General features: G+C 60.7%; 112 protein-coding genes, 4 tRNA genes and 2 pseudogenes. 51 read left to right on the top strand and 67 right to left on the bottom strand.

The genetic code is table 11. The features are described 5' to 3' along the window. Window positions 1-74 precede the first annotated feature (74 nt). Together QQK16_RS00585 and cyaY are read right to left on the bottom strand one after the other, a co-directional pair. A complete protein-coding gene (locus QQK16_RS00585) occupies window positions 75-515 on the bottom strand; it encodes a YqaA family protein (protein ID WP_284194484.1) in 441 nt (146 codons plus the stop codon). Then, on the bottom strand, window positions 516-827 hold the full coding sequence (gene cyaY, locus QQK16_RS00580) for an iron donor protein CyaY (protein WP_284194483.1): 312 nt from the start codon (window positions 825-827) through the stop codon (window positions 516-518). A gap of 26 nt (window positions 828-853) precedes the next feature. Here cyaY and lptM point away from each other — a divergent pair, with 26 nt between their 5' ends. Beyond that, on the top strand, window positions 854-1,000 hold the full coding sequence (lptM, locus tag QQK16_RS21265; protein WP_368860118.1) for an LPS translocon maturation chaperone LptM: 147 nt from the start codon (window positions 854-856) through the stop codon (window positions 998-1,000). Window positions 1,001-1,095: 95 nt separating this feature from the next. Here the strand turns inward: lptM and QQK16_RS00575 are convergent, their stop codons facing one another. From QQK16_RS00575 to QQK16_RS00525, 11 genes are all read right to left on the bottom strand, one after another. Then, entirely contained in the window at window positions 1,096-3,357 is a 2,262-nt protein-coding gene (locus QQK16_RS00575; RefSeq protein ID WP_284194482.1) for an arginine/lysine/ornithine decarboxylase, read from the bottom strand. 173 nt (window positions 3,358-3,530) lie between these two features. Next, window positions 3,531-4,196, bottom strand: a complete 666-nt coding sequence (locus QQK16_RS00570) for a glutathione S-transferase (RefSeq protein ID WP_308446966.1) — start codon at window positions 4,194-4,196, stop codon at window positions 3,531-3,533. Beyond that, window positions 4,186-4,443, bottom strand: a complete 258-nt coding sequence (locus QQK16_RS00565) for a hypothetical protein (protein ID WP_284194481.1) — start codon at window positions 4,441-4,443, stop codon at window positions 4,186-4,188. Before QQK16_RS00565 ends, QQK16_RS00570 begins: the two co-directional genes overlap by 11 nt. Before the next feature lie 6 nt (window positions 4,444-4,449). Then, window positions 4,450-5,223 (bottom strand): heme ABC transporter ATP-binding protein, encoded by a 774-nt coding sequence (locus tag QQK16_RS00560; protein WP_284194480.1) that lies wholly within the window; start codon window positions 5,221-5,223, stop codon window positions 4,450-4,452. Window positions 5,224-5,331: 108 nt separating this feature from the next. Continuing rightward, window positions 5,332-6,546 (bottom strand): glycolate oxidase subunit GlcF, encoded by a 1,215-nt coding sequence (glcF, locus tag QQK16_RS00555; RefSeq protein ID WP_284194479.1) that lies wholly within the window; start codon window positions 6,544-6,546, stop codon window positions 5,332-5,334. Then, window positions 6,546-7,589, bottom strand: coding sequence for a glycolate oxidase subunit GlcE (glcE, locus tag QQK16_RS00550; protein ID WP_284194478.1), 1,044 nt, complete (start codon window positions 7,587-7,589; stop codon window positions 6,546-6,548). The genes glcF and glcE overlap by 1 nt, the downstream gene beginning before the upstream one ends. Beyond that, entirely contained in the window at window positions 7,589-9,037 is a 1,449-nt protein-coding gene (locus QQK16_RS00545) for an FAD-linked oxidase C-terminal domain-containing protein (RefSeq protein ID WP_284194477.1), read from the bottom strand. The genes glcE and QQK16_RS00545 overlap by 1 nt, the downstream gene beginning before the upstream one ends. 171 nt (window positions 9,038-9,208) lie before the next feature. Then, window positions 9,209-9,697: a hypothetical protein gene (locus QQK16_RS00540; protein WP_284194476.1), complete on the bottom strand. Its 489-nt coding sequence runs from the start codon at window positions 9,695-9,697 to the stop codon at window positions 9,209-9,211. Window positions 9,698-9,828: 131 nt separating this feature from the next. Continuing rightward, window positions 9,829-10,578, bottom strand: coding sequence for a UDP-2,3-diacylglucosamine diphosphatase (locus tag QQK16_RS00535; protein ID WP_284194475.1), 750 nt, complete (start codon window positions 10,576-10,578; stop codon window positions 9,829-9,831). Window positions 10,579-10,645: 67 nt separating this feature from the next. Continuing rightward, window positions 10,646-11,140 carry a peptidylprolyl isomerase gene (locus tag QQK16_RS00530; RefSeq protein ID WP_284194474.1) on the bottom strand — a complete coding sequence of 165 codons (495 nt, stop codon included), beginning with the start codon at window positions 11,138-11,140 and terminating at the stop codon, window positions 10,646-10,648. A 22-nt stretch (window positions 11,141-11,162) separates the two neighbouring features. Next, window positions 11,163-11,795: a peptidylprolyl isomerase gene (locus tag QQK16_RS00525; RefSeq protein WP_284194473.1), complete on the bottom strand. Its 633-nt coding sequence runs from the start codon at window positions 11,793-11,795 to the stop codon at window positions 11,163-11,165. A 261-nt stretch (window positions 11,796-12,056) separates the two neighbouring features. Between QQK16_RS00525 and coq7 the strand changes: the two genes are divergently transcribed. Continuing rightward, window positions 12,057-12,674, top strand: coding sequence for a 2-polyprenyl-3-methyl-6-methoxy-1,4-benzoquinone monooxygenase (gene coq7 / locus QQK16_RS00520; RefSeq protein ID WP_284194472.1), 618 nt, complete (start codon window positions 12,057-12,059; stop codon window positions 12,672-12,674). Window positions 12,675-12,788: 114 nt separating this feature from the next. Next, complete coding sequence (locus tag QQK16_RS00515; protein ID WP_284194471.1) at window positions 12,789-14,069, top strand: MFS transporter; 1,281 nt, start codon at window positions 12,789-12,791, stop codon at window positions 14,067-14,069. Here QQK16_RS00515 and QQK16_RS00510 read toward each other — a convergent pair. Continuing rightward, entirely contained in the window at window positions 14,066-14,482 is a 417-nt protein-coding gene (locus QQK16_RS00510; protein ID WP_284194470.1) for an OsmC family protein, read from the bottom strand. The two genes, QQK16_RS00515 and QQK16_RS00510, sit on opposite strands and share 4 nt — an antisense overlap. 547 nt (window positions 14,483-15,029) lie before the next feature. Here QQK16_RS00510 and rplM point away from each other — a divergent pair. The 6 genes from rplM (at window position 15,030) to erpA (ending at window position 18,898) form a co-directional block, all read left to right on the top strand. Then, the gene (rplM, locus tag QQK16_RS00505; protein WP_284194469.1) at window positions 15,030-15,458 is read left to right on the top strand and encodes a 50S ribosomal protein L13; all 429 of its coding nucleotides are present in this window, start codon (window positions 15,030-15,032) and stop codon (window positions 15,456-15,458) included. 26 nt (window positions 15,459-15,484) lie between these two features. Next, complete coding sequence (gene rpsI, locus QQK16_RS00500; protein WP_284194468.1) at window positions 15,485-15,877, top strand: 30S ribosomal protein S9; 393 nt, start codon at window positions 15,485-15,487, stop codon at window positions 15,875-15,877. A 169-nt stretch (window positions 15,878-16,046) separates the two neighbouring features. After that, window positions 16,047-17,075, top strand: a complete 1,029-nt coding sequence (argC, locus tag QQK16_RS00495) for an N-acetyl-gamma-glutamyl-phosphate reductase (protein ID WP_284194467.1) — start codon at window positions 16,047-16,049, stop codon at window positions 17,073-17,075. Window positions 17,076-17,083: 8 nt separating this feature from the next. Beyond that, window positions 17,084-17,806, top strand: a complete 723-nt coding sequence (locus tag QQK16_RS00490) for a DUF6776 family protein (protein WP_284194466.1) — start codon at window positions 17,084-17,086, stop codon at window positions 17,804-17,806. A gap of 4 nt (window positions 17,807-17,810) precedes the next feature. Beyond that, complete coding sequence (locus QQK16_RS00485; protein ID WP_284194465.1) at window positions 17,811-18,227, top strand: bactofilin family protein; 417 nt, start codon at window positions 17,811-17,813, stop codon at window positions 18,225-18,227. Between the two features lie 320 nt (window positions 18,228-18,547). Beyond that, complete coding sequence (erpA, locus tag QQK16_RS00480) at window positions 18,548-18,898, top strand: iron-sulfur cluster insertion protein ErpA (RefSeq protein ID WP_284194464.1); 351 nt, start codon at window positions 18,548-18,550, stop codon at window positions 18,896-18,898. 69 nt (window positions 18,899-18,967) lie between these two features. Here erpA and QQK16_RS00475 read toward each other — a convergent pair whose 3' ends face one another. From QQK16_RS00475 to ompR, 4 genes are all read right to left on the bottom strand, one after another. After that, window positions 18,968-19,735 carry a 3-hydroxyacyl-CoA dehydrogenase gene (locus QQK16_RS00475; protein ID WP_284194463.1) on the bottom strand — a complete coding sequence of 256 codons (768 nt, stop codon included), beginning with the start codon at window positions 19,733-19,735 and terminating at the stop codon, window positions 18,968-18,970. 113 nt (window positions 19,736-19,848) lie between these two features. Next, window positions 19,849-20,382 (bottom strand): SRPBCC family protein, encoded by a 534-nt coding sequence (locus QQK16_RS00470; RefSeq protein WP_284194462.1) that lies wholly within the window; start codon window positions 20,380-20,382, stop codon window positions 19,849-19,851. 378 nt (window positions 20,383-20,760) lie between these two features. Continuing rightward, window positions 20,761-22,083, bottom strand: a complete 1,323-nt coding sequence (locus QQK16_RS00465; RefSeq protein ID WP_284194461.1) for an ATP-binding protein — start codon at window positions 22,081-22,083, stop codon at window positions 20,761-20,763. Next, a complete protein-coding gene (gene ompR, locus QQK16_RS00460; RefSeq protein WP_284194460.1) occupies window positions 22,083-22,811 on the bottom strand; it encodes an osmolarity response regulator transcription factor OmpR in 729 nt (242 codons plus the stop codon). Before ompR ends, QQK16_RS00465 begins: the two co-directional genes overlap by 1 nt. A gap of 182 nt (window positions 22,812-22,993) precedes the next feature. Between ompR and QQK16_RS00455 the strand changes: the two genes are divergently transcribed. The 10 genes from QQK16_RS00455 (at window position 22,994) to QQK16_RS00410 (ending at window position 32,544) form a co-directional block, all read left to right on the top strand. Beyond that, complete coding sequence (locus QQK16_RS00455) at window positions 22,994-23,353, top strand: hypothetical protein (RefSeq protein WP_284194459.1); 360 nt, start codon at window positions 22,994-22,996, stop codon at window positions 23,351-23,353. A 104-nt stretch (window positions 23,354-23,457) separates the two neighbouring features. Next, window positions 23,458-23,841, top strand: a complete 384-nt coding sequence (locus QQK16_RS00450; RefSeq protein ID WP_284194458.1) for a response regulator — start codon at window positions 23,458-23,460, stop codon at window positions 23,839-23,841. A gap of 14 nt (window positions 23,842-23,855) precedes the next feature. Continuing rightward, on the top strand, window positions 23,856-24,179 hold the full coding sequence (locus QQK16_RS00445; RefSeq protein WP_284194457.1) for an STAS domain-containing protein: 324 nt from the start codon (window positions 23,856-23,858) through the stop codon (window positions 24,177-24,179). After that, on the top strand, window positions 24,179-26,416 hold the full coding sequence (locus QQK16_RS00440; RefSeq protein WP_284194456.1) for a chemotaxis protein CheA: 2,238 nt from the start codon (window positions 24,179-24,181) through the stop codon (window positions 26,414-26,416). Before QQK16_RS00445 ends, QQK16_RS00440 begins: the two co-directional genes overlap by 1 nt. Then, window positions 26,413-28,128: a methyl-accepting chemotaxis protein gene (locus QQK16_RS00435; RefSeq protein WP_284194455.1), complete on the top strand. Its 1,716-nt coding sequence runs from the start codon at window positions 26,413-26,415 to the stop codon at window positions 28,126-28,128. Before QQK16_RS00440 ends, QQK16_RS00435 begins: the two co-directional genes overlap by 4 nt. 16 nt (window positions 28,129-28,144) lie before the next feature. Further along, a complete protein-coding gene (locus QQK16_RS00430) occupies window positions 28,145-28,684 on the top strand; it encodes a chemotaxis protein CheW (protein WP_284194454.1) in 540 nt (179 codons plus the stop codon). Continuing rightward, entirely contained in the window at window positions 28,632-29,537 is a 906-nt protein-coding gene (locus QQK16_RS00425; RefSeq protein ID WP_284194453.1) for a CheR family methyltransferase, read from the top strand. Before QQK16_RS00430 ends, QQK16_RS00425 begins: the two co-directional genes overlap by 53 nt. Then, on the top strand, window positions 29,534-30,040 hold the full coding sequence (locus QQK16_RS00420) for a chemotaxis protein CheD (RefSeq protein ID WP_284194452.1): 507 nt from the start codon (window positions 29,534-29,536) through the stop codon (window positions 30,038-30,040). Before QQK16_RS00425 ends, QQK16_RS00420 begins: the two co-directional genes overlap by 4 nt. A gap of 47 nt (window positions 30,041-30,087) precedes the next feature. Beyond that, complete coding sequence (locus QQK16_RS00415) at window positions 30,088-31,233, top strand: protein-glutamate methylesterase/protein-glutamine glutaminase (RefSeq protein ID WP_284194451.1); 1,146 nt, start codon at window positions 30,088-30,090, stop codon at window positions 31,231-31,233. 90 nt (window positions 31,234-31,323) lie between these two features. Next, window positions 31,324-32,544 (top strand): GGDEF/EAL domain-containing response regulator, encoded by a 1,221-nt coding sequence (locus QQK16_RS00410; protein WP_284194450.1) that lies wholly within the window; start codon window positions 31,324-31,326, stop codon window positions 32,542-32,544. A gap of 40 nt (window positions 32,545-32,584) precedes the next feature. Here the strand turns inward: QQK16_RS00410 and QQK16_RS00405 are convergent, their stop codons facing one another. Continuing rightward, window positions 32,585-33,415: a substrate-binding periplasmic protein gene (locus QQK16_RS00405; protein WP_284194449.1), complete on the bottom strand. Its 831-nt coding sequence runs from the start codon at window positions 33,413-33,415 to the stop codon at window positions 32,585-32,587. A gap of 200 nt (window positions 33,416-33,615) precedes the next feature. Here QQK16_RS00405 and QQK16_RS00400 point away from each other — a divergent pair. The 3 genes and pseudogenes from QQK16_RS00400 to QQK16_RS00390 form a co-directional block, all read left to right on the top strand. Further along, a protein-coding gene (locus QQK16_RS00400) for an IS3 family transposase (protein WP_284194448.1) occupies window positions 33,616-34,715 on the top strand; the annotation gives its coding sequence in 2 pieces (ribosomal slippage) (window positions 33,616-33,877 and window positions 33,877-34,715; 1,101 coding nt in all). Window positions 34,716-34,923: 208 nt separating this feature from the next. Then, window positions 34,924-36,975, top strand: a complete 2,052-nt coding sequence (locus QQK16_RS00395; RefSeq protein ID WP_284194447.1) for a hypothetical protein — start codon at window positions 34,924-34,926, stop codon at window positions 36,973-36,975. Window positions 36,976-37,133: 158 nt separating this feature from the next. Then, a pseudogene (locus QQK16_RS00390) lies at window positions 37,134-37,331 on the top strand (hypothetical protein); the annotation flags it as partial. A gap of 132 nt (window positions 37,332-37,463) precedes the next feature. On the opposite strand, the gene moaC reads toward QQK16_RS00390, so the two are convergent. From moaC to QQK16_RS00365, 5 genes are read right to left on the bottom strand one after another with little or no spacing between them, the layout of a single operon-like run. After that, complete coding sequence (gene moaC / locus QQK16_RS00385; RefSeq protein ID WP_284194446.1) at window positions 37,464-37,958, bottom strand: cyclic pyranopterin monophosphate synthase MoaC; 495 nt, start codon at window positions 37,956-37,958, stop codon at window positions 37,464-37,466. Then, window positions 37,955-38,551 (bottom strand): molybdenum cofactor guanylyltransferase MobA, encoded by a 597-nt coding sequence (gene mobA, locus QQK16_RS00380; RefSeq protein ID WP_284194445.1) that lies wholly within the window; start codon window positions 38,549-38,551, stop codon window positions 37,955-37,957. The genes moaC and mobA overlap by 4 nt, the downstream gene beginning before the upstream one ends. Beyond that, entirely contained in the window at window positions 38,535-39,062 is a 528-nt protein-coding gene (gene moaE, locus QQK16_RS00375; protein WP_284194444.1) for a molybdopterin synthase catalytic subunit MoaE, read from the bottom strand. The genes mobA and moaE overlap by 17 nt, the downstream gene beginning before the upstream one ends. Before the next feature lie 4 nt (window positions 39,063-39,066). Then, entirely contained in the window at window positions 39,067-39,324 is a 258-nt protein-coding gene (gene moaD / locus QQK16_RS00370; protein ID WP_284194443.1) for a molybdopterin converting factor subunit 1, read from the bottom strand. A 6-nt stretch (window positions 39,325-39,330) separates the two neighbouring features. Then, window positions 39,331-40,542: a molybdopterin molybdotransferase MoeA gene (locus QQK16_RS00365; RefSeq protein WP_284194442.1), complete on the bottom strand. Its 1,212-nt coding sequence runs from the start codon at window positions 40,540-40,542 to the stop codon at window positions 39,331-39,333. 213 nt (window positions 40,543-40,755) lie between these two features. On the opposite strand from QQK16_RS00365, the gene nadA reads away from it, so the two are divergent. From nadA to QQK16_RS00345, 4 genes are all read left to right on the top strand, one after another. Then, complete coding sequence (nadA, locus tag QQK16_RS00360) at window positions 40,756-41,706, top strand: quinolinate synthase NadA (protein ID WP_284194441.1); 951 nt, start codon at window positions 40,756-40,758, stop codon at window positions 41,704-41,706. 147 nt (window positions 41,707-41,853) lie between these two features. Next, window positions 41,854-42,927 carry a bifunctional nicotinamide-nucleotide adenylyltransferase/Nudix hydroxylase gene (locus tag QQK16_RS00355; protein ID WP_284194440.1) on the top strand — a complete coding sequence of 358 codons (1,074 nt, stop codon included), beginning with the start codon at window positions 41,854-41,856 and terminating at the stop codon, window positions 42,925-42,927. A 38-nt stretch (window positions 42,928-42,965) separates the two neighbouring features. Next, the gene (locus QQK16_RS00350; RefSeq protein WP_284194439.1) at window positions 42,966-43,682 is read left to right on the top strand and encodes a helix-turn-helix domain-containing protein; all 717 of its coding nucleotides are present in this window, start codon (window positions 42,966-42,968) and stop codon (window positions 43,680-43,682) included. 69 nt (window positions 43,683-43,751) lie between these two features. After that, window positions 43,752-44,174: an Mpo1 family 2-hydroxy fatty acid dioxygenase gene (locus tag QQK16_RS00345; RefSeq protein ID WP_284194438.1), complete on the top strand. Its 423-nt coding sequence runs from the start codon at window positions 43,752-43,754 to the stop codon at window positions 44,172-44,174. A gap of 87 nt (window positions 44,175-44,261) precedes the next feature. Here QQK16_RS00345 and QQK16_RS00340 read toward each other — a convergent pair whose 3' ends face one another. From QQK16_RS00340 to pepN, 3 genes are all read right to left on the bottom strand, one after another. Then, window positions 44,262-46,388, bottom strand: a complete 2,127-nt coding sequence (locus QQK16_RS00340) for a putative bifunctional diguanylate cyclase/phosphodiesterase (RefSeq protein WP_284194437.1) — start codon at window positions 46,386-46,388, stop codon at window positions 44,262-44,264. A gap of 15 nt (window positions 46,389-46,403) precedes the next feature. After that, window positions 46,404-46,838 (bottom strand): response regulator, encoded by a 435-nt coding sequence (locus tag QQK16_RS00335; RefSeq protein WP_284194436.1) that lies wholly within the window; start codon window positions 46,836-46,838, stop codon window positions 46,404-46,406. 184 nt (window positions 46,839-47,022) lie between these two features. Further along, entirely contained in the window at window positions 47,023-49,671 is a 2,649-nt protein-coding gene (gene pepN / locus QQK16_RS00330; RefSeq protein ID WP_284194435.1) for an aminopeptidase N, read from the bottom strand. A gap of 271 nt (window positions 49,672-49,942) precedes the next feature. Here pepN and QQK16_RS00325 point away from each other — a divergent pair, with 271 nt between their 5' ends. The 4 genes from QQK16_RS00325 to QQK16_RS00310 all read left to right on the top strand — a co-directional run bounded on the left by QQK16_RS00325 (window position 49,943) and on the right by QQK16_RS00310 (window position 53,428). Next, window positions 49,943-51,610 (top strand): nitrite/sulfite reductase, encoded by a 1,668-nt coding sequence (locus tag QQK16_RS00325; RefSeq protein WP_284194434.1) that lies wholly within the window; start codon window positions 49,943-49,945, stop codon window positions 51,608-51,610. Beyond that, a complete protein-coding gene (locus QQK16_RS00320) occupies window positions 51,603-52,118 on the top strand; it encodes a DUF934 domain-containing protein (protein WP_284194433.1) in 516 nt (171 codons plus the stop codon). The genes QQK16_RS00325 and QQK16_RS00320 overlap by 8 nt, the downstream gene beginning before the upstream one ends. 3 nt (window positions 52,119-52,121) lie before the next feature. Then, a complete protein-coding gene (cobA, locus tag QQK16_RS00315) occupies window positions 52,122-52,871 on the top strand; it encodes a uroporphyrinogen-III C-methyltransferase (RefSeq protein WP_284194432.1) in 750 nt (249 codons plus the stop codon). A gap of 197 nt (window positions 52,872-53,068) precedes the next feature. Beyond that, a complete protein-coding gene (locus tag QQK16_RS00310; RefSeq protein WP_284194431.1) occupies window positions 53,069-53,428 on the top strand; it encodes a hypothetical protein in 360 nt (119 codons plus the stop codon). A 77-nt stretch (window positions 53,429-53,505) separates the two neighbouring features. Here the strand turns inward: QQK16_RS00310 and QQK16_RS00305 are convergent, their stop codons facing one another. Further along, entirely contained in the window at window positions 53,506-54,321 is an 816-nt protein-coding gene (locus tag QQK16_RS00305) for a DUF429 domain-containing protein (protein ID WP_284194430.1), read from the bottom strand. 171 nt (window positions 54,322-54,492) lie between these two features. Between QQK16_RS00305 and QQK16_RS00300 the strand changes: the two genes are divergently transcribed. After that, window positions 54,493-55,677, top strand: a complete 1,185-nt coding sequence (locus tag QQK16_RS00300; RefSeq protein ID WP_284194429.1) for a branched-chain amino acid ABC transporter substrate-binding protein — start codon at window positions 54,493-54,495, stop codon at window positions 55,675-55,677. A gap of 82 nt (window positions 55,678-55,759) precedes the next feature. On the opposite strand, the gene QQK16_RS00295 is transcribed toward QQK16_RS00300, so the two are convergent. Further along, window positions 55,760-57,004: an EAL and HDOD domain-containing protein gene (locus tag QQK16_RS00295; protein ID WP_284194428.1), complete on the bottom strand. Its 1,245-nt coding sequence runs from the start codon at window positions 57,002-57,004 to the stop codon at window positions 55,760-55,762. Window positions 57,005-57,107: 103 nt separating this feature from the next. Between QQK16_RS00295 and QQK16_RS00290 the strand changes: the two genes are divergently transcribed. After that, the gene (locus tag QQK16_RS00290) at window positions 57,108-58,616 is read left to right on the top strand and encodes a mechanosensitive ion channel family protein (RefSeq protein WP_284194427.1); all 1,509 of its coding nucleotides are present in this window, start codon (window positions 57,108-57,110) and stop codon (window positions 58,614-58,616) included. Window positions 58,617-58,676: 60 nt separating this feature from the next. Here the strand turns inward: QQK16_RS00290 and prmB are convergent, their stop codons facing one another. Further along, the gene (gene prmB, locus QQK16_RS00285) at window positions 58,677-59,582 is read right to left on the bottom strand and encodes a 50S ribosomal protein L3 N(5)-glutamine methyltransferase (protein WP_284194426.1); all 906 of its coding nucleotides are present in this window, start codon (window positions 59,580-59,582) and stop codon (window positions 58,677-58,679) included. 203 nt (window positions 59,583-59,785) lie between these two features. On the opposite strand from prmB, the gene QQK16_RS00280 reads away from it, so the two are divergent. Together QQK16_RS00280 and QQK16_RS00275 are read left to right on the top strand one after the other, a co-directional pair. Continuing rightward, entirely contained in the window at window positions 59,786-61,198 is a 1,413-nt protein-coding gene (locus tag QQK16_RS00280; protein WP_284194425.1) for a DEAD/DEAH box helicase, read from the top strand. 117 nt (window positions 61,199-61,315) lie between these two features. After that, window positions 61,316-61,765 carry a YiiD C-terminal domain-containing protein gene (locus tag QQK16_RS00275; RefSeq protein ID WP_284194424.1) on the top strand — a complete coding sequence of 150 codons (450 nt, stop codon included), beginning with the start codon at window positions 61,316-61,318 and terminating at the stop codon, window positions 61,763-61,765. 678 nt (window positions 61,766-62,443) lie between these two features. Here QQK16_RS00275 and QQK16_RS00270 read toward each other — a convergent pair. Further along, window positions 62,444-63,919 (bottom strand): inorganic phosphate transporter, encoded by a 1,476-nt coding sequence (locus tag QQK16_RS00270; protein WP_284194423.1) that lies wholly within the window; start codon window positions 63,917-63,919, stop codon window positions 62,444-62,446. A gap of 414 nt (window positions 63,920-64,333) precedes the next feature. On the opposite strand from QQK16_RS00270, the gene QQK16_RS00265 reads away from it, so the two are divergent. After that, window positions 64,334-64,744: a hypothetical protein gene (locus tag QQK16_RS00265; protein ID WP_284194422.1), complete on the top strand. Its 411-nt coding sequence runs from the start codon at window positions 64,334-64,336 to the stop codon at window positions 64,742-64,744. Between the two features lie 73 nt (window positions 64,745-64,817). Here the strand turns inward: QQK16_RS00265 and QQK16_RS00260 are convergent, their stop codons facing one another. Beyond that, on the bottom strand, window positions 64,818-65,171 hold the full coding sequence (locus tag QQK16_RS00260; RefSeq protein WP_284194421.1) for a hypothetical protein: 354 nt from the start codon (window positions 65,169-65,171) through the stop codon (window positions 64,818-64,820). Between the two features lie 126 nt (window positions 65,172-65,297). Here QQK16_RS00260 and QQK16_RS00255 point away from each other — a divergent pair, with 126 nt between their 5' ends. Next, window positions 65,298-65,687: a DUF2185 domain-containing protein gene (locus QQK16_RS00255; RefSeq protein ID WP_284194420.1), complete on the top strand. Its 390-nt coding sequence runs from the start codon at window positions 65,298-65,300 to the stop codon at window positions 65,685-65,687. Window positions 65,688-65,766: 79 nt separating this feature from the next. Further along, on the top strand, window positions 65,767-66,774 hold the full coding sequence (locus QQK16_RS00250) for a nucleoid-associated protein (protein WP_284194419.1): 1,008 nt from the start codon (window positions 65,767-65,769) through the stop codon (window positions 66,772-66,774). 36 nt (window positions 66,775-66,810) lie between these two features. On the opposite strand, the gene QQK16_RS00245 is transcribed toward QQK16_RS00250, so the two are convergent. The 3 genes from QQK16_RS00245 to QQK16_RS00235 form a co-directional block, all read right to left on the bottom strand. Further along, complete coding sequence (locus QQK16_RS00245; RefSeq protein ID WP_284194418.1) at window positions 66,811-67,233, bottom strand: BLUF domain-containing protein; 423 nt, start codon at window positions 67,231-67,233, stop codon at window positions 66,811-66,813. 10 nt (window positions 67,234-67,243) lie between these two features. Beyond that, window positions 67,244-67,963: a GTP cyclohydrolase I gene (gene folE, locus QQK16_RS00240; RefSeq protein WP_284194417.1), complete on the bottom strand. Its 720-nt coding sequence runs from the start codon at window positions 67,961-67,963 to the stop codon at window positions 67,244-67,246. A gap of 218 nt (window positions 67,964-68,181) precedes the next feature. Next, a complete protein-coding gene (locus tag QQK16_RS00235; RefSeq protein WP_284194416.1) occupies window positions 68,182-68,826 on the bottom strand; it encodes a YceH family protein in 645 nt (214 codons plus the stop codon). A gap of 160 nt (window positions 68,827-68,986) precedes the next feature. On the opposite strand from QQK16_RS00235, the gene QQK16_RS00230 reads away from it, so the two are divergent. Continuing rightward, complete coding sequence (locus QQK16_RS00230) at window positions 68,987-69,352, top strand: hypothetical protein (protein WP_284194415.1); 366 nt, start codon at window positions 68,987-68,989, stop codon at window positions 69,350-69,352. 336 nt (window positions 69,353-69,688) lie between these two features. On the opposite strand, the gene QQK16_RS00225 is transcribed toward QQK16_RS00230, so the two are convergent. From QQK16_RS00225 to QQK16_RS00150, 16 genes are all read right to left on the bottom strand, one after another. Beyond that, a tRNA-Cys gene (locus tag QQK16_RS00225) sits at window positions 69,689-69,762 on the bottom strand. A gap of 52 nt (window positions 69,763-69,814) precedes the next feature. Beyond that, a tRNA-Gly gene (locus tag QQK16_RS00220) sits at window positions 69,815-69,890 on the bottom strand. A 24-nt stretch (window positions 69,891-69,914) separates the two neighbouring features. Next, window positions 69,915-69,990 (bottom strand) — tRNA-Gly (locus QQK16_RS00215). A gap of 30 nt (window positions 69,991-70,020) precedes the next feature. Next, a tRNA-Gly gene (locus QQK16_RS00210) sits at window positions 70,021-70,096 on the bottom strand. 180 nt (window positions 70,097-70,276) lie between these two features. Beyond that, complete coding sequence (gene moaA, locus QQK16_RS00205) at window positions 70,277-71,290, bottom strand: GTP 3',8-cyclase MoaA (protein ID WP_284194414.1); 1,014 nt, start codon at window positions 71,288-71,290, stop codon at window positions 70,277-70,279. A 223-nt stretch (window positions 71,291-71,513) separates the two neighbouring features. Next, window positions 71,514-72,083: an NTP transferase domain-containing protein gene (locus QQK16_RS00200; protein ID WP_284194413.1), complete on the bottom strand. Its 570-nt coding sequence runs from the start codon at window positions 72,081-72,083 to the stop codon at window positions 71,514-71,516. Between the two features lie 136 nt (window positions 72,084-72,219). Then, window positions 72,220-72,966, bottom strand: a complete 747-nt coding sequence (cobA, locus tag QQK16_RS00195) for a uroporphyrinogen-III C-methyltransferase (RefSeq protein ID WP_284194412.1) — start codon at window positions 72,964-72,966, stop codon at window positions 72,220-72,222. 20 nt (window positions 72,967-72,986) lie between these two features. Next, window positions 72,987-75,704: a nitrate reductase gene (locus QQK16_RS00190; RefSeq protein WP_284194411.1), complete on the bottom strand. Its 2,718-nt coding sequence runs from the start codon at window positions 75,702-75,704 to the stop codon at window positions 72,987-72,989. Window positions 75,705-75,708: 4 nt separating this feature from the next. Continuing rightward, window positions 75,709-76,170 carry a GNAT family N-acetyltransferase gene (locus QQK16_RS00185; protein WP_284194410.1) on the bottom strand — a complete coding sequence of 154 codons (462 nt, stop codon included), beginning with the start codon at window positions 76,168-76,170 and terminating at the stop codon, window positions 75,709-75,711. Then, window positions 76,167-76,487, bottom strand: coding sequence for a nitrite reductase small subunit NirD (gene nirD, locus QQK16_RS00180; RefSeq protein WP_284194409.1), 321 nt, complete (start codon window positions 76,485-76,487; stop codon window positions 76,167-76,169). Before nirD ends, QQK16_RS00185 begins: the two co-directional genes overlap by 4 nt. Window positions 76,488-76,563: 76 nt before the next feature. Then, window positions 76,564-78,990 carry a nitrite reductase large subunit NirB gene (gene nirB / locus QQK16_RS00175; RefSeq protein ID WP_284194408.1) on the bottom strand — a complete coding sequence of 809 codons (2,427 nt, stop codon included), beginning with the start codon at window positions 78,988-78,990 and terminating at the stop codon, window positions 76,564-76,566. Between the two features lie 3 nt (window positions 78,991-78,993). After that, a complete protein-coding gene (locus QQK16_RS00170; RefSeq protein ID WP_284194407.1) occupies window positions 78,994-80,772 on the bottom strand; it encodes a bifunctional protein-serine/threonine kinase/phosphatase in 1,779 nt (592 codons plus the stop codon). A 4-nt stretch (window positions 80,773-80,776) separates the two neighbouring features. Then, on the bottom strand, window positions 80,777-81,988 hold the full coding sequence (locus tag QQK16_RS00165) for a nitrate/nitrite transporter (RefSeq protein ID WP_284194406.1): 1,212 nt from the start codon (window positions 81,986-81,988) through the stop codon (window positions 80,777-80,779). A gap of 461 nt (window positions 81,989-82,449) precedes the next feature. Beyond that, window positions 82,450-83,241, bottom strand: coding sequence for an ABC transporter ATP-binding protein (locus QQK16_RS00160; RefSeq protein ID WP_284194405.1), 792 nt, complete (start codon window positions 83,239-83,241; stop codon window positions 82,450-82,452). A 162-nt stretch (window positions 83,242-83,403) separates the two neighbouring features. Beyond that, on the bottom strand, window positions 83,404-84,294 hold the full coding sequence (gene ntrB / locus QQK16_RS00155; protein ID WP_284194404.1) for a nitrate ABC transporter permease: 891 nt from the start codon (window positions 84,292-84,294) through the stop codon (window positions 83,404-83,406). A gap of 10 nt (window positions 84,295-84,304) precedes the next feature. Next, a complete protein-coding gene (locus QQK16_RS00150) occupies window positions 84,305-85,567 on the bottom strand; it encodes a CmpA/NrtA family ABC transporter substrate-binding protein (protein WP_284194403.1) in 1,263 nt (420 codons plus the stop codon). Between the two features lie 711 nt (window positions 85,568-86,278). Here QQK16_RS00150 and QQK16_RS00145 point away from each other — a divergent pair. The 3 genes from QQK16_RS00145 to QQK16_RS00135 all read left to right on the top strand — a co-directional run bounded on the left by QQK16_RS00145 (window position 86,279) and on the right by QQK16_RS00135 (window position 88,467). Continuing rightward, entirely contained in the window at window positions 86,279-86,530 is a 252-nt protein-coding gene (locus QQK16_RS00145; RefSeq protein ID WP_284194402.1) for an ACT domain-containing protein, read from the top strand. 271 nt (window positions 86,531-86,801) lie between these two features. After that, on the top strand, window positions 86,802-88,031 hold the full coding sequence (locus QQK16_RS00140) for a hypothetical protein (RefSeq protein ID WP_284194401.1): 1,230 nt from the start codon (window positions 86,802-86,804) through the stop codon (window positions 88,029-88,031). A gap of 13 nt (window positions 88,032-88,044) precedes the next feature. Beyond that, window positions 88,045-88,467, top strand: a complete 423-nt coding sequence (locus QQK16_RS00135; protein WP_284194400.1) for a hypothetical protein — start codon at window positions 88,045-88,047, stop codon at window positions 88,465-88,467. Window positions 88,468-88,653: 186 nt separating this feature from the next. On the opposite strand, the gene QQK16_RS00130 is transcribed toward QQK16_RS00135, so the two are convergent. Then, complete coding sequence (locus tag QQK16_RS00130; protein WP_284194399.1) at window positions 88,654-89,013, bottom strand: YciI family protein; 360 nt, start codon at window positions 89,011-89,013, stop codon at window positions 88,654-88,656. A gap of 6 nt (window positions 89,014-89,019) precedes the next feature. Here QQK16_RS00130 and QQK16_RS21260 point away from each other — a divergent pair, with 6 nt between their 5' ends. Continuing rightward, complete coding sequence (locus QQK16_RS21260) at window positions 89,020-89,343, top strand: winged helix-turn-helix transcriptional regulator (protein WP_368860117.1); 324 nt, start codon at window positions 89,020-89,022, stop codon at window positions 89,341-89,343. Between the two features lie 81 nt (window positions 89,344-89,424). On the opposite strand, the gene QQK16_RS00120 is transcribed toward QQK16_RS21260, so the two are convergent. The 4 genes from QQK16_RS00120 to QQK16_RS00105 form a co-directional block, all read right to left on the bottom strand. Then, window positions 89,425-90,009, bottom strand: a complete 585-nt coding sequence (locus QQK16_RS00120) for an ANTAR domain-containing response regulator (RefSeq protein ID WP_284194397.1) — start codon at window positions 90,007-90,009, stop codon at window positions 89,425-89,427. A gap of 234 nt (window positions 90,010-90,243) precedes the next feature. Beyond that, window positions 90,244-91,158: a ribose-phosphate pyrophosphokinase gene (locus tag QQK16_RS00115; RefSeq protein WP_284194396.1), complete on the bottom strand. Its 915-nt coding sequence runs from the start codon at window positions 91,156-91,158 to the stop codon at window positions 90,244-90,246. Beyond that, window positions 91,145-92,665 carry a thymidine phosphorylase family protein gene (locus tag QQK16_RS00110; RefSeq protein ID WP_284194395.1) on the bottom strand — a complete coding sequence of 507 codons (1,521 nt, stop codon included), beginning with the start codon at window positions 92,663-92,665 and terminating at the stop codon, window positions 91,145-91,147. The genes QQK16_RS00115 and QQK16_RS00110 overlap by 14 nt, the downstream gene beginning before the upstream one ends. Further along, window positions 92,662-94,029: an MBL fold metallo-hydrolase RNA specificity domain-containing protein gene (locus QQK16_RS00105; protein WP_308446965.1), complete on the bottom strand. Its 1,368-nt coding sequence runs from the start codon at window positions 94,027-94,029 to the stop codon at window positions 92,662-92,664. The genes QQK16_RS00110 and QQK16_RS00105 overlap by 4 nt, the downstream gene beginning before the upstream one ends. A 411-nt stretch (window positions 94,030-94,440) precedes the next feature. On the opposite strand from QQK16_RS00105, the gene QQK16_RS00100 reads away from it, so the two are divergent. From QQK16_RS00100 to QQK16_RS00085, 4 genes are all read left to right on the top strand, one after another. Then, complete coding sequence (locus QQK16_RS00100; protein WP_284194394.1) at window positions 94,441-95,031, top strand: polymorphic toxin-type HINT domain-containing protein; 591 nt, start codon at window positions 94,441-94,443, stop codon at window positions 95,029-95,031. A 35-nt stretch (window positions 95,032-95,066) separates the two neighbouring features. Beyond that, window positions 95,067-95,339, top strand: a complete 273-nt coding sequence (locus tag QQK16_RS00095) for a hypothetical protein (RefSeq protein WP_284194393.1) — start codon at window positions 95,067-95,069, stop codon at window positions 95,337-95,339. After that, the gene (locus QQK16_RS00090; RefSeq protein ID WP_284194392.1) at window positions 95,336-95,839 is read left to right on the top strand and encodes an ankyrin repeat domain-containing protein; all 504 of its coding nucleotides are present in this window, start codon (window positions 95,336-95,338) and stop codon (window positions 95,837-95,839) included. Before QQK16_RS00095 ends, QQK16_RS00090 begins: the two co-directional genes overlap by 4 nt. A 262-nt stretch (window positions 95,840-96,101) precedes the next feature. Next, window positions 96,102-96,539: a hypothetical protein gene (locus tag QQK16_RS00085; protein WP_284194391.1), complete on the top strand. Its 438-nt coding sequence runs from the start codon at window positions 96,102-96,104 to the stop codon at window positions 96,537-96,539. A 34-nt stretch (window positions 96,540-96,573) separates the two neighbouring features. Here the strand turns inward: QQK16_RS00085 and QQK16_RS00080 are convergent, their stop codons facing one another. From QQK16_RS00080 to QQK16_RS00070, 3 genes are all read right to left on the bottom strand, one after another. Continuing rightward, window positions 96,574-97,584 (bottom strand): IS110 family transposase, encoded by a 1,011-nt coding sequence (locus QQK16_RS00080; RefSeq protein WP_284194390.1) that lies wholly within the window; start codon window positions 97,582-97,584, stop codon window positions 96,574-96,576. 291 nt (window positions 97,585-97,875) lie between these two features. Continuing rightward, on the bottom strand, window positions 97,876-98,283 hold the full coding sequence (locus QQK16_RS00075; RefSeq protein ID WP_284194389.1) for a hypothetical protein: 408 nt from the start codon (window positions 98,281-98,283) through the stop codon (window positions 97,876-97,878). Then, the gene (locus tag QQK16_RS00070) at window positions 98,258-98,971 is read right to left on the bottom strand and encodes a hypothetical protein (RefSeq protein ID WP_284194388.1); all 714 of its coding nucleotides are present in this window, start codon (window positions 98,969-98,971) and stop codon (window positions 98,258-98,260) included. Before QQK16_RS00070 ends, QQK16_RS00075 begins: the two co-directional genes overlap by 26 nt. 190 nt (window positions 98,972-99,161) lie before the next feature. Here QQK16_RS00070 and QQK16_RS00065 point away from each other — a divergent pair, with 190 nt between their 5' ends. From QQK16_RS00065 to QQK16_RS00050, 4 genes and pseudogenes are all read left to right on the top strand, one after another. Beyond that, the gene (locus QQK16_RS00065) at window positions 99,162-100,019 is read left to right on the top strand and encodes a transposase (protein WP_284194387.1); all 858 of its coding nucleotides are present in this window, start codon (window positions 99,162-99,164) and stop codon (window positions 100,017-100,019) included. Between the two features lie 132 nt (window positions 100,020-100,151). Beyond that, window positions 100,152-100,505 (top strand): hypothetical protein, encoded by a 354-nt coding sequence (locus QQK16_RS00060; protein ID WP_284194386.1) that lies wholly within the window; start codon window positions 100,152-100,154, stop codon window positions 100,503-100,505. Between the two features lie 574 nt (window positions 100,506-101,079). Next, window positions 101,080-101,559: pseudogene (locus QQK16_RS00055) on the top strand (IS5 family transposase); the annotation flags it as partial. A gap of 173 nt (window positions 101,560-101,732) precedes the next feature. Further along, window positions 101,733-102,569, top strand: coding sequence for a universal stress protein (locus QQK16_RS00050; RefSeq protein WP_284194385.1), 837 nt, complete (start codon window positions 101,733-101,735; stop codon window positions 102,567-102,569). Between the two features lie 141 nt (window positions 102,570-102,710). On the opposite strand, the gene QQK16_RS00045 is transcribed toward QQK16_RS00050, so the two are convergent. From QQK16_RS00045 to dnaX, 8 genes are all read right to left on the bottom strand, one after another. Beyond that, window positions 102,711-104,435 carry a Sel1-like repeat-containing protein kinase family protein gene (locus QQK16_RS00045; RefSeq protein ID WP_284194384.1) on the bottom strand — a complete coding sequence of 575 codons (1,725 nt, stop codon included), beginning with the start codon at window positions 104,433-104,435 and terminating at the stop codon, window positions 102,711-102,713. An 89-nt stretch (window positions 104,436-104,524) separates the two neighbouring features. Then, on the bottom strand, window positions 104,525-104,785 hold the full coding sequence (gene minE, locus QQK16_RS00040; protein WP_284194383.1) for a cell division topological specificity factor MinE: 261 nt from the start codon (window positions 104,783-104,785) through the stop codon (window positions 104,525-104,527). Window positions 104,786-104,788: 3 nt separating this feature from the next. After that, entirely contained in the window at window positions 104,789-105,598 is an 810-nt protein-coding gene (gene minD, locus QQK16_RS00035; protein WP_284194382.1) for a septum site-determining protein MinD, read from the bottom strand. A 31-nt stretch (window positions 105,599-105,629) separates the two neighbouring features. Beyond that, a complete protein-coding gene (gene minC, locus QQK16_RS00030) occupies window positions 105,630-106,361 on the bottom strand; it encodes a septum site-determining protein MinC (protein WP_284194381.1) in 732 nt (243 codons plus the stop codon). 282 nt (window positions 106,362-106,643) lie between these two features. Further along, on the bottom strand, window positions 106,644-107,240 hold the full coding sequence (gene recR, locus QQK16_RS00025; RefSeq protein ID WP_284194380.1) for a recombination mediator RecR: 597 nt from the start codon (window positions 107,238-107,240) through the stop codon (window positions 106,644-106,646). Continuing rightward, window positions 107,237-107,698 (bottom strand): hypothetical protein, encoded by a 462-nt coding sequence (locus tag QQK16_RS00020; RefSeq protein WP_284194379.1) that lies wholly within the window; start codon window positions 107,696-107,698, stop codon window positions 107,237-107,239. The genes recR and QQK16_RS00020 overlap by 4 nt, the downstream gene beginning before the upstream one ends. Before the next feature lie 2 nt (window positions 107,699-107,700). Further along, a complete protein-coding gene (locus QQK16_RS00015; protein ID WP_284194378.1) occupies window positions 107,701-108,030 on the bottom strand; it encodes a YbaB/EbfC family nucleoid-associated protein in 330 nt (109 codons plus the stop codon). Window positions 108,031-108,067: 37 nt separating this feature from the next. After that, window positions 108,068-109,849 carry a DNA polymerase III subunit gamma/tau gene (gene dnaX / locus QQK16_RS00010; RefSeq protein WP_284194377.1) on the bottom strand — a complete coding sequence of 594 codons (1,782 nt, stop codon included), beginning with the start codon at window positions 109,847-109,849 and terminating at the stop codon, window positions 108,068-108,070. A 57-nt stretch (window positions 109,850-109,906) separates the two neighbouring features. On the opposite strand from dnaX, the gene QQK16_RS00005 reads away from it, so the two are divergent. Then, window positions 109,907-110,107, top strand: a complete 201-nt coding sequence (locus QQK16_RS00005; RefSeq protein WP_284194376.1) for an oxidoreductase-like domain-containing protein — start codon at window positions 109,907-109,909, stop codon at window positions 110,105-110,107. Window positions 110,108-110,388 lie beyond the last annotated feature (281 nt).

Here is a 110,388-nt window from a genome sequence, read left to right as displayed (position 1 = left end):
CCGCTTGGCTAGCCCATGGACTTATAATTTACTAAGCAATACGGGTATCGCGAACAACGCATTTTGGCTGGGCTTTATATGAAGGGTAGAACGATCAGCAGATAACGCAGAGTCTTGCCTAACAGAATGCAAAGAGCGCTGCGCAGCGGTGGAAGACGCAGCCAGCCAGCTGCCAGGCAGAGTGCGTCGCCTATTAGGGGTAGCCAGGCTAGCAACAGAGTGGTGCTGCCATGGTGCTGTAGCCAGCACAGGGCGCGAGGCGACAATTTGGCGGTCAATGCATCACTACCCTTGTAGGATAGTCGCAGGCCCAGCCAGAAGCTGGTCAGGCTCCCCAGGGTATTCCCCAGTGATGCCACGGCCAGGGCGCTCCAGGCGGTGTCGGGCCTGGCTTGCAACCAGAGCAGCAGCGCCAGTTCGGAATTGCCGGGCAGCAAGGTGGCCGACAGCAGGGCTGATATAAAGATACCGGCCAGGCCGTAGCTGGCCGGCAGGGGATTTAACCAGTCCAGCACCTAGAATTGCGGCCTGCGCGCGGCATGAGCCATTACCATGTCGGCCAATTGGGTGAACAGCTCCCCCTCATCACGGGTGCTGCGCCAGTGGCCGTCCTGATAGCGGTAATGAAAGCCACCGGAACGGGCCGCCAGCCAGATTTCCTGATTGGCCGAGTGGCGGTTGACCACAATCTTGGCGCCATCATCGAATTCGATCTCCAGCACATTGCCATTGCGGTTGAGATCCACATCGAACTCGCCATCGTCCAGGCCGTTTTCTATCCGGTCGAATATCTGGTCGCTGGCGTTGAGAAATTCACTCTCGTTCATTGGCTTGCCCGGTTTGCGTTGTTAGTATGGCTATTTTACCCCCTACCTATGCTGCCATGCGCCTCCTCTTGTCCTGCCTGATTGCTGCCACCTGTTTGCTGACTGCCTGCGGCTACAAGGGCCCCTTGTTCCTGCCGGATTCTTCGCAGGCGACCCAGCCGAAAGCGCCATGACCATTCTGCCTGGTGCAGCATGAAAAACGCCGCATCCCGGGATGCGGCGTTTGTTTTGGCAATTGCTAGATGCTGACGCCTACCTTGCGCCGGGCTTACTCGTCAATGACGCAGTCCACATAGTACTCGCCGCTGACCTCGTCCTTGATCAGGCCATGGATGTCGGTCTCGAAGCCAGGGAAGCGCTCATTGAAGGCGCGGGCGAAACGCAGGTAGTCAACGATGGTCTTGTTGAAGCGCTCGCCAGGGATCAGCAAGGGGATGCCCGGAGGGTAGGGTGTCAGCAGAATGGCGGTGATACGGCCTTCCAGCGCATCCAGCGATACCCGCTCGATCTCCCGATGGGCCATCTTGCTGAAGGCCTTGGAAGGCTTGAGCGCCGGCACCATATCGCTCAGGTACATCTCGGTGGTGAGGCGTGCCACGTCGTTATCACGGTACACCTCATGAATCTGCTGGCACAGATCGCGCAGGCCCACACGTTCGTAGCGCGGGTGTTTGCCTACAAATTCGGGCAGCGCACGCCAGAGCGGCTGGTTCTTGTCGTAATCGTCCTTGAACTGCTGTAGCGCGGTGACCAGGGTGTTCCAGCGGCCCTTGGTGATGCCGATGGTAAACATGATGAAGAAGCTGTAAAGGCCGGTCTTCTCCACGATCACGCCATGCTCGGACAGGTACTTGGTGACGATGGCCGCGGGGATGCCGCTATCGGCAAAGTCGCCGCCTACATCCAGGCCGGGGGTAATGATGGTGGCCTTGATCGGATCCAGCATGTTGAAGCCATCAGCCAGGGCGCCAAAGCCGTGCCAGCGCTCGTCAGCCTTCAATACCCAGTCCTCGCGGGTGCCTACGCCTTCGTCTGCCAGGTATTCCGGCCCCCAGACCTTGAACCACCAGCTCTCGCCGTACTCGGCATCGACCTTGCGCATGGCGCGGCGGAAATCCAGTGCCTCGGCGATGGATTCCTCGACCAGGGCGGTGCCACCGGGTGCTTCCATCATGGCGGCGGCTACATCGCAGCTGGCGATGATGGAATACTGCGGCGAAGTGGAGGTGTGCATCAGATAGGCTTCATTGAAGCGATGCCTATCCAACTGGCGGGTCTCGGACTCCTGCACCAGGATTTGCGAGGCCTGGCTCAGGCCTGCCAGCAATTTGTGGGTGGACTGGGTGGCAAACACCATGGCGTCCTTGGAGCGGGGGCGATCGCGGCCGATGGCGTGCATATTGCGGTAGAACTCGTGGAAGGCGGCGTGGGGTAGCCAGGCCTCGTCGAAGTGCAGGGTGTCTATGGTTTCGCCCAGCACATCCTTGATCATTTCGACGTTGTAGAGCACGCCATCGTAGGTGGATTGGGTGATGGTCAGGATGCGCGGCTTGTTGTCCGGACGCTTGGCCAGCGCCTCTCGGGCAAACGGGTTGGCCTCAATCTTCTTCTGTATGGTCTCGGGCTGGAATTCGGACAGCGGGATGGGGCCGATGATGCCGAAGTGATTGCGGGTCGGCATCAGGAATACCGGGATGGCGCCGCACATCATGATGGAGTGGAGGATGGACTTGTGGCAGTTCCGATCCACCACCACGATGTCGCCCGGTGCCACCGTGGCGTGCCAGACCATCTTGTTGGAGGTAGAGGTGCCGTTGGTGACGAAGAACAGATGATCGGAACCAAAGATACGGGCGGCATTGCGCTCGCTGGCGGCTACCGGCCCGGTATGGTCGAGTAGCTGGCCCAACTCATCGACCGAGTTGCAGACATCGGCGCGCAGCATGTTTTCACCGAAGAACTGGTGGAACATCTGGCCCACCGGGCTCTTGAGGAAGGCCACGCCGCCGGAGTGACCGGGACAATGCCAGCTGTAGGAGCCATCCTGGGCGTAATGCAGCAGCGCGCGGAAGAACGGTGGGGCCAGCGAGTCGAGGTAGGTCTTGGCCTCGCGCACTATGCTGCGTGCCACGAACTCTGGCGTGTCCTCGAACATATGGATGAAGCCATGCAGTTCCCGCAGGACATCGTTGGGGATGTGCCGGCTGGTTCGGGTTTCGCCATACAGAAAGATGGGGATATCGGCGTTCTTGAAGCGTATCTCTTCCACGAAGGCACGCAGGTTCTTGATGGCGGCGGTTTCCTCACCGACTTCGCCGCCGATGAATTCCTCATCGTCTATGGACAGGATGAAGCACGAGGCGCGGCTTTGCTGCTGGGCAAAGCCGGTAAGGTCGCCATAGCTGGTGGCGCCCATGACCTCGAAACCTTCGGCTTCGATGGCGCTGGCCAATGCACGGATGCCGAAGCCGCTGGAGTTCTCGGCGCGGAAGTCTTCGTCGATGATGACGACGGGAAAGCGGAATTTCATCGGGGAGTACTCCGGTACGGCCATGGCCGTAGCTTGTCATTCAATCACGACGCGCTTGTGACGCATCGCCAGGAAAAGCGCAAGGCCGTATCCGGCTGGATACGGCCCTGTTGGGTGCAAGGCAGATTCTAAGCCTTGACGCCCGTCATGGGTATGGCAGTTTCAAGCATTCGTCAGGCCGGCGGAACCGTGTCGGCAAAAGCCGGCCGCTGGGCCAACTTGTCGGCCAGCCTGGCCAGGTTGGCATAGGATTCGCGCCAGGCGATGTCGGCAAAGCGCAGATCCAGGTAGCCCAGGCAGACACCGACGGCAATATCCGCCAGCGTGTAGCTCTCGCCGTTGCACCAGGGCCGTTCGCCCAGGTCTTCTGACAGGGCGGCCAAGCCGCGCGCCAGCTTGAGCTGCTGGCGATTGATCCAGTCCTCACTCTGCTGCCGGGCGGGCCGTTTGCGTTCCAGGAAGATGGCGGCGGCGGCGTCGCAGATGCCATCAGCCAGTGCCTCCCAGCGCTTGACCTGGATAGCCTGGCGATAATCGCTGGGTATCAGTCGCGACACCGGTGACACATGGTCCAGGTAGTCCACGATGACCCGTGAGTCGTACAAGCTGGAGCCGTCATCCAGCACCAGCACAGGCACCTTGCCCAGCGGGTTGACGTTGGGTACCTGGGTGTTGGCATCCCAGGGAATATCCACCGTCAGCGGGCACTCGATGCGTTTTTCCTGCAGGACGATGCGTACCTTGCGAGCAAAAGGGCTGGTGAGCGAGGCAATCAGCTTCATGGTGTGAAACCAGTCGAATGGGTTGAAGGCCTGTAGGTGGGCCGGGTCATGCTTCATTGCAACGCAGTGGAGTCGTAACGCCGGCGGTGTTGGTGGATCGCACCGCGCCGCAGGCGTGGACCATGATGGCGGCCGTGACGAGATGATCGGGGCCGATGAGGTCGAGACGATTTTTACTGCTTATGCTGCGCTGCGCAATCCTGTTTCGAATTTCTGCCGTATTTGTGGTTTTCCACCCATGACTATGCGCAGGTACGTCGCGAAAAAACGACGAAGCGAGTAGCGACGTGACTGGCAATGACATGGCCGATTATCCCGGTGGCAGGCCGAACCAGATACGCCCCGCCATGGCTTGGGCAGGTAGCTGGAAGACCAGGGTGAGCCGCTCTGGCGTAAGCGCTTGCAATGGCGGCCCGGCTGTGATCAGGCGGCCTTCCTGCAGCAGCCAGGCCTGGTCGGCGTAATGCAGGGCCAGGTTGACATCGTGCAGGCTGGCAACCACGGCCAGGGGCAGCTTGCGTGCCAGTTCATGCAGGCCGGCCAGCAGTGTGTGCTGGTGGCGAGGATCCAGGCTGGCGGTAGGCTCGTCCAGCAACAGCAAGGCAGGGCCTTGGGCGGCGGCGGCACAGGCTTGCACCAGGACGCGTGCAAGCTGTACCCGTTGCCGCTCTCCGCCCGACAGGTGCACGTAGCGGCGTTCTGCCAGGGCATCTGCATCGGTAAGCCGCAGCACGCTGTCTATCAGTCCTTCCAGTTCGGCGACGGGGATGTCGGGGAAGGGCGTACTACCCAGCCTTGCCACTTCGCGGACACTGAAATCGAACTCCAGCGTACTTGACTGTGGCAGCAGGGCGCGACGGCGCGACAGGGTGCTGGCGTGGGTGCGGAACAGCGGCAGTCCATCGAACTCGCAGCTCCCAGATGTCGGTGTCAGCTCGCCAGCCGCCACTGCCAGCAGGCTGGACTTACCGGCGCCATTGGGGCCTAGCAGCGCAGTCAGCTGGCCAAGTGGGGCCGTGGCACTGACTTTTTCCAGCACTTGGCGGCCATCGCGTTCGAGGCTGAGTTGGGAGAGGATGAGCATGGCGGGCGGCTGGCGCCCTTGCCAGCAATTCGAATCAGGTTGCTTTTACTGTATAGGTGGGGTGGGGGCGCGGCAAGCCGCGGCCTCCAGACGGTCAGCCCCGGGGTATCAGCTCAGTCGCTCAGCGATCAGCTCTATCCAGTGCCGTATGGGGGTGCGGGTACCGGCTTGCAGGTGCGTCTGGCAGCCGATATTGGCCGTGGCTATCTGGTTGGGCTGGCCGGCTTGCAGTTTGGCCAGCTTGTCGCTGCGCAACTGGCTGGCGATATCTGCCTGCAATATCGAATAGCTGCCGGCAGAGCCGCAGCACAGGTGGGCATCGGCTACCGGCAGCAGCACATAGCCCAGCCGAACCAGCATGGCCTCTAGCGATGTTTTCTTGCGAAGACCGTGCTGCAGGCTGCAAGGGGCGTGGAACACCAACCTGGGGTCGGCGGGGGGGTGGAGTTGCGGTAGCAATTGGTCGAGATGCTGTAACACCAGGTCGGAGATATCCAGCGCGCTGGCCGAAACCCGCGCTGCGGCAGCGGCATGCGCTATGTCGCCCGCCAGCAACTGACCATACTCCACGACACTGGCGCCACAGCCACTGGCGGTATAGACGACGCCCGCCGCGCCCTGGGCCAGGGCATGGTCTGCTTGGGCCACCATACGCCGCATGTCGGCCAGGCCGTCGGCGGCATCATTCAGATGCCAGGCCAGCGCCCCACAGCAGCCCGATAGTGCCTGCAGGTCGATACCGCAGGCTGCCAATACCCGCGCCGCAGCGGCATTGATGGCGGGTGCCAGGGCGGGTTGCACGCATCCCTCCAGCATAAGCCAGCGTGGCCTGCCGGCTTGGGGGCGGGGACGGCGGGTGTCGCCCAGCCGGGGAATGCTGGCCAGGCGCTTGGGCAGCAGTGGTCGGCTCAGCCGCCCCAGCATGACCAGACCGCCAAACAAGGGGCGGTTGCGCAGCACCCGCTTGAGCAAGCTGCGCTTGAAGCCCTCCAGCAGAGGCCGCCCCAGCTGTGCCTCAAGGGCATGCCGGCCTATGTCCGCCAGCCGGTGGTACGCCACCCCCGATGGACAGGTGGTTTCGCAGGCGCGGCAGCTTAGGCAGCGATCCAGGTGTTGTTGGGTGCTGCGGCTGGCAGGCTGCCCCTCCAGCAGTTGCTTGATCAGGTAGATGCGGCCGCGTGGGCTGTCCAGCTCGTTGCCGCTCAGTTGGTAGGTCGGGCAGGTGGCCAGGCAAAAGCCACAATGCACGCAGCGTCGCAGGATGGCATCGGCTTCCTGCCCCTCGGTGGTGCTGATGTAGTGTGCGGTGAGCTGGGTCTGCATCAATCCCCCTGCCTGCGATTCAATATTTGCCGGGGGTCGAGCGCGCGGCGGATGCGAGCCTCCAGCGCAAGCAAGGTGGGATTGCGTGGCGCTGTTGGCCAGCCAGCCTGGCTGCGTTGCAGCAGCGCGTGCCCCCCGGCACTGCGAGCGCTGGTGTTGATGGCATGGGCGGCGTCCAAGGGTGCGCTGAGCCAGCGTCGGCCGCCAGCCCAGTCGATCAGCTGGGGGTAGTCCGCCAGCAGCGGTGGGCAGGTCTGCGGTAAGGACAAGCGCCAAAGGCCCTGCTCGGCACCGGGCGGTGCAAAGCTATCCAGCTGCATGGCTTGCAGTCGGGCAAACCAATGGCGTTCGACGTCAGGCTCGCCCCCCAGTTGCTGCTGTGCCGTCGCCACGGCGGCGGCATTGCCGGATAGCCGTATCCGCAGCAGGCCGCCTTGCCAGGCCGCCCCGGACAGCGGCCAGGGCGCCGCACAGAGCCGATTGGCCAACGCGATGGCGTCGGCTTGCGGCAGCTCGAATACCCGCACGGTCTCGACTTCGGGCAGGGGGAGTACCTTGAGATGGGCTTCGGTGATGAGCCCTAGCGTACCGTTGGCGCCTACCATCAAACGGGTCAGGTCAAAGCCGGCGACGTTTTTCATTACTCGACCGCCAAAGCGCATCAACTCACCCTGACCATTGAGTATCTCCACCCCCAGTAGCTGGTCGCGCATGGCACCGGCCCAAGGCCGGCGTGGGCCGCTCCAGCCGGTGGCCAGCGCGCCGCCCAGGGTGGCATGGCCACCGAAATCCGGCGGTTCGGCGGCCAGCATCTGTCCTTGGCTTGCCAGTACCGCCTGTATTTCGGCCAGCCGTGTACCGGCACGGGCGCTGATGACCCGCTCTGCCGGTGCGTAGTCGATGATGCCTACATGGCTGCCCACATGGAGGGCCTCGCCTTGCTGGGGGGCATGCCAGCCCTGTTTGCTACCGGCACCGACAATGCGCACGGGTACGGACATGGCGTGGGCTTGGCGCAGTTGCGCCTGTAGATCGGTCAGCATCAGAAGCGGGGGAGTTCGGGGTGGGGAAGCTGGCCCCGGTGCACATGCATGCGGCCATACTCGGCACAGCGATGCAGCGTGGGGATCAGCTTGCCGGGATTGAGCAGGCCCAGGGGATCGAAGGCAGCCTTGATGGCGCTGAATTGACCCAGTTCGGCAGCGTTGAACTGGGCGCACATGCCGTCCAGCTTCTCTATGCCGACACCGTGCTCGCCTGTGATGGCGCCACCTTCGCTGACACACAGGGCCGCAATATCGGTGCCGAACTGCTCGGCCCTGGCCAACTCCCCGGCTCGGTTGGCATCGAACAGGATCAAGGGGTGGAGATTGCCATCGCCGGCATGGAAGACATTGATGCAGGCCAACCCATATTGCGCGCTCAAGCTCGTGATACCCGCCAGTACCCGCCCGACTGCGGCGCGGGGAATGCTGCCATCCATGCAGTAATAATCGGGCGCCAGTTTGGCGGCCGCCGGAAAGGCGGCCTTGCGGCCTGCCCAGAGCTGTTGCCGTTCCGCCTCCGAGTCTGAGACCCGTAGCTCGCAGGCACCTGCTGCGCGCAGGACACGGCTCATCTGGACGATATCCGCCTCTACTTCCTCTGGCGTGCCATCGGCCTCGCACAGCAGGAGGGCGGCGACATCGGTGGGGTAGCCGGCATGGAGAAAGTCCTCCACGGCCCTTACCGTGGCGCCATCCATCATTTCCAGCGCGGCGGGCGTGGCGCCGCTGCCAACCAGCTGGGCCACGGCATCGGCTGCATGGCCCACCTCGGCGAAGCTGGCCAGAATGACGCGGGCCAGTTGCGGCTTGGGTAGTAGGCGGACTGTCACCTCGGTCACCACCGCCAATAGTCCCTCGCTGCCGGTCAGCAAGGCGAGCAGGTCGTAGCCGTTGCAATCCAGGGTGCCTCCCAGCTCCAGCAACTCGCCCTCCATGGTGACGGCGCGCAGCCCCAGCAGGTTGTGCACGGTCAGGCCGTACTTGAGGCAATGAATGCCGCCAGCGTTCTCCGCCACATTGCCACCGATGGTGCAGGCAATCTGGCTGGAGGGGTCTGGTGCGTAGTACAGGCCATAGTGGCCGGCCGCTTCGGAGATGGCTTGGTTGCGTACACCGGGCTGTACCCGCGCATAGCGGGCCAGGGGATCCAGGTAAAGCAGACGGCGCATGCGCGACATGCCCAGTAGCAGGCAGCCAGCCGTCGGCGTGGCGCCGCCTGACAAGCCCGTGCCGGCACCGCGGGCGACTACCGGTATGCGGTGGGCGTGGGCCAGTTGCAGAACGGCAATGACATCTTCTTCGCTGCCAGGCAGAGCGACAGCCATTGGCAAGGCGCGGTAGGCCGACAGGGCATCGCATTCGAATGCGCGCAGGCGTTCAACATCCAGGACCAGCGCTTCGGCGGGGAGGGTATGACGCAATGCGCTGAGGAATGCCTCGGACATGGGGGGCCTGACTGTCGTAGTGCTCTCATTTAAGAGCGCTACACGCCCGGCTACCAATAGGGAATACCCGCACCGATCTGTGTAATCAAGGTCTTAACTGTTTTTGGGCGGCTTCAGGCCATGAAAAAGCCACGGCATGCCGTGGCTTGATCGGTTTGCGCAGGGTAGCGCTTAGCTGGACTCGGCCATCTTGTCGCGCGCTTGCTGGAAGGCGCTGACTGCGGCGGCGGCAAAGCGGTTGCTGGCAAAGTTGGCTACCTGGCGGGTGGCCTTGGACATGGAGTCGAAAGCGCAGCTGCTGACGCAGACTGCCTTCTTAAGTGGGGCATTGACGGCTTCGGGTTGCGTGCCCAGGCTGACCAGCAGGGCGCGCTGTTGCTCGGCCCAGTTGCGTTCTACCAACTGCATGGCGTCGGTCAGGGCCGATACCTGTGCTACGAACAGGGCGCAGCTCAGGTGCAGGCTTTGATCCAGGTGCTGCTCCAGTTGCCGTGCGGGTTCTTGCGAGGTGTTGATGGCACGCATCCAGTCCCGGCAACCGTCGAACTGGGTACTCAGCAGGCGTTCGAAATTGCGATTGGCAATGTCGGCACCTTCGTTAAGGAACTCGAATTGTTGCTCCAGGCGGGGTAGGGCCCAGGCAGCGGTTGGCGCGTTCATAGGGAGATAAATCCTGATAATTCAGTCTTGTGGACGGATGTTGCGCTGCAATAATGTGCTGAGTCTATGCCGCCTGAGCAGGAAGTCAATCGGCTCGGTGGGTGGCGTGTGCGGTAGTGTGGTGCCGGCAATCAGGCCCAGGTCGCGTCCTGATTGATGCCGACCAGGGTTGGGCCGGCCATATCGAGCCGCAGATAGCCCCCTTTGCCAGCGTACCAATCTGGCAACACCCAGCGTTGCCGAAGGCCATGCTGCACCTCATGCTGGTGCCGGGCAGGACGGTGGGTATGGCCATGCAGCAGATGGGCGCCAGGGTATTTGGCCAGCAGGGCCGCAACGGCAAAGTCGTTCACATCCATGATGTCGCTGGCCTTTTGCTGCTTGGCCAACTGGCTGGCTGCCCGTATGCGGCTGATCTCAGCCTTGCGTTCGGCCAGCGTGCGGGCCAGGAAGGCGGCTTGCCAGGCAGGTTGACGAACCAGGGCGCGGAACTGCTGGTAGGGTAGGTCATCGGTGCATAGGGCATCGCCGTGGCTGAGCAACCAAGGCCGGCCAAATGCCGTAATCAGCGTGGGGTCGGCCAGCAAAATCGCACCGGCCGCCTTGGCGTATTGTTCGCCCAGCAGGAAATCACGGTTGCCATGCATGAGATGGACAGCCACCCCAGCCTGGCTCACCGCATGCAGGGCGGTGGCGATGCGCTGGTTGAGGGGGTCGTCGTCGTCATCGCCGGCCCAATACTCGAAGATATCCCCCAGCAGGTAAAGCGCTTGCGCCTGTCGCGCCGGGCCTGCCAGAAAGGACATGAAGGCGGCTTCGGTAGCCGGGTCGCTATCGGACAGGTGCAGATCGGAGGCAAACAGCAAGGGTGGCGGATTCATTCGGGCGGGCAACGTAAAACGGCGCGGAAGCGTCCGCGCCGTATTCTGGCAAAAAGTGCCGGCCGTATCAGGCCAGCTCGGCCTTTTCGATGACCACGTCTTCGACGGGCACATCCTGGTACATGCTCTTGTTGCCTGTCTTGACCGCCTTGATGGCGTCAACGACATCGGCGCCTTCCACTACTTTGCCGAACACGCAGTAGCCAAAGCCTTGCGCGGTGGGCGAGGTGTAGTTGAGGAAGTTGTTATTGCTGACGTTAATGAAGAACTGGGCACTGGCCGAGTGCGGATCGGGCGTACGGGCCATGGCCACGGTGTACTTGTCGTTCTTCAGGCCATTGGCTGCCTCGTTCTCGATTTGCTCGCGCGTGGGCTTTTGCTTCAGGCCAGCCTCGAACCCACCGCCCTGTATCATGAAGTCATTGATAACGCGGTGGAAGATGGTTCCGTCGTAGTGGCCGGACTTCACGTACTCGACGAAGTTGGCAACGGTCTTGGGGGCCTTGGCTTCATCGAGTTCGATGCCAATGAGGCCGTGGTTGGTGTGCAGATTGACGCGCATGGCGGTGTCCTTTCAGGAGTGTTTACTGCTTGGCCGGGTCGGCGGCGGGCGTGGGTGCCGGGGGCACTGCCGGAGCCGGTTTGGCGACACGGGTATCGGGTATCTGCTTGGCAGACTTGACGATGATGGGTTTGACCGGTACGTCGCGCATGCCGTTGATCATGCTGGTCGGCTCGGCAGCAATCTTTTCGACAACATCCATGCCGGCGATCACTTTGCCGAACACGGCATAGCCCCATCCGCGAGGGGATTCTTCGCGGTAGTCGAGCTGGACATTCTCGCCGACGTTGACATAGAACTGGGCGCTGGCTGAGTGCGGGTCCATGGTACGTGCCATGGCTAGCGTGCCGATGGCATTGGAGAGGCCGTTCTTGGCTTCATTCTCGATAGGCTTGCCGGTGGGCTTTTCCCGCATGTCTGGGGTGAAGCCACCGCCCTGAACCACGAAGCCAGGAATCACGCGATGGAAGATCGTGCCGTTGTAGTGGCCTTTCTTGACGTAGGCCAGGAAGTTGGCCACCGACTTAGGGGCTTTATCCTGGAACAGCTCTACATCGATATCACCCTGGTTGGTGGTGAAGCGCACCAGCGGGTTGGCCGCCAAGGCGGCGGGAGCAGCCAATACAAGTGCGAATGCGAGCAATAGTTTCTTCATGGATACGGTATCTCGGAAGAAGGGTGAGTTGATGGCAGCGGCCGGACAAACCCAGTGCGCTGCGAATGTAGTCCGGAATGGTAGCACACCCAGCCGGCTGCTCTCAGCAGGTGGCGGGCTGTGCTATCTGTCGCTACCAGGCAAGGCTGGTTATATCGATGCTGGTGCTGGCTGGGAGGCGCTCGAGGATCACGATATTGATGAAATAAATCATGCCAGGCCCTAGAATTGCCGGCCTTAAGCCATTAGCGGGAGTAGACCATGGACAAGCTGATTACCGAATTCGATCGCGCCCTGCGCACCGTGTTCGCACCGGCGGCCAGTCTGCGTCCGCATCCTGATGCAAAAATTGCCGAAGCCCAGCTGAGCGCCGAGGACAAGCGTCATGCGGCAGGCCTGATGCGCGTCAATCATTGTGGCGAGGTCTGTGCGCAGGCGCTCTACCAGGGTCAGGCACTGACTGCGCGCGATCCCAAGGCCCGTGAGGCATTACGCCAGGCCGCCCATGAGGAAGTCGAGCACCTGGCGTGGACCGAGCAGCGCATCGCAGAGTTGGGTGGGCGCCAGAGCGTGCTGAACCCGCTGTGGTATGCCGGCTCCTTGGCCATGGGGGTGGCGGCCGGGCTGGTGGGCGATCGCTGGAACCTGGGTTTTCTGGCTGAAACGGAACGTCAGGTGGGTGAGCATCTGGCCAGCCACCTGGGCAGCCTGCCCCAGGCTGATGAGCGCAGCCGTGCCATAGTCAGCCAGATGCATGCCGACGAGACCGCGCACGCCGAGATGGCGGTGGCGCTGGGCGCGGCCGAGCTACCACCACCGGCCAAGGCGGCCATGCGAGCCATGTCTCGGGTGATGACCAGCTTGTCCTATCGGGTCTGATCCCCCGCCTGTTTCCGCTGCCGACCCGGTCTGAACCCCGGCAGAATTAATAGACATGCCATGCGGGGCAGAGGCCTTGCCCCGGGTTATCTTGGTTATAAGAATAAGATTTTTATGATATTCCCCATTCGTTTTGATGGACTATGGCGGCATCGCGATTTTGTGCGGCTATGGCTGGCTCAAGGTATCTCGGACTTCGGCTCCTATATATCCCGGCTGGCTTTGCCATTGACTGCCGCCGTGCTGTTACATGCCACACCCATGGAAATGGGGGTGTTGATGGCCATCGAGGTGCTGCCCTTCGCCTTGTTCAGCCTGCACGGCGGGGTGCTGATAGACCGGGTGCGCCGGATGCCGCTGATGCTGGGGCGCGATGCCCTATGCGCAGTGGCCTTGCTAATTGTGCCGCTGGCGGCCTGGGGTGGTTGGCTCTCCATGCCGGTGCTATGGGTGGTGGGCTTTCTCTGCATGACGGCCGAGGTGATAGGTGGGTCGGCCCATCAGAGCTATGTCGCCATGCTGGTTGGCAAGGACAGGCTGGTGGAGGCACACAGCAAGTTCACCGCGACATCATCCACCGCGCAGCTGACCGCACCGGGCCTGGCGGGCCTACTGATACAGTGGCTGACGGCGCCGTTCGCCATCCTGTTTACGGCCGGCAGTTTCGTCATCTCTGCCTTAGTACTGCGAACGGTCAAAACGCCTGAACAGGCGCCTGTCTCGGCAGGCAATACGTCAGTGTGGCAGGAGATCAAGGCGGGTATCGATCTGGTCAGGCACACGCCGGTGCTTCGCGCCTTTGCCATACAGACAACCTTATGGCAGTTGCTGAACCATATGCTGGGTGCCGTGCTGGTGCTGTTTGCCACCCGCAATCTGGGGTTGGATGCCGGTGATATGGGCGTCAGCTACATGCTGGGTGGCCTGGGGAGTTTGGCGGCCGCCTTGTTGGCGGACAGACTGGGCAGGCGCTTTGGCATAGGCCCGACGGTAGGCATGGGCTTTGCCGCCACCGCCCTGGCCTGGCTGGGTTTCGCCCTGATCGTGCAAGGCTGGGGGCCGGCCATGCTGTGGTTCAGCCTGTGCCAGGCGCTATTTGCCTTCGGTGCGACCTTGTTTTCCATCAACTATCTGGCTGCCCGTGCCGCCGTGACACCCGATGCCCTGCTGGGGCGCATGATTGCCACCATGCGCTTTGTCACGGTGGCGCCCGCGCCCCTGGGGGCATTGGCAGGCGGGATGCTGGCTACTGCGCTGGGTTTGCGTGGTGCTATCTACGTGATCGCCGCCATGGGTCTGGTACTGGCCTGGCATGCCCTGTACCGGTCGCCGGCCCGCTTGCTGCTGGTGCTGCCCAAGCGGACTGAGGAGGCGCCCACCCAGGGTGGGCATTAGACTTCAACTATCTCGAAGTCGTGGGTGATCTCGGCAGTCTTGCCCAGCATGATGGAGGCAGAGCAATACTTCTCGGCTGACAGGTCGATGGCGCGCTTGACCTGGTCTGCCTTGAGGGCGCGGCCCTTGACGATGAAGTGCATATGGATGCGGGTGAAGACCTTAGGTTCGGTGTCTGCCCGCTCTGCCTGCAGTTCCACCTCGCAATCCACCACGTCGGCCCGGCTTTTTTTCAGGATGGTGATCACATCGAAGGCCGTGCAGCCGCCTGTGCCCATCAGCACCATCTCCATGGGCCGAAAGCCCAGGTTCTTGCCGCCAGCGGCAGGGGCGCCATCCATCAGCACGGAATGACCTGATTCGCTTTGAGCCAGAAAGCTGACGTTCTCTATCCACTTGATGCGGGCTTGCATGGACTGTTCCTTGTTAGCGGTAGTTTGGGGGTCTTTTTGACGCGATGCGCAAGCGGACCAGGGGTGTTGCGGTCTCTGGAGTTACAGAAGCGTAGCAAAAGTGCGGAATTAGTGCATTTCCTCTAATTTTTCTTTGTAACTTTATTTCTAATTGCTTGATTTATGGCGCACCGCACAAAAAACGACTTGCATAAAAAGTAAGCTTCACGTAGTATTCGAACTGCATTGAGGCTGTACACGCAATGTGTGTGCTTTGATGTTGTCTCCTCCATCCTCCTTCTTTGGTGGAATTAGCGCGCAAGCCCAACTGGCTTGCGCTTTTTTTTGCCCCTGCTGGTAACATGTACGGCTTGGGCAAGCACCGTGTGGGAATGGCAGTAGATGGCGGCAAGAGCCTGTATATCAAGCTATCAGCCGCGTTTCGCCGGGCGTGGCTGCAATGTGTGGCGCAGGCCCCAACTATCATCTGTGTTCGGTTTGACAGCGCTTTGTTTTATCACATAGAATGCGCGACTTTCCGTAAATCGAACGAATCTGGAAGAGCCGTATGAAAACCTTCTCCGCCAAGCCGCATGAGGTACAGCGTGACTGGTTCGTGGTCGACGCCACCGACAAAGTACTCGGTCGTCTCGCCGCTGAAATCGCTCACCGCCTGCGTGGCAAGCACAAAGCTATCTATACCCCCCACGTTGATACCGGTGACTTCATTGTCGTCGTCAACGCTGGCAAACTGCGCGTGACCGGCGACAAGGCACAGCAGAAAACCTACTTCCGTCACTCGGGCTACCCGGGCGGCATTTACGAGCGTTCCTTCACCGAAATGCAGGAACGTTTCCCCGAGCGCGTGCTCGAGAAGGCCGTGAAGGGCATGCTGCCCAAGGGTCCGCTCGGCTACGCCATGATCAAGAAGCTCAAGGTCTACGCTAGCGCAGAGCACCCGCACGTTGCGCAACAGCCTAAAGTCCTCGAGATCTAACTTAATCAGATACAAGGACTGACAAAATGGTTGGTAAGTACTACTACGGCACTGGCCGTCGCAAGAGCTCGGTTGCTCGCGTGTTCCTGGCCAAGGGCACCGGCAAGATCGTCGTCAACGGCAAGCCGCTGGATCAGTATTTCTCGCGTGAGACCGGCCGCATGGTCGTTCGTCAGCCGCTGGTGCTGACCGAGAACCTGGAAGCTTTCGACATCCTGGTGAACGTTGTTGGTGGTGGCGAAACCGGCCAAGCCGGCGCCCTGCGCCATGGCATCACCCGCGCCCTGATCGAATTCGACGCTGCGCTGAAGCCCACGCTGTCGAAGGCTGGTCTGGTGACCCGTGATGCACGTGAAGTTGAACGTAAGAAGGTCGGTCTGCGTAAGGCCCGCCGCGCCAAGCAGTTCTCGAAGCGCTAAGCTGTACGCGATTCGACGCGAAGATTCGTTCGAGTACGCCGGCGCAAGCCGGGAAAAAGCCGCCAGGTTCACTGGCGGCTTTTTCTTTGGCTATCGTATCTATCCGGCATATTGCGGAATCGTTGTATGATCGCGCTTCCCTGGTTTCTAAGTGGCATTGGATACAAGCATGATCAAAGTGGGCATAGTGGGTGGGACAGGTTACACCGGTGTAGAGTTGATGCGGCTGTTGGCTCGTCACGACGGTGTGCAGTTGCAGGCGATCACGTCGCGCAAGGAAGCCGGCATGCCGGTGGCTGAGATGTATCCCAGCCTGCGCGGCCATGTAGACATCGCTTTCTCCACACCTGCCGATGCCAGCCTGGACCAGTGCGATGTGGTCTTCTTTGCGACGCCCAACGGCATCGCAATGGGGGAGGCAGAGGCCTTGCTGGCTGCTGGCGTCAAGGTCATCGACCTGGCGGCGGATTTCCGCATCAAGGACGTGGCCGAATGGGAAAAATGGTATGGCATGAGCCATGCGTCACCAGCCTTGGTGGGTGAGGCCGTTTATGGCCTGCCCGAAATCAACCGCGAACAGATACGCCAGGCGCGCCTGGTGGCCAATCCGGGTTGCTATCCCACGGCGGTGCAGCTGGGGTTCTTACCCCTGATCGAAGCGGGTGCGGTGGATGTGACCAGCCTGATTGCCGACAGCAAGTCGGGTGTTTCAGGCGCAGGCCGCAAGGCTGAGGTGCACACGCTGATGTGCGAGGCCGGCGATAACTTCAAGGCCTATGGCGTAGGTGGCCATCGCCATCTGCCTGAGATCAAGCAGGGCTTGGCGCGTGCCGCAGGCGGCCCGGTGGGCCTGACTTTCGTACCCCATCTGACGCCCATGATACGGGGCATACATGCCACCTTGTATGCCCGCCTGACCCGCGATATCGATGTACAGGCGCTGTACCAGCAGCGCTATGCCGGCGAGCGTTTTGTCGATGTGATGCCGGCCGGCAGTACGCCGGAAACCCGCTCGGTGCGTGGCGCCAACACCTGCCGCATGGCGGTCTACCGTCCCCAGGGCGGCGATACGGTCGTCGTGTTGTCGGTGATCGACAACCTGGTCAAGGGAGCTGCCGGCCAGGCAGTACAGAATATGAACCTGATGTTCGGTTTGCCCGAAGGTCAGGGGCTTGATGTCGTCCCCTTGCTACCCTAGGCCGTAGCATGATAGGTCGCTGGAAACGTCGCGGTAATCACCTGGCTACCGCCAAACTGGCCGTCAAGCGGCATTTACCCTGGTATGCCCAGTTCGGCTTGGCTATTGTGCTGGTCTGCATGTTGGCGGGCATGGGAATAGCTGTGTATCGCTATGGCGAGCAGGAGGGGCGCCGCGACCCCAGTGCCTTGCTGGCGGTGCAAGGCGCGTCGCAGCAAAGCGATCGCTTGCAGGCTGAGCTACAGGCCAACCGGCAAAAGCTGATGGCGCTGGAGCAACAACTGCGGTTGGAAATGGCGACGCGCGAGACCTTGTCGCGCCAGTTGGGCCAGTTGCAGAATGACAATAGCGGGCTGCGTGAGCAGATCGCTTTCTACGAATCGCTGTTGACCAAGACAGACCGCGCCCCGGCGCTGGCCATAGATCAGCTCAGGGTAGAGGCGCTGACACCGGGACAGTACCGCCTGCGGGCCATCTTGGTACAGGGCCAATCCAGCCAAGAGCCCTTCAAGGGTGAGGTGGATTTTCAACTGGTGGTGGAGCGCGCCGGCCGGCGCGTTACCATGACCTGGCCTGAGCGCCGTATACCATTGAATGTTTCGCGCTATACCCGGCTGGAGAAGGAAACCGACCTTGGGGTCGATGCCAAGCTCAAGCAGGTGGAAATGCGTGTGTACGCGGTGGGTGACAACCGCGTCAAACTCTCTCGCAGCTATGATGTGAAAGGATAGAGCCGTGTTCGGTAACAACAAGCAGAAAGCCACCAACCGTATCGACAGCCTGATAGGCCTGGAGACCCGGATCGACGGCAATATGACATTCTCCGGCGGCTTGCGGGTAGATGGCGAAGTGCACGGTGATGTGACCGCTGCGGCCAACGACAAGCAAAGCACCCTGGTGGTGAGTGAGAAGGCCAGGGTCAAGGGTACGGTGCGAGTAGGGCATCTGGTGCTCAACGGTACGGTAGAGGGGCCTATCTATGCCGCCCACTATCTTGAGCTGCAGTCCAAGTGCCGGGTGGTGGGCGATGTCTACTACCAGACGCTGGAAATGCACCCGGGTGCAGTGGTGTCCGGTCAGTTGATACATCTGGCAGGCAAGGACCAGCCGGTGGCCATGCTGTCCTCGCCAGTTGAAACTGTGATGGATTGACCCCATCTAAAGGGGTGTGTAGAGAGCACGCTTGCACGTGCTCCCGGAAACGTCACTGTCCGTACCACCAAGGTGGGTAGCCATTGCCTGCCGCGACAACCGGCTTTCGAGCCACCTGCACGTGCCTATACTTGATGGGCGATGCGGCTTAGGTGCCGGTGTCGGGTATGGATAGGAGATGGCGTTTCTGGCGGTGCCCCGGCGGTAGGGGGGCCAGCATGACGGCAACGCAGTTAAGACCATGATGTAGCAAGGGTTAACAAGCGGGCCAGAAGCGCGGATAATCGCGGCTAAATAATTGAATCGTCTGGAGTACCATCATGAATGCACCCGCAGAGATTGCCACCCCCTTTGTCTTTACCGACAACGCTGCCGCCAAGGTGGCCGACCTGATTGCCGAAGAAGGCAACCCCGACCTGAAGCTGCGCGTGTTTGTAACAGGCGGCGGTTGTTCGGGCTTCCAGTACGGCTTCACTTTTGACGAGATCGCCAATGAGGACGACTCGGCCTACACCAAGAATGGCGTGACGCTGTTGATTGATCCGATGAGCTACCAGTATCTGGTCGGCGCTGAGATCGACTATGTGGAAAGCATCGAAGGTTCGCAGTTCACCATCAAGAACCCGAATGCCTCGTCCACCTGTGGCTGCGGCTCGTCTTTCTCGGCCTGATCAAGCCGGCAGGACAAGCAAAACGCCCCGCATGCGGGGCGTTTTGCTTGGGTGTGTACTTAGCGGTTCTTACTTGGGCTGCATGCGCAGGGCCCCATCCAGCCGTATCACCTCGCCATTGAGCATGGGGTTGGTCACGATGGCGGCCACCAGCTGGGCGTATTCATCCGGTTCGCCCATACGCGAGGGGAAGGGCACGCCAGCGCCCAGGCTGTCCTGCACTTCCTGTGGCAGGCTGGCCATCATGGGGGTCTTGAAGATGCCGGGGGCAATGGTCATGACGCGTATGCCGAAGCGGGCCAGTTCGCGCGCGGCGGGTAGGGTCAGGCCCACAATGCCGGCCTTGGAGGCAGTGTAGGCGCACTGGCCGATCTGGCCGTCAAAGGCGGCAACCGATGCGGTATTGATAATGACGCCGCGCTCGGCACTGTTGTGCGCCGGCTGCTTGCTCATGGCCTCTGCCGCCAGGCGCAACAGGTTGAAACTGCCGACCAGATTGACGTCTATCACGCGCTTGAAGCTATCCAAGGCGTGGGCGGCTTCCTTGCCGACGACCTTCTCGCCATGCACGATGCCGGCACAGTTCACCAGCACATCCAGCTTGCCGAAGCGCTCGCCAGCCAGCGCGACGGCGGCCCTGCAACTGGCTTCGTCGGCCACATCGGCACGGGCAAATAGGGCGTTGGCGCCCAGTTCCTCGGCCAGCGCCAGGCCGGCAGCCTCATTGCGGTCGACGATGACGGCACGACCGCCACTTGCCACTGCCATGCGCACCACTGCGGCGCCCAGTCCCGACGCGCCGCCGGTTACCAGAAATACACTGTCCTTGATCTGCATTACTACTGTCTCCTATGGGTATGGAGGGCGTGGGCCGCTGGCCTCGCCCTTGAGCATCAGCACACCTGCGCCGGGGTACGGGCGCGGCGAGCTACGCCGATAAGGCAGGGGGCTTACCCCTGCTTCTCGACGATTTCCTTGAGATTGCTGAGGCCGGCTTCGAAGTCCGGGCCCACCATCTGATCCATGAACAGACCGAAGTAGCGATTGACCGGGTTGTTGCCCATATCGCCCTCATTGGTCCAGGTGACTTTGGTGCCTGTTCCGGCAGGCTCCAGCCTCAATACGCCGGTGGAACTCATGCCAAAGTCAGGAAAACTGAGCCGATAGGTCAGCTGCCTGTTGGTGTCCACGGCGGTAAAGGTCATGTTGCCATTGCCTTCGGTAGCGCTTTGCCAGCGCCAGGCGGCATCCACACCCTGTTCAGGCCCGGCGTAATCGATCTGCATGGCCGGGTCACGCCGATTCCAGACCGACCAGTTTTTCCAGGCTCGAGGCTTATCCAGGTGGGAAAAGATGCGTTCGGCCGGCGCATTGATGACCAGGCTGCGAGAGATGGCGAAATGGCTGGGCAATAGCAAGCCGATTACCAGCAGCAAGGCGACCAGCCCCGCCACGACAAGGACGAAACGCTTCAAAAGCTTCACGGTGGGCTCCCGCAGGGTTTGGGGTGCGGGGAATATAGCGCAAACCGGGATGGGCTGTAGATAACAACGTTGGCAGGGTTTTGTTAGCAGTGCTTGTTGGAACAGGCGCTAAGAGCCTGTTCAAAGTCTTTTCACCGCGTCGCTGATCTGGAAAATGGCCAGGCACAAGGCGTGGTGCGCAGGCAATAACAAGTTATTGCCAAGCGCCACAACGCAGTGAATGGCCGTTTTCCAGCTCAGCCCTACGGGTTCGCAGCCTTGCCGGCGAATGGCAGCGTTGCAAGCCGCTTACGGTACCCGTACCGCTGCGCGGCTTGCGCCTTGCCCTTCATCCGGCAAGGTTGCGAACGAAGCGGTGAAAAGACTTTGAACAGGCTCTTAGGTCTGCTGTTGGCAAGCAGGCAGGCTCAGCTCGGCCAGCAGGCCGCCATCGGGATGATTGCGCAGCTTGAGCTGTCCGCCATGCTGGCGCGCAATGCGCTCGACTATGGCCAGGCCCAGGCCGCTACCGCCGTCTGCGCGGCGGGCGCTGTCCAGGCGCTGGAATGGCTGCAGGGCCATCTCCAGCTGCTGAGGGGGGATGCCAGGACCATGGTCGCGCACGCTGAAGCAGAGCTGAGCATTGTGATAGGCCACGCAAAGGCTGAGGGGAGGGCTGCCGTAGCGACAGGCATTGTCGATCAGATTACTCAAGGCACGGCTCAGCGCCAGCGGGCGCAGTGCCAGCAGGGGGAGCTCGTCCGCCAGATCCAGCTCTATGGCGCAGCCACTGCGGTGATAGCGGGCTACCAGGTTGCGCGCCAGGTCGGCAGGGTCGCTGACCACGGGCGATTCGCTGCCGCTGCCACGGGCAAAATCGATGAACTGACCGAGGATACGTTCGATATCTTCGATGTCTTCCTGCATGCCGCCCTGCAGGCTGTCGTCGCGCATCATTTCCACACCCAGCTTCAGCCTGGCCAGCGGGGTTCGCAGATCATGCGATATCCCGGCCAGCATCACGCCGCGCTCACGCTCGTTGGCGTCCAGGTCCGACAGCATGCGATTGAAGCTGGCCGACAGTTCCTTGACTTCCAGCGGGCCGGTTTCCGGCAGGGGCGCAGGCTGCTCGCCCCGACCCAGCTGGGCTGCCGCCTGCCGCAGTTCACGCAGCGGGCGATTGATGCGCCAGGCAAACAGGGCCGCTACGGTGAGGGCTACCAGGGCAAACATGGCGGCGCTGGCAGCCAGGGTCCAGCTGGCATCCATCTTGAAGCGGCCCAGTGGCACCACCAGCCAGCGCGGCTGGCCCAGCATGTCTACCTTGATCCAGAGTTGGCGCTTGGGCCGGCGTACCTCACGTATCTCGCTGACGCCCGCCAGCTTGCGCCGCAAGGTGGCAGCAACCTCCCGGCTTTGTGCTGACAGCAGGGGGCCGGCCTTGCGTACTTCCGGGTTGTCGATGGCAATCAGGTAGGGGGTATAGGGTCGGCGGGTGGCTGCCAGCCACTCGGCCTGCTCTGCAGGTGTCATGCCATCCAACTGGTCCTCCAGGTCTGCCAACACCTCGCTGACCTGTTCGGTGATGGCGGCGGCCACCATTTGCTGGCGCTGGTAGGCGAACAGGGCAATGACAAAGCTGACGCTGATGATCAGCGCTCCGGCGGTTAGCCAGGTCAGGCGCCAGAAGATGGTCTGCGGCAGTACCCGTGCCCAGCGCATCAGCGTTCGCTGCCGTCCGGCACGAAGACATAGCCAAAGCCCCACACCGTCTGCAGGTAGCGTGGCTCACCCGAATTGTCTTCAATCAGCTTGCGCAGCCGCGATACTTGGACGTCGATGCTGCGGTCAAAGGCCTCGTGTTCGCGGCCGCGGGCAAGCTCCATCAGTCGTTCACGGGACAGTGGGGCGCGCGGATGTCCAGCAAAAACGCGCAGCAGGGCGAACTCGGCATTGGTCAATGGCAGCGATACCCCCTCGCGCAGCAGGCGGCGGTTGGCGATCTCCAGGCGGAATGGGCCAAAGTCAAAGTGCTCGCCCTCCGTCAGCGGTGCCGCCAGTGCCGATGGCTCCTTTTGCCGGCGCAACACTGCATTGATGCGGGCCAGCAGCTCACGCGGATTGAAGGGCTTGGGCAGGTAGTCGTCTGCGCCCATTTCCAGGCCGATGATGCGGTCGATATCATCCCCCCGCGCGGTCAGCATGATGATGGGGATATTGTCACCCATGGCGCGCAACCGCCGGCAGACAGACAGGCCATCCTCGCCCGGCATCATGAGGTCCAGCAGCACCAATTGCGGCCGGTTGCGCTGCAGCCGTGCTTCCAGCCGGCTGGCATCCTCGAAGGCATCGACTGAGAAACCCTGTTCGTTGAGATAGCGTTGCACCAGTTCCCTCAGGCGAGGGTCGTCGTCTATCAGCAGGATTTTCTTGGATGCGGAGGCGGTCATGGCGGCAGGGTCTGGAGTAATGAGCGCAGTGTAGCGATTGCACGTCATGCAAGCGTAGGCAGATGTAAAAAAGCTTTACCGGCAGGCATGCTGGTCAAGCCCGTTTACAATTGGCTGTCATCGCCGAGTTTGAGGCGGCGTATTCTCAAGTTATCGACTACATCCTGTTGCTATATACCATCATGTCACGCACTGCCCATCTCGCCATCCTGTTACTGGCCCTGCCTTTGGCATGGGCTGGGCCGGATGCGCCTGCACCTGCCAGGCCGGAGCGTGATCACGTCCAGCCCAGGATGGAGCGCGAGCATGAACGCTTTCAGCATCGCCAGGCCCGCATAAGGGAGGCGCTGGAGCGGGGGGACCTGACACCGGCTGAGGCAGCATTGCTGCGGCAGCGGCTGGAGATGCGGCGCGAGCGGCTAGAGCGCTGGCGCATCCTACAGGAGCGTTTGCGTGAGGCTGCCCGGTCAGAGACGCCTGCGATGGTGCCGGCCACACCGGCCAGCCAGCCGCCTGCTACGCCGCCTGCGACGCCACCCTGATGATGTGGTTTGCGCAAAAGCGGCACCTGGCTTGAAATGCAGCTTGGCAGGGAGGCCAAGCGCTGCACTACAATGAGGTGAGTCTCCATCCCACGTTTGCTTACATGGCCGCCGCTGACAGCAAGAAGACTGTACTGATAGTGGATGATTCCACCAGCCTCCGGCAGGTGGTGCATCTGGCTTTGCTGCAGGCGGGCTACGAGGTGATCGAGGCTGCAGATGGCAAGGAAGGCTTGGCGCGCCTTGATGGTCGCCGGGTACATCTGATCATCTCCGACGTGAATATGCCCAATATGGACGGCATCGCCTTTGTGCGGGCCGTCAAGCAGCTGCCAGACTATCGCTTCACGCCCATCATCATGCTGACCACCGAGGCGCAAGAAGACAAGAAGATTGAGGGGCAGATGGCTGGCGCCAAGGCCTGGGTAGTCAAGCCCTTTCAGCCCGAGCAGATGCTGCGTGCCGTATCCAAGCTGATACTGCCCTGAAAGACCATGTCACCATGGCGATCTCCTCCATCTATCACCATGAGCGCTGCATACTCCGTATTGATGGATCGCTGACCATCTACGAGGCGGGCGAGGCCAAGCGCAGGCTGATGGATGAACTCAACCTGGCCCGCGAAGTGGAGGTGGACCTGGCTGGTGTGGCCGAGCTGGACACCGCCGGCATACAGCTGCTGCTGATGCTCAAGCGTGAGGCGGCCAGGCAGGAGAAGCCGCTGTTCTTCCATGGCCATAGCAAGGCCGTGCTGGCGGTGGTCGATCTCTACAATATGGCCGGCGTGTTTGGCGACCCAGTGGTATTGGCAGGCGGAGCGGGCTGATGAACCTTGAAGCCGCCAAGCTGGTTTTCTACGAGGAATCCTATGAGCTGTTGGCGGCGATGGAAGCGGCGCTGCTGGCGGTGGAGAATGCCGCTGGCCCGGAGCGGGGTGAACATCTCAACGCCATGTTCAGGGCTGCCCACACCATCAAGGGTTCCGCTGGGCTGTTTGGCCTGAACGACATAGTTGCCTTTACCCATCTATGCGAGAGCGTGCTGGACAAGGCCAGGGAGGGCGAGCTTGCCATCACTACCCCGCTGATCGAGCTGCTGTTCACCTGCCGAGACCATATCGGCAGCATGGTGGATGCTGTGCGCTGTGGTGTAGAAGCGCCAGACTCCGGTGCTTTGGGTACGCAACTTAAGTCTTATCTAGTCGACTCTGCGCCGGTTGTGCCCACACCTGCAGCCGCTGCCATGGTGGTAAAGCAGGAGCAGACGGGGCCGAGGGTAGAGGTCGAGAGCGGCGGCGACCATGTTGTGTCCAGCGACCACTGGCATATCTCGCTGCGTTTTGGCGTCGATGTGCTTCGCAATGGCATGGACCCGATTTCCTTTATCCGCTATCTGGCATCGTTGGGGCGGATTGTTTACCTCACCACCTTGTATGACGGCTTGCCCAACCCCGAGGAGATGGATCCGGAGAGCTGTTATCTGGGTTTTGAGATCGAGTTCCAGGCGGCACCCAATGTCGACAAGCTCACCATAGAGAATGTGTTCGAATTCATCCGCGATGACAGCAAGGTGCGCATTTTGCCGCCGCATGCCCATATCGCGGAGTACATACGCCTGATCAAGGACATGCCTGAAGGCATGTCGCGCCTGGGCGAAATACTGGTGCGGGGTGGCGCACTGACGCCGATGGAGCTGGACGAGGTACTGGGCATACAGCGTGAGAATGCCGGTGCCGGTGAACACCGGCCCCTGGGCACCCTGCTGGTGGAAGAACGCTTGGCGCCACCGCAGGCGGTGGCCGCAGCGCTGGACAAACAGCGTGAGCATGCTGCCCAGAAAACCCGCGAACACCGGGTCGTCAGGGTGGATGCGACCCGGCTGGATGCCTTGATAGACCTGGTGGGGGAACTGGTGATCTCGGGCGCGGCGGCACAGCTGTCAGCCAGCCGCAGTGGCGATAGCGCGCTGATCGAGACCATCGCCTCGCTGGGTGAGCTGGTGGAGCGCATACGCGATGAGGCACTGTCGCTGCGCATGGTGCCTGTGGGGGAGATATTCAGCCGCTTTCCCAGGGTAGTACGCGATGCGTCGCGCGAACTGGGCAAGGATATCCAGCTGGAACTGGCAGGCGAGGAGACAGAACTCGACAAGTCCATGGTGGACAAGCTGGCAGACCCGCTTGTGCACCTGGTACGCAATGCTATAGACCACGGTATAGAGGGTTCCGATGCCCGCCGCAACCTTGGCAAGGCGGACTATGGCACGGTCTGGCTCAATGCTTACCATGAGTCTGGTAGCGTGGTGATCGAGGTCGGGGACGATGGTGGCGGTATGGACCGGCAGCGGATACGCAACCGTGCTGTGGAGCGGGGCTTGATACAGGCCGACGAAGTCTTGAACGACCAACAGGTATTGCAACTGGTGTTCGAGCCGGGTTTTTCCACGGCTGAGACTGTCACCAATCTGTCGGGCCGGGGTGTAGGCATGGATGTGGTGAAGCGCAATATCGAAGCGCTTAAGGGCAACATCGAGATTGATTCGGTGGCGGGAGAGGGGACGATAGTCAGGCTGCGCGTACCGCTGACCCTGGCCATCATCGATGGCTTCCGCGTGGGTGTGGGGCAGGTGAGTTTCGTGATTCCACTGGATATGGTGCTGGAATGCCTAGACCTACCTACCGATAGGGGTAGCAGTCAACAGCATTACCTCAATCTGCGAGGCGAGGTGTTGCCCTACCTGCCCCTGCGCGAGTTGTTCGAGGTGGATGCTCCTGCTCCGGCCAGGCAGTCGGTGGTGGTGGTGCAGTATGGCAGCCAGCGTGCCGGCCTGGTGGTGGACAATCTGGAAGGCGAGTTGCAGGCGGTGATCAAACCCTTGGGTCAGTTGTTCAGAGGCGTACGCGGCCTGGCGGGATCTACCATATTGGGTAGCGGGGCGGTGGCGCTCATACTGGATGTGCCTGACCTGATCAATCGGGCTGCCAAGAATGAACGGCGCAAGGTGGCTTTGATAGCCGCCCGTGAAGCCCGTCACCCAGCAATGCGCGAGGAAGACCGACCATGAGCTGGCTGGGCCGCCTATCGATGTTCAAGAAGCTGCTACTGGCCTTTGGGCTGATGGCTGCGGTGCTATCTGTGGTCGGAGCGGTGGCAGTTCAGGCCTTGAACCAGGGCCAGCAGCGGCTGGAAGGCCTGCACCGGAACCATGCCGAAGCCGCCCATACCCTGGAGCGTGTGCATGTGCGGCTATTGCAACATCGCCGCATGCTAGCCGAGATCATCTACGCCGAACCTGGTCAACGTGAGGCTTTGCTGACCAGTCTGAAGGAGAAGCAGCGCGAGCTGGATGCAGCGCTGGGGGGCTTCCAGCAGGAGGCTGATAGTGGCATTGAGACCGGCTTGCGCCAGCGCATTGCTGATCACTACCCCAGATACCTCCAGCGTATTCCTGGTCTGCTGCAATCGGTGCAGGCCGAGCAGCAGGCGGAGGCGAAAGCGGTTCTGCTGCAGCAGATTGCGCTGGATTTCGGCCCGCTGGAGAGCGCGCTGGAACAAGCTGCCAATGACCAGACCGCGCTGCTGGACAGGAGCATTGAGGATGAAGCCAAGTCTCTGGCTAACTGGAGCGTGGCCGTGCTGTGCCTAAGCGTGGGTGGCCTGCTGTTGGCAGGTGTGTTGGGCTATGGCGTTGCCCACTATTTCACCCATCTGCTGGGGGGCGAGCCTGAGCAGGCTACCCGGCTGGCGCGCCGGGTGGCGGCAGGGGATTTCAGCCTTGATATCGTACTGAAGCCGGGGGATGAGAACAGCCTGATGGCTGCCTTGGCCGCTATGCACCAGCGGCTGCACGAGATGATTCAGGAGCTATGCGATGCGGCGCAGTCCAATCTGCGTATCGCCTCACAGATTGAGGCGTCGTCCAGCGCCTTGTCGCAGACAGCGAGCGAGCAAGCCAGTGCCATCGAACACACCAGTGTGGCGGTGGAGCATATCAACCAGGCGGTCAGCCAGAGTACCCGCCATGCGGCGGAGACCGATCAACTGGCGGCCCGAGCGGCCGGCGTGGCCAGCGAAGGGGGGCAGGCGGTGGCGGCGTCGGTCGAAGCCATGCGACAGATCGCCAGCAAGATAGGCGTGGTGGACGATATCGCCTACCAGACCAATTTGCTGGCTTTGAACGCAGCCATCGAGGCGGCACGTGCGGGCCAACACGGCAAAGGCTTTGCGGTGGTGGCGCAAGAAGTGCGCAAGCTGGCGGAGCGCAGCCAGGCAGCGGCCAGAGAGATAGGGGCGCTGGCAGGTGAATCGGATCAGTTGGCGGCACGTGCTGGTAGCCTGCTCAATGGCGTGTTGCCTGAAATTCGGCGTACGGCTGAACTGGTTGGCGAGATACATGCCTCTGGCCGTGAGCAGACAGACAGCATTCGCCAGGTCAACCAGACCGTGGTGCAGCTGGGGCTAAGTACCCAGACCAATGCGGCAGCGGCCGAGGAGCTATCGGCATCGGCTGAGGAACTGCATGCCCATGCGCGACGGCTGAATGATCTGCTAGAGCGGTTCTGCCAGGCGGGTGAGCACCAGCTGGCTGCGATCGAACCTACCAGGATGGCGTCCACACCGGCACCCACGAAGCAGCCTGGAACTGCAAAGCCCGTGCAACTGAGGGCGCCTACGCCGCCAGACGCGGTCAAGCCGGTGTCGCCGCGGGCACCGTTGCCGGCCAGCCTGACGCATCCTTCTCAACCGGTGGACGAAACGCAGTTCGTCCGCTTCTGATCCCGGTGGTGACACTATGAGCCAGGCCCTTACTCCACATCGACGTGCTAGCGTACCCATGGTCGAGCCGGTGGAGCAGCCGCAGTATCTGACCTTCAGGCTGGGAACCGAAACCTATGCGTTGGAGATATTGCATATCAAGGAGATTATTGAGTATGGTGGCCTGACGGAAGTGCCGCTGATGCCGCGTTTTCTGCGCGGTGTGATCAACCTGCGTGGCGCGGTGGTGCCAGTTATCGACCTGGCTGTGCGGTTTGGCCGGCCCGCCACCACCATAGGCAAGCGCAGCTGCATCGTGATCGTGGAAGTGCAGTATGGTGACGACTGGCACGACCTGGGTGTGATAGTGGATGCGGTCGACGAAGTGCTGGATCTCCCGCCCGAAGCCATCGAGCCGGCGCCGGCCTTTGGTGCCCAGCTGAGGGCTGAATTTATCCGGGGCATGGGCAAGATCAGTGGCCGTTTTGTCATCGTTCTGGCCCTTGAGCATGTGCTGTCCATCGATGAAATGGCCGAACTGGCCGGTAGCAGTGAAAGCCTGCATCCTGAAAGCTGAGCATGTGAGCCCCGCACCGGTGGAGGCACTTTCCCCGCATGATTTCGGCCTGGTGCAGATGGCGGATGCCGAATTTCTGCTCTACCAGGTGCTGGTGGAGCGGCTGACCGGCATACATCTGGCCCCCATCAAGAAAGCCATGCTGTCTGGGCGCCTGGCCAAGCGGCTACGGGATCGCAGCATCGCCAACTACGGTGAATACCTTCGCCTGATAGGGGACGGTGGCGATGCCGAGGAGCGTCAGCTTGCCATTGACCTGATTACCACCAACGAAACCTATTTTTTTCGCGAACCCAAGCATTTCGATGCTGTGCGTGATGTCTTGCTGCCCCAATTGGGGCGGCAACCGGTGCGTATCTGGAGCGCAGCCTGCGCCAGTGGAGAGGAGAGCTATAGCCTCGCCATGGTATTGGCAGATCGATTGGAGCAAGGGGTGGTATGGGAGGTTATCGGTTCCGATATCTCCAGCAGGGTGCTCTCGATGGCGCGGCGCGGGCTCTACCCGATGGAGCGGGCTCATCATATTCCGCCTGAATACCTCAAGCGCTTCTGCTTGCGGGGCACCGGCGACTATATGGGTAGCCTGCTGATAGACAAGGGGCTGCGTCAAAAGGTGCGCTTCATGCCGGTCAACCTGATTGCGCCTTTGCCGGAAATGGGTCGTTACGATGCTGTCTTCCTGCGCAATGTCATTATCTATTTCGACGCAGAAACCAAGCGGAGGGTGGTGAATGCTGTTGCGGCCACCCTCAAACCGGGGGGCTGGCTGGTGGTCGGTCACTCCGAGTCGTTGATAGGCATACCCAGCGATCTCGAGCCGATACTTCCCACCATATATCGGAAGCGCGCATGAGCTTTCAGATTGATATCTTTCTGCAGCCGGGCGAGGTGTATTTCGGCGACCGTGATACTCGCATACGCACCCTGCTGGGTTCTTGCATTGCCATCACCTGGTGGCACCCCACGCGGCAGGTGGGGGGTATGTGCCATTACCTCTTGCCGCAGCGGCCACAGGGACATCCACGTGGCGATGGCCCGCTGGATGGGCGCTATGCCGAGGAGGCTTTCCAACTGGCCATGCGCTATATTCATTCGGTAGGGACCTTGCCAGCAGACTATGTGGTGAAGATGTTTGGCGGTGGTCAGATGCTGATTACTGATACCGGCCGCATGCCGGCTGTGGGCGAGCGCAATATTGAATTTGGCAAGCAGTGGCTTGCGGGCAATGGATTCCGGTTGAGCCGGGAACACCTGGCAGGTAATGGCCATAGGCACATCGTGTTTGATGTTGCCACTGGCGATGTGTGGTTGCGCTACCGGCCGCAGGATGAGCCCGCCGGCAAGACTAAACCATAGCGTACCCCCGGCAGGCGCGGGGGCTTGGTGACAGACAGGGGGAAGCGATGCCCATCAACGTGCTGATCGTCGATGACTCGGCCGTGGTGCGTCAGGTGGTGAGCGAGGAGCTGGGCCGCGAGACCGATATCAAGGTCATCGGTGCGGCTGCCGACCCTATCTTTGCCCAGGAACGCATGAAGCTGCAGTGGCCCGATGTCATCGTGCTGGATATCGAGATGCCCCGTATGGACGGCATCACCTTCCTCAAAAAACTGATGGTGGAGCGGCCCACGCCGGTCGTCATCTGTTCAAGCCTGACCGAGAAAGGCGCGGCCATTACCCTGGAGGCCTTGTCCAGCGGGGCATTGGGCATCATTACCAAGCCTTCCATCGGCGTACGGGATTTTCTGCAGGACAGTTCGTCTGACCTGATTTCGGCCGTACGGGCAGCCTATGCCGCCACAGGCCGCCTGAAACTCCTGCGCAGCATACCGGCTACGCCACCGGCTGTGCCGCCTGCCAAGCAGCCGGCGACGGCCATGTCCTTCGTGACGGAGAAGATACAGTCCCCCAAGCTGACCGCCGATGCGATCATGGATGCACCCAATGGCATGCCGGTGGTGGGGCAGACCGAACGCATAGTGGCGGTGGGTATATCGACAGGCGGGGTGCAGGCCTTGGAGCAGATACTGCCCATGTTAAGCGCAGATTGCCCGGCCATGGCCATTGTCCAGCACATGCCCGAGAAATTCACGGCGACCTTTGCGGCACGGCTAAATACCCTGTGCCGGATAGAGGTAAAGGAGGCGCAGAACAATGACAAGCTTTTGCGCGGCCGGGCCTTGATTGCACCGGGCGGCAAGCACCTGCTGGTGAAGCGGGCGGCAGGCCACTATTACGTTGAGGTGATAGATGGTCCCTTGGTGAGCCGGCACCGGCCCTCGGTGGATGTATTGTTCCGCTCGGTGGCCAAGTGCGCTGGCCGCAATGCGCTGGGTGTGATCATGACGGGCATGGGCGATGATGGGGCCAAGGGTCTGAAGGAAATGCGCGAAAGCGGTGCCGCCACGGTAGCCCAGGATGAAGCAAGTTGTATCGTGTTTGGCATGCCCAAGGAGGCCATACGACTGGGCGCTGCCGATAATGTGGCCAGCCTGGGGGATATTCCCGGCTTGATTGAAAGGGGCGCGCAGCGGCCGCTTTCGCGGTAGCTTGAGCTAGTATTCTGTTAGACGGTGCGATCAAGTCGCCCTACATTACAGCTTGTTAATTTTAACTGGCGGGACTCAAGGGCAAAGCCGATGTCAGTCAACGCAGAACTCAGCGTCATGGTGGTGGAAGACAGCGCGGTACAGCGTCTACACGCGCTCGACCTGTTGGACAATCTGGGGGTCAAGAACAGGCTGGAGGCAGAGAACGGAAGGCATGCACTGGAGGTGCTGGCGGTGAGCGCCAAGCCCGACATCATGATTACCGACCTTGAAATGCCGGACATGGATGGCGTGGAATTGATACGCCATATTGCCGAGCAGCACTTGGTCAATGCCTTGATCGTGGTATCCAGCCGCGAGACCACCATCTTGTCCACGGTGGAAACCATGGCGCAGGAGCATGGCCTGATCGTGCTGGGTATTGCGCAGAAGCCACTGTCCTATGATGGCCTGGCCAATCTGATTGCCAGATTCCGCCCCGGCGAGGTGTCCGACAAGCAGCGCGAGGCACAATACAGTTTTACCCCCAACGATATCCGACGGGCCATCATCAATCGCGAGCTGGTGCTGCACCACCAGCCCAAGGTGACGACTCATTCGGGTGTGATGCGGGGGGTTGAGGCGCTGGTGCGCTGGCAGCATCCCGAGCTGGGGCTGGTGCCACCGTCCAATTTTATTCCCATGGCTGAGGAAGCCGGCATCATTGATGAATTGACCGACTGGGTACTGGAGACAGCGCTCAAGCAATTGCGGGACTGGCATGCCAGGGGCTTGACCATCAGCGTGGCGGTCAATCTGTCGGCCAAGTCGCTCTCTACGCCAGACTTGGCCGATCGTATTGCGGCCGTGACCAGCCGCATCGGCATAGAACCCAAATACCTGCTGCTGGAGATTACCGAGACCGCCGTGATGTCGGATCTCGCACTGTCCCTGGGTACCTTGGCACGCTTGCGGCTCAAGGGCTTTGGGCTGGGCATCGATGACTTTGGCACGGGTTTCTCATCCATGCAGCAGCTATCGCGTATTCCCTTTACCGAGCTGAAGATAGATCGCTCCCTGGTACATGGCGCCTCCGAGAAACCCCATCTGCATGTCATGCTGCAAAGCACGATAGAAATGGGTAAGAAGCTACATCTGACTACCGTGGCAGAGGGCGTGGAAAACCCCTCAGACTGGCAGTTGATAAGGCTGTTGGGCTGCGACGTGGCGCAAGGTTTCTATGTTTCCAAGCCAGTGCCTGGCGATGCCCTTGCGGGCTGGCTCAAGCAGGGAACCCAGCACCTGCGGCCGCAACGGCCAAGCATGGGTTGAACCAGTCAGGCCCGTGGCCAGCGGTGCAGCCGTACCGGGTTCAAGCTGGCGATATCGTGCAGCGCCCCAAGTAGTCAGCGCAAGCTGGGGTTGGGGGCTTGCTTGGCGGCTTGGCCATCAGGGCCGCCAAAGTGCCCCGCTGATGCAGTCTGTCCAGCGCCGTGTTGATACGGCCAAGGTAGTGGCTGATCGGGGCATTGCGGGCTACGCCGATATGGATGGGGTCTTTTACCATGGGGCGGTTGATGATCTGCCATCGACCCAGGTGACCATAGCGCAGGTTCAGATGTTGTTCCATATCGTGCGGATCCTGGCGGGTATCGGCCAGCAGCACGACATCCACCCGCTTCAGCACCAGCATGGTCAGCCTGCTTTCCAGCGAGGGAGACTCCTCCTCCACTTTGAACAGCTTGCCGCGCTGTTCCTCAAACTCGCCACCATACTGGGCGCCACGCATGATGGAGAGCGTCTTGCCGCGCAGGTCTGCTAATCCGTGATAGCTGAAGGCTTCGCCGGAGCGTACCACCATCCAGACATGCGTATCCCATATAGGACGGGATAGCAGCATGGCCGCTTCCCGCTTGGTGGTGCGTGAGACGCCCCATAGCAGGCCCTGGCCTAGTTCCGCCATGCGCTGAGCGCGTCGCCAAGGATAGGCTTTGATATCAAACTGCAGCCGGGCTTCGTCACCCAGCAGCCGTATGGCCTCCGCACGCCTTTCATCAACCGGTTTGGGTTGGCCGGCGGCTGTCATCCGCTCTGCGATCAATATGGTCAGCCGCGCCGGTTCCACCGAGTTTGCCATGGCAGCGCCAATCAGCAGGAACGAGCCTAGGCAGGCAAACAGACGGTAGATCAGGGGTAATCCCATGGCGCGGCGCTATCACAAGGGGGTGAACAGGTGTCCATCCTACAGAGGGAAGGTGAAAACTACCATGCCATTGCCGCCCATGCCTGTGCGCCTCTCGCCCCACCTTGATCTGAAAGATTTGACCTCCCCCCGCAAAATCGTAGCGCTGAGAAGTAGAGATTTCTGGCAAATTTAGCGCCTTGCGAGACAGGAGATTTGTCATGAAGAAGTCGAAATTCACGGAAGAGCAGATCGCATTTGCACTTCGCCAAGCGGAGTCGGGTACGACGGTTGCAGAGGTCTGCCGCAAGATGGGTGTCTCGGAAGCCACCTTCTACAATTGGAAGAAGAAGTACGGCGGTTTGGGCGTCACCGAACTGCGTCGGTTAAAGCAACTGGAAGAAGAAAACGCCAGGCTTAAGCGCATGGTGGCCGACCTGAGCCTGGACAAGCAGATGTTGCAGGAAGTCATCCAAAAAAAGCTGTAAAGCCAGCTCGCAAGCGCGAGCTGGCTAACTTTCTGATTGGCGCCTATCGCGTCAGTATTCGTCGTGCCACCGCAGTGAACCAATTGCGGCAAGCGACGTATTTCTATCGCCCCCATCCCAGGGACGATCGAGCTGAGCGACAACGGATTAAGGAAATCGCCGCGACCCGAATTCGCTATGGTGCCGAGCGCATCCACGTGCTGTCGCGGCGCGAGGGCTGGGTAATCAACCACAAGAAGACCTACCGGATTTATTGCGATGAAGGGCAGAACCTGCGACGGAAGCGACCACGCCGCCATGTCGCTGCTGCACACCGCGAAGAACGACCCATCGCCTCTGGTTTGAATGAGTGCTGGAGCATGGATTTCGTCGCCGATCAGCTCTTCAACGGGCAGAAAATCCGGGCGTTAACTGTAGTCGATAATTTTAGCCGAGAGAGCCTTGCCATCACGGTCGATTACGCCCTGAAAGCGGCGGATGTCGTCGCGACGATGCGTCACTTGCAGGCATTGAGAGGGACGCCACGGCGAATTCGGGTCGACAATGGCAGCGAGTTTATTTCCCAGATGCTGGATCAGTGGGCTTATGAGCAGGGAGTGACGTTGGACTTCTCGCGCCCTGGCAAACCCACGGATAATGCGTTCATTGAGTCGTTCAACGGCAGCTTGCGAGACGAATGCCTAAACGTGCACTGGTTCCTGTCGCTGGACGATGCGCGCGAGAAGATCGAAGATTGGCGAGTGGATTACAACGAATTCAGGCCACACAGTTCGCTGGATGACCTGACCCCGAGCGAGTTCCGGCTCGCTCATATTAAGGCTGGGAATCTCTAGGTTCGACCGCTCGGTTAGCCGGGAGGAGGTCATAAGGCTGGGAATCTCTAGGTTCGACCGCTCGGTTAGCCGGGAGGAGGTCAATACGGTGGCGCAGAATTTGCTGCGGTGGGTGCCGCTCGTAACTCAGAGATCCTCGGAGGCCGTTTATAGATGAACGGGTTTAGCGGCGACTCTGCCCCTTTACACCAATCGTTAAGGACAATCCATGAGTACCGACCACAACGGCCATCGAAAACAGCTGCAAAATGCTTTTGATAAATTTGACCTACCAAAAGCTCTTGAAGCGCTAGAGTCCCTCAGTACCGAAGAAGTGATAGCTGCCTTTGCGGCGAAATTGGCACAGCCTGGTGCTTTTCAGATACGCGGCAACCGCACAAAACGAAACGAGTTTTACGATTCGCTTCTAAACGCTCCCGTTATGACGAATCATCACGCACAGGCTCAGCCTTTCGCTCGGGATCTCAACGATAAGATTCAGATCATTGAACGTAGCTTTGACGAGACCCGCTCGTCTCTCCCTAAGTGTGACATTTCAAAATTTCCTGAGGACATTCAATTCTGGAGCCATGTCGAGCGGGCATCGCGAGAGCTCAAGGATCTCCACGATGCAGCTCAGCAGGCGATGGCAGAAATCGAGGTGAGGGCCAAAGCCAACCTGCAGTTTGCGATGCCAGAAATGGTAATCGTCAAACTTCCAGACGGCAACGAGGTGAATGTGGATGCTGCATATTCCAACATCATTTCCTCGCTGAGCTTGACGTTGAAAATGTTATCTTTTGAGCACAATTTACTTTCTGAAGGCAAACTACTAGCCCCCCAAAAAGTTGCAATCACGGATGAACATATTTTTAAAGCCGGTTCTATTCAACTCTACGCGATAACCTGGAATGCTCTTGAGGACATCGCGAACCGCACGCTTTTCTTTGGCGGCGAAATTACCAGTATGGAAAATGCCGGGATTCCTCGTTCTTCTCTTCCAGAAGATTTTTACTCAAAATTCGCAGACCCTCTCTTTTTTCATCGTGAGCCTTCTGAGGTTGAGGTTTACGATTTCTTGGCTAACCGTAGGCTTCACTCCTGGGCGGTACAGAACACGATTCGGTTCATACAAGGAGCGAATCAGCTCATACCCGTCATGGCCAAAGGCGCGGTAGCGCCAAGTCTTTCAGGTGGACCATTCGTCTCAAAGGAAGAAGGGATTGCCCTTGCGACACTAGCAGAAATTTTGTCATTTGACGTTTTTTCGGATCAAGAGCGATACCACGGTCTGACCCTGCGGGAGTGGGTGCGAGGCTACTGCTCGCTGAAGCTGTTGGCAGAAGCCAAACAGGCTGATTCCTGCCTGGTAATGTTCGACAAAGCGGAGCTGGAGCAGGGTTTCAGTGATTACCAGATTCCCGCCTTGCATATTCCAACACTAATCCATCATCTGACGTTCGGTCAGGACAGCCGTGATCTCTATGACTCACCATTGATCCGTTCGCAGGATGGCAAATATTCGCTGCTCGCAGATGTTCTCATAACCTGCAACCTTCCAAACGTACTCTTTTCGAGGTTGAGTTCACTTGACACGCAGTTTGAGAAAAAGGGTAAGGGTTTTGAAGGCAAGGTCGTCTCATTTTTCCATGAGCGGGACTACCAGTGCAAGGCTACCAGCTTCAGCATCGACCACGCTCAGTATGAGTACGATGCCTTGCTGCTGTTGGACGACACGCTGTTCCTGGTCGAGTGCAAGAATACCTTGTTATCAGGCAATCATGCGGTACAGGCCCTGCGTTATAGCAAATTTATCGACGACACAGTCAAGCAGGTTAAACGTCTAGAACGCGGCTTAAGGGCCCGCCCTGAGGTGGTCGAGTCGCTGTTCGATCGGAAGCTCTCTGAGCTTACGGTGGTGCCAGTAATTTTGAATTCTATGAATTACTCAAGGCAGCCTATAGACGGCGTCTACATTTCCGATTATTCGGCATTGGGTAAATTCTTTGACGAAAGTACCATTTCTGAATTCCACTGGAAAGACGGTGAGAAAAAGATGAGAAAAATCATCCATCGACTCTGGTCAGGCGAACGGCCTACTTCTCAAGAATTGCTGGAGTATCTGTCTTTTCCGCCTCAGTTGAAGCTGATAATGGAACACCTGACTTACTTACCCTATGCACGTCCTACGTCCGAAAGTTCAGTCTTCATTTCCCGTGTGCTGGATGTAGACGAGCCCGCAATGCTGAGAGCAAAACAAGAGGCGCCTGCAGTCGCCTGACTTGGAGAATGTGGTCAGCGCTGCTGGCAGCATGCCCATGTTAGTTAGTCACCACTGAACAATCCACAACACACTGATCCATATGTAAAAAATGGCAAATCCAAGTGTTGGGATTTGCCGGTTTTCATTAAAGTCCCACCAATATCTTGCAAATTTGCGAGGGGGAAAGTCAGCGGAACTGGCTGAAAGGCGCGGAAGGCGATGCCTCCCATGCCCTGCTGTGCGGTTGTGGTCACAACTTGCGGATGATTCTGCGGAAGCTGCGGCTTCTTTGTGCCTTGATTCTGGCTGGCCTGGCGAGGTTGCTGGTGATTCGCTGGCGGATGGGATCGCAATTGACGCCGGGTGCTGGCTGAAAGTGGAATTGTTCAGGGCGGACTAGTTAAGACAGGTCTACGGTCACCAGCGCCCGCACGCGAATCTGAATTTGCCTAGTCGGCGCACCGAAAGCAAAGCGTCGCACTGGCGCTGGCATTGACAGACTATGTTTAGTGGTTGCTCTGTTCGCCAGCATGCCAGTGCCCCGATTTGCCGCCACGTTTTTCCAGTAGCCGTACGGAGTCGATGACCATACCCTTGTCCACAGCCTTGAGCATGTCGTAGATGGTCAGCAGCCCCACGCTGACCGCCGTCATGGCTTCCATCTCCACCCCGGTGCGCCCCACCGTCTCGGTCGTGGCGCGGCAACAGACTGCGTGGTGGGAGGCATCCAGCTCAAACTCTACCGCCACATGGGTCAAGGGGATGGGGTGGCATAGCGGGATCAGGGTGCCGGTCTGCTTGGCGGCCATGAGGCCGGCGAGCCGCGCTACACCCAGTACATCGCCCTTGCTGGCCTGGCCTCCCTGCAATCGCTCGAAGGTGCTGGGCTGCATGCTGATACGACCCTCGGCGATGGCGACCCGGTGGGTTTCCGCCTTGTTGGCCACGTCCACCATATGGGCCTGGCCCTGGGCGTTGAAATGGGTCAAATCATTGCTCATGTCTTATGCTCGTCTGCGGCGACTGCCGCCAAGGTATTGAAATTGGCAAAGCTGGCGCTGTCGTCAAAGCCGACGGCAGCGGCAGGCAGGGTGTTCAGCCAGCCCAGTACCCGGCCCTGGCCGCTATCAAGATAGCGCGACAGGGCGCTGCCCAGGGATCGATGCAGCAGGCAGCACACCGGCTGCGGACCCTCTGCTGTCGTGGCGTAGGCCGCCAGGGTGGTGCCGTTTACCGCACTCAGCAGGCTGGCGGCCAGCTCAGTGGGTAGCAGGGGCATGTCGCATGGCAGGCACAACAGCCAGTCGCTCTGGCTGTGTAATAAGGCCGTTTCCACGCCGGCCAACGGGCCGGCGTGGCCAAGGCGCCTGTCGCCCAACAGAGGCAGGCCGCTGGCCGCATAGTGGGCGAGATTGCGATTGACGCTGAGGCTGACCCGCTGGGGGCGGAAGGATTGCTGCGCCAGACGGCTCAGTGCATGCTGGTATAGGGGTGTGCCCTGCCAGGGCACCAAGCCCTTGTCCAGGCCGCCCATGCGGCTGCCCTGACCGCCGGCCAGTATCACGGCTTCATAAGCTTCAGTCGTGTTTGTCATTGCCATATTGCTCGCTGACGACCTTGTGCCAGCGGGCGGCTGCGCTGTAGTCGGTTTCGCGGGCATCCACCCAGCGCGGTCCTTCGGGTGTCCATTCCTTCTTCCAGAAGGGGGCTCGGGTCTTGAGGAAGTCCATGATGAAGGCATTGGCCTCGAAGGCGGCATGGCGATGGGCGCTGGCGACCAGCACCAGTACGATGGCGTCACCAGGGTATAGCTTGCCGACCCGGTGGATGATGCTTACCCCATGCAACGGCCAGCGAACGGCAGCTTCTTCTGCGATGCGTATCAGGGCTTTTTCGGTCATGCCGGGGTAGTGCTCGAGTTCCAGCGCCACGACATCATCGGCCAGGTTCAGATCACGTACCAGGCCCACAAAACTGGTGATGGCGCCAATACCGCGGTCGCCAGCAGACAGGGTACGCAGCTCGGTCTGCAGGTCAAAGTCTTCGGCCTGCACCGCAACATGGAGGCGCGCCGATGGAATGGTAGCTTGAGGCAGTGTTTCCATCGCGTTAGCCTCCTGTGACGGGAGGAAACACCGCGACTTCGGCACCGTGGTGCAACTGGGCGCTGAAATCGGCCATTTCCTGATCCAAGGCGACGCGATAGACGCGCTCGCCGGCCAGTTCCTCGGCCCAGACGTCGCCACGGGCCGCCAGGTGGGCAATCAGGCCTGCCACGGTTTGTATGCCTTCGGGCAGGCTCAGTTGTTCTTCTGCCATGCCAAACCGCTCACGCAGGCGGGCGAAGTAAAGCAGTGTCACTTGCATAGGGGGCTATCCAATCAATTGATCCAGTGGCAGATACCGTACGGTATCGCCTTTCTTCACGGTATGGCCGGCGGGCAGGTCTATCAGGCCGCCGGCCCAGGCCAGGCTGCTCATGACGGCAGAGCCCTGGCTGGGGTAGAGGGTGGCGCTCAATCCACCGATGCTGTCCACTTCCAGCTTGGCGCGCAGAAACTCTCGTCGCTTGTCGGCGCGTGGCCAGTCAAAGCCGGCGCTGACCTGGAGGGCAGTCGCGGGCTGTGATGGGCAACCCATACGGCGCAGCAGGAAAGGACGGGCCAGCAGTAAAAAGGTCAGGAAGGCGCTGACTGGGTTGCCAGGCAGGCCGATGAAGGCGGCCTGTCCTACCTTGCCAAACGCTAGTGGCTTGCCGGGCTTGATGGCAATACGCCAAAGATCCAGCTGCCCCAGCTCGGATACCGCTGCCTTGACGTGGTCTTCCTCGCCGACCGAGACCCCGCCGCAGGTGATGACCACGTCGTTCTCCCGTGCCGCATGGCGCAAGGCGGCCAGGGTGGCGTCATGGCTATCGGCCACCTTGCCGTAGTCGTTGACCTGGCATCCCAGCCGGCTCAGCAAGCCGCCGATGGCAAACTGGTTGGAGTTGTAGATGCCACCTGCCGGCAGCGGCTGGCCGGGCTGGGTCAGTTCGTCGCCGGTACACAGCAGCCCCACCCGCAAGGCCGGATGTACCGCCAGTTCGGCTATGCCCAGAGAGGCGGCCAGCGCAACATGCTGGGGGGCCAGTCTTTGCCCTGCCTGCAATACCGTGCTGCCAGCAGCGATGTCTTCTCCCAGCCGGCGTATGTGCTGGCCAGGGCTGGGAGGCGTCTGCAGGCTGATTACGGCGTCGCCAGCATTGACCTCCTCTTGCGGTACCACGGCGTTGCAGCCAAGTGGCACAGGCGCGCCGGTAAAGATGCGGGCGGCGCTATTGGCCGCCAGCGGCTGGCCGGTTTCGCCAGCGGCGATGCGTTGCACCACCGGCAGGCTCGCGGGTACCTGTGCAAAGTCGGCGATATGGAGGGCATAGCCATCCATGGCGCTGTTGTCGAAACCGGGTACTGCCAAGGGGGCGATCACATCCTGCGCCAGCACCCGGCCATCGCATTCGCTCAGCGGCAGGGATTGCTGCCGGGTATCGGCCTGGGCTGACGCCAGCAGGCGGGCCAGGGCTTCGTCAAAGGTCATCAGGGACATGGCAACGGCTCAGAGTCATGGGTGCGACCTAACCCTACACCAAGGCGGCAGGCAAGGGGAGGGTGGTGGCGCAAAGCCATTGATTTTGTTATGGTGCGCTTGTGCTGCTGTAGCAAAGCGCGGGGATTCCGCGTGCAGCCTGCAAGAACCGCCCAGTTTACCGGGCTCAGTCTGCCGCCGGAGAGGCGGTGTATCAACATGGAAGGAACTGCCATGTCCAAGCGTGTCGTAACGCTGGCGCACTATTACACTGCGCCAGAAATCCAGCAGATGGCCGACAAGGTCGGCGACTCTCTCGAACTCTCGCTCTATGCCCGTGATGCCAATGCCGACGTGATCGTCTTTGCCGGCGTGCGCTTCATGGCAGAGACCGCCAAGATACTGAATCCGCAGGCCGAGGTCATACTGCCTGACGCCGGTTCCACCTGTTCCCTGGTGACGCAGACCGACGTCAAGCGCCTCAAGGCCTGGCGCGACAAGCATGCCGACCATGTGCATGTGTCCTATATCAACAGCTCGGCCGAACACAAGGCCTTGAGCGACTGGATCGTCACCAGCCGCAATGTGGACGACATCATTGCCCACCTGTATGCCCAGGGCCAGAAGGTGATCTTCTCGCCCGACCGCAATATGGGCGCCTACCTGAACTACCAGTACGGCTACGACATGCCGCTCTGGAGCGCGGTGTGCGAGGTACATGACAAGTTCAACGAAACCGCACTGAATGAAGGCATGGCCGCGGTGGCTGGCCCAAGTTACCTGATTGCCCACCCGGAAAGCCCGCTGCCGGTACTCAAGCGCGCCGACTATGTGGGCTCCACCAGTGGCATGCTGAACTGGGTGAAACAGTTCGACCGCGAACCCGACGCCACCCTGTTTGTGGCAACCGAGGATGGCATACTCTACAACATGGGCCTGGCCCGGCCAGACCTCAAGATTGTGCAGGCGCCCATCTATGCCGGTTGCCAGTGCAATCAGTGCCCCTATATGAAGCTGAACAACGTCGAGCGGGTACAGCGCGCGCAGGCTGGAGAAGGCACCCGCATCGATTACCTGAGCCACGAGCAGATGGATGCCGCCCGCTTGCCGATAGAACGCATGCTGGCGTTCAGCGAGGCGCAGATGCGGCAATCCAGGCCGGCGCCGGTAGTAGTACCTGCCTGACATAGGCAAGGAGTAAGACCGAGGGCAGTGTGAACTGCCCTTTTTGTTGCGTTGCGCCCAGCCCGCACGCCGCTTGGTCCATGGCCGAAGCCCATGGTGTGCGAGGCGGCCCAACGCTGTCATGGCAGGACCAATGGCGTACATACCATGCGTGAATTCGACTACCTGATCTTCATCGGCCGCTTCCAGCCTTTCCACAATGGCCATCTGTGGACCCTGCAGCACGCCCTGCAGCTGGCAGACAAGGTGATTGTGCTGTGTGGCTCGGCCCGGCAGGCGCGTACACCCAATCATCCGTGGACGGTCGATGACCGCGAGCAGTTGATACGCATGTCTTTGTCGGACGAGGTGCAGGCCAGGGTGTTCGTCGTCGGTATCTCGGACCGCATGTATAACGACCAGCAATGGCTGACTGAGGTGCAGAACCTGGTTGACCGGGTGATCGCTGTGGACAACTCCGACGTGGGTAGCCGGCAGGCGCAGTTCCGCATCGGCATCGTCGGGCCGCCACGGGGGGCCAAGAAGGGCAATGCCGAGTATCTGGATCTGTTCCCGCAATGGCAACGGGTGGAGGCGCCCGAGTTGCCCGATGTGCATGCCTCGCGCATACGCCATGCCTTTTTCGATCCAGACCGGGGCGACGACTGGCCGGGCTGCGCGGCACTGCTGCCAGCGCCGGTATTCAACTGGCTCAATGCCTTCCGCGCGGGCGAGACCTTTGCCAACCTGCAGGGCGAGTACCTGTTCGTCAAACGCTATCGGCAGAGCTGGGCAACGGCGCCCTATCCACCTACCTTCGTGACGGTGGATGCGGTGGTCATCCATTCTGGGCATGTGCTGCTGGTGCGTCGCCGGTCTGCGCCGGGCAAGGGCCTGTGGGCGCTGCCTGGCGGCTTTGTGACACCGGATGAAAGGATCAAGGATGCCGTGATACGGGAGCTCAAGGAAGAAACCCGGCTCAAGGTGCCAGCACCGGTATTGGCGGGCTCCATCCGCGCCAGCAGGGTATTCGACCATCCTCAGCGCTCCCTGCGGGGACGTACCATTACTCATGCCTTCCTGATCGAACTGGCGCCAACCTCGGAGGGGCTGCCCAAGGTCAGGGGCGACGACGAGAGCGACAGGGCCAAGTGGATGCCGCTGTTCGAGTTCAATCGGATGGAAGAGCAACTGTATGAAGACCACTTCTATATCGTGAACTGGTTCCTGGGACAGGTCTGACGCGCCCTGCCTATACTGCGGCCATGGAACCGGGACGCATGTATCTATGGCGGGGCAGGGCGCTGGTGCTGGGGGTGGACAGCGATTCCACGCCGCATGCCCACCATGCACTGCAACTGAGCCTGGCATTGGAAGGCACCTTCCGCCTTTCCTTGCCGGACGGCAGCACACGCATGGCCACGGCGGACTTGTTCCTGCCAGGCCAGCCGCATAGGCTGGCGGCCAATGGCGCCTTGATGGCCCACCTTTTTATCGACCCCGGCCAGCGTTCGCTGGCAGATTGGCGCCGGGACGAGATACCCGCCGCGCTGCCTGCCGACCTACTGGCGGCCTTGCGGGCGGCCTGGCATGCACCACTTGCGCTGAGTGCCTGTGAGCCCCTGGTGGCGCAGTGGCAGGATGCCTGGCTGCCTGGGTTTGACCGGGCACCCGTGCTGGACAGCCGAATTGCCCAGGCGCTGGCCCTGCTGGCAGAGGAGGGGGAACTCACAGCCGAGTACCTGGCCGACACACTGCAACTGTCGCAAAGCCGCTTCAGCCACCTGTTCAGCCAGCATACCGGCCTGCCTTTTCGCCGCTACGTCTTGTGGATGCGGCTGCTGGCCGCTGTGGCGCAGCTGGGCCGAGGGGGCAACCTCACCACGGCTGCCCATGCGGCAGGCTTTGCGGACCTGGCCCACATGAGCCGGGTATTCCATGCCACTTTCGGGGTGGTGCCCTCCACCCTCAGTCGTGTTGCCATCGTGGCGGCGTAGCAGAATCGTTCAAGCCCGACCATGGGCTGGCGCGCTACATTGTGTCTTCATACCAAGAGGAGGCAGCCCATGAGCGCCATAGACCAGTTGTTCGACCGTTATGGCGAGAGCCATCAGCACCCCTTCAACAAGCGCGTGCACTGGGTGTGTGTGCCGCTGATCACTTTCAGCCTGCTGGGCCTGCTGTGGGCGGTAACCCCGTGGCTGGCCATAGGTTTCAGTCTGCTGGCGCTGACCTACTACCTGCGCCTGTCGCCCGCCATTGCCCTGGGCATGTTTCTGGTGGCGGGCAGCATGCTGTTGTTGCTGTCACGCCTGCCCTTTGTGCTGGAAGTCAGTCTCACCATCTTCGTGCTGGCCTGGATAGGCCAGTTCATCGGCCACAAGGTAGAGGGGAAGAAGCCTTCATTTTTCGAGGACATCAAGTTCCTGCTGGTGGGGCCGGCCTGGCTGCTGGGTTTTATCTATCGCCAGTACCGTATTGCCTATTGAGCGGTGAGCCCATGGTACGCAGTACCAAGACAAACAGCCCTGCATTGCAGGGCTGTTTGTCTTTGAACAGGCTCTTAGTACTGCCAACTACCATTGCCTGCGCTGGGCAATCAAGGCAGTGGCATCGGCGGCCGGCAGGGGTTTGGCAAAGTAATAACCCTGGGCGAAATCACAAGCCATCTCTCTCAGGGCAGCCAGTTGTTCGGCAGTCTCCACGCCTTCGGCTATCACCGCCATGCCCAGGTTACGGGCCAGCAGCACAATGGCGCGTACGATTTCGCGGCTGAAATGGTCACCAGTGATCTGGCGTACAAAGGAGCCATCTATCTTCAGTACATTGGAAGGGAAGCGGTGCAGATAGGACAGTGAGGAATAGCCGGTACCGAAGTCATCCATCAGTATCTGTATGCCGCGCGCACGGATGGCTTCCAGCATGCCTATGGTGGCATCGGTATTGTCCATCAGTATGCTCTCGGTAATCTCCAGCTCCAGCCTGCCAGCCTCTATCCCTGCATTGCTGATGGCGAAATCGATCTGCTCAACCAGATTGGGCTGATTGAACTGCTTGACCGACAGGTTGACACTGACCCGCAGCATCAGGTCAGGGAAGGCCTGCTGCCATTCGGCCACCTGCAGGGCCGAGGTTTCCAGCATCTGCCGGCCGATTTCGTTAATCAGGCCGATTTCCTCCGACAGGGGAATGAACTCGGCCGGGCTGACCAGCCGGCCATCAGGCTGGCGCCAGCGCACCAAGGCCTCAAACGCCGCAATACTGCCGGTGTTGAGATCGACGATGGGTTGGAAGTAGGGCAGGAACTCTTGCGCCGCCAGGGCACGGCGCATTTCCTGTTCCATCTTGAGGGCGCGCAGCATGGTGCCCTGCATGGCACGGTCAAACACCTCCAGCTTGCCACGACCGCGCTGTTTGGCGCGGTGCATGGCCGTATCTGCGTCCCGTATCATCTCCTCGGGGTGCGAGTAACCACCCGACGAGAGGGCGATGCCCACACGGGCGCCGGGATAGACCTCGTGGCCTTCCAGGTCTATGGGCTTGGCCAGCTCGGTCAGCATGGCCTCGGTAAAGCGGAGCGCCTCGGAGGGATCCTCGATGGCATCGAGCAGGATGGCGAATTCATCGCCACCAAAGCGTGCCACAACGTCGCCTGGCCGTTGCACCTGGCCCAGGCGCTCGGCGGTGACGCGCAGGATGCGGTCGCCGGTGGCGTGGCCAAAGCTGTCATTGATATAACGGAAGCGCTCCAGGTTAAGGCAGAGCACGGCGCAGAGATAATCGGGGTCGCGCGTGGCGTGGCCCAGCGAAAAGCCCAGGAAATCGGTAAACATGGCCCGGTTGGCCAGGCCGGTGAGGCTGTCGTGCAGGGCGTCGTACAGCATCTGCTCTTCGGCCCGCTTGCGCTCTGTGATGTCGGTCAGCGAACCGGCCATGCGAAATGCCAGCCCGGTATCGGGGTCTATCATGGCCATGCCACGGGTCAGCATCCAGCGCCAGCTGCCGTCCTTGTGGCGCATACGATGCTCGGCCTCAAAGTGTGGCGTTTCGCCTTTCAGATGCTGTATCAGCTGCAGGCGCAGACCTTCGCTCTCGTCTGGGTGGGTCAGCGCCAGCCAGGTCTCGGGCACCGGGTCCAGCAGCTCGGCTTCGTCATAGCCCAGCATGGCTTTCCAGCGTGGCGAGAAATAGATGCTGTCCTCGCGGATATTCCAGTCCCACAGGCCATCGTTGGCGCCGCGTATGGCCAGTTCATAGCGCTCCTGGCTCTCGCGCAGGGCCAGTTCAGCCTGGCGCTTGGCGCGGCGGTTGCCGGTCTCGCGCAGTTCACGCTCCACCACGCTGGCCAGCCGCTTCAGGTGGGTCTTGAGGATGAAGTCGTTGACGCCGGCCTTCATCATGGCCACGGCGGATTCCTCGCCTATGGTGCCGGTGACGACGATAAAGGGGATGATTTGGCCATGCTCACGGAAGACCTTGAGGGCTTCCTGGGCAGAAAACTGTGGCATGGAGTAATCGGACAGGACCAGGTCCCAATTACCCCTGTCCAGGGCGGCACGCATATCTTCCGGCGTATCCACCCGTTGGTAGTTGACGGTAAATCCCTGGCGGCGCAAGGCGAGCACATTCAGCAGTGCGTCGTCTTCCGAATCATCGACGACCAGCACCGAGAGGGTTTTATCCAGCAGGTTGGGTTCGTCCATGTGGATCAACAGCGTTTACCCCTGCACCGGCTCGTTCAGCATCAACCAGTAGATGCCTACCTGTTTGACGACTTCCATGAATTGCATGAAATCAACCGGCTTACGGATATAGCTGTTGGCCCCCAGGCTGTAGCTCTTGACCAGGTCGTCTTCTTCCTTGGAGGTGGTCAGCACCACCACCGGGATCAGGCGGGTGGACTCATTGCTGCGTATCTGGCGCAGCACCTCGATGCCGTTGAGCTTGGGGAGCTTGATATCCAGCAGTATCAGCACCGGTAGTTCACTGACATCGCGTCCGGTATGGCTGCCCTGGCCATACAGATAGTCGATGGCCTCCTGGCCGTCGCGCGCCACCACGATGGGATTCTGTATGCCGTTCTTGCCGAAGGCCCGTATGGTCAGCGCTTCGTCATCCGGGTTGTCTTCAACCAGCAATATCGGGGTTTGCATGCTGCCTTCCTGTTGGCGGCGCTAAGCCGCCCTTTATAAGGGGAATCGCTTGAACACTAGACCACAGCAGGCTTGCAGGGCAAGCGCGGGCTGGCCTTGCTGGTGTATTTATTCGTCAGGCAGGCGGCCGGCACCCTGCCAACAAATGGGGGGCGCTTGATTGCACCCCCCCATTCATCATGCCTTACATCAGGTTCTTCGAAACAATCTCATACACATCGCGTGACAGCCCGGCATGGGCAGCCACCCGCTCGAGTGCGGCACGCATATGGGCGCGGCGCACCGGCTCCAGTTTCTTCCAGCGGTTGAAGCTGCCTGCCAGTCGGGCTGCAACCTGCGGGTTGAGCTTGTCCACGGCCAACAGGGTGTCGGCGGCAAATTCATAACCGCTGCCATCGATGGCATGGAAACCCGCCAGATTGTTGTGCACAAAGGTGCCGATCAAAGAACGTACCTTGTTGGGGTTGGTCAGGGCAAATGCCGGGTGCTGCATCAGCGCCTTGATCTTGGCCACCACGCCCAGCCGACGACTGCTGGCTTGCAGGGTGAACCACTTGTCCATCACCAGCGCTTCATCGGCCCACTTGCTGGCAAAGCTGGCCAGGGCGGCATCGCCTTCAGGCCAGTTCACCAGGCAGGCGAGGGCAGCCTGGGCATCGGTCATGTTGTTGGCCTCGGCAAACTGGCGTTCGGCCAGTTCCATCAGGCCGCTTTCGTCCAGCTCGGACAGATACGCCAGGGCGATGTTCTTGAGCGAGCGGCGGGCCACTGCGGTGGCTTCGTACTGGTAGGCGCCGCTATCGAGCATGCGGGTGTAGGCCGCCTTGAACTCGCTGCGTAGCGCACGGGCCAGGCCCAGCTTCATGGCTTCGCGGCCAGCGCGGATGGCGTCGGGGTCGATCTCGTCCTGCTGGTCGGCCAGATAGGTTTCGGCGGGCAGGGTCAGCATCAGGGCGACCAGGGCCGGGTCCAGGCTTTCGTCGGCCAGCACGCGGCGCATGGCGGCCACGAAATCGTCCTTCAGCTCCAGTTCACCACCGCTGCGGGCCGCATCGATCAAACCTTGCAGGTCTTGCAGCATCAGGGTCTGGCCGGCTTCCCAACGGCAGAAGGCATCGCTGTCGTGGGCCAGCAGGTGCACCAGTTGCGGCCGGCTGTAGGGGAAGTCCAGCTTCACCGGGGCCGAGAAATTGCGCAGCAAGGACGGAACGGGTTCCACCGCGACATTGATGAAATGGAAGGTCTGGCTGGCCTCCTTCACCGACAGCACGCGGCTACCGGCAACGGCCTCGGCTTCGCCGGCCAGTTGCAAGGGCAGGTCGGCGCCATCGGGGCCGACTAGGCCGAGTGTCAGCGGGATGTGGAAAGGCAGCTTTTCGGCCTGACCTGGCGTGGCCGGGCAGCTCTGGCTGACTTCCAAGGTATAGGTTTGCGCGGCAGCGTCGTATTGGCCGCGCACACGCAGTACTGGCGTGCCGGCCTGCGAGTACCAGCGGGCAAACTGGCCCAGGTCGTAGTCGTTGGCATCGGCCATGGCGGCGCGGAAGTCGTCGCAGGTGACGGCCTGGCCGTCATGGCGCTTGAAGTAGAGGTCCATGCCTTTGCGGAAGCCATCGCGGCCCAGCAGGGTCTGGTACATGCGCACCACTTCGGCGCCTTTTTCGTACACCGTCACGGTGTAGAAATTATTGATCTCGATATAGCTCTCGGGCCGGATGGGGTGGGCCATGGGGCCAGCATCCTCGGCAAACTGATGGGTGCGCAGGGTACGCACGGCATCAATGCGGCAGACTTCGGCGCTGCCCATGTCGGCCGAAAACTCCTGGTCGCGGAAGACGGTGAGGCCTTCCTTCAGCGACAGCTGGAACCAGTCGCGGCAGGTGACGCGGTTGCCGGTCCAGTTGTGGAAGTACTCGTGGGCAATCACGGCTTCAATACCATCGAAATCCACATCGGTGGCGGTGTCGGCGCGGGCCAGCACATATTTGGTATTGAAGATGTTGAGGCCCTTGTTCTCCATGGCACCCATATTGAAGTCGCCGACGGCGACGATCATATAGGTGTCGAGATCGTATTCCAGGCCATAGCGCTGCTCGTCCCACTGCATGGATTTCTTGACCGAACTCATGGCGTGCGCGCACTTGTCGAGGTCGGCAGGCTCAACCCAGATTTCCAGCGCCACTTCGCGGCCCGAGGTGGTGGTGTAGCGATCGGCCAGCAGCGACAGCTTGCCGGCGACCAGGGCGAACAGATAGGCCGGTTTCTTGAACGGGTCTACCCACTTTACCCAGTGGCGGTTGCGGTCCAGCATGCCTTCGCCCACCTTGTTGCCGTTGGACAGCAGCACCGGCCACTTCTGCTTGTCGGCCACGATGGTGGTGCTGAAGCGCGCCATCACATCGGGGCGATCCAGGTAGTAGGTGATCTTGCGGAAGCCCTCGGCCTCGCATTGGCTGTAGAAATTGGCGCCCGAGCGATACAGGCCGTTGAGGCTGGTATTGGTCTCGGGGTGAATGACGGTCACGATCTCGAGGATGGCGTTGTCCGGCATGGCGGCAATCGACAGCGATTCGGCATCCAGCTCATAGCGGCTGCTGTCCAGCAGTTCACCATCGAGCTTGACCGATTCCAGCTCCAGCTCGCGGCCATCGAGCTGGAGTGCAGCGCGGGCGTCGGGGTGGGCCGGATTACGGTGCAGCACCAGGCGCGAGGTTACACGGGTATGGTCCTCTTCCAGATCAAAGGTCAGGTCGACCTTGTCGATCAGGAAGCTGGGCGGGGTGTAATCCTTCAGTTGGATGGGCTGGGGAGTCGTTGCGTCGAGTTTGGCCATGGTGGTCTCAGGCTGCGGCATGGCGGCAGGATCACTGCCGCCATGCCAGGGGAAATAACGTAAACGCTCGATTATAAACCCGACCGGGCTTTCTGTTCTTGCACAGTATTTCCATCGCTAGGCGAGTGGGGGAAACCCTTGCCGCAGCAAGGTGACGGAAACCGGCCCTTATTTATATGCAGGTCGTGCGATATGAATAGATGTAAACGTTCGTTATTCGCATAAGGCTGTCCTGTTATTCTGCAATGCTCCGCATAGGTGGCTTCCCGACATGTATATCTACGACGACTACGATCAGCAGATTGTTGACCAGCGTGTTGATCAGTTTCGCGATCAGACCCGCCGCTTCCTGGCCGGCGAGCTGACAGGCGAGGAGTTCCGTCCCCTGCGCCTGCAGAACGGGCTCTATATACAGCGCCATGCGCCCATGTTGCGGGTGGCTGTGCCCTATGGCCATCTGCGCAGCGACCAGGTGCGCGCGCTGGCAGAGATCGCCCGTAAGTACGATCGCGGCTACGGCCATTTCACCACCCGGCAGAATATCCAGTACAACTGGCCCAAGCTGGAAGACGTGCCCGATATCCTGGCTGACCTCGCCAAGGTACAGATGCATGCCGTGCAGACCTCGGGCAATTGTGTACGCAATACCACGACAGACCAGTTTGCCGGCGTGGCGCACGACGAGATCATCGATCCGCGCCCATGGTGCGAGCTGATAAGACAGTGGTCCACTTTCCATCCCGAGTTCGCCCACCTGCCGCGCAAGTTCAAGATTGCAGTATGTGGCTCGGTTGAGGACAGGGCGGCGACCTGGGTGCACGACATAGGTGTGCATGTGGTGCGTAACGCAGCGGGCGAGGTTGGTTTCAAGGTGATCGTGGGCGGTGGCCTGGGCCGCACCCCCATGGTGGGCGCCGTGATACGGGAGTTCCTGCCCAGCCTGCATTTGTTGAGCTATCTGGATGCCGTGCTGCGGGTCTATAACCGCTATGGCCGCCGCGACAACAAGTACAAGGCCCGTATCAAGATACTGGTCAAGGCCATGACGCCCGAGGCATTTGCCGCCAAGGTGGAAGCCGAGTGGAGCCATCTGAAGGATGGCCCCATGACCCTGACCCAGGCCGAGATAGACCGGGTGGCTGCCTTTTTCACTACGCCGGCCTACCAGACCCTGCCGGCCGAGGACAAAGGCTTTGCCCGCCTGCGTAGCGAGAACAAAGCCTTTGCCCGTTGGGTGGAGCGGAATGTATTCAAACACAAGCAGCCTGGCTATGCGGCGGTGACGCTATCGCTCAAGGCCACCGGTGTGGCGCCGGGTGATGCGACCGATGCGCAGCTGGATGGCGTGGCAGAGCTGGCAGACCGCTATTCGTTCGGCGAGATACGGGTAAGCCACGAGCAGAACCTGATACTGGCCGATGTGCAGCAGGCCGACCTGCCGGCCGTGTGGGAAGCCGCCAAGCAACTGGGCTTCGCCACCCCCAATATCGGCTTGATCACCGATATCGTCTGCTGCCCCGGTGGCGATTTCTGCGATCTGGCCAACGCCAAGTCCATACCCATCGCAGAGGGCATACAGCAGGTATTTGCCGACCAGGATTACCTGTTCGACCTGGGTGAAATCGATCTGAATATCTCAGGCTGCATGAACTCCTGCGGCCACCACCATGTGGGCCATATCGGCATCCTGGGCGTGGATAAGAGCGGCTCGGAGTGGTATCAGGTGTCGCTGGGTGGCCGTCAGGGGCACGATGCCAGCCTGGGCAAGGTGATTGGCCCCAGCTTCGCCCAGGATGATGTACCGGGTGTGGTAAGGCAGATCATCGAGGTCTTTGTGGAGCACCGCCAAGGCGATGAGCGCTTCCTTGACGTGTTTGACCGGGTGGGCATGGAACCCTTCAAGTCCCGCATCTACCAAAAGGAGCGTGCCCATGGGTAAGCACCCGCACATCATCAAGCTCGATCGCAGCAATGGCCAGCGCGAGATCGTGGCCAACCACTGGCTGCGCGTGGCCGAGGGCTGTGACGACACCATCCCGGCGCATACCCTGCTGCCTTTGAAGGAGTGGCTGGAGCGGCGCGACGAGTTGCTGGGGCGTGCCGATGTGGGCATCTGGTTTGCACCGGATGACGAACCCGAGGCACTGGGGCAGGACGCAGCCCGGCTCAGCATCATTGCCGTGGATTTCCCCGCCTTTACCGATGGCCGTGGCTTCTCCATAGGCCGTTTGCTGCGCGAGCGTTATGGCTTTGCCGGTGAGCTGCGGGCGGTGGGCGATGTGTTCAAGGATACCCTGCTGTATCTCAGGCGCTGCGGCTTCGATGCCTTCGAGATACGTGCCGACAAGGATGTGGAAGAAGCTGCCAAGGGGCTGGATGACTTCAGCGAGTTCTATCAGGGCGCGGCCGACCAGCCCTTGCCCCTGTTCCGGCGCCGGGGAGGCTGAACCATGGCGGGCAAGGTCCATCTGATCGGCGCCGGGCCGGGCGCGGCTGACCTGATCACCGTGCGGGGCATGCGCTTGCTGCAGCAGGCCGATGCCGTGCTGTATGACGCCCTGGTGCAGCCGGAGATGCTGGACTACTGCCCGCAGGCCGTGCTGATACCAGTGGGAAAACGCTGCAACAAGGCCTCCACCGCCCAGCGTTTCATCAACAAGATGCTGCTGGATGCCGCCCACAAGTACCAGCGCGTGGTGCGGCTCAAGGGCGGCGACCCCATGCTGTTTGGCCGCGCGCAGGAAGAGCTGCAGGCGCTGGCGCAAGCGGGCATCGCTTGCGAGGTCGTACCGGGCATTACCGCTGCCCTGGCGGCGTCGGCCGATGCAGGCGTCTCGCTGACCAGCCGTGGCCAGGCCCGTAATGTGCTGTTTGCCACTGCGCGGGTAGGCGAGGGCGAGGCGGGCAGCGATTGGGTCAGACCGGTGCTGGCAGCGGATACCACGGTGCTGTATATGGGGGTGAAGCAGGCGGCCGAGATAGCTGCCGCCTTGCTGGCTGGCGGCATGCGGCCCGACACCCCACTCTTGATTGTGGAGAATGCCTCCCTGCCCAACGCCCGCGAATGGGCCATGAGCCTGGCCGAACTGCCTCAGGCAGCTGGCTGGGAACTGGCCGGGCCGGCCATCTTGCTGGTAGGTGAGGTCTACCGTGCCAAGCAAGCCCTGGCAGATGGGCTACCGCTGCAACGCCTGGGTTAGTTGCGGGCGCCTGCCTAGCTGTTTCGCTGGCGGGCGAGAACTCCCTGTATCTGCGGCGCTAAATGGCCATGTCAATCGTCTCTGTCGCTTCGCCTGATTGCTGAGCGCTCCCCCTCTGCACACCCGGGGTTGGTGTCGGTTATGCCGCTATGATCGTCCTCACCGGTCTATAACTAGCCGTGTAGGAGGAAACCACCATGAACCTGCAGGAAAAGTATCAGGACCAGCAACTAGAGCACATGATAGACCAAGCCATGATCTACCAATGCGCGTGTCCGGCGCAGGTAGCCAGGCTTATGCTGGCATTGCGCGAAGTGCATGGCTACGAGCAAGCCTGTCTGAGCCGTGATGATGCCCCTTTGCGCGAAACCCATCATTTGATCGCTGAGGCCACGGCCCAGGCGCACGCAGTGTTGCAGGCATGCCTGGATAGCGTGATAGAGCTTGAGGGGTGGGATACATCGCATCTGACCATGCCCGAGGGGCTACGCAAGCTGCAGCAACAAGAGATTCAGCGCTGGTTGGCAGGCCGCCATGGCCAAGGCAGTCAGCCGTAGTTGTCGCGCTTGTTCCCCAAGTTTCTCGTAGCGCAGCCCTTGTGTCAGGCAGCTTGGTACTGTCTTGACGATGCGGGCTAGTCCGGCGCTACGCTGACGATCCACCCTTCCAATACATCCATATCCGCCGGCAGGCCGTAGTGCGCCCGTTGGCTGGCCCAGCCGGCCTGCAGCAGGCATAGCACGGCGTCGAGCAGATCGGCCGTGGGGTCTTCCACCAGGGCGCTCAGCAGGCCCGGGTCTGCGCTGGTCAGGCGTAGCCCCAGGCTAGGGTGGCCTTGCCGCAAGGCTTGCACGATATCCAGCCGGCGCGCACGGCGCTCGGCGGTCTGCTTTTGCTTGCTGTCGCTCTTGTAGCTGGCGTTGCCTACGATGGTGCGGGCGGCGAGGGCGGGGTAGCCCTCCACGGCGATGCGTGCCGGGTCGCCCATGTGCAGGCCGGCGACCGTGATGCCGGATTGCCGCAGGCGCACGGCGCCTTCATGCAGCATATAGAGCACTGGGGGATTGACCCATTTCATCGACGGACTGGAACGCGCCTGCAGATCGGTTGCCCGGTGGGCAAACTTGCTACCGGCTGGGCGTGCGTCGCAATAAGCTTTGCAGATGTCGCGCAAGCGGGCTCTATCGAGCGTGGCAAGGTAGTCCATCAGACCGGGCCAATCAGTGGGCCAGCTCTGGTTGACCACCAGCGCCCTTGGCAGGCCGAAGGGGAAGTCGCAAGCGGCCAGCCACGGGCCAGCTTGGGCCAGCAGGGCTTCAAATGCGGCGAAGTCGGGCAGGCGCTGGATGGCAGTTAGCCTCAGCACGGTGCCCTCACGTTGGCCCAGGGCGACGGTAATGGGTTTACGTCTGGTGGGGCGGCTGGTGAAATCGATACCGAGCAATTGCATAGGTTCTAAGGTGTTGTCTTGGCTAGGAAAATATCCTGCCTGCTAGGGATATCCCCGAGATGTAGCGCTGCCGCACAGGCATACAATCCTGGCCGTTACTGCCGCGATCCGGCACGCGACACCAGCCGCTACTACCCACGCAGCCTGGCGGACTGCACAAGCATAACGAGGATGACTGTGAACAAGACCCGTGTATTTGCCCTTTCCGCTGCTGTTGCAATGGCACTGAGTGCCTGTGGCAAGAAGGAAGACGCCCCCGCCGCCGAGGCAGGCGCGCCTGCTGGTGCTGAAGTACAAGTCGTCAAGATCGGCTTTGCCGCCCCCTTGACTGGACCCCAGGCCCATTATGGCAAGGGTTACCAGAACGGTGTGCAGATGGGCATAGACGACGAGAACGCCCTCAACCCCGAAATCGGCGGCAAGAAGGTGAAGTTCGAATTGCTGGCAGAAGACGACCAGGCTGACCCCAAGGCCGGTGCGCAGGTGGCACAGAAGCTGGTGGACAGTGGTGTGGCTGGGGTTATTGGCCACTTCAACTCGGGTACCTCCATCCCGGCCTCCAAGGTGTATTCCGATGCCGGTATTCCACAGATTGCCATGGCAACGGCACCCGCCTATACCCAGCAAGGCTTCAAGACCACCTTCCGTTCGCTGACCAACGATACCCAGCAGGGCGGTGTGGTGGGCAAGTACGCGGTGGAGAAGCTGGGCGCCAAGAAGATCGCCATCATTGACGACCGTACCGCTTATGGCCAGGGCCTGGCCGATGAGTTCGAGAAGGCCGCCAAGGCAGCGGGTGGCGAGATCGTGAAGCGCGAATTCACCAATGACAAGGCCACCGACTTTGCCAGCATCCTGACCGCCATCAAGGGCAGCAATCCGGACATCATCTTCTACGGCGGCGCTGATGCGCAGTCCGGCCCCATGGCCATACAGCTCAAGCGCCTGGGCCTGAAGGCGCCGCTGGTATCGGGCGAGATGACCCGTACTGACAACTTTGTGCAACTGGCAGGCAAGGACGCGGAAGGCAGCATTGCCTCGCTGGCTGGGCTGCCGATGGAGCAGATGCCCGGCGGCAAGGATTTCGAGACTCGCTACAAGGCCAAGTACCAGGAAATGGAGATCTACACGCCCTATGGCTACGACTCCACCCGCCAACTGATCAACGCCATGAAGAAGGCCAATTCGGTGGACCCCAAGGTCTACCTGCCGGTGCTGGCCAAGGAAAGCTATGCCGGTGTGACGGCAGCCGCCATTGCCTTTGACGACAAGGGCGATCTGAAAGACGGTGGCATCACCATCTACAAGGTTGTGGGCGGCAAGTGGACGGTGCTGGAGACGGTGGGCGCCAAGTAAGCGCTTGGCCTCACAACAGTACGAAAAACGCGAGGCATGGACCTCGCGTTTTTCATGGTACATGGCCTGAGTAGGGGGTGAGTCAGGCTTCTTCGTCGCGGCCCAGGCGGGCGGCCCAGCTCATGGCTTCGATCTGAAGGCGATTGAGGGTATCCAGGCTCAGGTTTTCCAGCCCGCCCAGCAGGGTGAGGGTCACATTGCGGTCGGCCAGTTCTATGCCCTCGACCAGACGCAGCAGATAGCCTATCCAGCCCCCGCGGTTAAGCAGGGCCTCGTGTACGGTGTCTTCCAGGTTGAGTGGCTTGAGCACGTCTTCCATGGGCTTGCCGAACAGGGCATCGATCAGGCTCAGCATGCCTACCATGAAGGCGCGGTCGGCCAGCAGCTCGTCGCCGGGCCGCAGGGTCTGGGTCAGGCGTTCCATCAGGTGGCCGCGCACGGCGGCGGTTTGCACCAGCGGGTCGGCCGCCGTGTGGGTGGAGGATTGCTGGGCGAACACCATGATCTGCACCCAGCGATGCAATTGCGCCCGACCCAGCAGGGTCAGCGCGGTGCGCACGCTGGATATCTTGCGGGGCAGGCCAAATGCCACCGAGTTGACCAGGCGCAACAGGTGTACGGTCAGATCGGGCGCATGCTTGAGGGTGTCTTCCAGATCCTGCGTATCGGCATCGGCGGCCACCTGACTCAGCAGCTTGAGCAGCAGCATGGCCGAGGGCTGCACTGGCTTGCCGCTGAGTATGGTGGGGCGGGCAAAATAGTAGCCCTGGAACAGATCGCAGCCCAGCTCGTGACAGAAATCACGTTGCAGGGTGGAATCTACTTTCTCGGCCAGCAGTTTGACGCCATAAGGTTTGAGCGCACGAACCAGTTGCTCGGTCTCGCGCGCCTGCATGGCCAGCACGTCCAGTTTCACTACTTCGACTAGCGGCAGGATGGCCTTCTGGGCTTCGTCAAACCGTATCACATCGTCCAGCGCCAGCCGGTAGCCAGCGGCCTTGAGGGCACGGCAGCGCTCGATGACGGCGGGGGTCAGCTCCACGGTCTCCAGTATCTCCAGTACCACTCGCTCACGTGGCAGTATCTCGATGACATCGCTGCACAGCAGGGGGGCGGACAGGTTGATAAAGCCCAGCTTGTCTTCCAGCACCGATTGCAGGCCCAGTCCGGAAAACGCATGTTGCATCACAGCGGCGCTGGCGACGACGTCATCCTCTACACTGGCGCTGTTTTCTTGGCTGGTGCGGAACAGCAACTCATAGGCCACCAGTTCGCGCTGGCGGCCGACTATGGGCTGACGTCCGAGAAAGAATTGTGGGGCTGGCATGGCATCTGTTTGGCGGGTGTCATTTCATCCTAGCAAATTACGCCGCACTCGCCGGGCCATTGCATGGCCTATCCTGAGTACAGAACACCTGCTTGTCGCAAACATGCTTACGCTCGAACACCTCGCCCGCCAGGAATGGCCTTACCTCTTCGTTATCTGCTCGGGTCTGCTCCTGGCGCTGTACCGCTTTCGGCCGGACGAGCGGCGCAATGTGGGATTGACGCTGCTCTACCTGATGCTGGGAGCGATGGGCCTGTGGTTCAGCAGCGGCCTGGCCGGCATGGGTTTTCCGCAGGGTGGGGCAGTGCTGCGCGAGATATTTACCATCCTGCTGGGGCTGATCATCATCCGCCTGTTTGGCCTGGCCTTGTTCCGCCTGCTGCTGAGGGCGCTGGGCGTAGAACCGCCGCGGATACTGGAAGACGTGCTGGTGATGCTGGGCTACCTGGCCTGGGGGTTGGTGCGGCTGCGCTATGCAGGGCTGGACCTGTCGCAACTGGTAACGACCTCGGCGGTGATCACGGCGGTGGTGGCCTTTGCCATGCAGGATACCCTTGGCAATATCCTGTCAGGCATCGCCCTGCAGCTGGATGACTCGCTGCAACTGGGGCAGTGGGTGAAGTTGCATGACTACTCTGGCAAGGTGTTGCAGGTAGGGTGGCGCTCCACACTGATCGAAACCCGCAATGGCGAGACGGTGGTGATACCCAATGCCTGGCTCATGAAGAACAGCTTCCAGGTGATAGGCAAGCGCTTCAATGGTCATGGCCTGGAGTGGCGCCGCTGGGTGTGGCTGGATATCGCCTGGGACCATCCGCCCAGCATGGTGATTGCCCTGATGCAGCAGGCCGTGCAGGACGCGCATATCGCTGGCGTATCGACCGAGCCGCCGCCCGGCGCGGTGCTGATGGAGGCCAGGGACGGCATAGCGCGCTATGCCATGCGTTACTGGATGACGGATTTTGCCCAGGATGACCCGACCGATTCTCAAGTCCGGGCGCATCTGATCACTGCCCTGGTGCGCCACGGCATACCGTTGGCCAGCCCCAGCCACAACGTGCTGATGACCAAGGACAACGACAAGACGGCGGCGCAGCGGCAGGAGACCGATATCAGCCGGCGCTTGCGGGCGCTGGAGTGTGTTTCGCTGTTCAATGACTTTACCGACGAGGAACGCAGGCACCTGGCAGAGCAACTGCGGTTCGCGCCGTTCGAGAGTGGTGATGTGATCAGCCGGCAGGGGGCCGTGGCGCACTGGCTGTATATCCTGACCCTGGGTGAGGTGGATGTCTGGCGCAACTACCAGGCACCGGGTGCGGATTTGCTGGGCCACCTCAAGGCAGGCGGGTTCTTTGGCGAAATGGGCCTGATGACAGGCGCGCCGCGTACGGCTACGGTGGTGGCGGCGACCTATGTGGAATGCTATCGGCTGGACCGCGCTGGCTTTGAGGCCATACTGACTGCGCGGCCAGCGCTGGCCGATGCCTTGTCACGGATACTGGCGGAGCGCCTGGCGGAGAACCAGCTGCATGCCCGCGACCTTGCTACTGTGCCGGTGGTGCCGCATCAGGCCGAAGTGCTGGACCGGATACGGCGGTTCTTTGGCCTGTAGCCGTACCGGCTGGCTGGTGCTGCCCGCGCGCCAACGGCCAGGGCGCTGCTGGGGCCGGAATCAGAACCCGGCTTCGACCAGTTGCTCGCGCGTCAGCAGAAAGACAAAACCATCGCCGCTGCTGGTGGCCAACCAGTGGAACGCCAGTGCCGGGTACTGCGGTTCCAGCGCTTCGCGATTGTGGCCCATTTCCACCACCAGCACGCCATGCGGGTTGAGCAGGCGGCTGGCGTTTTCGATGATGGCGCGCGTGGCATCCAGGCCATCTTCGCCACTGCCCAGCGCCAACTCGGGCTCGTGCAGGTATTCATCGGGCAAGGCCGCGACCGATGGGGCATCGACATAGGGTGGGTTGGAGACGATCAAGTCGTATGTCTCACCCTCGACTGCGGTGAACAGGTCGGATTCCAGCAGGCGCACGCGGTCTTGCAGGCCATACTGTTCGACGTTGATGGCGGCCACTTCCAGCGCCTCGGTGGACAGGTCCACACCATCCACCTCGGCGTCGGGGTAGTGCTCGGCCAGCAGGATGGCCAGGCAGCCGGAGCCGGTGCAGAGATCCAAGGCACGGTGGACCAGCTCGGGATATTCGATCCACGGCTCCAGCGCATGGGGCAGCAGTTCCGCTATAAAGGAACGTGGCACGATGACGCGCTCGTCCACATAGAATCGGTAGTCGCCCAGCCAGGCCTCCTGGGTGAGGTAGGCTGCCGGTTTGCGGGTGGTGACGCGTGCCTCGATCTGCTGCAGTACGGCGTCTATCTCCGTCGGCAGCAGGCGTGCATCCAGGTAGGGATCGAGCTGGTGCAAGGGCAGGTGCAGGGTATGCAGGGTCAGGTAAGCCGCCTCATCCCAGGCTGTGGCATTGCCGTGACCAAAGAACAGCTCGGCCTCCTGAAAGCGCGATACGGCAAAGCGCAGCAGGTCTCTAACGGTGTGCAGATGGGCGCGTGCGGCGTCGTACATGGTGGGGCTTTGCAGTAGCGTAAAAGCAGCATTCTACGCGAGCCCAGGCGACAGTTCGCGGCAAACCGGCTACCCAGGTCGGATTTTCCTTTGAAATTCGTGGCTTAGCGGTTTCATTGCGGCCATGACAGGCGTATAGTTCAGCCCTCACGGGCGTCCGAAGCATTCGGCCACCCGCTTTTGTCATTGGAGATTTATCCGCAATGTCTTTCGACACCCTCGGCTTACATGCCGAGATTCTTCGCGCCGTACTCGATTCCGGCTATACCGACCCGACGCCGGTGCAGGCCCGTGCCATTCCTGTGGTGCTGAGTGGCCGCGACGTCATGGCGGGCGCCCAGACCGGTACCGGCAAGACGGCCGCCTTTACGCTGCCCCTGCTGCACAAACTGCAGCCCTATGCCAATACCAGCGCATCGCCGGCCCGGCATCCGGTACGCGCTCTGATACTCACGCCCACCCGCGAGCTGTGCGACCAGGTGTTCGAGAGCGTCACCACCTATGCCAAGTACCTGCCGCTGCGTGCCACCGCCGTGTTTGGCGGCGTGGACATGAAGCCACAGACCGAATCGCTGCGCCGTGGTTCCGAGATTGTGGTGGCCACGCCTGGCCGCCTGCTGGACCATGTGCAGGGCAAGTCCATTGATCTGTCGCAGGTTGAGATGCTGGTGCTGGACGAAGCCGACCGTATGCTGGACATGGGCTTTATCCTGGATATCCGCCGCATACTGAGCCTGCTGCCGGCACGCCGGCAGACACTACTGTTCTCGGCCACGTTTGCGCCCGAGATCAAAAAGCTGTCGGAAGACTTCATGCGCCAGCCCGAGTTCATCGAGGTGGCACGTCGCAATGCCGCCAATGAATCGGTGGAGCAGCATCTGCATGCGGTCGAGCCCGAGAAGAAGCGCCGGGTGCTGGCCCACCTGATACGCCATCACAATATGGGGCAGGTGATTGTCTTTACCCGCACCAAGCTGATGGCCGAGCGCCTGGCCCGCGAGCTGAAGCGCGATGGCTTCAATTGCGAAGCCATCCACGGCGATCGCACACAGCAATCGCGGCTGGAAACCATGGCCGCCTTCAAGGAAGGCACCCTGCGCGTACTGGTGGCGACCGATGTGGCCGCCCGTGGCCTGGATATCTCGGAGCTGCCCTTTGTGGTGAACTTTGAGATGCCGACCAACCCGGAAGACTATGTGCATCGTATTGGCCGTACAGGCCGTGCGGGCGCCAGCGGCATCGCCATCTCGCTGGTCGGGCCGGACGAGGAAAAGTCGGCCGTACTGATACGCAAGCTGACCAACAAGGCCATGGAAGTTACCCCCGTGCCCGGCCAGTTCTCCACCAGCGAAACGCGTGAGCGGCCACAGCGGGAATACCGTGAAAGCCGCGAGCCCAGGGCTGAGCGCGAGCCGCGTACGCCGCGTGAAGGTGGTCGCCGCAGCGATATCATGCAGATAGAAACGCCGCTGGTGGAAGGCCGCAACCGCGAAGCCCCTGCTGCCCTGGGTGGCCGAGTGGGTGGCGTAGGCCATACCCACTTCCATCGCGGGCCCAATGTGGTGCGCGAACTGCCGGCGCTGCTGTTGCCACCGCGCTACGCAGTGCAGAAGTAAGTCCGTTGTACCCAACCGGGGCGCCGAAATGGCGCCCTTGGTTTTTCTGGCGGCTGGTAGCGGGTAGACTGCGTGTGGTTAACGACCTTCTTTGAACAGGCTCTTGGCCCGCACCCTATGATTCGAGATTGGCACGTCCTGCTACACAGCTCCATCCCCCTGGCCACCGCCATGCAGGTAAGCGTCACCCCGCTCGCTGATGGCCGCCAGCAACTGCGCGTACCGCTGGCGCCCAATGTTAACGACAAGGGCACCGGATTTGGCGGCAGCGTGGCTGCCCTCGCTACCCTGGCAGGCTGGGTTGAGACCCAACGGCAGTTGGATAAGGCAGGCGTGACCGAGCAGGTCGATATCATGGTGCAGAGAGGCGAAACCCACTACCTGCTGCCCATCACCGCAGACTTTTCTGCCGAGGCGCAACTGCCCGACACCAACGAACTGGAACGCTTCCAGCGCATGTACGCTCGCAAGGGGCTGGCGCGCCTGGCAGTAGCTGTGGCGCTGCACTGCAATGGCATGCTGGTAGCACGCTATGAGGGCGAATACGTGGCACGCAGGGCGGGGTAATGAGCAGGGGCTAGCCGACAGGGCAGCCGGCGTAGTGGCGAGCCCGGCCTAGTGTGGTACTTGTACAGATAACTTCAGCGGCACTTCTAGCCCAAAGCACAGTCCTATCTCATGGCTAGGGCTTGCTTTCTCCTTGCAACTGCTTGCAAGGGAAGCGATGCCCGAATTGGCGCCGCCATCGTGGGCTTGCTGCCCAACTCCCTTTCGAAAGATCGATGGCGGCGCCATGTGCCAACGGAGCAAAAAACTTAAGCATGGCGCATGCACCGGTTCATCCAGCGGGTGCGGGGAACACAGGATCAGGGAAGCCATGATCTAACCTGCGGTGGCTCAAAGTTACCCAGTCGCCGCTTCTTGCTGCTTTGCGGGGCAGGGCTATTACTCAAAGGGCTGCGATGTGCGGCCCGTTCTGGCTTTAGGGCTGCGAGACCGCGATCAGTATCGGCGCGCTCGCTAGCTCGGCGCCGGAGGCGGCAAGACTGCCCATGGACGTCGGCGCAAATTCTGCCATGGCGCCGAGCCGACCAGCTCGCTGCCGTCATCGGTTGTCGTACCATCGGTAGCTCGGGTACGGTTGAGTGCTACTGAGCAACTGTGGCGGGTTTACATGGCTGGGCCCTGGAGGCCAAGAAAAAGCCCACCGCGCACGGTGGGCTCTTTATCGCACGGCAGTGCGTATTACTTGACGAACAAGGTGGTCGCCAACCAGAACAACCCGGCCGACAGGCAGATGGACACAGGCAGCGTCAGCACCCAGGCGATCAGGATGTTGCGCACCGTACCGCCTTGCAGGCCGGAGCGGTTCGCTACCATAGTGCCTGCCACCCCGGATGACAGCACATGGGTGGTAGAGACGGGCAGGCTGAACACATTGGCCATGCCGATGGCGATCACGGCGATGATCTGGGCGCTCATACCCTGGGCATAGGTCATGCCCTGGCGACCGATCTTCTCACCCACGGTTTCCACCACGCGCTTCCAGCCCACCATGGTGCCTATGCCCAGTGCCAGGGCCACAGCCACAATAACCCAGACAGGGGCGTACTCGGTAGTGGTGGTCAGATCCTTGCGCAGCTTGGCCAGATCGTTCTTCTCGTCACTGCTGAGGCCGGGCAGCTTAGAGATCTTCTTGGCGGTATCGTCCAGGCAAAGCAGGTAGCGGCGAACCTGCGAGCGGGTCTCGGGGGCCAGCTCGTCATAGCTGCGCACCGTGCCGATAATGGTCAACAGGCTGCCTATGGTCTGCTGGGTTGCAGCGGGTTCGCACTTGAACTTGGCCGGCATTTCGCTGCCATTGACCTGGCCGGCGCTGATGCGCTGGGTCAGCCTGGATTCATTGGCTTGGTAGAACTTCTGCAGGTAAACGGCGGCTTCGCGGGTACGTTCTATCTCATACTTGGTACTGCCCACATCCAGCGAGAAATGTGCCGGGACGATGCCGATCAGCACCAGCATCATCAGGCCGATGCCTTTCTGGCCATCGTTGGAGCCGTGTACAAAACTGACGCCCATGGCCGACAGCACCAGGGTGAGGCGGCTCCAGAACGGAGGATGCTTCTTGCCGTCCACCATCTTGCGGGTGTCGGGCGTCTTGTGCATCTTGGATCGAGGCAGGAATTTCAGGAAGCCCAGCAGCAGGAGTGCTGCCAGGAGAAAGCCGGCGGTCGGTGAAAGCACCAGCGAGACGGCGATATCAATGGCCTTCTTCCAGTTGATGCCCTCGGCCAACGGAATGCCCGAGATCAGGGCATTGGCCATGCCAACACCCAGCAAGGAACCGATCAGCGTGTGCGAGCTGGATGCCGGGATGCCGAAGTACCAGGTACCCAGGTTCCAGATGATGGCGGCGCTTAGCAGCGAGAACACCATGGCAAGGCCCTGGCCGGTGTTCACATTGATCAGCAGGTCTACCGGCAGCAGGTGCACGATGGCATAGGCCACCCCCACACCGCCCAGCAGTACGCCAAGGAAGTTGAATATGCCGGACATGACCACTGCCTGCTTGGGCGGCATGGCCTTGGTATAGATGACGGTGGCGACCGCGTTGGCCGTGTCATGGAAGCCATTGATGAACTCAAAGGCCATCACGAAGGCAAAGGCGAGTACCAGGCTGGCGGCTACCCAGAAATCCAGCCCTGTAAAGAAATCGAACATGACTATTTGGTGACAATTTGATGACGGGCCGGATTATCGCAGGTATGGCCTTGTTCCGCTTAGCATACTCAACGCTGGCACCACTAGAGCGTGGGACCGGGGCGCCGCCAGGCATGGTTGTCGGGCAGGGTGTGGTTAGTTCCTGGTCCATGGGGTGTGACTAGTCCATACCCCAACACCACCGCCAGCGATTGCGTTGTGCTGGTTGGTCTGTGCGATTGCGGGGCTAGGCGACCTTGCTGCAGCCTGTCTGGGTGGCATTGGACCCTACGCCTGTCCGGTTTGGCGGTATTTCATCCTGCGAATTCTGCACCGTGTCGTGACCCGCTCGTTGCGGCTGCCGGCCAGGCCTAATCTCTGGGACATGGAGACCGGCCAGCAAGGCCAGTCTGGGGACAAGATCAGGAGAACAAGATGAGCGCAGCAACCATGCAGTTTGATAACGATGCCGATGCGGCCAGCGTGCCACCCGCCAAGAAGCGCGGCAAGATGCGCCTGGTGATGTTGCTGGCACTGCTGTGTGTGGTATTGAGCGCCGCCATATTGGCCTTGGGGGCGAGTGGCAATACCCAGTTCAGCATGGATATCAACGGAGAGCCCCTGGGGGGCGTGGCTGCCGTCTCGCTGGGGGTGCTGGGTGTCATCGTGGGTGCCCTGGCAGTGGCTTTTGCCATTGTGGCTGCCCTGGTGGTGGTGGCAGGCGCGACCGTGGTGGCGGTGCTGGCTGTGGCCGTTGCGCTGGGGGCGGTGCTGCTGGCGTTCTCGCCCTTGTGGTTGCCGGTGGTGGCGGTAGTGATGTTTGCGATCTGGAATGCGCGACGCTGAGGTAATCGTGATGGTTAGTCAGCAAAAAGGCCAGTCTGGTGGACTGGCCTTTTTGCTGTTGGGCTAGCGTCGATCAGCGTCCCGTACCGTAGAGCATGGTGCGCCAGCCGAATAGTTCGTCGGCCTGGGCCTGGCGTGGCTGCATGGCTTGTTCGCGCTGGGCCAGCTGGCGTTCGCGCTCAGCCAGCAGGCGTTCCTGCTCGCGCAGGGCGGCTTGCACTTCGGCCAGGGCGCCGGTGCGGGCCATGGCATCTGCCAGGGCGGCCTGCCAACCTGGGTTGGTGGCGGCCTGCAGTGCTGGTTGGCGTGAAGGATGGTCTGCGGCAGTGGCGGGCGGCAGTTCGCTGGCGGCGATGCTGCGGCCATAGTGGCTTTGCACCCGCTCCTGCATATTGCTGCCTTCGCCTATTTTGCGCACCACCAACACGTCGCGCTCCTTTGTCTGTCGATTACCGGTTGTGCCGGCCCATACTGTGCAGCGATAAAGTGCTGCCTGTTGAGTGACTTATCGGAAACTGGCTGGAAAACTTTAGCGCGATTGCCAGTGGAGGGCATGACGCGGTCGCGCCGCTTGCGTATCCTGAGCCTGGACATAACAGGAAAGGCCAATGCCATGAAGCACTACAAGCTGGACAAGAGCCAAATCCGTGACCTCGCAGTGGGCTATGGCCTGGCCATGGTGACGGACATGATTACGGTAGAGGGTTACCCGGTTGGCTATATGTATCGTGATGAGCCAGAGGATGAACACGACAGCGGCTGGCGTTTTTTTGCGGGCAACGAGAGCGATGCCTATATCGATAATCCCAAGAATTTCAGCCTGCTCGACGTCAATGTGATCGCCAACTACGACGAGACCATCATCCCCTTGCTGGCCTCGCCAGCAGGTGCGGCTTTCGACAAGGGTGATGAGGGCGATACTTTCTATGACGTGAGCGAATAACTCGCTTTACGCGCATCGTGCTGCCGGCCCAGGCCGGCGCATGCGAAAATGCAGCTCGCTACAGACCTGAGCCGCCTGCATGACCCTACTCCAGCACACCATCACCGACCTGATCGTCCACAAGCTCAACAAGGATCCCCACGGCCCCGCCAGTGTGGCCTTGCGCCACGCGACCGTGCCGGTGACGGAATCGGTGCAGCGCCTGGTTGATCACCTCTGCCAGCACTATGCCGAGAGACCGGGCAAGGGCTATGGGCGTTTTGAGGATGATGAAGACAACTTCCCCATGGCGCGCTTCGTGCGCCAGCATGTGGTGGAGCACAGTCTCGACTTTGTCGGCCTTTCGCACCTGATGATGCAGCACCTGCAGGTGCGGGCAGACCAGGAGCAGCTGGCAAGCGGGGGGTATGTCCTGATTGCCCGCATCAACAACAGCATCTCGGACTGTCTGCTGGTGGTGCTGATCACTGAGGCGGTAGGCTCGGCCATTACCGATGGGCTGGAGATTGTCGACAATATCCATCTGGACCTGGCCAACGTACGGGTGGCAGGGCGGGTGGACATGACGGCCTGGCTGCGCGGGGCGGAGCGCTATATCAGCTTTCTGAAAGGCCGTGGCGACGTGGCCCAGTACTTCAAGCTGTTCCTAGGCTGCAACGATGTGGTGATCGCCTTGAAGGAGACCCAGAAGCTGGTGCTGGGCCTGAACCAGTTTGCCGATGCGCAGAAGCTAGAGCCTACAGTGCGCGACCAGTTGATGGAGCGGGCCCACGGTTACCTGGATGAACTGGGTGAGCAGAGTGAGCCGGTTAGCCTGGATGTGATCGCGCAGCAGGTTTGGCCGGACGCACCCGAACGTTTGCGCGACACCCTGGGGGGAGAGGCGCTGGAGCTGGCCAGTGGTTTTGTGCCGGATCGGCGGGCCATCAAGCCCCTGGTGCGCTTCAAGGCCAATGCGCCCAAGTGGAAGATAGAATTCGACCGCAGCAGCCTGCGCTCGGGTGCCGTGATCTACGACAAGAAGACCGACACGCTGGTGCTCTATGACATTCCCGAGCAGCTCAGGCGCGCCCTGCTGGAAGAGTAGGCACTGCTGGCCGGCAGTGCCTGATTCACGCTTCGCTCAGCGCCCGACGATGGCGGCCGTGGCGATCAGCTCTTCGAGCAAGGCCAGCGAGACCTTCCCGCTGACGCTGAAGGGGTCCAGGCAGGGTTTCTCGGAATACTTGAGCAGGGTGCAGGGATTGACCTTGGCGAGGTTGACCTGGCCCATGGTCCAGCCCGAAAAACGGCGTTCGGTGATTTCTTCGAAATCCAGCAGGACCACATCATGATGCCGCTTGTCCCTGATGATGGCGCTATAGAGATCGGAGACGGGCTGGCGGCCACCCTCCAGTACCTGCATGAAGATGTCACCGCTAAAGCAGAGTATGCCGGTCACGCCGCTGTCGTTATTGTGGGCGCGTGATTTGGCCAGTATGGATTCGGTCATCTCTGGCGTAAGCGGTTGGGAAGCGCGGCTGGCGTAGAGCAGGCGGACGAGCATGGTGGTTACCTCAGGGACGCTTGTTATTAAGCAGGGCCAGGAATTCGCGGCGCAGGTTGGGGTCCTTGAGGAAGGAGCCACGCATCACGCTGTTGATCATCTTGGAATCCATGTCCTTCACGCCGCGCCAGGTCATGCAGAAGTGGTCGGCTTCCATCACGATGGCAAGGCCATCCGGATTCATCTTGTCCTGTAGCAGATCGGCCACCTGGGTGACTGCTTCTTCCTGTATCTGCGGCCGGGTCATGATCCACTCTGCCAGCCGGGCGTATTTGGACAGGCCGATCAGGTTGGAATGCTGGTTGGGCATCACGCCTATCCACAGCTTGCCGATGATGGGGCAGAAGTGGTGGGAGCAGGCGCTGCGTACGGTGATCGGGCCAACAATCATCAGCTCGTTCAGGTGCTCCACATTGGGGAATTCGGTCACCGGCGGCTGCGCCACGTAGCGTCCCTTGAAGACCTCGTTCAGGTACATCTTGGCGACCCGGCGGGCAGTGTCCTGGGTGTTGTGGTCGCTCTCGGTGTCGATCACCAGGCTCTCCAGCACCCCCTTCATTTTGCCTGCCACTTCGTCCAGCAGGGCTTCCAGTTCGCCGGGCTCGATATAAGCGGCGATATTGTCATTGGCGTGAAAACGCTGCTGCGCATGGCGCAGGCGCTCGCGTATGCGGCTGGAGACTGGGGTGTATTCGGTGAAGACCGGAGTCTGGGGGGCGTCTTTGCTCACGCGTTTTTCCTCTTGGTTTGCCTGCTGTACTTGGGCGGCGCCGGGCGAATCTGCTCTTGTTATAAGAGCCCCTAACAGAAAGCTGCTGGCGTTGTTGCGGGCGCTTGCGGTACCCACGAATTGTCTGCTGCGCGCGCCATCGCTCACAAGCCTAGCCAGAACCGGCTACGCTGGTTTTTGCCAGTGACTCACATTGTACTATACAAAACTGGGTCTAATCAGTTCCCTAGCGCCGCCTGCAGTTGCGCAAGCGCCGTACGCAACTGGGCGACTTCGTCTTCCAGCCGGCTGACGCGGGCTTCCAATCCATTGCTGCCTGCAGTATTGCCGCTGGCGACGGGGGCTGCCAACTGCTCTGCACTGGGCTGGCCCGATAGCAGGTGGGCCCAGCGATTCTCGCGGGCGCCCGGCTGGCGTGGCAGCTCGGTGACCAAGGGCCCTTCGGCACGTTCGGCCAGCTCCTGCAGGAAGGCCTCTACCGTGCCGATATCGGCAAACTTGTGCAGGCGTTCGCAATTGATGCGCAGCTCGCCAGCGGTTTGTGGTCCCCGCAGCATCAATATCGTCAGCAGGGCGGCCGCCTGGGTGGGCACGCCTATCCCTCGTTCGAAGTTGTGCGCGTAGCGGGTGACGCGGCCGCCGCTGCTTTCCATCACCAGGCTCTGCCGCTTGAGATTCACGATGGCTTCGGCCACATCGGCCTCGCTGGCGTCCAGCACCGGATCACGGCTGGTCTTCTGGTTGCATCCTGCAGTGAGCGCATTCAGCGAAAGCGGGTAGGTATCGGGTACGGTGCGCTGTTTTTCCAGCAGCACACCCAGCACGCGGGTTTCCAGTAGCGACAGTTCGGTCAGGGCAGGCATGGGGCATCCAGTAAAGGCACAGCCCATCATTATGCCAAGCTGGCGCAGCAATATCAGCGCTCGTTTGCCAGTTTGCAGCTTTCCGCCGAACGGCCATGCAAACGGTGCCGGCGTGAGCCATGTTGATAGAAAACACCTTGCCCCTTCTGAGGACACGGCCATGGCCACTACCACTTGCGATGCAGAAGAGAGCATTTCGCTGAGCGCCTTACTCTATCTCTACTTCTGGCCTTTCTGGATGTTCAAGGATGTCAGCAAGGGCAACCTGCTGGAGCAGGCGGCGGCCTATCGCTATAACCGCGAGCACAGGGTGTACCTGCCTGCCTATATCATCAAGTGGTCGATGATCTTTTTCCTGCTGCTGGGCGGCATCTTCCTGATCGAGCAACTGGGCCATGCTGGCGTGATGCTACCGCTGGCGTCCAGTCTGCTGGCCGGGCTCACCGGCATGATTGCCAGTGGTGCGCTGGTGGTGACCATGCAGATTACCGTCGCCTACTTGTTTCTATGCCACTGGCGCTACTAGGCGTGCATTGAGCAACGCTGGAAGGGTTAGATGGTCAAGGCACTCAAGTGCCTAGTCGATGAAACAGGGCAGGCTGCTGACCCATACTGCATTCCGAGTGCGGTTTGATAAGGCTGGAAAGGTAGTGGCAACAACAAGTGGCAGCTTGGTCGTGCAAACTTTGGCATGGCCGACCACTATGGACGGGACCGCAACGGCGATCTATCGGACCCAACTTGGTAGTTTTGCGGAGCAAGCCGCAGAGTTGCGGAGCAAAGGATCGCTGTCACCGAGGTATTGGCCAGGCACGGACAAAGGAAAAAGCCCGCTGTAGCGGGCTTTGTCTTTTGCAATTTCTGGAGGCGGGTACCGGAATCGAACCGATGTAGACGGATTTGCAATCCGCTGCATAACCACTTTGCTAACCCGCCGTGACTTGCAGACGAAAAAGGGAAAGTCGCTGCTTTCCCTTCTTGCGGTATCTGGAGCGGGAGAAGAGTCTCGAACTCTCGACCTCAACCTTGGCAAGGTTGCGCTCTACCAACTGAGCTACTCCCGCATTGTATCGCAAGCATAAGTGCACTGGAGCGGGAGAAGAGTCTCGAACTCTCGACCTCAACCTTGGCAAGGTTGCGCTCTACCAACTGAGCTACTCCCGCTTTGCACTTACCACACACGCTTAAACAGTTTGGAGCGGGAGAAGAGTCTCGAACTCTCGACCTCAACCTTGGCAAGGTTGCGCTCTACCAACTGAGCTACTCCCGCTTTGTTTTTCGCGTTGTGTGTTGCGAAGGCCGCAATTATAGGGGGTGTTGTAACCATGTCAAGCGTTTTGGATGCATTTTTGCCCTGTTTGGTGCGGTGCAGCGCTAAGTACTTGTTCCAGAAAGGGCTGCATTTAGCTGGTGGATTGGGGGCGGATTTCTTGCTGCTGGGGCGTTGGTTTCAGCCACCGGTGGCGGACATGAAGCGGATGATCTTGTCGGGCTGTTCGCGGAACTCGTGGCGTTCGGGCTTGCGGCCGATGGCGCCCACTATGGCGGCCTCCAGCCCGGCGTCGTCTATGCCGGCGCGCAGTAGGGGGCGTAGGGCCAGTTTGTCGTCCTGGCCCAGGCAGAGGTAGAGCGTGCCGTCCACGCTTAGCCGCACGCGGTTGCAGCTGGCGCAGAAGTGCTGCGAGATGGGGGTGATGGCGCCCAGGGTGAAGCGTCCATCCTGGCTGCGCCAGTAGCGTGCGGGGCCGCCGCCCAGCTCGGTAGCGCTGGCAATCAGGCCCAGCCGTTGGGCCTGGTTGGCCACTACGGCTTGCAGATCGAGATATTGGGCGGTACGGCCGGTATCGCCCACCGGCATCAGTTCGATCAAGCGCAGAATAAAGCCGCGTTCCATGCAATAGGCGACGATGGCGTCGATTTCGTCGTCATTGACGCCGGCCTGCACCACCATATTGATCTTGACCGGGGCGAAGCCGGCAGCGGCGGCAGCGTCCAGCCCGGCCAATACGTCGGCCAGAACATCGCGGCCGGCAATGCTGGCCAGTCGCTCGCCCTGCAGGCTGTCGAGGCTGACATTGAGGCGGGTGATGCCCGCCGCCTTGAGGGCCAGTGCCTGCCTGGCCATCTGGGTGGCATTGGTGGAGAGCGAGAGGTCCTGAAGGCCGGGCAGGGCGCTCAGCTTGCCTGCTAGTATGGGGAGATCACGCCGCAGCAAGGGCTCGCCGCCAGTAAGCCTGACCCGCCGCACGCCGAGGCGGGTGAAGGCGCCCACCACCCGCTCGATTTCGTCAAAGGTCAGCCAGTGATCCGGCTCCTCAAAGCCCTTGAAGCCCTTGGGCAGGCAGTAGTTGCAACGCAGGTCGCAGCGGTCGGTCACGCTCAGGCGCAAGTAATCGATGCGGCGGCCGTAGCTGTCGATCAGTACCTTGTGTGCCGTGGCGGTAGGAGTGTCCGATGGGTTCATACTGGCTTGGTCGGGCAAGAGTGCCTTCTATGACGTTAGTGTAGGCCTGCTGGCCGTCCTTGTGCGAGCCCTGCCTTGGGGTCTGTTGAAAGTCATCTTGCCGTGTCGCTCGCAGTCTGGACGGTGGAGAGGCCAGACGCATGCCGCTCAGCCATACGCTGACAGGAGTCAACCAGATGGCGAGCAGGCTAGCCTCCATCTGCCTGTTGGCTGATCGCGTTGATCAGGCGGCCACCGGGCAGAAGGCGGCGCCATCGGCAAAGGCGACGGCGACACCGCCGGGTTCGCGTAGCCATTCCACCAGTTCCACCCTTGGGCCATCCAGCCGGCGGCGCAGCTGAGGCAGAACGCGATGGGTCAGCAGGCACACGCCCGAGGGCTCGGCGCCATCGCAGACGGCATAGGCATAGGGGGCATCGCTGAGGGCCAGGGGGCGCCATAGCTTGGCCGCAGCATCGGCCGGCAGCTCGGGTAGGTCGCAGGGGATGACCAGCAGGCAATCGGCATCGCTGGCTGCCAAGGCAGCCTCAAGGGCGGCGAGGGGGCCGGGCCAGCCCTCGTAGTTATCCGCCAGCGGCTCGAAGCCCAGGCCCTGGTAGACCTCGTGCTGGCCGTTGGTGCTGGCATAGAGGGTATCGGCCGGGCAGCTCTGCCGTGCCAGCCGCTCGCGGGCGTGCACCACCAGTGGTTTGCCGCCATGCAGTTTCAGGCCTTTGTCACCATGAGGGCGCTGTGCGCTGGCGCAGAGGATAAGCGCATCGAGTTCGGGCTGCCAGGGTACCGATATGGTCATGATGAAGCCTCTGTTGCACTAGGGTGGTGCGTCGGCGAGGCCGACAGGGCAGCTTATGGTGCAGAAATCAGCTGCTATTTATATTTTGGTGCACTGCACGATCATAGTTCGCAATGACCGTGCCCGGAAGTACAAATCAGGCCGCCAGCATGCTTACAACAGTTTGCGGCAAGGCCAGGCCGGCTACCTCGCCGATCACCACGATGGCCGGGCTGGCCATGCCATGGCGGTGGGCATCGTCAGCCAGCCGCGCCAGCGTTGTGCTGAGGCGCTGCTCCTGCGGCAGGGTGGCGTGGGCGATGACGGCGGCAGGGGTATGGCCAGCCCGGCCTGCCTGCAGCAAGCCCTGCACCATGCTGTCGAGGTGGCGCATGCCCATATAGATCACCAAGGTGGTATCCAGTCTGGCGTAGCCGGCCCAATCGGGTTCGCCACCCTCCTGCGTGTGGCCGGTCAGCAGGGTGACGCCACGGCAGCAATCGCGGTGGGTGAGCGGAATGCCGGCAGCCGTGGCAGCAGCCAGCCCGGCGGTGATGCCATTGATGACCTCGTGGGTCACGCCAGCCTGGCGCAGGGCTTCGATCTCTTCGCCACCCCGGCCGAAGATGAAGGGGTCACCGCCCTTGAGCCTGCCTACTATCCTGCCCTGGCGGGCATGGCGCAGCATCAGCCGGGTGATGAAGGCCTGCGGCGTGGAGACGCAGCCCCCACGCTTGCCCACTTCAATCAGCCTGGCATCGGGACGGGCATGGGCCAGCACCGCCCGGTTGACCAGGTCATCGACCAGCAGCACGTCGCATTCACCCAGTACGCGGGCAGCCTTGAGCGTAAGCAGTTCGGGATCGCCGGGGCCGGCGCCGATAAGGTAGACCTTGCCTTGCATGGTGTCACTCCTGGAAAGGGTCAAACGGCTACCGCCATCGTCGCGCTGCCGACCATGCGCTTGAGTTCGGGCAGGCAGGAGCCGCAACGGGTGCCGCAGGCGAGCTTGGTTTGCAGTCCTTTCAGATCGCAGCCCTGGTTCAGTGCGGCGCCAATTTCATCGGCCGATACATTGAGGCAGTTGCAAATAACCTTACCGCGGCTTTGCTGGCCCTGCGGTGGTGCGGCCAGCGGGGCCAGCAGCCAGGGCCGCAGGCTGGCGGCGTCGGCGCCGGCGGCGATCAGCTGCTTGAGCCAGTCGCGTGCGGCGGTCTCGCCGGTGAGCCGAATGCCAGTCAACCTGCCTAGACGGATCTCGGCGTGCTTTTCCACACCACGGCGGGGGTCGCGGTAGCTGAGTGTGGCCATGGGGTCGTCAAAGCCGAATACGGCATCAAGCCGGGCGATAAACTCGGCGGAAGGGGCATTGCGGTGAGCCAGCTTCAGTATCACGGCCGGCTGGTCGTGGCCGAACAGGCCCACGCTACCGTAGTCGAAGCCCGCCAACAGGTCGGCCGCGCGGTGCATCAGCTGCACCGCATCGGAGCTTTGCTTCATGGCGACCATCTGCCAAGGCAGTTCAACCCGTTCCAGCTTGATGGCGGCGTGCTTCAGCTCGGGCTGGCGCGATTGCGGGTCTAGCTTGGGCAGGGTAAGGGCGTTGCTGCCCTGGCCGGCCATAAAGCGTCCGGACCAGTGCATGGGCAGGAAGACCTCGCCACGACGCTGGCGGGTGCTGGCTTCCACTCGTATCAGCAGCTCTCCCCGCCGGCTGCGTACACGGGCCAGATCACCGCTGGCCAGCTTGGCCTGTGCCAAGTCGTCAGGATGGGCCGTCAGCAGGGGCTCTTCCACCTGGTTGTACAGCTGGGCGACCGTACCGGTGCGGCTCATGCCGTGCCACTGGTCGCGCAGCCGGCCAGTGTTCAGGTGCAAGGGGTAGCGGGCATCGGTCTTTTCGACCACCGGGTGGTAATCCACCGCCACAAAGCGAGCCCGCCCACTGGTGGTGGGGAAGCGCCCATCGGCATAAAGCCGGGCCTGGCCAGCTCCCGCACCGGTGGGATAGGGCCATTGCTGCGGGCCTTGGCTATCGAGCAGTGCATAGCTCAGGCCGCTGATGTCGAGATCGCGGCCTGCCGTGCTGCGCTTGTGCTCGTCAAACACGGCCTCTGGCGTGGCATAGGGGAAGAGCGGTACCGCTGCGCGGGGGGGCAACAGGGCCTCCAGCCGGCGGGCAAAGTCCACCGCTATCTGCCAGTCATGCCTGGCTTCGCCCGGAGCGGGCACGGCAGCGTGCAGCCGGGTGATGCGGCGCTCTGAGTTGGTGACCGTGCCGGTTTTCTCGCCCCAGCTCGAGGCCGGAAGCAGCAGATCGGCATAGGCCGTGGTGTCGGTATGGGCATAGGCTTCCTGCACCACCACGAACTCGGCCTGCTGCAGGGCGCGGGCTACCTGGGCGGTGTCGGGCAGGGAGTGCGCCGGATTGGTGCAGGCTATCCATACGGCTTTGATCTGGCCCGCTTCCAGGGCCTCAAACATTTCGACCGCCGTTTTGCCGGGTTGGCTGGGTACGTCGGGCACCTGCCACAGGGCGGCGACTTCGGCGCGGTGTGCCGGGTTGGCCAGATCGCGATGGCCGCTGAGCAAATTGGCCATGCCGCCTACCTCTCGCCCACCCATGGCATTGGGTTGGCCGGTCAGGCTGAAGGGGCCACAGCCGGGCTTGCCCAACTTGCCGGTGGCCAGGTGCAGGTGGATCAGGGCGGCATTCTTGTCGGTGCCCCGCGCCGACTGATTGAGCCCCATGCACCAGAGCGACAAGGCCCTGGGTGAACGGCCAAACCATTCGGCGGCCTGCAGGATCTGCTCGGGCTTGATACCGCAGATGTCGGCAGCGAAGCATGGGGTGTATTCGCGGATACGGCGCTTGAGTTCGGCAAAGCCTTCGGTGTGGGCGGCGATATAGGCTTCGTCTACCCAGCCCTCCCAGACCAGCACATTGAGCATGGCGTGGAACAACGCGACATCGGTGCCAGGGAGGATGGGCAGGTGCAGATCGGCCAGTTCGGCGCTGTCGGTACGCCTGGGGTCGGCCACGATGATCTTCATGTCAGGCCGGGCAGTCTTGGCGTCCTCGATGCGGCGGAACAGCACGGGGTGGGCATAGGCGGGGTTGGCGCCGGCGATGAACAGGCAGTCGGCCAGCGCCAGGTCTTCGTAGCTGCAGGGCGGGGCGTCGGCCCCCAGGGTGGCCTTGTAGCCGGCTACGGTGCTGGACATGCACAGGCGTGAATTGGTATCGATATTGTTGGTACCGATCAGGCCCTTGGCCAGCTTGTTGAAGACGTAGTAGTCCTCGGTCAGCAACTGGCCGGAGATATAGAACGCCACGGCATCGGGGCCGTGCTCGGCAATGATGGCGGCAAAGCGCTGGGCTGCGTGGTCCAGCGCCGTATCCCAGACCACCCGTTGCCTGCTGTCGTTACGCTGCTGCCGCAGCTCGGGATAGTGTGCCCGGCCCGTGCGCATATCGGTCAGGTGCAGGGTAGCGCCCTTGATGCAAAGCCGGCCCAGATTGGCCGGGTGCTCGGGGTCGCCTTCCACCCGCAGTACCTGCTGGCCATCGGTGTGTATCAGTACGCCGCAACCGGTACCGCAGTAGCAGCAGGTGGATTTGACGATATGGGGCTGGACCATGGCCTTACTCCAGGGGTTTTTCCATGAACAGGCTGAGCGGGTCGGCGGCATAGCTGCCAAAGGGCGTGCGCTCGGCAAAACCGCAGGCGCGATACAGTGCGATGGCCTCGGCCTGATGGATGCCGGTCTCCAGCCGCGCCAGCACCTTGCCGGTCTCGCGGGCCGTTGCTTCCAGCGCTGCCAGCAGGGCGCGGGCTATGCCCTGGCCACGGTGCTGCGGGTCGACATACATGCGCTTGAGTTCGACATAGCCGGCATGGGCCACAATGGCGCCGCAGGCCACGGCCTTGTCGCCCAACCAGCCCAGGTAGAAGCTCACGCCCGGCTGCTCCAGCGCGGCCACATCCAGCAGATGGTTGGACGGGCCGGGGTAGAGGCTGGCCAGGTAGTCGTCCAGCGCCCTGATCAAGCGGCGCGCCTCAGGCAGGCTGGGCGAGGCAGCCGTCAGCCGCAGTCCTGTGCTCATGCGGCGGCCTCGGTGTTCAGCAGCACGGCGTTGCCATCCAGCCTGACTGCATAGCGGCGGGCGCAGCCCTCGTCAGGCGCTGCCGCAGTGCCGCACTCGAGGCCTATCTGCCAGCCATGCAGCGGACAGGCCACGGTCTTGCCGTAGACAATGCCCTGCGACAATGGCCCGCCCTTGTGCGGGCAACGGTCTTCCAGGGCAAAGACTTCGTCATCGGCGTTCCGGAATACCGCGATATCGCCCTGCGGGTGCTGGATCACGCGGGCGCCCAGTGGCGGGATTTCGGTCAGCAGGCAGACTTTTTTCCAGTGGGACATGAGATTGTTCCTTGTAGGGTTGGCTGGGTTTGCCGTGGTGCGGCAGCCCGCAAGGGCACGGCAAACCAGGTGGGGTTCAGGCCGGCAAGGCTTCGAACTCGTGCTTCTGCTCGCCCTGGATGCGCTCTGCCCAGGGGTCCTGCTCAAAGCTCAGGGCGTACTTGAGCCGGGCATACAAGGCCTTGCGGTTGTCGGCGTCCGCCACCACGCGCTGCTTGGCGTGCTCCAGGCCCACGCGGTGCAGGTAGTGCACCGTGCGCTCCAGATAGAAGGCCTCTTCGCGGTACAGTTGCAGGAAGGCCCCGCTGTATTCCAGCACCTCGGCATGGCTGGCCACCTTGGCGAAGAATTGGGCGACCTCGGTCTTGATGCCGCCGTTGCCGCCCACATACAGCTCCCAACCCGAATCCACACCTATCACGCCAACATCCTTGATGCCGGATTCAGCACAATTGCGGGGGCAGCCGCTGACGGCCAGCTTGACCTTGTGCGGGCTCCACATGCCGAACAGGTCGTGCTCCAGGTCTATGCCCATCTGGGTGGAGTCCTGCGTGCCAAAGCGGCAGAACTCGCTGCCCACGCAGGTCTTGACCGTGCGCAGGCTCTTGCCATAGGCATGGCCCGAGGGCATGTCCAGGTCGCGCCAGACATTGACCAGGTCCTCCTTCTTCACGCCCAGCAGATCGATGCGCTGGCCGCCCGTGACCTTGACCAGCGGGATGCGGTACTTGTCGGTCACGTCGGCAATGCGGCGCAGCTCGCTGGCATTGGTGACCCCACCCCACATCCGGGGCACGACCGAATAAGTGCCGTCCTTCTGGATATTGGCGTGCGCCCGTTCGTTGATGAAACGGCTTTGCGGATCGTCGCGGGCTTCGCCGGGCCAGGTGGCGATCAGGTAGTAATTGAGCGCTGGCCGGCAGGTGGCGCAGCCGTTGGGTGTACGCCACTCCAGGAACTGCATGGTCTGCGGAATACTGACCAGATGGTGCTCGCGGATGGCATCGCGCACTTCCTGGTGGTTGCGGTCGGTACAGCCGCAGACTGTCTTGGTCTTGGGCGTGGCATCGAAGCTGGAGCCCAGTACGTTCATGAGTATCTGCTCGCACAGGCCAGCGCAGGATCCGCACGAGCCACTGGCCTTGGTGTGCTTCTTGACCTCGTCCAGGGTGGTGAGGCCTTTCTCGCGTATGGCTTTGACGATGGTGATCTTCCTGACCCCGTTGCAGCCACATACCTCGGCTTCGTCCGCCATGGCGGCCGCCTTGTTCTCGCCCGCGTGGCCGGTGTCGCCGAGATTGTTCTCGCCCCACATCAGGTGGTCGCGTATCTCGCCTATGGGCTGTTCATCCTTGAGTAGCCGGAAGTACCAGGCGCCATCGGCGGTGTCGCCATACAGGCAGGCGCCTACCAGCTTGTCACCCTTGAGCACCAGCTTCTTGTAGACGCCGCCTACCGGGTCGGACAGCGTGATTTCCTCGTGCCCGTCGCCACCCATGAAATCGCCGGCCGAGAACAGGTCGATGCCGGTGACTTTGAGCTTGGTCGACAGCACCGAACCGACATAGCGGCCATAACCCCAGCCCGCCAGATGGTTGGCGCAGACGCGGGCCTGCTCGTATAGCGGCGCCACCAGGCCATAGGCGATGCCACGGTGGTTGACGCATTCACCGACGGCGTAGATGCGTGGGTCGAAAGTCTGCAGGGTGTCGTTCACCACGATGCCCCGGTTGCAGTACAGCCCGCAGGATTCGGCCAGTTCGGTATTGGGGCGTATGCCTACGGCCATGACCACCAGATCGGCTGCCAACTCGGTGCCATCCTTGAGCTGCACGGCGCTTACCCGGCCCGATTCGCCAGCCAGCAATGCCGCTGTCTGGGCCTGCAGCGCAAAGCGCAAGCCACGCTGCTCCAGCGATTGCTGCAGCAACTGCCCGGCCACCTTGTCGAGCTGGCGCTCCAGCAGCCATTCGCCCAGATGCACCACGGTGACGCTCATGCCTTGCAGCATCAGGCCATTGGCCGCCTCCAGCCCCAGCAAGCCACCGCCTATCACGACGGCGTGGCGGTATTGCCGGGCAGCCGCCAGCATCTGCTCGGTGTCGTGGATGTCGCGGTAGCTGATCACCCCAGGCAGATCCTTGCCGGGCACGGGCAGGATAAAGGGCTTGGAGCCAGTGGCCATCAGTAGCCGGTCGTACTCCGCCTCGGTGCCGTCGGCGGCATAGACCACCCGCTTCTTGCGGTCTATCTTCACGACCTTCTTGCCCAGATGCAGGGTAATGCCTTGCTCGGCATACCATTCCAGCGGGTTGAGTATGATGTCCTGCACGGTTTGCTCGCCGGCCAGCACGGGCGAGAGCAGGATGCGGTTGTAGTTGGGGTGCGGCTCTTCGCCAAAGACCGTGATGTCGTAACGGCTGGGGGTGAGTGCCAGCAGCTCTTCCAGGGTCCGTACACCGGCCATGCCATTGCCGATCATGACGAGTTTTAGCTTTTGCATGGTTTAGCTCCGTGGTGTTGCCATAGGGGATGGGGGGGTAGGGGTGGCAGCTGTACCGGCGGCCTGTTGGTGCATGCCGGTGGCGGAGTCGGGCGTGCCGACCAGCAGGACAAACAACAGCAGCAGATTGAAGCCCAGCGAGCACAGCGCCAGCGCCATCCAGAGCCGGCCGGGTGAGCGGCTGGCCAGCGGGCTGCGCCGTGCCACGCGCAAGGGGCGGGCTTCGCCCAGTTCCAGTGCCAGCCGCAGCTCTTCTGCCGTCTCGAAGCGGTGTGCCGGTTCGCGCGCCACCAGCTTGAGCAGCACGCTCTCCAGCCATAGCGGCAGATCAGGCCGGTAGCGGCTGGGCGGAACAGGGTCACCAAAGCCCGGTGTCTGGAATGGCTCGATCTCGCCATAGGGGTAGCGGCGCGTGAGGGCGTAGTACAAGGTGACGCCCGCCGCATACAGGTCGCTGGCCGGGCTGGCAGCGTGACCGGTGTATTGCTCGGGTGCGATATAGCTGGGCGTGCCCGGTGTGGCACTGTCGGCCGGGGTGATGCCGGGGCATTGCGCCACGCCCAGGTCCAGCAGGCGCAAGCGGCCTTCATGATCCAGGTGCAGGTTGTCGGGCTTGATATCGCGATGGACGATATCCAGCCGGTGCAGTGCCCCCAAGGCACGGCTCAGGGCCAAGCCCAGCCGCACGGCATCCTGTGGGCTGAGGGGCTCGTTGCGGGCCAGCCGTTGAGCCAGGGTCTCGCCGGGATACCAGCGCATGGCCAGGATCAGCCAGGGGCTGTCGGCGGTGTCGATGACTTCGGGCAGGTGTTGGCTGGCGGCACGCTTGAGCAACCAGCCCTCGGTCAGCAGGCCCTGGGCCAGTTCGGTGTCCTTGCCAGCCAGTTCGGTCAGGGTCTTGATGACCACCCTTTGCCCGCGTTCATCGCGTGCGCGATACACCAGGCTGACGCGGCTCTCGGCCAGCAATTGCTCTATCTGGAAGCCGGCGATGAACTGGTCCGGCCGCAGGCGTGGCGGGATAGGCCGCGTGGCGGCCTGGGCCAGTTCGTCCAGCAACTGGCCTTGCGGCAGGGTCTGTACCCGCACCACCACTGCCGTGACATTGTCCTGGCTGCCCGCTGCCAGGGCGGCAGCCAGCAGCGCGTCGGCGGCACGTTGGGGCTCATCGTGCAGTTCCAGCAACCGGTGCAGGGCCACATCGCCCAAGGCTTCCCAAACGCCGTCGCACACCAGGGCAAACAGGTCGCCGGCCTGCAGTTCGCCCTCGCAAAAATCCACCATCACATGCTGATCCAGGCCCACGGCGCGCTTGAGCACATGCTGGTAGCCAGGCTGCTGCCAGGTATGGTCTGCACTCAGTTGTGCAAAGCCATCAGCATTCAAGCGGTAGGCACGGCAATCACCGACATGGGCCAGGGTGTAGCGGCGACCCCGCAGCACCAACGCCGTCAGGGTGGTGGCCAGCGGCTGGCTCAGCTTGTCGCGCTGGGCCTGACCGTTCAGCCACAGATTTTGTGCGGTGATGATACGGTCCATGGCATGGGCGGGTTCCCAGGTGTCGGGCGTGGCGTAGTAGTCGGCCGCCAGGCCACGCACGGTGGCCTGTGCGGCCAGCTTGCCATCGGCCGAGTGGCTGATGCCGTCGGCTATCGCCAGCAGCCAGCCCTTGGTAGCAACCATGTCGGTTGGCGGTTCCACCGCTGCAAGGGCATCCTCGTTGCGCGGTTTTTTGCCGGCCAGGCTGGCGGTACCAATGGCGAGATCAAGCAAGGCGTGCATGGGGTCAGACCTTGGCGCCAGCGATATGGGCGGCACCCCAGGTGGTGCGCCAGCGCTGCTTGACAGACAGTAAGCCTATCCAGGCAAACAGGGCCAGTGCGGCAAACAGGCTCAGGCCCAGCGAATAGCTGCCGGTCAACTGCTTGGAGTACCCCAGGCCGGTTGCCAGCAGAAAGCCGCCTATACCGCCGGCCATGCCCACCAGGCCGGTCATCACGCCTATCTCCTTGCGAAAGCGCTGTGGCACCAGCTGGAACACGGCGCCGTTGCCCATACCCAGCCACAGCATGCCGGCCACCAGCGCCATCAATGCCATCCAGGCATGTGGCAGATCGAGAGAGACCAGATAGAGGCAGGCTGCAGCCAGGGTATACATCACCAGCAGCGAACGGATACCGCCCACCTTGTCTGCGACCGTACCGCCTATGGGGCGCATCAGCGAGCCGGCGAACACGCACATGGCGGTATAAAAACCCGCCTGCACCGGCTCCAACCCGTATTGGTCGTTGAAGTAGACGGTGAGCGAGGAGGCCAGACCAGAGAAGCCGCCGAAAGTGACGCAATAGAAGAACATGAACCACCAGGCATCACGGTCGCGCAGTACGCCCAGGTATTCGGACAGCTTCTTGGCGGGTGGGCAGTTGGGGCTGTCCTTGGCCATGACGAGATACAGCACGAATACCAGCAGCAGGGGAATCAGCACCAGCCCGAACACGGCATTCCAACCAAAGGCCTTGGCCAGGCTGGGGGCAAACAGGGCGGCGATGGCCGTACCCGAGTTACCGGCGCCGGCTATGCCCATTGCCGTACCCTGGTAGTGCGGTGGATACCAGCGCGATGCCAGCGGTAGCGCCACAGCGAAGGAAGCGCCTGCCACGCCCAGGAACACCCCCAGCACCATCACTTGGGAAAAGCTGTGCACGCCGGCCAGCCAGGCCACCAGCAGGGCAGCCATCACGATCACTTGGCCCACGGCGCCGGCCAGGCGAGGCTTGAGGTGATCGACCAGCACGCCCATCAGCAACCGCAGCAAGGCGCCCGCCAGCAGTGGCGTGGCCACCATCAGGCCCTTCTGCGAGGGGCTGAGCCCCAGGTCGCGGGCGATATAGACAGCCAATGGTCCCAGCAGCACCCACACCATGAAGCTGAGATCGAAATACAGGAAGGCCGACACCAGCGTGGGCGTATGGCCCGCTTTCCAGAAACCTTTGTCCATTTGCTACTCCCCTGTGCCCGCACGCTGCGCGGGCCTAGAACGCAAAAAAGGCGTCCTCGCTGCCCTATCGGTCTTCCATGACCGATAGGGTGCGGGGACGCCTTTGTCCGAAATCTGTAGGTTCGACCTTGAACCGTTGTCTGCCTCTGGGGCTTTTTAGAGCCTGTTCAAAGTCTTTTCACGCGGCGAAAAGACTTTGAACAGGCTCTTAGTGCTCCGTCCACCGCTGCGCCGTTGCAACGATGGGTGCTGCTTATTACAGGCTGGTTGCTATCAGCAAATGCCGTGCCATTGTCTTGTTTTTATATTAATCAATGGCTTGTGTTGGGCTTGATATGGTGTGGATGGAGCCGCGCATGAAAATTGTGCGGTGCGGCAAGGGTTGTGCACTATGCAGGTGCGCGGAGAGAGGCCATACCAGTCATTGCTATGGCCCATGGCCTGCCCTGCGATGCTGGCAGCTAGGCAGCCTGCCGTATCTCGCGCCGGTACAGGAAATCCATCACGACATTGCGGGCAGCGTGATAGGCCGGGTCGCTGGCCAATGCCAGGCGTTCGCGCGGGCGGGGCAGGTCTATGGCGAGTATTTCGCCCACGGTGGCGGCGGGGCCGTTGGTCATCATCACGATACGGTCGGACAGCAAGACAGCTTCGTCCACATCATGCGTCACCATCACGGTGGTGGTGCGGGTCTGGGCGACGATACGCAGCAGTTCGTCCTGCAGGTGGGCGCGGGTGAGGGCGTCGAGGGCGCCGAAGGGCTCGTCCAGCAGCAGTACCTTGGGCTGCATGGCCAGTGCCCGGGCGATGCCTACACGCTGCTTCATGCCGCCAGATATCTCGTGCGGGCGTTTGTGGCTAGCGTGGCTGAGCCCGACCATGGCCAATGCGTCGTGCGTGCGCTGCTTGAGCATGCTGCGGTTCTCCTTGGCACCAAATACCCGCTCCACTGCCAGGTAGACGTTGCCGTAGCAGCTTAGCCAGGGCAGCAGCGAATGGTTCTGGAACACCACGCCGCGATCGGGGCCTGGGCCGGCGATTTCGCGGTTATGGCAGAGCAATACACCGGCCGAGGGCCGCAGTAGGCCTGCGATCAGATTGAGCACGGTGGATTTGCCGCAGCCGGAATGGCCTATCAGTGCCAGGAACTCCCCCTCGCGTATATCAAGATTGACATTGCGCAAGGCCACAAAGCGCCCCTGCCGGGTATCGAAGGCCATGCCCACGTCTTGCAGTTGTACGAATTTGTCCATGTGTGGCTCCTGATTCTGGGTAAAGGGTCTTAAGGGCCGCCAGCAGTGGGTTTGTTTAGCCGCCCCAAACAGGCTCATAGGGTTGGAGAGCGCTAACCGGCCGTCCCGGTGACGCGGCCAGCGCTCCCGCCCAGTCTTGCTCCATGCCTGCTTCTTGTTGTCCTAATACTCGAAACGCCGTGCCAGCAGCACCAGAGCCTGCTCCAGCAGCAAGCCGACAATCCCGACCACAAAGATGGCGATCAGGATGTGTGCCACATTGAGGTTGTTCCATTCATCCCATACCCAAAAGCCCAGGCCGACGCCGCCTGTCAGCATTTCTGCGGCGACGATGACCAGCCAAGCCACGCCTATGGCCAGCCGTATGCCGGTAATCATGTGCGGCAGCACGGCTGGAAAGAGGATGCGGGTGAATACCTTAGCTTCAGGCAACTTGAGCACGCGGGCGACGTTGAGGTAGTCCTGCGGCACCTGCGCTACGCCTGCTGCGGTATTGAGCACCATGGGCCAGATGCTGGAGATGAAGATGACCCAGATGGAGGCCGGCCCGGCGGCCTTGAACACCAGCAGGCCTATGGGTAGCCAGGCCAGGGGTGAGACCGGCCTGAGCAGGCTGATAATGGGTGCCGCCATGCGGCCGATAAAGGCAAAACGGCCAATGATGAAACCGGCGGGTATCCCCACCAGTGCGGCCAGGCCGAAGCCGATGCCGACGCGGGCCAGCGAATGCAGGATGTTCCAGCCTATGCCTTGATCGTTGGGGCCGTTGTCGTAGAAAGGGTCGGCAAACAGCTCTACTGCGGCAGCCCAGGTGGTAGCGGGGCCAGGCAGGCTGGCGTTGTGCAGTGACAGCAGTTGCCATCCCAACATGAACAGCGCCAGCCCCAGTAGGGGCGGCAGGCCATGAAAGGCCAGCCAGTGCAGGCTGCGATTGAAACGGCCGGGACCAGGGGGGAGGCCGTCCAGGGTTTGCAGCCGTGGTGCGGCTGGCCGGCGTGGTTTGCGCCTGGGTGGGTCTTCGGCAAGGGGTGTGCTCAGTGCGTGGGTAGGCATGATGGGCTCCTCAGGCGCGAATCTTGAAACTGGCGGCGTAGGCAGCCGGGTGCTTGCCGTCCCAAACGGTGCCGTCCATCAGCTTGGTGCTGCGCAGGGCTTCCTTGGGGACGGCGATGCCCAGTGCCCGGGCGGCATCGCTATACACATCGATGCGGTTGACTGACTTGGCCACGGCCAGGTAATCGGGGTCGGTCTTGAGCAGGCCCCAGCGGCGATGCTGGGTCAGGAACCACATGCCGTCCGACAGGTAGGGGAAATTGACCTTGCCGTCGTTGAAGAACTTCATGTAGTTCGGATCCTGCCACTTGCGCCCCAGGCCGTTGTCGTACTTGCCTTCCAGCCGCTGGTCGATGATGTCGACCGGGCAGTTCACATAGCTCTTGTCGGCAATGGTTTCGGCAACCCGCTGGCGGTTGGCCATAGTGTCTATCCAGCGCGAGGCATCGAGCACGGCCATGACCAGTGCCCGCGCAGTATTGGGGTACTGGGCGACGAAGTCGGCGGTGGTACCCAGCACCTTCTCGGGGTGGTCGGTCCAGATGTCCTGGGTGGTGGTGGCGGTGTAGCCTATGCCGTCGGCCAGGGCTCGGTTGTTCCAGGGCTCGCCCACGCAGAAACCATCCATATTGCCTACCCGCATATTGGCCACCATCTGCGGCGGTGGCACTACGATGGTCTTGACGTCCTTGAGCGGGTCTATGCCCTGGCTGGCCAGCCAATAGTACAGCCACATGGCGTGAGTGCCCGTGGGGAAGGTCTGGGCAAAGGTGTATTCACGGGGTTCGGCCTTGACCAGACGCGCCAGGCTGGCGCCGTCTTTCACACCCTTGTCCTTGAGCTGGTTGGACAAGGTAATGGCCTGGCCATTGTTGTTCAGCGTCATCAGGACATTCATGTCCTTCTTGGGGCCGCCTATACCCAGTTGTACGCCATAGATCAGGCCGTACAGCACATGGGCGGCGTCCAGCTCGCCGTTCACCAGCTTGTCGCGCACGCCGGCCCAGCTGGCTTCCTTGCTGGGTATGATCTTGATGCCATATTTCTTGTCGAAGCCCAGTACAGCGGCCATGACCACCGAGGCGCAGTCGGTGAGCGGTATGAAGCCTATCCTGACTTCGGTCTTCTCCGGTTTGCCGGTCTGGCTATTGGCTGCGGCGCGCACCTGGGGCGGCACGACAGAGAGGATAGAGCCGGCACCGGCGAGGCTGAGTGTCTTCATGAAATCGCGGCGGCTGGCGGACGGTGTGCTGTTGTTTGCGGGTTGGTCCATGCTGCTTCCTTGGTCAAAACGCGGGCGCAAAAAAAACGGCGTACCTCGACCGGTAAAACCGGTCAAAGGACGCCGTTGTCCTTGGGCCGACAGCAAGGCTGCGCGGCCCGGAGCTATCCGCTTGCATGCAAGCTTGGGCTCCCAGTCAGACTCCCCAACGAATCTGGAGTGATCCGGTTCGACATTGAACCGGGTAACGCCTATCACTATGCAGCAAGTGTGCCAGCGGGTATCAGCTGCCAATTCCCGCCCGATTTTTTGTACTTATACGCTTGATATAAAACAGTAAATTATGGTGCTATGGCTTGCCACCAAAGTGCTGCCACTCAGCTGGTGGGCGTAAAGACACGCTGTCGCAGATTGCGCCATGCACCATGACGCAGCAGGCAGATTGGCGCGGTGCACCAATCCGGGTGAGACGGCTAGCCTGATGGTGAAACAAGATGCTTGCCACTGCTTGCGGCTGCAGTTAGAGTGGGGGTGTCGAATCCATTTTGCATTGCAACAGCCCATGTTCCCTGTGCTCAACGCGCTGACCACTACCATGAAACGCACCATGATGATTACATCGTGGGGCGCGTTGGTGTTTGCGCGATCGGGAAGCTGAGCCAGAACCCGAACGACAAAGAATCCAGACGAAGCCCCCGAATCGAAAGATCGGGGGCTTCGTCATTTCAGACCCTATCCCCAGTCCCCGCAGGAGTAATTGAGATGGCACAGCAACTGACGTTGAACCTGGACAACAATAGCGATGCACTGGAGCGCGTATTGCGCGTGGTGCGCCACCGTGGTTATTCGGTGCGCCGTGTGGCCGCCGAGATGCCCAAGGGCCGTGGCTACATGGATGTATGCATCGAACTGGAGAGCAGCCGTTCGGTGTTCAGCCTGGTCATGCAACTGGCCAAGCTGGCCGAGGTGCGCTCACTCGCCATGCGCGGCGAAGGTGTGCGGGTGCTGCTGTAAGAGCCTGTTCCCTAATCTTGCACCGAGTCGCTAGCAGTTAGGGCGGCCCCGCCGGGCTCTTGCCTTGCCCGGTATGGTCAGCACATTCCGCCTCAAAAGCCCCAGCCTTTGCAATATGTGGCTTGCCTATCCGGCGCTCCTTACCTATCCCACATAGATGGCGTCGAGGGATGACGCATACATCTCGCCCCTGGTCTGTGGGGCGCAGGGCAGAGAGGGCATGATGGGACGCAGGGGTCTGGTAGCGCTTGCGCTATGCAACGCGATGGCAATGGCAATGCAGGTTAGGGCGGAAGCCTTGCCCGACTGGGTGAAGCTTGATGGCTTTGGCACCGTGGGCGTCTACCATGCCGACGACCCCAATGCGACCGTGCGCTCGGACATACGCACCAGCACGGGGGCGCGCAACGAGACCCGCTTCGATGCCGACAGCCTGCTTGCCGTGCAACTCAAGCTAAGGCCGGCAGGACCATTCAACGCGGGCTTTCAGTTGATCTCAAAGAAGGAGGTCAACAGCAGCCACCGGCCCAGGGTGCAGTGGGCCTACCTGGGCTGGGAGCCCAGCAGCGAGATCAATATCAAGCTGGGACGGGCATTGGCGCCGGTTTTCCTGATGTCGGACTACAACGACCTCTACTACGCACAGATCAGTGCGCAGCCACCGGGACAGGTCTATTCCAATAACTCCATCACCTTCAACGATGGCGTAACCGGGCAGTGGGAGCGCCACTTTGGTGAGGGCGTATTGGGTATCGAGGGCTATTACGGCAAAACCCGGGTGGATGTCTCGCTGGGCGAGATTGAAGTACCGAAGCAGATGGGGCTCTCCGCCAAGTGGACATCCGGCCCCTTGTTGCTGCGCTTGGGCTATTCCCGGCCTAAGGGCGGGCTGAAGCCCTTTGCCGGCAATAGCGTGGACCAATTTTTGGGTCTGGTGCGTGATGCCCAGCAAATGGGCCTTTGCAGCAATTGCAACCAGGTTTATCGCGAGCGCTTCAAGTTGACGGATGTGGTCAACAAGATGGTCAGCCTGGGTTTCAGCTGGGACGATGATACCTATGTCGTGCAAGGGGAATGGGTAAGCCGCAAGTCCGATTCCGCGATCCTGAGCGGATCGGGTGGCTGGTATCTGCTGGGGGCAAGGCGCATAGGCGATTTCACCCCTTATCTTGTTTTGGGCAGTCTCAAGCCGATTGCTGAACCGGTTGACCTGAGGCTGACCACGCCACCGCAAGCGACAACCGACCAAATGGCGCTGCTGAGTGCGCTGGCTGCCGCGAATGCCGCCAATGTGACTGGCCAGTACCACCGCGACCAACTCGCGTTGGGGCTGCGCTGGGAGTTGAGCAGCAATATGGCGCTCAAGCTGCAGTGGGATCATTACAAGATCAAAAACCGCTTCTGGGGCAGTAGCAACAAGGTCGAGTTTCGCATGGGGCCGCAATCCCAGTTCGATGGCAAGGTGAGTACCTATACCGCCAACCTCGACTTCATCTTCTGAGCGGGAGCCGACCATGACCCGCATGCATCGTCATCTCGGTTCCATCATCTTATGCGCCATAGGGGTGCTGCCGGCCCAGGCAGAACCGGTGCTGGTGGCTGGCAGCAAGAGTCCGGCCGTGTCGTTTAGCCGGCAACAGGTGCTGGATATCTATTACCTGCGCCTGAAGGAGTTCCCCGGCGGTGGCGTCATCGTGCCCTTGATGCTGGGGGCCGGGCCGGTGCGGCAGGACTTTCTGGACAAGGTGCTGAACAAGAGCGAAGCACAACTGAAGAGCCATTGGGCGCGGCTGAATTTCACCGGCAAGGGCGTGGCACCGCAGCAGGTTGCCAGCGCCGCCGAACTCAAGCGCCTGTTGGCGGCGAATCCCCATATGGTCGGGTATCTGGACCGGGCCGAGGCCGATGCGAGCGTGAAGATACTGTACGCACCCTAGGCGGTACCGCCCCCTGGCTCTTTAATACCATGCGCATGGCGCGTTCGCGAGCTTAGGGGGAAAACTTGGCGGACTTCTTCATGGTGCTATCTTCTCAAGTAGTTAGAGCCTCCATCAAACACGGGGCAGTTCAGTCCGGTTGAATGATGGTTTATGCGCCTGTTGATATTAGGAACAATAGCGCCTTTACTGGATAAAGCTTAGTGCTTTCAGTTCTGGTGAAAGCATAGCCAGTTCAAACTCCATGACGGTATAACTGGCGGCGGATGCTAGAACTAGCGGGTCTGAGTTAAATATTTGCTCTACTTCTGCAAGTGTATTGTGCCGTGAAAGTATGACGCCACCTGTTCTAGGAACTTTTCTACCCCCTAGTAAAAATAGTCCTTGATCGTAGTGGCTTGATAAATATTGCCTGTGAGCAGCCACATACTTGTCGACAACATCATTGGGTGCGGTAAAAACTAGATCAATAAGGAACATGGAATACACCCGCTTGTTTTGATTGATGGTGCCCAGTAGAATACCGCTTCTTTTTTCGAAGCGCAACTAACGATGAAACCCCCAAAGCTAGGTAGTCATGCCCGAGGATCAGTGTCCGGGCGACCAGTGATGGTCATTCTGGATCTTCTAGGTCGCAGATGGGCAATGAGAGTGTTGTGGGAGCTAAGCATAGCCCCTAGATCATTTCGAGAGTTGCAAGCACATTGCGAGAATGCTTCATCTAGCGTACTCAACACACGGTTAGGCGAATTAAGAGAGGCCAATCTGGTCGAGCTGGGTAGTGAAGGCTATCTATTAACTGCCAACGGAGCGGAGCTAATGAGGGTTATTGCACCACTTCGAGAGTGGGCTGAAACATGGGCCGCTGGGCACTGAATTGCGCATAACATTCAAATAACAGTCTCTTAGACTTGGGCGGCCACCGCGACAGCCTGAGACGGCCGCATGGCTGACAAGCTAACCCAGCAATTCGGTCGCTTCCACCAACTGCCTGGCAACCTCGGCCAGCTTTTGCCCACGGGTCATGGCGGTCTTGCGCAGCAATTGATAGGCAGCATCCTCATCGATATTGCGGCGCTTCATCAGCAAGCCCTTGGCGCGGTCTATGATCTTGCGATCCAGCAGTTGCTGCCGGGTATCGGCCAGCTCGTTACGCAGCTTGCGTTCTTCATCGAAGCGGGCAATGGCCACGTCCAGCACTGGTTTCAGTCGGGCGGGTGACAGCCCGTCCACCACATAGGCAGTCACGCCTGCGCGTATGGCTTCCTTGATGCGAGCTTCCGAACCATCGTCAGTGAACATGACGATAGGCCGGGGGGCATCCTGGTGCATGACGGCGATATGTTCCAGCACATCGCGGCTGGGAGAGTCGGTATCGACGATGACGGCATCAGGCTCCAGTCTGGCCACCACATCGGCCAAGGCAAAGGCGCTGTCGACTTCGGCGATGACCTCGAAGCCCGCAGCCAGCAATGCGTCGCGCAGCGCACCCAGCTCGCGCTCCGTATCGTCTACCAGTACTAGCCGCAATGCTTTGTTCATGGGCTTTCTTCCAGGGTGGGAAGAATATAAAGCAAGGCTTGTGCCGACTAATGGTTCTTGTATTATTCAAATAAAATCAATGGTTTGTGTTGTTTCCCCTGACTGGCATGTGCTGTACGTGCCCCACCCTTGCACCAAGATGAGGCTGGTAACGCTGCTATGGCCAGCCACGACCGTTTTTGCACCGGGGGCGGTGACGTGGTGTCGGCTGTCTATGCCATGCAGGCCAAAGGTTCAGGCTGCTGGCAGGCAATGCAGCGTGAGCGCTGCTGCAATCAGCGGCATGACGTCGATGGCGTTGCTACTGTGGCTGATGGTGTTGCAGCTGACTACCCTGGCGGCGCCTGCCGCCATGAGTGAGGGCAGGGCATCGCCGCTGAGTATGGGGTGGACGGCGATGCAGATGGGGGCGGCCAGGCCGGCTTCGCGCAGGCGCTGCACCGCCGCAATCATGGTGCGGGCGGTGGAGAGGATATCGTCCAGCAGGACGGGCGTGTGCTGTGCCCAGGCGCCGGCATCGATCTCCGAGACGCTGACATCTCGATCGCCTCGGCGGGTTTTCTCCAGTACCAGATAAGGCGCTCCCAGCCGCTTGGCGACGGCTGCGATCCACTGTTCACTCTCGCTATCGGGGCCGATCAGCAAGGGCTTGGGGACGGCCTGGGCAATCCAGTCTGCGATGGCGGGCGCAGCTGCTACGGCGGCACAGGGCAGCTTGAACAATGGGTCGAGGGCGTGGTTACGATGCAGATGGGGGTCGACCGTGGCCAGAAAATCGATATGCCGCGACAGCACTGCGGCAAAGGTACGCGAACTGACGGCCTGGCCGGGGGCAAAGCGGATGTCCTGCCGCATGTAAGCCAGATAAGGTGCAACCAGTCCCACCTTGCGGGCGCCCAGTTCGCGAGCGGTATCGGCGGCGAACAGCAGCGGGGCCAGCTTGCTGTCGGGGTGGTCCAGCGTGCATACCAGTATCACGCAACGGTCCTGCAAGCCCTCTGGCACGGTGACCAGCGTTTCGCCGTCGGGGAAAGTATGCAGTAGAACGGGGGCCGCGTTGCAGTTCAACCGCGTGGCCAGTGCCTCGGCTTGGGCTTCATTGCCAGGCAGGGTCAGCAGGACGATGTCAGTTTGATCAGTCTTGGCCATGGTCGGTGTCCAGGGTGATGACGCTGGTTTGTTCGGCGGCGTAGGCCTGGGCATAGCGTAGTTCGCCTGGGGCTTCGGCATGGATGGTGAACAGTGGCTGGCCGGTAATGACGGTATCGCCCAGCCTGACATGCAGATCCAGCCCTGCGGCTTTCGATTGGGGTGCACCCGCCAGCTTGGCAATGCGGGCCAGGGTACGGCTGTCTATGTCTTGCACCTGTCCGGCTTGCACGGCCAGCACCGGCTGGGTCAGTGGTGCCTGGGGTACTTGCCGCATACCGCCTTGGGCCTCGCAGATGGCCTGGAACTGCCGCCAGGCATTGCCGTTATCAAGGGTGGCCATGGCCAGCGCCATGCCTTGCCCCGGCGGGGCGGCGGCACCCATTTCCAGCAGCCTGGCGGCCAGCAGCAGGGCACGCTCGCGCAAATCAGCAGGAGCCTGGGGGGCATTCTGCAGCACCTGCAGCACATCGCGCGCTTCCAGCGCCGGGCCGACACCACGGCCTATGGGCTGCCGGCCATCGGTGATCATCACCTGCACATGGATGCCCAGCTGCGTGCCTACCGCAAGCAGTCGCGCCTGTAGCCGGGTGGCGGTCTCCAGCGTTCTGACCTTGGCGGTAGGGCCGACCGGGATATCGATCAACACCTGATCCGATCCGGCGGCGAGCTTCTTGGAGAGGATGGAGGCCACCAATTGGCCGTCGCTGTCGAGGTCCAGCGGTCTTTCCACCTGTATCAGGATATCGTCGGCAGGGCTTAACTGCATGGCACCGCCCCAGACCACACAGCCCCCCGTATTGCCTACCACCCGGCGTATGCCAGCTAGGTCCAGATTGACGGGCGCCAGGACTTCCATGGTATCGGCCGTGCCGGCGGGCGAGGTGATGGCGCGCGACGATGTCTTGGGCATGGTCAGGCCACAGGCCGAGACGATGGCGACCACAATGGGGGTGGTACGGTTGCCAGGCAGGCCGCCAACGCAGTGCTTGTCGACAATGGGATGGCTGCCCCAATCCAGGGTGGCGCCGGCAGCGACCATGGCGCGGGTAAGGGCAACGGTCTCATCGATATCCAGCCGTTCCCCCGCGCAAGCAGACACGAAGGCTGCCAGGTGCAGATCGGATAAACGCCCAGCAACGGTATCGTTGATGATGGCGCTGAGCTCACTGGGTGCCAGCCGCTGGCCGTAAATCTTGGCACGCAGATAACTCTCGGACTGCAGTACCGGTACATGGGAGAAGGCAAGATTATCGTGCTCGTGCAGATTGAGTGCACGTTGGGCCGATAGGCTCAGCGAGGCTTCGTCTATACCCAGCAGGTTGCCTTTGACGGTATTGAGCGTGGCGATGATGCTGCGACCATTGGCACTGACCACCAGCCTGGCCTGCGCAGCAAACCCTTCGGAGCGGCAGATGTGACAGCCGGCATTCATGTAGACCACGTATTCGTGGGCAGTGTCGATACCCAGTGGCCGAAAGCGGAGTAGGGGTAGCGGGTTGATCATGCTTCGAGCTTGATGCTTTGCAGGTAGTCGGGGACGCAGACGTTCCAGTTCAGCTCAGTCGCGATGCGCTTGCGCAGGGCATCGGCGGCATCTGGCTCGCCATGGACGACAAAGGTTTGCTTGGGGGGCGTCAGAAAGCCTCGCAACCAGCCCAGTATTTCATCGGCATCGGCATGGGCCGAGAAATTGGGCACGTTTTCGACGCGGGCTCGGATAGGGATGTCCTCGCCAAAAATGCGGATATGGCTGGCGCCGCCCAACATAGCGGCGCCACGTGTTCCGCCTGCCTGGAAGCCGGAAAACACGATGGTGTTGCGTGCATCGGGCGCGAAGGCCTTGATATGGTGCAGTACCCGGCCACCTGTCGCCATACCGCTGGCCGCCAGGATGATCATGGGGCCATGACGCCGGTTAAGCGCCTTGGATTCTTCCGGGGAAGAGACCACCGTGACGTCGCGGCACATGGCAGCGCATTGCGCCTGCGAGAGCCGGTGTTCGCCCTGGTGGCGTAGGAATATCTCGGTCGCGTCGACCGCCATCGGGCTGTTCAGAAATACCGGGACCTGGGGTATCTCGCCCGATTCGCGCAGCAGGTGCAGCAGGTACATCAGGTTCTGGGCGCGGCCCACGGCAAAGGTAGGGATCAATACCACGCCAGCCTGGGCGACGGTGCGGCGGATGATTTCGCCCAGTTGCACGCGAGGGTCTTCCTGCTCGTGGCTGCGGTTGCCATAGGTGGATTCCACCAGCAGCCAGTCCGCCTGGCCGACAGTAGCAGGGGGCTTCATCACCAGATCGGCGGGTCGACCCAGATCTCCCGAGAACACGATGCGACCGGTGCTGGATGTCAGTTCGACGGTCGCGGCGCCCAGGATATGCCCGGCCGGTCGGAAATGCAGTTTCAGCTTAGGGTTGAGCGCAATATCCTTGCCATAGGGGCAGTGCTGGAGTTGTTTGAGACAGCGCTGGGCGTCCGACTCATCATAGAGCGGCAGCGCAGGATCATGCCGGGATGAATGGTGGCGATTGGCATAGCCGGCTTCTTCCTCCTGCAGTCTACCGCTATCGGGCAAGAGCACCTCGCACAGCTCCTGCGTGGCCGAAGTACAGTACACCGGACCGCGATAGCCTTCGCGTACCAATAGTGGCAGGTAGCCGCTGTGATCGAGGTGGGCATGGGTCAGGATGACGGCATCGATGCTGGCCGGGTCGACCGGTAGCTGGGTCCAGTTGCGAAGCCGCAGTTGCTTCCAGCCCTGAAACAGGCCGCAGTCCACCAGCAGGCGCATCCCCTCGGCTTCCAACAGGTATTTGGAGCCGGTAACCGTGCCGGTACCGCCGAGAAATTGCAGCTGCATGCTCATGTTTCCCTCCTCTAGTCCGCCCATGTCAGATCGCATCCAGTATGTGACACCGTATGGCGCGGGTCTTGATGTGCATCAAGCATAGATGGCAGTTGGCGTAGATTGCTTCCTGCTGCAGGGGAAACTAAGTTTTCTGAGGGCGCACTTGATCCCGGTGCCCCGTCCGCTCGTCCGCAACAGCTAGCGCACGTATAGCGAGCGGGCTTTTCGCTAAAACCCCGCCACTTTTCAGGCCACCAGACCGACAGCTTGTCAGCGCCAGCCGTGCGATAGCTGCCGGATTGCTTAAGTTTTGTGCAATTCGGCAGGGCTGGACGCGTTCGTTCCCGGACAGCTTTCCGTTGCCTGTGCTGCTTCCAACGGCTGTGGTGCACTACCTGCGCAAATAGACGCCTGCCAGCAAACCATCCCATGCCTGGAACAGATACGCCCCCTTGGGTATCTGCTGGTGGGTATCTATCCCTTGCCAGGCTTCGAGTGGCGTACGCCCGTTCAAATGCTGATGGGGCCGTATCGCGTTATACAGAGAACGGCCCGGTAGCGATCGAGCAACTGCAAGTGGGCCAGCTCGTCTATGCCCGAGATGAAGCAACGGGTGAGACCCAGCTCAAGCCGATTACCCAGCTGATCCTCACCCCGGGCAAGTCGCTGTACGCCCTGGTGACGCAAAGCGCGACCGGCCAGTTGGACCGGATGGAAGTGACGGACAACCATCCCTACTGGGTGAAGGGTCAGGGCTGGGTGGAATCGGCTCAGCTCAAGCCGGGGATGGTGCTACAGAGCCTGGATCACAGCGAGCTGAAGGTGCTGACGCTGAATGCGCTGGAGCGCGTGGAGACCACGTACAACTTCAGCGTGGCGGATTTCCATACGTACTTTGCGGGTCGGCAGCGGGTTTGGGTGCATAATAAATGTGTTTGTGACGCAGGGCAGCTCTACCGCGGCGGCAACAGCTTGGCGGCGCGGAAGGGGGGGACGTCACGCCAGCCGCCGGCGATCTGATTCATCCGTTGGGTGATAATGGCAAGCCGCAAGAAATGTCGGTCAACCTCGATCCAAACAATAAATATACTCAGCAGTACGGCGGGGCTTTTCCGGTGAATAGCTTGCCTGAAGGATTGAAAGCTGTTCCGCAGGGTAGTCCAGGACACTACGTTATCGCTCCTGCAACTCCGATGAGCTTCGAAAACTTTCAGGGACTACTGAATCAAGTAGAACTTGGTAACGCTCCTGCAACCCCGATGAGCTTCGATAACTATCAGGGACTACTGAATCAAGTGGAACTTGGTAACTTCAATGTAATTCGATGAATAATCAGTCAAAGATTCAGATTCTTATCGAGCGTATCGTGGCAAATGTTCCTGCAGAGCAGCTAATGCACGGAATAGAGGGCCTCGACGTGAATGAAGTCAACATACATGGTCGAACGCCGCTCATGGTTGCCGCTGCCAAAGGCTTGCTTGCAGCAGTTGAAATGCTGGTGCGGAACGGTGCATCAATACGAGCGACTGGCAGCGTTGAAATGACGGCGTTGCACGAAGCGTCTGCGAATGGTGAAGCAGTTGTCGCGAACTACTTGCTATCCCTTGGTGCGGACGTTGATGCCGAGACGATCCAAGGCGTGACGCCGCTGATGTGCGCGGCGGCCTGGGGATACACTGAAGTTGCAAAGCTATTGTTAGAGAACCATGCGGATCCTGCAAAGACCGATCACACTGGTGCAACGGCCGCAGATATTGCAGGCGAGAAAGGTGAGGACGAAACCGCGGACCTGATCCACTCATTTGCGTCCCGGAGGGGTGCAGAGTAGTGCTTCTCACAAACACACGTGCAGCAAAGGTACTCGCGACCGTAGTGAGTTGGAATCCCTCAGTTCTCGTATTGGCAACGCTGACCTCTACGCTGAGACGAGGGGTCAGATACCGTCTTGAATAGCAAGCCCCGTTTGTCTGTGATTCAAATCAAACGGCTTGCCTGACGTGATCACTCCATAGATCAGATGGGCCAGTTTGCGCATCACGGCCCCGATCACTGCCTGAAGGCTGGGAAAGTTTTAAGTGAGGAGATAACAAATGAAAAGATTGTCATTTCAAGAAGCCCATTCAATTATTGAGGCGAGTTACGGTGTTGACTCTATCGGTCGCGAGGAGGTTGAGAGGGCTTTAGATAACTTCCTGGTTGAGGCATCCCCCGTTCCAGGTTGGGATGATTTTAATGATGCGGATATTTCCACATCTATGGGTATTGAAACCAGTGGAGATGTGTTGATAATAAGTTGGTACTCTTATTGTAACGATGTGGCTTTTTTAGTTGGGCGTGATGAGCTGCCTTCAATGATATCTGGTTATGTTGAAAGTTACTCCGATCGTCTATTTAATAATGGTGATGTTCTTTTCTTCTTGCTGAATGATAAAAAGGTAATTTTTGTTCATGAAGAAGGTGTGTATGCTGTTGTTTCAGATGTCGATTTAAGAAGGGCTATCACAGCGTATCGAGGTCGCAATAGTTGACGCGATCGAGAATAGGGATCATCGAGAATAGGGGTCAGATACCGTCTTGAATAGCAAGCCCCGTTTGTCTGTGATTCAAATCAAACGGCTTGCCTGACGTGATCACTCCATAGATCAGATGGGCCAGTTTGCGCATCACGGCCCCGATCACTGCCTTGGGGGCAAGGCCGGTCGTTGCCAACCGATCTGCGAAGGTTTTCAGGACGGGATTGTATCGTCGCGCCACCAGGCCCGGCATATACAAGGCCCTTCGCAGATCCTTGTGGCCGGTGCGGCTGATGATAGTCCGGCCCTTTACCGAGCTGCCGGATAACCGTTGTCTCGGTGTCAGGCCGATAAAGGCTGCCAGCGCCTTGGCATTGCTGAAGCGGCGCACATCACCGGCATAGGCCAAGACCTTGGCTGCGGTAGTGTGGCTGACACCGGGAATGCTCCGCAGCAGATCCGCATCCTGCTTGAGGTTGGGATGGCGATCGATGTGATCGTCGATCTTGAGCGCCAATGCTTCGATCTCACGCTTGAGCCAATCCAGATGGGACTGGACGGCCTGCATCAGGGCAAGTTGGCCACTGACCTCATGCGCTTCCAGACGATTGGACTCTTGCTGGTGCATGGCCTTCAAGGCTTCCAGGCGATCCACCCAGCCACGCAGCTCGCGCCATTCCGCAGGCGGCGGCGTCCAATACTCAGGACGCATTGCAGAACAGAATCGGGCCAACAGTGCCGCATCGGCCTGGTCAGTCTTGTTGCGCGCCAACTCGCCTTGGGCGAAACCTTTGATCCGAGCGGGATTGACGATACTGACCGACCAGCCGGCTTCGACAATCGCCAGGGCGACCGGCTCGCTATAGGGTCCCGTGGCTTCCAGGCAGAGGTGGGTGGTGGACGGCGTAGCGCCCCGATCCATCAGCCATAACAGCATGGCGACATGGCCGGCGGTAGAGTTCTCGAAGACCTTGGACTTGATCTTGCCGTTGTGCAGCAAGGCGGTATCCAGCTTGCGCTTGGAGACGTCGATTCCGAACACGTATTCCGTGACTTGCATCGTTCCAACCCTCCTCGTATGCAGGCTCCTGCCACCGATGGGCATGGCCCAAGTTACCGTCCGGTTTGCTTGAACGAAGAAGAGCCACGGCACCTATCTGACCCACAGGATCATTGGCCTAAAGTCTTGTCGATGTCTCGTTGCTCAACGTGCCCTACCTCGGTATTACAATTGAGATTGGGAACAGCGCCAAGATACGAGGTCTTGTATTTTGCATAATCCAAACAGCCACGGAGTGCAAAATACAAGACCCCATGGTTTTCTTAAATCCGCCAGTCGTGGTGCTTGGAACTAGAATCCATCATCACCGGTAACGCTCCAGTCAACAAAATTTGAACTAAATTCATGAAATTTGTAATCAACGCGATACGTCACTCCTGGCTCCACTTTGTATGTCGCACCTGTGAAATAGAGCCCCAAAAAACCACCCTGTCGCTTCAGTTCTGCAGGGAAAATCAAAGTGCGCGATTGACCGGCTCCCAGTTCAATTGGAAGTGGCAAATTTCTATAGTTAACCATCTCAAACTCGATTGGCTCAAGTATGCCAGTTGTGCACTGAATTCTTAGGCCAACCCTTTCAGCAGAGCGCCGCAGACTTTCCATTTCAAAAAAAATAGACTGATTCAGGTCATTTAAAAATGTCAGCCTAAACTCATAGTGGCCCGCCGATAATTTAAATATTTCCAACGTCGTTTTCATGTGCGCTCTCAGTAACGATTCTGCTTGACGAGTTCAAGCTGCTGTTCCAATTCCATACGCTCTTCATATGCAAAGCGCTTTGGGGGGCGTCCAGCAAAATACTCTTGGCACGATACTCAAAGGCATCAATTGTCCGGCCATTCAATTCCATCGCATGTGGACGACCTTTGAGGGAGTCCAAAGCATGTAACCCCTCCTCATAAAATACCGAAGCGTTCGGATTTTCAGGCAAATATATCGTCCTGGCGAATGTGTTTGTCTCATGATCAACTATCCTTGACGTAAATAGACCCTGAGCACCGCGCGCATTCAAAACACGGTAGGCTTCATCGGTCCCGATCTCAAGTTTCACCCCCCGTTTAGTCAGATAATCGATCCAGAAATCAAGCTTTGCCTTTGGCATTGGATTCAGCCCTTCGGGCAATCCTCCCGGCCCTAACTTACTTAGACTTGTACCTTCATTGGTAAAACTGTTTGGAACATTCACACCCCCACGCACTGCCGTACCACCGAGCAGAAGGTTATGCTCACTCATCGACGCAACCGCCAACACATCCCGCTCTCGGCGCAGCGCCATGGTCGTCACCTCAAGCGCCTTCAGGGTTTTCCCTACAACATAGCCACCGCCTATTTCCAGAGCGCCGAACGCCATCGTGGTCAATCCACCGCTGGTGTTGCCATCATACACTTGGCGTATGCCGCTTCCTATCGTAAACGCGCCGATGCCGGTTGCCACATGGGGGTTGGCCGTGACGCCCACAGCGAGACCAATTTGAACCCCCTCTACTACACAGAGTTGGGGTCAGGTCTTGTTTTTTGCATCACATTGCCGTTAGGTCTACACTGATACCTCTGCTTAACGAGGTCGCTGACAATCCATGGCCCGCCCCCTTAGACTGGAGTTCGCTGGTGCGCTGTACCACATCACCTCACGCGGTGATCGGCGTGAAGACATCTATCTTGCCGAGGGCGATCGCCGGGAATTTCTGGTACTGCTCGGGCAGGTGTGCGAACGGTTCAACTGGCGGATCCACGCCTATTGCCTGATGACCAACCACTACCACCTTGTGGTGGAGACGGTGGAGGGGAACCTGTCGGCGGGTATGCGTCAGCTCAATGGGGTCTATACCCAGTACTTTAATCGTACTCACGGCCGGGTGGGCCATGTGTTTCAAGGGCGGTACAAAGGTATTCTGGTAGAGCGGGACAGTTACTTATTGGAACTGTCCCGCTATGTCGTACTTAATCCGCTTCGCGCTGGCATGGTGGCCGAGTTGATCGATTGGCCCTGGAGTAGCTATCCGGCCATGGTGGGAGAGACGACGCCAGACTGGCTTGAGGTCAAGCCCTTGTTGGCGAGTTTCGGTGAGGAAATTAACCAAGCCCGCGAGCGTTACTGCCACTTCGTTGCACAAGGAGTTGGCCGCAGCTCACCGTGGGGAGAGTTACGGGGCCAGGTATTCTTGGGTAGTGATGCATTCCTTGATCAGATGCAGGTTCGTCTGAGCCAGCTAGCGTCTGCAGCAAGCAGTCTGCGTGAGATTCCCCGCGCCCAGCGCCGGCCCGTAGGCAAGCCCTTGGGTTGGTATGCAGGCCAGTATCCGGAAAGGAATACGGCGATAGTCGAGGCCTACCGGAGTGGTGGTTATACTTTGCAAGAGGTGGCTGAGTATTTTGGATTGCATTACGCATCGGTAAGCAGGATTGTGTCCAGAAATGCAAAATACAAGACCTGACCCCGATATGCATTAGCAAGGTCCACTGCTTGGTGGTCTCGTTTAGTATTTCTGATTTTATCGGCCGGCAGTGTTTTTCCTAATTCATACGTTCGGGATTCGGATGTATCTGCCACTAGAAAGGCGGATTTGGTGTTGTTGGTTCGAGTGCTAAGTAGTGAAGTCAGGACTGTAGGCACGCAAATGTGTGGGTACCAAACGATTGGTTATGTAAAGCAAATTGCTAAAGGAAAGATCAAGGTGAGAGAGATTGGATTTGGTATCTCTGGCGGATTTGAGGTTGGAAAGAACTATAAGGTTTTTTTGAAAAAATCTGAGGATTTGGTGTCGTTTGAACGCCTTGTTCGCCGCCATTTTAAAAAAGAATTGGATGCTAAAAATTTTCTAGAAAATTGCCAAGGTGTGATTAGCGGATATTATGCGTTTGATATTTTTCCTCTCAATTCTAAGTGGAAGATTGGTGCCGAGCCGAAGCAGCAGGACTAGGGGTCAGATACCGTCTTGAATAGCAAGCCCCGTTTTCCCGTGACTCAAATCAAACGGCTTGCCTGACGCAAAAGAATGGGGGTCAGGTCTTGTTTTTTGCATCCCATTGCCGATAGGTCTACACTGATACCTCTGCTTAACGGTATTGCTGAAAACTCATGGCCCGCCCCCTTAGACTTGAGTTCGCAGGTGCGCTGTACCACATCACCTCACGCGGTGATCGGCGTGAAGACATCTATCTTGCCGAGGGCGATTGCCGGGAATTTCTGGTACTTCTCGGGCAGGTGTGCGAACAAGGCGCGGGGTCAGTCTTGTATTTTGCGCGGCAGCCCGTAGCGCGTAACCCATTGGGTCGCAAGGCGTAGTGCACAAAGCCGGTACCGGTTCACGCCGTACCGGCTTTCTGCTACCTACACTGTTCTATGCCCGTTCTATCTCTGTTCTTGGCCTGTTTCAGGCTGTTCTAGATGCGTTCTACGAACACCCCTAGAACAGCCCGACCCGTAAAATCCTGCCGCCTACTAAAACCTTCGTCAGATCAAGTACTTGGTGACTATGTGAGAGTAAGGTGCGGGGCATCGACGCGGAGATGCTGGAAATCTGCGCGATTGAAGTGACGGGGAACAGCGTCGGCGACACACCGGTGCTGCCTGATCTGCTGGCGCAGATCCCGGCCGACGAAGCCATCACCAGCCTGGTGACCGATGGCGCGTACGACACCAAGCGCTGCCACCGTACGATTACCGAACGCGGCGCTGAAGCGATCATCCCGGTGCGGACGAACGGCCGGCCTGGCAAGGTAAACCAAGCTGGCGCCGCAGTGCGCAACGAAGCATTGCGCGCGATGCGTCGGCTGGGCTCGGCGATCTGGAAACGTTGGGGCGGTTACCACCGTCGGAGTTTGGTCGAAGCCAAGATGCGCTGCTTCAAATTGCTGGGGGAGCGGGTGAAGGCACGCACCTTCGAGGACCAGTTAGCGGAGCTGCAAGTCCGTGCTGCCTTGCTCAACCACTTCACCCAACTGGGCAAGCCGCAAACGGTGGGGGTGGCATAAATCCGTCTGGGGTTTGGGGAAACTCAACTTTCAGCTGCATTGTGCAACAAAGCCTAGGGGAACTAAGTTTTCTGAGGGCGAGCTTGATCCCAATCAAATGCAGGAGGTCAAAACAGGCATAAAAACGAACTTGAGCAAGGTTTTTATCTCGAATGCCACAGGAGGAACACAACATGAGCTATCGCAATATCCTGGTCCAGGTGGACAGCGGCCCACACGCCGCCGCCCGCATACGCTTTGCCCTGCATCTGGCGCAGGCTCACGAGGCCCATCTGACAGGGCTGTTTGTGGCGCCATCGCCCTACATCAATGTGATGGAACCCGGCGGCGGCGCCGGTTCGGTCTACTACGCCATACATGAAGATATTGAGCGCGCGGCGATGCAGGCGCGGGAGTTGTTCGAGCGTCTGACCCAGCAGCATCCCAATCAGTCGAGCTGGCATCAGCAGATCGGCGTGCCGGCTGAAGCCATCTGCCTGCATGCTCGATATCAGGATCTGGTGGTGATGGGGCAGCACGATCCAGCCTCGCCTGCGGACGGTTTGCCAGCAACGCTGCTGCAGGATGTAGCGATGGCTTGCGGCCGCCCCGTACTGGCGGTGCCGCATGCGGGCAGTTTCCCTACTCTGGATCAGCATGCCATGGTGGCCTGGAATGGCAGCCGGGAGGCAACCCGAGCCCTGACCGACGCCTTGCCCTTGTTGCGCCGATCCAAGAAGGTGACTGTGCTGATCGTCAATGCCAGCATGGATCCCGGCGTACACGGCCAATTGCCGGGTGCAGATGTGGGTTTATACCTGGCCCGCCACGGCGTGGAGGTCGAGGTGGTGAAGGACACGGCGTTCAGCCGCGATATCGGTGAGGTCTTGCTGACCGTGGCTGCCGACAGGCAGGTCGATCTGCTGGTGATGGGACTCTATGGTCACTCTCGCTTGCGCGAAATGGTGATGGGTGGGGCAAGCCGTACCATGCTGGAGGCCATGACGGTGCCGGTGCTGATGTCGCATTGAGCAGTGCCGGGAGGCCTGCCCCGAGATCGCCTCCCAGGCACGCCCAGCCAGCCAAGGGTGCTGGATCGGGCTGGTGCACCAAAGTGCGTAGGTACGGCAAGCCACTGGCGGCTGCCGTACCGCTAGGCGCCTTGCACTACCTCATGGGTTGGCGTCGGCGTCGGCCAGTTGAGCAGCGCTCAACTGCTGCCGGACTTCGGCCAGCCTGGCCCTGGCTGCGTCATCCTGCTGGGCAGCTTGCTTTAACAGGCGGTAGGCGGCGACCTTGTCCAGCGGTACGCCGCGACCAGCCAGGTGCATCAGGGCGAGGTTGTACTGGCCTGTGGCGTTGCCTTGCTCGGCTGCCAGGCGCGAATAGCGTACTGCCTCCAGGTCATCCTTCCGTACACCGCGTCCGGTCATGTACATAAAGCCCAAATAGGCCTGTGCATCGGCATGTTGTTGCTCGGCAGCCTTGCGATACCACTCTACCGCTTTGATATTGTCTGCGGTCACTCCCTGGCCTTTGCGATAGCGCAGGCCCAGCTGTGTCTGCGCAGCCGGGTCGCCTGCTTCGGCGGCTCGCTGCAGTTCTGGCAAGGCTAGCCCTGCCAGTGCCGTGGTATCGGCCAGTTGTGGCGGGTTGGCGCTATTGTCGGTCAGCACGGGCGGGGCTACGTCGACGCTGGCAGTCTGTACTGTGTCGGCTGGCGCGGGTGCAGGTTCATTGGGGCTGGCGTGCTGTTCTTTGGAACTGAGCAGGGCGGCACCCAAGGCGGCCACGATGATCAGGCCGACACCGACACCCAGCAGCTTACCGCGACCGCTGGGGGCTTCTGGCCGACTGTCACGGCGCGTCATGCCTATGGGGCTGGGGGAGAACTCATCATCCTGCAACGGTACCGCCACCGGGCGCTGACCCGCGCTGGGGTGCAGCACGGGCGTGGGCTGCATGGTGAACACACCGGCTGTTTGCGGTGCTTCGGCAATGGCCAGGGCGCGCTTGTCGACCTCCAGCGCCTCGAAGGCCTTGATACAGGCATCCAGGCTGGTGAAGCCACCTTGCAATACCGGCTTTTGCATCTTCTTGATCAACGCCGGCAACGTTTCCTGGTGCGCATCCTTGTAGTAGTCGATGCGGTGCAGCGAGATCTGCTTGAACCAATGGCCCAGTGCGTACAGGTCGACACGCCAGTCCAGGGTGTTGATGGCGAGGTCCGGTATCAGCACGCTGGCGTACTGGTGCCTTGCCGACTCTGATAGCTCGTACCAGCTGGACTTGCCGCTTTCGCCCACCAGCTTGGCGTAGGTCTGCCAGTCACGCAGTATGGCATCGCGCATGGTGGGGGCAAGATAGGTGGCGTCCGGGCTGGCGAGATCGATGAACAGGGGTTTTTCGATGCGATGCTGGGCGCTGCGGGCTACACCGAAGTCGATCAGCGTCAGGCTGTCGTAGTCGATCTCTTGCTTGTCGTTCTGGTGCAGGACGATCAGGTCCGGCCGCAAGCCCCCGTGGACAAGTCCGGCACGGCTCAGGTGGGAGAGGGCACGCAGGCTGGCCAGCACCAGTCGCACCAGGTCACTGGAGCGCTGGAAGGGGTGTTCCAGCTCCCCCACCGGGGTGGCCAGCCAATGGGTAAGCGGGTGGCCGCTTGCCTCGCTGATCAGGGCTTGCCGGTCCAGATCGACAGCCACAAAGCGGGCTGCATGCCGTTGGTCACGCTGGAAGCCTTGCAGTATGCGGGCTTCGTGGCATAGCCAGTAATCGGCTGCTGGATAATCGGCGGACAGGCGCTTGCACCAGCGCTCGGTATCGCGCTGGCTCAGGAACTTGTCGAGTTGTATGGGCCGCTCTGGCGGTAGGTTGTCTTCTGTCTTGTCGGTCATGGCGGTGGATCATGAGGCCCAGCTCTGTTGGCGGGCTTGGCGGCGATTATGGCAGCAAAAAGCCGGGTTGGAACCCGGCTTTACCATGATCAGCGTTTTGCACCTTCCGGCAAGACGATGTTGACCTCCAGAACGTCGTAATCATCCTGACGCTCCAGGGATACCTTGATGTCATCCTGGCCAACCGAAACATACTTGGAAATGACGGCGATCAGCTCTTGCTGCAAGGCTGGCAGGTAGTCTGGACCACCCCGCCCGGCGCGCTCGTGCGCCAGGATGATCTGCAGCCGCTCGCGGGCCACAGAGGCCGATTTCTTCTTGGTACCGAGCAGGTAATCGAGGAAAGACATGGATTAACCTCCGAACAGGCGCTTGAGCCAGCCTTGCTTGGGCGCTTCGATAAAGCGCAGGGGCTTATCCTCACCCAGAAAGCGGGCCACAACATCTTTATAGGCCTCGGCGACCTCGGAACCCTCAAGGTGTACGGCAGGGGTACCACTGTTGGATGCTTGCAACACCGACTCGGATTCGGGGATGACGCCGATCAGGGGAATGCGCAGCAGATGCTGTATGTCGTCCAGCGACAGCATTTCGCCGGCATCCACACGCTTGGGGGCGTAGCGGGTGATCAGCAGGTGTGCCTTGAGTGTCTGGCCTTCCTCTGCCTTGCGCGACTTCGCATCGAGTATGCCCAGGATGCGATCGGAATCACGAACAGAGGACACTTCGGGGTTGGTGACGACCAGGGCTTCATCGGCAAAGTAGAGGGCCAGCAGGGCACCTGTCTCGATACCGGCAGGCGAGTCGCAGATGATGTAGTCAAAGCCGTCTGCGGCCATCTCCTTCAACACTTTTTCCACGCCTTCGCGGGTAAGTGCTTCCTTGTCACGCGTTTGGGATGCGGGCAGTACGAACAGGTTGTCGCAGTGCTTGTCCTTGATCAGTGCCTGCTTGAGCGAGGCTTCGCCTTGGATGACATTGATGAAGTCATAGACCACGCGACGCTCGCAACCCATGATGAGGTCGAGGTTGCGCAGGCCGACGTCAAAGTCGATGACGGCGACTTTCTTGCCGCGTAGCGCCAGGCCGGAGGCGAAGCTCGCACTGGTAGTGGTTTTACCTACTCCCCCCTTGCCGGAGGTGACGACGATGATTTTTGCCACGTTAGGTTTCCCGTGAATTTGAGTAAGGTTTTCAGTCCAGCTTCAAGGCTTCGATGACCAGTTTGTTGCCGTCGAGCCTGACTTGCGCGGCACGACCCTTGATACTTTGTGGCAGTGGCTCGTCCAAGGAGCGATACACGCCAGCTACCGAGAGCAACTCGGCTTCCATGCAATGGGTGAAGATGCGGGCCTCGCTATTGCCCCGTGCGCCGGCCAGGGCGCGGCCACGCAGGGGGGCATAGACATGGACATTGCCATCAGCGATGACCTCGGCACCATGGCTGACCAGGGCCAGTACGATCAGGTCGCCGCCACGGGCGTAGACTTGCTGCCCGCTGCGGACTGGCTTGTCTATGATCAGCGATTGCTGTGCGGGCGCGGCGGCTGGGGCTTCACGCGCTTCAGCCGGCAGCTCGCGCGCGGCAGTATCGGGCATGACCACCAAGCCAGCGTTGCTGGCTTCGCTCAGGGTGGCAGCAGCGCCCCCCCGGACGGCGATAGGCTGCAAACCGGCCCGACGGAGCAGGGCGACCAAACCGGACAGATCCAGCGCTGTGGCTGTGCTGGGCCAGTCGGTCAGATCCAGGATAGCGGCGTCACCCCCAAAAAAATCGCTGCGCCCGGCAAGCTTTTTCTCCAGCGCGGCATCAAGCTCGGCCAGATTGGCGGTTTTGGGGGCAAAGGCGATCAGGTTGAGCGCGGCGCTCTTGATCTCGAAGGGCGCAATACTGCGTTGGGGGGCCGGCTTGACGGAGGCGGTCATTGAAGTCGCTCGGCGGCGGCGGTCAGTGGAAAAATTGATGTCGAGTTTACTCGTTTCGCGGTGCTGCGTTCAACAGATGGTGCTGTGGATAACTTTGTGGGTAAAAACACCCGATATGCACTGTCAAGCCGAACTTGCATGAAAAAAGCACCGGTTATCGAAAATTCCGTAAATTCGTCCATATATATCAATGGCTTGTGATGGTTTTGGCAGCGGTGCCCGTGTTGCGCCACGTTGACTCAACATCTATGACCAGTGGATAAGTGATGCCGAATGTACTGATCAGAGCGTGCGTCTTTCCAGCAATGCCTGGGCCAAGGTGCTGCTATCAACATGCTCCAGCTCCCCCCCCGAGGGCAGGCCGCGCGCAATGCGGCTGACCCGCAGGCCTTGGGCGCGCAGGAACTCGGACAGGTAGTGGGCGGTAGCTTCGCCTTCGACAGTAAAGTTGGTGGAGAGGATGACTTCCTCCACCTTGCCATCCTGGGCGCGGGCCAGCAGCTTTTCGAAATGGATATCACCAGGCCCTACGCCATCCAGCGGCGAAAGCCGCCCCATCAGGACAAAGTAGCGACCCTGGAAAACCTGAGTCTGTTCCATGCGCAACAGATCGGCCGGCATCTCGACAACACATAGCTGGGCTTCGTTTCGCACAGGGTCGCTGCAGAGTTCGCAGATGTCGAGTTCGGTAAAGGTATTGCAGTGCTGGCAGTGTTTGAGCTTGGTCAGGGCATCGGCCAGCGCATGGGCGAGCTCGGCTGCACCGGCCTGATTGCGCTGCAACAAGTGGTAGGCCATGCGCTGAGCAGATTTCGGGCCAACGCCTGGCAGTACCCGCAGGGCGTCAATAAGCTGGTTGAGGGAGGAGGGGGTTTTCATTGGCGGTATAGCCTGCGTAGCTGTCGGTGGCGCCAATTGAACAACTGACGGATGATCACAAGGCTCAGCCAACCCGTACCGGGCAGGCGAGGGGTAAAGCGCAATTCGTCGGATAACTCGCAGCCCTGGGGCAGGGGTGTAACACGGCGGGTATGCGCCCATAGCCGCTGACTGAATAGCACGGAGTTTTCCTCAAAGCCATCGTGATGGATAGCATTGAAACTGAGGTCTTCGTAATCCACCGGGATCAAGCCGAACAGCAGTAGCCAGCATCGACCCAGACGGGTGTGCAGCGGCAACTCCTGCAACTGCGCTGGCAACGGTGCAGGGAAGCGCATGCTCAGCCAGGGGCGCAGTTCGGCATTGACGCCTGCTGGCGTGAGCACACCAGCCAGCACCGTGCTGGCGCTGGCCGGTAGGTAGGTGCGGAACGCCAGCTGATAGCGTCCTTGCTTCATGCTTAGAAGGGCAGCTTCATGCCTGGTGGCAGATTCAGGCCTGCGGTAAAGCCTGCCATCTTTTCCTGCGAGGTTTGCTCGGCCTTGCGCAGGGCGTCGTTGAAGGCCGCTGCGATCAGGTCCTCCAGCATTTCCTTGTCATCATCGATCACACTCTGGTCGATGCTGATGCGACGAACCAAGTGGTGGCAGTTCATCACGATCTTGACCATGCCGGCGCCAGACTGGCCTTCGACTTCGACGTTGGCCAGCTCTTCCTGAGCCTTTTTCATATTGTCCTGCATTTGCTGGGCTTGCTTCATCAGATTGCCCAGGCCGCCTTTGTTGAACATTGGCTACTCCTTGATACGTATGGGTGAAAGGGCGCGCTTAGAGGGGATCTGAGCGCGGCTGTATGGAATCGGGTAGAACGATGGCGCCGAAATCGGCAATCATGGTCTGCACGAAGGGATCGCTGTTGATGGCGCTGGTTGCCTCAGCCAGCCGGGCCTGCTTTTCGCGCTGCTGCATGGCTGCAGGAGTCGCCTCACTGCCACCGCCTACGCTGATGCTGACATGGGCTGGCTGGCCGAAGTATTGACTTAAGGTGTGCTCCAGCCGTTCGCGATAATCGGGACCGGCAACTACCTTGTGCTCATCCGGCACGATCAGCTTGAAGCGCAGGCCATCGTACTCTGCCAGTTGGGCGTGATGTGCCAGCATGCCGGCTTTGCCGCCCAAGGTCAGGCGCGTTACCAGGCTGGCCCAGTCGCCGTCGAAGCTGATGGGGGCTGTAGCGGCCTGGGGAGGCTGGGCGGCCATCGCTTCATCAGGAAACGGGGCGGGTGGCGGCGGCTCGTTTGCCGATGCGGCATCCTGCCAAGGCGGCGTGTCGGTTGCCGGAGCAATGGGCTTGGGTGTGGCGGGCTCGGGGACTACCTGCGCTTCGACCTTGGCCGGCGGGTTTGCTGGCGCGGGTGCCGTTGCCTGGTTCTGCTGTATGGCCGGAGAGACTTGCGTGGACATGACACTTGCCTGCGGCGTATCTGCTACTTGTGGCTTTGCAGGCCGGGCGGCAACGGCTTTGTTGCTGGGCGCAAAGGCCAGCATACGCAGCAGTGTCATGCTCAGCCCGGCGAATTCATCGGGGGCGAGGCTTAGGTCGCGTCGGCCTTGCAGGGCGATCTGGTAGTAAAGCTGGATGTCCTCGGGGGTGAACAAGCTGCTCAAGGCGTGGAGGGCAGCATGCTGAGGATGATCGACTGGGATGGCGGCCGGCACGGCCAGCAGTACGGCGAGCTGATGCAACAGTGAAGCGAGCTCCTGCAGCGCGGCATCGCTGCCCACGCCACGGGTGGCTAGTTGCTCGGCTGCGGCCATCAGGCTGGGGCCATCCTGCGCTGCCAGATGCTGTAGCAATTCGTGTAGATAGGACTGGTCCACGGCACCCAGCATGGCACGTACGCCGGCTTCCTCAACCTTGCCACCGCCATAGGCGATGGCTTGATCCAGCAGCGACAGGGCATCGCGCATGGAGCCGGCGGCGGCATGGCCCAGCAGGGTCAGTGCGCCGGGCTCATAGCTTATGGGCTCCGCTTCCAATACATGCTGCAGGTGGCTGCTGACCTGTTGTGGCAGCATCTGCCGTAGCGAGAACTGCAAACAGCGGGACAGGACGGTAACAGGCACCTTCTGCGGATCGGTGGTGGCCAGGATGAACTTGACGTGTCCTGGTGGTTCCTCCAGTGTCTTCAGCATGGCATTGAAGGCACTCTTGGATAGCATGTGCACTTCATCGATGATGTAGACCTTGAAGCGCCCTTGGGTGGGGGCATACTGGGCGTTGTCCAGCACTTCGCGGATATTATCTATGCCGGTGTTGGACGCAGCATCGATCTCCAGCAGGTCAACAAAGCGTCCAGCATCGATTTGCCGACAGGCGTCGCAACTGCCACAGGGGGTGGCGGTAATGCCGGTTTCGCAGTTAAGCGATTTGGCCAGTATGCGGGCAATGGTGGTCTTGCCCACCCCGCGGGTGCCGGTGAGCAGATAGGCGTGATGCAGGCGCTGGTTTTCCAGTGCATTGCTCAGGGCCTTGACCACATGCTCCTGGCCGACCAGCGTGGCAAAGGATTTGGGTCGCCACTTGCGGGCGAGAACTTGATAGGTCATGCCGGCGATTCTAGCAGATGAGTACCGGCAGGCTGATTGAAGGAGTGCAGAAGTTACATGACTGAGACCTCACCACCACGCCAGGATGACGATCCTGAGCCATTGCCCCCTATTGCGCCGGAGCCGGAAGCCTGTTGCGGTAGTGGTTGCGATCCTTGCATCTTCGATTTCTATAGCGAGGAGCTGCAGGAGTATCGACTCAAGCATGCGCAATGGCTGCTGCGACAGAATGAAAAGACGGGCACTAAACTTATATAGCAAATATTGACCATCACACCCCCGAACGCCCCGCTTGCGGGGCGTTTTGCATGGTTTTTGAGGTTTTCTCGGTTTTTTTGCAGGGCGTGATGTTCCGCAGCGTGTGAGTTGGCGCGGGTATTGGCTGTGATGCGATAAAAAAAGGGTGTTGCAGAGATATTACAGATCAGCGACTTAGGCGTGTTGGTGCGGAAAGTAGCGGAATTTTGCGGAGGAGGTGTTGACGTGTTCGGGGAGGGTGCGTATAGTTCGCTTCTCTGCTGCTGACGCAGACAAAAACG

It is taken from the genome of Chitinimonas prasina (assembly GCF_030160395.1).
GTDB lineage: Bacteria > Pseudomonadota > Gammaproteobacteria > Burkholderiales > Chitinimonadaceae > Chitinimonas > Chitinimonas prasina.
This window is presented reverse-complemented; position numbering and strand designations above follow the sequence as displayed.

Bases quoted from the DNA above. Each gene is read 5' to 3' on its own strand.
- cyaY (WP_284194483.1), bottom strand. From the start codon at position 827: ATGAACGAGAGTGAATTTCTCAACGCCAGCGACCAGATATTCGACCGG.
- lptM (WP_368860118.1), top strand. From the start codon at position 854: ATGGCTATTTTACCCCCTACCTATGCTGCCATGCGCCTCCTCTTGTCC.
- QQK16_RS00575 (WP_284194482.1), bottom strand. From the start codon at position 3,357: ATGAAATTCCGCTTTCCCGTCGTCATCATCGACGAAGACTTCCGCGCC.
- QQK16_RS00570 (WP_308446966.1), bottom strand. From the start codon at position 4,196: ATGAAGCATGACCCGGCCCACCTACAGGCCTTCAACCCATTCGACTGG.
- QQK16_RS00565 (WP_284194481.1), bottom strand. From the start codon at position 4,443: ATGTCATTGCCAGTCACGTCGCTACTCGCTTCGTCGTTTTTTCGCGAC.
- QQK16_RS00560 (WP_284194480.1), bottom strand. From the start codon at position 5,223: ATGCTCATCCTCTCCCAACTCAGCCTCGAACGCGATGGCCGCCAAGTG.
- glcF (WP_284194479.1), bottom strand. From the start codon at position 6,546: ATGCAGACCCAGCTCACCGCACACTACATCAGCACCACCGAGGGGCAG.
- glcE (WP_284194478.1), bottom strand. From the start codon at position 7,589: ATGCTGACCGATCTACAGGCGCAACTGCGCCAAGCCCACGCCATGTCC.
- QQK16_RS00545 (WP_284194477.1), bottom strand. From the start codon at position 9,037: ATGTCCGAGGCATTCCTCAGCGCATTGCGTCATACCCTCCCCGCCGAA.
- QQK16_RS00540 (WP_284194476.1), bottom strand. From the start codon at position 9,697: ATGAACGCGCCAACCGCTGCCTGGGCCCTACCCCGCCTGGAGCAACAA.
- QQK16_RS00535 (WP_284194475.1), bottom strand. From the start codon at position 10,578: ATGAATCCGCCACCCTTGCTGTTTGCCTCCGATCTGCACCTGTCCGAT.
- QQK16_RS00530 (WP_284194474.1), bottom strand. From the start codon at position 11,140: ATGCGCGTCAATCTGCACACCAACCACGGCCTCATTGGCATCGAACTC.
- QQK16_RS00525 (WP_284194473.1), bottom strand. From the start codon at position 11,795: ATGAAGAAACTATTGCTCGCATTCGCACTTGTATTGGCTGCTCCCGCC.
- coq7 (WP_284194472.1), top strand. From the start codon at position 12,057: ATGGACAAGCTGATTACCGAATTCGATCGCGCCCTGCGCACCGTGTTC.
- QQK16_RS00515 (WP_284194471.1), top strand. From the start codon at position 12,789: ATGATATTCCCCATTCGTTTTGATGGACTATGGCGGCATCGCGATTTT.
- QQK16_RS00510 (WP_284194470.1), bottom strand. From the start codon at position 14,482: ATGCAAGCCCGCATCAAGTGGATAGAGAACGTCAGCTTTCTGGCTCAA.
- rplM (WP_284194469.1), top strand. From the start codon at position 15,030: ATGAAAACCTTCTCCGCCAAGCCGCATGAGGTACAGCGTGACTGGTTC.
- rpsI (WP_284194468.1), top strand. From the start codon at position 15,485: ATGGTTGGTAAGTACTACTACGGCACTGGCCGTCGCAAGAGCTCGGTT.
- argC (WP_284194467.1), top strand. From the start codon at position 16,047: ATGATCAAAGTGGGCATAGTGGGTGGGACAGGTTACACCGGTGTAGAG.
- QQK16_RS00490 (WP_284194466.1), top strand. From the start codon at position 17,084: ATGATAGGTCGCTGGAAACGTCGCGGTAATCACCTGGCTACCGCCAAA.
- erpA (WP_284194464.1), top strand. From the start codon at position 18,548: ATGAATGCACCCGCAGAGATTGCCACCCCCTTTGTCTTTACCGACAAC.
- QQK16_RS00475 (WP_284194463.1), bottom strand. From the start codon at position 19,735: ATGCAGATCAAGGACAGTGTATTTCTGGTAACCGGCGGCGCGTCGGGA.
- QQK16_RS00465 (WP_284194461.1), bottom strand. From the start codon at position 22,083: ATGCGCTGGGCACGGGTACTGCCGCAGACCATCTTCTGGCGCCTGACC.
- ompR (WP_284194460.1), bottom strand. From the start codon at position 22,811: ATGACCGCCTCCGCATCCAAGAAAATCCTGCTGATAGACGACGACCCT.
- QQK16_RS00455 (WP_284194459.1), top strand. From the start codon at position 22,994: ATGTCACGCACTGCCCATCTCGCCATCCTGTTACTGGCCCTGCCTTTG.
- QQK16_RS00450 (WP_284194458.1), top strand. From the start codon at position 23,458: ATGGCCGCCGCTGACAGCAAGAAGACTGTACTGATAGTGGATGATTCC.
- QQK16_RS00445 (WP_284194457.1), top strand. From the start codon at position 23,856: ATGGCGATCTCCTCCATCTATCACCATGAGCGCTGCATACTCCGTATT.
- QQK16_RS00440 (WP_284194456.1), top strand. From the start codon at position 24,179: ATGAACCTTGAAGCCGCCAAGCTGGTTTTCTACGAGGAATCCTATGAG.
- QQK16_RS00435 (WP_284194455.1), top strand. From the start codon at position 26,413: ATGAGCTGGCTGGGCCGCCTATCGATGTTCAAGAAGCTGCTACTGGCC.
- QQK16_RS00430 (WP_284194454.1), top strand. From the start codon at position 28,145: ATGAGCCAGGCCCTTACTCCACATCGACGTGCTAGCGTACCCATGGTC.
- QQK16_RS00425 (WP_284194453.1), top strand. From the start codon at position 28,632: ATGAAATGGCCGAACTGGCCGGTAGCAGTGAAAGCCTGCATCCTGAAA.
- QQK16_RS00420 (WP_284194452.1), top strand. From the start codon at position 29,534: ATGAGCTTTCAGATTGATATCTTTCTGCAGCCGGGCGAGGTGTATTTC.
- QQK16_RS00415 (WP_284194451.1), top strand. From the start codon at position 30,088: ATGCCCATCAACGTGCTGATCGTCGATGACTCGGCCGTGGTGCGTCAG.
- QQK16_RS00410 (WP_284194450.1), top strand. From the start codon at position 31,324: ATGTCAGTCAACGCAGAACTCAGCGTCATGGTGGTGGAAGACAGCGCG.
- QQK16_RS00405 (WP_284194449.1), bottom strand. From the start codon at position 33,415: ATGGGATTACCCCTGATCTACCGTCTGTTTGCCTGCCTAGGCTCGTTC.
- QQK16_RS00395 (WP_284194447.1), top strand. From the start codon at position 34,924: ATGAGTACCGACCACAACGGCCATCGAAAACAGCTGCAAAATGCTTTT.
- moaC (WP_284194446.1), bottom strand. From the start codon at position 37,958: ATGAGCAATGATTTGACCCATTTCAACGCCCAGGGCCAGGCCCATATG.
- mobA (WP_284194445.1), bottom strand. From the start codon at position 38,551: ATGACAAACACGACTGAAGCTTATGAAGCCGTGATACTGGCCGGCGGT.
- moaE (WP_284194444.1), bottom strand. From the start codon at position 39,062: ATGGAAACACTGCCTCAAGCTACCATTCCATCGGCGCGCCTCCATGTT.
- moaD (WP_284194443.1), bottom strand. From the start codon at position 39,324: ATGCAAGTGACACTGCTTTACTTCGCCCGCCTGCGTGAGCGGTTTGGC.
- QQK16_RS00365 (WP_284194442.1), bottom strand. From the start codon at position 40,542: ATGTCCCTGATGACCTTTGACGAAGCCCTGGCCCGCCTGCTGGCGTCA.
- nadA (WP_284194441.1), top strand. From the start codon at position 40,756: ATGTCCAAGCGTGTCGTAACGCTGGCGCACTATTACACTGCGCCAGAA.
- QQK16_RS00355 (WP_284194440.1), top strand. From the start codon at position 41,854: ATGCGTGAATTCGACTACCTGATCTTCATCGGCCGCTTCCAGCCTTTC.
- QQK16_RS00350 (WP_284194439.1), top strand. From the start codon at position 42,966: ATGTATCTATGGCGGGGCAGGGCGCTGGTGCTGGGGGTGGACAGCGAT.
- QQK16_RS00345 (WP_284194438.1), top strand. From the start codon at position 43,752: ATGAGCGCCATAGACCAGTTGTTCGACCGTTATGGCGAGAGCCATCAG.
- QQK16_RS00340 (WP_284194437.1), bottom strand. From the start codon at position 46,388: ATGGACGAACCCAACCTGCTGGATAAAACCCTCTCGGTGCTGGTCGTC.
- QQK16_RS00335 (WP_284194436.1), bottom strand. From the start codon at position 46,838: ATGCAAACCCCGATATTGCTGGTTGAAGACAACCCGGATGACGAAGCG.
- pepN (WP_284194435.1), bottom strand. From the start codon at position 49,671: ATGGCCAAACTCGACGCAACGACTCCCCAGCCCATCCAACTGAAGGAT.
- QQK16_RS00325 (WP_284194434.1), top strand. From the start codon at position 49,943: ATGTATATCTACGACGACTACGATCAGCAGATTGTTGACCAGCGTGTT.
- QQK16_RS00320 (WP_284194433.1), top strand. From the start codon at position 51,603: ATGGGTAAGCACCCGCACATCATCAAGCTCGATCGCAGCAATGGCCAG.
- cobA (WP_284194432.1), top strand. From the start codon at position 52,122: ATGGCGGGCAAGGTCCATCTGATCGGCGCCGGGCCGGGCGCGGCTGAC.
- QQK16_RS00310 (WP_284194431.1), top strand. From the start codon at position 53,069: ATGAACCTGCAGGAAAAGTATCAGGACCAGCAACTAGAGCACATGATA.
- QQK16_RS00305 (WP_284194430.1), bottom strand. From the start codon at position 54,321: ATGCAATTGCTCGGTATCGATTTCACCAGCCGCCCCACCAGACGTAAA.
- QQK16_RS00300 (WP_284194429.1), top strand. From the start codon at position 54,493: ATGACTGTGAACAAGACCCGTGTATTTGCCCTTTCCGCTGCTGTTGCA.
- QQK16_RS00295 (WP_284194428.1), bottom strand. From the start codon at position 57,004: ATGCCAGCCCCACAATTCTTTCTCGGACGTCAGCCCATAGTCGGCCGC.
- QQK16_RS00290 (WP_284194427.1), top strand. From the start codon at position 57,108: ATGCTTACGCTCGAACACCTCGCCCGCCAGGAATGGCCTTACCTCTTC.
- prmB (WP_284194426.1), bottom strand. From the start codon at position 59,582: ATGTACGACGCCGCACGCGCCCATCTGCACACCGTTAGAGACCTGCTG.
- QQK16_RS00280 (WP_284194425.1), top strand. From the start codon at position 59,786: ATGTCTTTCGACACCCTCGGCTTACATGCCGAGATTCTTCGCGCCGTA.
- QQK16_RS00275 (WP_284194424.1), top strand. From the start codon at position 61,316: ATGATTCGAGATTGGCACGTCCTGCTACACAGCTCCATCCCCCTGGCC.
- QQK16_RS00270 (WP_284194423.1), bottom strand. From the start codon at position 63,919: ATGTTCGATTTCTTTACAGGGCTGGATTTCTGGGTAGCCGCCAGCCTG.
- QQK16_RS00265 (WP_284194422.1), top strand. From the start codon at position 64,334: ATGAGCGCAGCAACCATGCAGTTTGATAACGATGCCGATGCGGCCAGC.
- QQK16_RS00255 (WP_284194420.1), top strand. From the start codon at position 65,298: ATGACGCGGTCGCGCCGCTTGCGTATCCTGAGCCTGGACATAACAGGA.
- QQK16_RS00250 (WP_284194419.1), top strand. From the start codon at position 65,767: ATGACCCTACTCCAGCACACCATCACCGACCTGATCGTCCACAAGCTC.
- QQK16_RS00245 (WP_284194418.1), bottom strand. From the start codon at position 67,233: ATGCTCGTCCGCCTGCTCTACGCCAGCCGCGCTTCCCAACCGCTTACG.
- QQK16_RS00235 (WP_284194416.1), bottom strand. From the start codon at position 68,826: ATGCCTGCCCTGACCGAACTGTCGCTACTGGAAACCCGCGTGCTGGGT.
- QQK16_RS00230 (WP_284194415.1), top strand. From the start codon at position 68,987: ATGGCCACTACCACTTGCGATGCAGAAGAGAGCATTTCGCTGAGCGCC.
- moaA (WP_284194414.1), bottom strand. From the start codon at position 71,290: ATGAACCCATCGGACACTCCTACCGCCACGGCACACAAGGTACTGATC.
- QQK16_RS00200 (WP_284194413.1), bottom strand. From the start codon at position 72,083: ATGACCATATCGGTACCCTGGCAGCCCGAACTCGATGCGCTTATCCTC.
- cobA (WP_284194412.1), bottom strand. From the start codon at position 72,966: ATGCAAGGCAAGGTCTACCTTATCGGCGCCGGCCCCGGCGATCCCGAA.
- QQK16_RS00190 (WP_284194411.1), bottom strand. From the start codon at position 75,704: ATGGTCCAGCCCCATATCGTCAAATCCACCTGCTGCTACTGCGGTACC.
- QQK16_RS00185 (WP_284194410.1), bottom strand. From the start codon at position 76,170: ATGAGCACAGGACTGCGGCTGACGGCTGCCTCGCCCAGCCTGCCTGAG.
- nirD (WP_284194409.1), bottom strand. From the start codon at position 76,487: ATGTCCCACTGGAAAAAAGTCTGCCTGCTGACCGAAATCCCGCCACTG.
- nirB (WP_284194408.1), bottom strand. From the start codon at position 78,990: ATGCAAAAGCTAAAACTCGTCATGATCGGCAATGGCATGGCCGGTGTA.
- QQK16_RS00170 (WP_284194407.1), bottom strand. From the start codon at position 80,772: ATGCACGCCTTGCTTGATCTCGCCATTGGTACCGCCAGCCTGGCCGGC.
- QQK16_RS00165 (WP_284194406.1), bottom strand. From the start codon at position 81,988: ATGGACAAAGGTTTCTGGAAAGCGGGCCATACGCCCACGCTGGTGTCG.
- QQK16_RS00160 (WP_284194405.1), bottom strand. From the start codon at position 83,241: ATGGACAAATTCGTACAACTGCAAGACGTGGGCATGGCCTTCGATACC.
- ntrB (WP_284194404.1), bottom strand. From the start codon at position 84,294: ATGCCTACCCACGCACTGAGCACACCCCTTGCCGAAGACCCACCCAGG.
- QQK16_RS00150 (WP_284194403.1), bottom strand. From the start codon at position 85,567: ATGGACCAACCCGCAAACAACAGCACACCGTCCGCCAGCCGCCGCGAT.
- QQK16_RS00145 (WP_284194402.1), top strand. From the start codon at position 86,279: ATGGCACAGCAACTGACGTTGAACCTGGACAACAATAGCGATGCACTG.
- QQK16_RS00140 (WP_284194401.1), top strand. From the start codon at position 86,802: ATGGCAATGCAGGTTAGGGCGGAAGCCTTGCCCGACTGGGTGAAGCTT.
- QQK16_RS00135 (WP_284194400.1), top strand. From the start codon at position 88,045: ATGACCCGCATGCATCGTCATCTCGGTTCCATCATCTTATGCGCCATA.
- QQK16_RS21260 (WP_368860117.1), top strand. From the start codon at position 89,020: ATGAAACCCCCAAAGCTAGGTAGTCATGCCCGAGGATCAGTGTCCGGG.
- QQK16_RS00120 (WP_284194397.1), bottom strand. From the start codon at position 90,009: ATGAACAAAGCATTGCGGCTAGTACTGGTAGACGATACGGAGCGCGAG.
- QQK16_RS00115 (WP_284194396.1), bottom strand. From the start codon at position 91,158: ATGGCCAAGACTGATCAAACTGACATCGTCCTGCTGACCCTGCCTGGC.
- QQK16_RS00110 (WP_284194395.1), bottom strand. From the start codon at position 92,665: ATGATCAACCCGCTACCCCTACTCCGCTTTCGGCCACTGGGTATCGAC.
- QQK16_RS00105 (WP_308446965.1), bottom strand. From the start codon at position 94,029: ATGAGCATGCAGCTGCAATTTCTCGGCGGTACCGGCACGGTTACCGGC.
- QQK16_RS00100 (WP_284194394.1), top strand. From the start codon at position 94,441: ATGCCTGGAACAGATACGCCCCCTTGGGTATCTGCTGGTGGGTATCTA.
- QQK16_RS00095 (WP_284194393.1), top strand. From the start codon at position 95,067: ATGTCGGTCAACCTCGATCCAAACAATAAATATACTCAGCAGTACGGC.
- QQK16_RS00090 (WP_284194392.1), top strand. From the start codon at position 95,336: ATGAATAATCAGTCAAAGATTCAGATTCTTATCGAGCGTATCGTGGCA.
- QQK16_RS00085 (WP_284194391.1), top strand. From the start codon at position 96,102: ATGAAAAGATTGTCATTTCAAGAAGCCCATTCAATTATTGAGGCGAGT.
- QQK16_RS00080 (WP_284194390.1), bottom strand. From the start codon at position 97,584: ATGCAAGTCACGGAATACGTGTTCGGAATCGACGTCTCCAAGCGCAAG.
- QQK16_RS00075 (WP_284194389.1), bottom strand. From the start codon at position 98,283: ATGAAAACGACGTTGGAAATATTTAAATTATCGGCGGGCCACTATGAG.
- QQK16_RS00065 (WP_284194387.1), top strand. From the start codon at position 99,162: ATGGCCCGCCCCCTTAGACTGGAGTTCGCTGGTGCGCTGTACCACATC.
- QQK16_RS00050 (WP_284194385.1), top strand. From the start codon at position 101,733: ATGAGCTATCGCAATATCCTGGTCCAGGTGGACAGCGGCCCACACGCC.
- QQK16_RS00045 (WP_284194384.1), bottom strand. From the start codon at position 104,435: ATGACCGACAAGACAGAAGACAACCTACCGCCAGAGCGGCCCATACAA.
- minE (WP_284194383.1), bottom strand. From the start codon at position 104,785: ATGTCTTTCCTCGATTACCTGCTCGGTACCAAGAAGAAATCGGCCTCT.
- minC (WP_284194381.1), bottom strand. From the start codon at position 106,361: ATGACCGCCTCCGTCAAGCCGGCCCCCCAACGCAGTATTGCGCCCTTC.
- recR (WP_284194380.1), bottom strand. From the start codon at position 107,240: ATGAAAACCCCCTCCTCCCTCAACCAGCTTATTGACGCCCTGCGGGTA.
- QQK16_RS00020 (WP_284194379.1), bottom strand. From the start codon at position 107,698: ATGAAGCAAGGACGCTATCAGCTGGCGTTCCGCACCTACCTACCGGCC.
- QQK16_RS00015 (WP_284194378.1), bottom strand. From the start codon at position 108,030: ATGTTCAACAAAGGCGGCCTGGGCAATCTGATGAAGCAAGCCCAGCAA.
- dnaX (WP_284194377.1), bottom strand. From the start codon at position 109,849: ATGACCTATCAAGTTCTCGCCCGCAAGTGGCGACCCAAATCCTTTGCC.
- QQK16_RS00005 (WP_284194376.1), top strand. From the start codon at position 109,907: ATGACTGAGACCTCACCACCACGCCAGGATGACGATCCTGAGCCATTG.